This window comes from Flavobacterium sp. 90, from assembly GCF_004339525.1.
Lineage (GTDB): Bacteria > Bacteroidota > Bacteroidia > Flavobacteriales > Flavobacteriaceae > Flavobacterium.
Genome location: NZ_SMGE01000001.1, coordinates 2,595,218 through 2,710,560 on the forward strand (window position 1 = coordinate 2,595,218; position 115,343 = coordinate 2,710,560).

113 protein-coding genes (2 of these 113 running past the window's edge) are annotated in these 115,343 nt (G+C 32.8%); 63 read left to right on the forward strand and 50 right to left on the reverse strand.

The window, feature by feature from the left end; all coding sequences use genetic code 11:
• Both C8C83_RS10370 and C8C83_RS10375 read left to right on the forward strand, forming a co-directional pair.
• On the forward strand, positions 1 to 514 hold the end of the coding sequence (locus C8C83_RS10370; RefSeq protein WP_233566046.1) for a family 43 glycosylhydrolase. Its footprint begins 989 nt before the window's first position; 514 of the gene's 1,503 nt are visible here — the last part of the coding sequence; the start codon falls outside the window, past its left edge; the stop codon is at positions 512 to 514.
• 400 nt (positions 515 to 914) lie between these two features.
• Positions 915 to 3,314, forward strand: coding sequence for a glycoside hydrolase family 95 protein (locus C8C83_RS10375; protein WP_121328426.1), 2,400 nt, complete (start codon positions 915 to 917; stop codon positions 3,312 to 3,314).
• Positions 3,315 to 3,527: 213 nt separating this feature from the next.
• Here C8C83_RS10375 and C8C83_RS10380 read toward each other — a convergent pair whose 3' ends face one another.
• Complete coding sequence (locus tag C8C83_RS10380; protein WP_121328428.1) at positions 3,528 to 4,085, reverse strand: CvpA family protein; 558 nt, start codon at positions 4,083 to 4,085, stop codon at positions 3,528 to 3,530.
• 366 nt (positions 4,086 to 4,451) lie between these two features.
• Between C8C83_RS10380 and C8C83_RS10385 the strand changes: the two genes are divergently transcribed.
• The 4 genes from C8C83_RS10385 to C8C83_RS10400 all read left to right on the forward strand — a co-directional run bounded on the left by C8C83_RS10385 (position 4,452) and on the right by C8C83_RS10400 (position 7,037).
• Positions 4,452 to 4,808 carry a hypothetical protein gene (locus tag C8C83_RS10385; RefSeq protein WP_121328430.1) on the forward strand — a complete coding sequence of 119 codons (357 nt, stop codon included), beginning with the start codon at positions 4,452 to 4,454 and terminating at the stop codon, positions 4,806 to 4,808.
• Positions 4,809 to 4,905: 97 nt separating this feature from the next.
• On the forward strand, positions 4,906 to 5,433 hold the full coding sequence (locus C8C83_RS10390; protein ID WP_121328432.1) for a hypothetical protein: 528 nt from the start codon (positions 4,906 to 4,908) through the stop codon (positions 5,431 to 5,433).
• Positions 5,434 to 5,532: 99 nt separating this feature from the next.
• Positions 5,533 to 6,552 carry a phenylalanine--tRNA ligase subunit alpha gene (pheS, locus tag C8C83_RS10395; protein WP_121328434.1) on the forward strand — a complete coding sequence of 340 codons (1,020 nt, stop codon included), beginning with the start codon at positions 5,533 to 5,535 and terminating at the stop codon, positions 6,550 to 6,552.
• Positions 6,553 to 6,629: 77 nt separating this feature from the next.
• Positions 6,630 to 7,037 carry a hypothetical protein gene (locus C8C83_RS10400; protein WP_121328436.1) on the forward strand — a complete coding sequence of 136 codons (408 nt, stop codon included), beginning with the start codon at positions 6,630 to 6,632 and terminating at the stop codon, positions 7,035 to 7,037.
• 215 nt (positions 7,038 to 7,252) lie between these two features.
• Here the strand turns inward: C8C83_RS10400 and C8C83_RS10405 are convergent, their stop codons facing one another.
• The 3 genes from C8C83_RS10405 to C8C83_RS10415 all read right to left on the reverse strand — a co-directional run bounded on the left by C8C83_RS10405 (position 7,253) and on the right by C8C83_RS10415 (position 10,794).
• The gene (locus C8C83_RS10405) at positions 7,253 to 8,248 is read right to left on the reverse strand and encodes an NAD(P)H-dependent glycerol-3-phosphate dehydrogenase (RefSeq protein ID WP_121328438.1); all 996 of its coding nucleotides are present in this window, start codon (positions 8,246 to 8,248) and stop codon (positions 7,253 to 7,255) included.
• A 349-nt stretch (positions 8,249 to 8,597) separates the two neighbouring features.
• Complete coding sequence (locus C8C83_RS10410) at positions 8,598 to 9,755, reverse strand: iron-containing alcohol dehydrogenase (protein WP_121328440.1); 1,158 nt, start codon at positions 9,753 to 9,755, stop codon at positions 8,598 to 8,600.
• 277 nt (positions 9,756 to 10,032) lie between these two features.
• Positions 10,033 to 10,794 (reverse strand): type 1 glutamine amidotransferase domain-containing protein, encoded by a 762-nt coding sequence (locus C8C83_RS10415; protein ID WP_165877233.1) that lies wholly within the window; start codon positions 10,792 to 10,794, stop codon positions 10,033 to 10,035.
• Positions 10,795 to 10,880: 86 nt separating this feature from the next.
• Between C8C83_RS10415 and C8C83_RS10420 the strand changes: the two genes are divergently transcribed.
• The 13 genes from C8C83_RS10420 (at position 10,881) to C8C83_RS10480 (ending at position 21,296) form a co-directional block, all read left to right on the forward strand.
• Positions 10,881 to 11,786, forward strand: a complete 906-nt coding sequence (locus C8C83_RS10420; protein WP_121328442.1) for a LysR family transcriptional regulator — start codon at positions 10,881 to 10,883, stop codon at positions 11,784 to 11,786.
• 68 nt (positions 11,787 to 11,854) lie between these two features.
• Entirely contained in the window at positions 11,855 to 12,211 is a 357-nt protein-coding gene (locus C8C83_RS10425; protein ID WP_121328444.1) for a PKD domain-containing protein, read from the forward strand.
• A gap of 190 nt (positions 12,212 to 12,401) precedes the next feature.
• Positions 12,402 to 12,764, forward strand: coding sequence for a PKD domain-containing protein (locus C8C83_RS10430; protein ID WP_132011740.1), 363 nt, complete (start codon positions 12,402 to 12,404; stop codon positions 12,762 to 12,764).
• A 109-nt stretch (positions 12,765 to 12,873) separates the two neighbouring features.
• On the forward strand, positions 12,874 to 13,566 hold the full coding sequence (locus C8C83_RS10435) for an NUDIX domain-containing protein (protein ID WP_121328448.1): 693 nt from the start codon (positions 12,874 to 12,876) through the stop codon (positions 13,564 to 13,566).
• Positions 13,567 to 13,641: 75 nt separating this feature from the next.
• Positions 13,642 to 14,469: a ribose-phosphate diphosphokinase gene (gene prs, locus C8C83_RS10440; RefSeq protein ID WP_121328450.1), complete on the forward strand. Its 828-nt coding sequence runs from the start codon at positions 13,642 to 13,644 to the stop codon at positions 14,467 to 14,469.
• Positions 14,466 to 15,287: a TIGR02452 family protein gene (locus C8C83_RS10445; RefSeq protein WP_121328452.1), complete on the forward strand. Its 822-nt coding sequence runs from the start codon at positions 14,466 to 14,468 to the stop codon at positions 15,285 to 15,287. Before prs ends, C8C83_RS10445 begins: the two co-directional genes overlap by 4 nt.
• An 85-nt stretch (positions 15,288 to 15,372) precedes the next feature.
• Positions 15,373 to 15,900, forward strand: coding sequence for an NADAR family protein (locus C8C83_RS10450; RefSeq protein WP_121328454.1), 528 nt, complete (start codon positions 15,373 to 15,375; stop codon positions 15,898 to 15,900).
• A gap of 7 nt (positions 15,901 to 15,907) precedes the next feature.
• Entirely contained in the window at positions 15,908 to 16,321 is a 414-nt protein-coding gene (locus tag C8C83_RS10455; RefSeq protein ID WP_121328456.1) for an ADP-ribosylation/crystallin J1, read from the forward strand.
• Positions 16,318 to 17,778 carry an O-acetyl-ADP-ribose deacetylase gene (locus C8C83_RS10460; RefSeq protein WP_121328458.1) on the forward strand — a complete coding sequence of 487 codons (1,461 nt, stop codon included), beginning with the start codon at positions 16,318 to 16,320 and terminating at the stop codon, positions 17,776 to 17,778. Before C8C83_RS10455 ends, C8C83_RS10460 begins: the two co-directional genes overlap by 4 nt.
• A gap of 108 nt (positions 17,779 to 17,886) precedes the next feature.
• Positions 17,887 to 18,357 carry a macro domain-containing protein gene (locus tag C8C83_RS10465; RefSeq protein WP_121328460.1) on the forward strand — a complete coding sequence of 157 codons (471 nt, stop codon included), beginning with the start codon at positions 17,887 to 17,889 and terminating at the stop codon, positions 18,355 to 18,357.
• Positions 18,358 to 18,378: 21 nt separating this feature from the next.
• Positions 18,379 to 18,933, forward strand: a complete 555-nt coding sequence (locus C8C83_RS10470; protein ID WP_121328462.1) for an RNA 2'-phosphotransferase — start codon at positions 18,379 to 18,381, stop codon at positions 18,931 to 18,933.
• A gap of 42 nt (positions 18,934 to 18,975) precedes the next feature.
• Positions 18,976 to 19,818: an ADP-ribosylglycohydrolase family protein gene (locus C8C83_RS10475; protein WP_121328464.1), complete on the forward strand. Its 843-nt coding sequence runs from the start codon at positions 18,976 to 18,978 to the stop codon at positions 19,816 to 19,818.
• Positions 19,819 to 19,826: 8 nt separating this feature from the next.
• Complete coding sequence (locus tag C8C83_RS10480; RefSeq protein ID WP_121328465.1) at positions 19,827 to 21,296, forward strand: nicotinate phosphoribosyltransferase; 1,470 nt, start codon at positions 19,827 to 19,829, stop codon at positions 21,294 to 21,296.
• 296 nt (positions 21,297 to 21,592) lie between these two features.
• Here C8C83_RS10480 and nadD read toward each other — a convergent pair whose 3' ends face one another.
• From nadD to C8C83_RS10510, 6 genes are all read right to left on the reverse strand, one after another.
• Positions 21,593 to 22,174, reverse strand: a complete 582-nt coding sequence (gene nadD / locus C8C83_RS10485; RefSeq protein WP_121328467.1) for a nicotinate (nicotinamide) nucleotide adenylyltransferase — start codon at positions 22,172 to 22,174, stop codon at positions 21,593 to 21,595.
• A 70-nt stretch (positions 22,175 to 22,244) separates the two neighbouring features.
• Positions 22,245 to 22,667 carry a DoxX family protein gene (locus C8C83_RS10490; RefSeq protein ID WP_121328469.1) on the reverse strand — a complete coding sequence of 141 codons (423 nt, stop codon included), beginning with the start codon at positions 22,665 to 22,667 and terminating at the stop codon, positions 22,245 to 22,247.
• Positions 22,668 to 22,741: 74 nt separating this feature from the next.
• Positions 22,742 to 23,317 carry a guanylate kinase gene (gene gmk, locus C8C83_RS10495; protein WP_072964295.1) on the reverse strand — a complete coding sequence of 192 codons (576 nt, stop codon included), beginning with the start codon at positions 23,315 to 23,317 and terminating at the stop codon, positions 22,742 to 22,744.
• 26 nt (positions 23,318 to 23,343) lie between these two features.
• Positions 23,344 to 23,943, reverse strand: a complete 600-nt coding sequence (locus tag C8C83_RS10500; RefSeq protein ID WP_121328470.1) for a hypothetical protein — start codon at positions 23,941 to 23,943, stop codon at positions 23,344 to 23,346.
• A 6-nt stretch (positions 23,944 to 23,949) separates the two neighbouring features.
• Positions 23,950 to 24,810, reverse strand: coding sequence for a YicC/YloC family endoribonuclease (locus C8C83_RS10505; RefSeq protein ID WP_121328472.1), 861 nt, complete (start codon positions 24,808 to 24,810; stop codon positions 23,950 to 23,952).
• A gap of 332 nt (positions 24,811 to 25,142) precedes the next feature.
• Positions 25,143 to 25,496 (reverse strand): ArsC/Spx/MgsR family protein, encoded by a 354-nt coding sequence (locus tag C8C83_RS10510; protein WP_121328474.1) that lies wholly within the window; start codon positions 25,494 to 25,496, stop codon positions 25,143 to 25,145.
• An 80-nt stretch (positions 25,497 to 25,576) separates the two neighbouring features.
• Here C8C83_RS10510 and C8C83_RS10515 point away from each other — a divergent pair, with 80 nt between their 5' ends.
• Complete coding sequence (locus tag C8C83_RS10515) at positions 25,577 to 26,032, forward strand: DinB family protein (protein ID WP_121330016.1); 456 nt, start codon at positions 25,577 to 25,579, stop codon at positions 26,030 to 26,032.
• Between the two features lie 38 nt (positions 26,033 to 26,070).
• On the opposite strand, the gene C8C83_RS10520 is transcribed toward C8C83_RS10515, so the two are convergent.
• The 6 genes from C8C83_RS10520 to C8C83_RS10545 all read right to left on the reverse strand — a co-directional run bounded on the left by C8C83_RS10520 (position 26,071) and on the right by C8C83_RS10545 (position 33,140).
• A complete protein-coding gene (locus tag C8C83_RS10520) occupies positions 26,071 to 26,565 on the reverse strand; it encodes a septal ring lytic transglycosylase RlpA family protein (protein WP_121328476.1) in 495 nt (164 codons plus the stop codon).
• A 91-nt stretch (positions 26,566 to 26,656) separates the two neighbouring features.
• The gene (locus tag C8C83_RS10525) at positions 26,657 to 27,079 is read right to left on the reverse strand and encodes a hypothetical protein (RefSeq protein WP_121328478.1); all 423 of its coding nucleotides are present in this window, start codon (positions 27,077 to 27,079) and stop codon (positions 26,657 to 26,659) included.
• 105 nt (positions 27,080 to 27,184) lie between these two features.
• Positions 27,185 to 29,974: a TonB-dependent receptor gene (locus tag C8C83_RS10530; protein ID WP_347812784.1), complete on the reverse strand. Its 2,790-nt coding sequence runs from the start codon at positions 29,972 to 29,974 to the stop codon at positions 27,185 to 27,187.
• Positions 29,975 to 30,305: 331 nt separating this feature from the next.
• The gene (gene pgi, locus C8C83_RS10535; RefSeq protein WP_121328481.1) at positions 30,306 to 31,949 is read right to left on the reverse strand and encodes a glucose-6-phosphate isomerase; all 1,644 of its coding nucleotides are present in this window, start codon (positions 31,947 to 31,949) and stop codon (positions 30,306 to 30,308) included.
• A gap of 118 nt (positions 31,950 to 32,067) precedes the next feature.
• Entirely contained in the window at positions 32,068 to 32,568 is a 501-nt protein-coding gene (locus C8C83_RS10540; protein ID WP_121328483.1) for a lipocalin-like domain-containing protein, read from the reverse strand.
• 11 nt (positions 32,569 to 32,579) lie between these two features.
• Entirely contained in the window at positions 32,580 to 33,140 is a 561-nt protein-coding gene (locus tag C8C83_RS10545; protein WP_121328485.1) for a short chain dehydrogenase, read from the reverse strand.
• A 94-nt stretch (positions 33,141 to 33,234) separates the two neighbouring features.
• Between C8C83_RS10545 and C8C83_RS10550 the strand changes: the two genes are divergently transcribed.
• Entirely contained in the window at positions 33,235 to 34,080 is an 846-nt protein-coding gene (locus C8C83_RS10550; RefSeq protein WP_121328487.1) for an AraC family transcriptional regulator, read from the forward strand.
• Positions 34,081 to 34,171: 91 nt separating this feature from the next.
• On the opposite strand, the gene C8C83_RS10555 is transcribed toward C8C83_RS10550, so the two are convergent.
• The 11 genes from C8C83_RS10555 to uvrC all read right to left on the reverse strand — a co-directional run bounded on the left by C8C83_RS10555 (position 34,172) and on the right by uvrC (position 46,821).
• The gene (locus C8C83_RS10555) at positions 34,172 to 34,708 is read right to left on the reverse strand and encodes a hypothetical protein (RefSeq protein ID WP_121328489.1); all 537 of its coding nucleotides are present in this window, start codon (positions 34,706 to 34,708) and stop codon (positions 34,172 to 34,174) included.
• A 3-nt stretch (positions 34,709 to 34,711) separates the two neighbouring features.
• The gene (locus C8C83_RS27215; protein WP_165877234.1) at positions 34,712 to 34,867 is read right to left on the reverse strand and encodes a hypothetical protein; all 156 of its coding nucleotides are present in this window, start codon (positions 34,865 to 34,867) and stop codon (positions 34,712 to 34,714) included.
• 99 nt (positions 34,868 to 34,966) lie between these two features.
• Positions 34,967 to 35,587 (reverse strand): hypothetical protein, encoded by a 621-nt coding sequence (locus C8C83_RS10560; RefSeq protein ID WP_121328491.1) that lies wholly within the window; start codon positions 35,585 to 35,587, stop codon positions 34,967 to 34,969.
• A gap of 53 nt (positions 35,588 to 35,640) precedes the next feature.
• On the reverse strand, positions 35,641 to 36,312 hold the full coding sequence (locus C8C83_RS10565; protein ID WP_121328493.1) for a hypothetical protein: 672 nt from the start codon (positions 36,310 to 36,312) through the stop codon (positions 35,641 to 35,643).
• Positions 36,313 to 36,345: 33 nt separating this feature from the next.
• Positions 36,346 to 37,566 (reverse strand): peptidoglycan DD-metalloendopeptidase family protein, encoded by a 1,221-nt coding sequence (locus C8C83_RS10570; protein ID WP_121328495.1) that lies wholly within the window; start codon positions 37,564 to 37,566, stop codon positions 36,346 to 36,348.
• Between the two features lie 21 nt (positions 37,567 to 37,587).
• On the reverse strand, positions 37,588 to 38,529 hold the full coding sequence (locus tag C8C83_RS10575; protein WP_099709848.1) for a tryptophan 2,3-dioxygenase family protein: 942 nt from the start codon (positions 38,527 to 38,529) through the stop codon (positions 37,588 to 37,590).
• A complete protein-coding gene (locus C8C83_RS10580; protein ID WP_121330017.1) occupies positions 38,529 to 39,299 on the reverse strand; it encodes a DUF3108 domain-containing protein in 771 nt (256 codons plus the stop codon). Before C8C83_RS10580 ends, C8C83_RS10575 begins: the two co-directional genes overlap by 1 nt.
• 299 nt (positions 39,300 to 39,598) lie before the next feature.
• On the reverse strand, positions 39,599 to 40,759 hold the full coding sequence (gene hppD, locus C8C83_RS10585) for a 4-hydroxyphenylpyruvate dioxygenase (RefSeq protein ID WP_121328497.1): 1,161 nt from the start codon (positions 40,757 to 40,759) through the stop codon (positions 39,599 to 39,601).
• A gap of 248 nt (positions 40,760 to 41,007) precedes the next feature.
• Positions 41,008 to 42,165, reverse strand: a complete 1,158-nt coding sequence (locus tag C8C83_RS10590; protein WP_121328499.1) for a homogentisate 1,2-dioxygenase — start codon at positions 42,163 to 42,165, stop codon at positions 41,008 to 41,010.
• Between the two features lie 499 nt (positions 42,166 to 42,664).
• The gene (locus C8C83_RS10595) at positions 42,665 to 45,022 is read right to left on the reverse strand and encodes a patatin-like phospholipase family protein (protein WP_121328501.1); all 2,358 of its coding nucleotides are present in this window, start codon (positions 45,020 to 45,022) and stop codon (positions 42,665 to 42,667) included.
• A 5-nt stretch (positions 45,023 to 45,027) separates the two neighbouring features.
• On the reverse strand, positions 45,028 to 46,821 hold the full coding sequence (uvrC, locus tag C8C83_RS10600) for an excinuclease ABC subunit UvrC (protein WP_121330018.1): 1,794 nt from the start codon (positions 46,819 to 46,821) through the stop codon (positions 45,028 to 45,030).
• Between the two features lie 136 nt (positions 46,822 to 46,957).
• Between uvrC and C8C83_RS10605 the strand changes: the two genes are divergently transcribed.
• The 3 genes from C8C83_RS10605 to C8C83_RS10615 all read left to right on the forward strand — a co-directional run bounded on the left by C8C83_RS10605 (position 46,958) and on the right by C8C83_RS10615 (position 50,450).
• Positions 46,958 to 47,938 carry a succinylglutamate desuccinylase/aspartoacylase family protein gene (locus C8C83_RS10605; RefSeq protein ID WP_121328503.1) on the forward strand — a complete coding sequence of 327 codons (981 nt, stop codon included), beginning with the start codon at positions 46,958 to 46,960 and terminating at the stop codon, positions 47,936 to 47,938.
• Positions 47,925 to 48,494 (forward strand): 5-formyltetrahydrofolate cyclo-ligase, encoded by a 570-nt coding sequence (locus C8C83_RS10610; protein ID WP_121328505.1) that lies wholly within the window; start codon positions 47,925 to 47,927, stop codon positions 48,492 to 48,494. The genes C8C83_RS10605 and C8C83_RS10610 overlap by 14 nt, the downstream gene beginning before the upstream one ends.
• Positions 48,495 to 48,902: 408 nt before the next feature.
• Complete coding sequence (locus C8C83_RS10615) at positions 48,903 to 50,450, forward strand: VWA domain-containing protein (protein ID WP_121328507.1); 1,548 nt, start codon at positions 48,903 to 48,905, stop codon at positions 50,448 to 50,450.
• A gap of 83 nt (positions 50,451 to 50,533) precedes the next feature.
• Here C8C83_RS10615 and C8C83_RS10620 read toward each other — a convergent pair whose 3' ends face one another.
• The 8 genes from C8C83_RS10620 to C8C83_RS10655 all read right to left on the reverse strand — a co-directional run bounded on the left by C8C83_RS10620 (position 50,534) and on the right by C8C83_RS10655 (position 59,968).
• Complete coding sequence (locus tag C8C83_RS10620; RefSeq protein WP_121328509.1) at positions 50,534 to 51,280, reverse strand: tetratricopeptide repeat protein; 747 nt, start codon at positions 51,278 to 51,280, stop codon at positions 50,534 to 50,536.
• Positions 51,281 to 51,336: 56 nt separating this feature from the next.
• The gene (locus tag C8C83_RS10625; protein ID WP_121328511.1) at positions 51,337 to 53,091 is read right to left on the reverse strand and encodes a BatD family protein; all 1,755 of its coding nucleotides are present in this window, start codon (positions 53,089 to 53,091) and stop codon (positions 51,337 to 51,339) included.
• Between the two features lie 104 nt (positions 53,092 to 53,195).
• Positions 53,196 to 53,960 carry a tetratricopeptide repeat protein gene (locus C8C83_RS10630; RefSeq protein ID WP_121328512.1) on the reverse strand — a complete coding sequence of 255 codons (765 nt, stop codon included), beginning with the start codon at positions 53,958 to 53,960 and terminating at the stop codon, positions 53,196 to 53,198.
• Between the two features lie 130 nt (positions 53,961 to 54,090).
• The gene (locus C8C83_RS10635) at positions 54,091 to 55,125 is read right to left on the reverse strand and encodes a VWA domain-containing protein (protein ID WP_121328514.1); all 1,035 of its coding nucleotides are present in this window, start codon (positions 55,123 to 55,125) and stop codon (positions 54,091 to 54,093) included.
• A 73-nt stretch (positions 55,126 to 55,198) separates the two neighbouring features.
• Positions 55,199 to 56,200 carry a VWA domain-containing protein gene (locus C8C83_RS10640; protein WP_121328516.1) on the reverse strand — a complete coding sequence of 334 codons (1,002 nt, stop codon included), beginning with the start codon at positions 56,198 to 56,200 and terminating at the stop codon, positions 55,199 to 55,201.
• On the reverse strand, positions 56,200 to 57,834 hold the full coding sequence (locus tag C8C83_RS10645) for a hypothetical protein (RefSeq protein ID WP_121328517.1): 1,635 nt from the start codon (positions 57,832 to 57,834) through the stop codon (positions 56,200 to 56,202). The genes C8C83_RS10640 and C8C83_RS10645 overlap by 1 nt, the downstream gene beginning before the upstream one ends.
• A 157-nt stretch (positions 57,835 to 57,991) precedes the next feature.
• On the reverse strand, positions 57,992 to 58,855 hold the full coding sequence (locus C8C83_RS10650) for a DUF58 domain-containing protein (RefSeq protein ID WP_055093980.1): 864 nt from the start codon (positions 58,853 to 58,855) through the stop codon (positions 57,992 to 57,994).
• A gap of 108 nt (positions 58,856 to 58,963) precedes the next feature.
• A complete protein-coding gene (locus tag C8C83_RS10655; RefSeq protein WP_007807095.1) occupies positions 58,964 to 59,968 on the reverse strand; it encodes a MoxR family ATPase in 1,005 nt (334 codons plus the stop codon).
• Between the two features lie 223 nt (positions 59,969 to 60,191).
• Between C8C83_RS10655 and C8C83_RS10660 the strand changes: the two genes are divergently transcribed.
• From C8C83_RS10660 to C8C83_RS10670, 3 genes are all read left to right on the forward strand, one after another.
• Positions 60,192 to 61,067: an aldo/keto reductase gene (locus C8C83_RS10660; RefSeq protein ID WP_121328518.1), complete on the forward strand. Its 876-nt coding sequence runs from the start codon at positions 60,192 to 60,194 to the stop codon at positions 61,065 to 61,067.
• Positions 61,068 to 61,254: 187 nt separating this feature from the next.
• Entirely contained in the window at positions 61,255 to 62,010 is a 756-nt protein-coding gene (locus C8C83_RS10665; protein WP_121328520.1) for an SDR family NAD(P)-dependent oxidoreductase, read from the forward strand.
• 116 nt (positions 62,011 to 62,126) lie between these two features.
• A complete protein-coding gene (locus C8C83_RS10670; RefSeq protein WP_121328522.1) occupies positions 62,127 to 63,278 on the forward strand; it encodes an ATP-binding protein in 1,152 nt (383 codons plus the stop codon).
• A gap of 91 nt (positions 63,279 to 63,369) precedes the next feature.
• Here the strand turns inward: C8C83_RS10670 and C8C83_RS10675 are convergent, their stop codons facing one another.
• The 3 genes from C8C83_RS10675 to C8C83_RS10685 all read right to left on the reverse strand — a co-directional run bounded on the left by C8C83_RS10675 (position 63,370) and on the right by C8C83_RS10685 (position 64,993).
• Positions 63,370 to 63,678 (reverse strand): hypothetical protein, encoded by a 309-nt coding sequence (locus C8C83_RS10675; protein ID WP_121328524.1) that lies wholly within the window; start codon positions 63,676 to 63,678, stop codon positions 63,370 to 63,372.
• 10 nt (positions 63,679 to 63,688) lie between these two features.
• Entirely contained in the window at positions 63,689 to 64,165 is a 477-nt protein-coding gene (locus C8C83_RS10680; RefSeq protein ID WP_121328526.1) for a hypothetical protein, read from the reverse strand.
• 84 nt (positions 64,166 to 64,249) lie between these two features.
• A complete protein-coding gene (locus C8C83_RS10685) occupies positions 64,250 to 64,993 on the reverse strand; it encodes a DUF3298 and DUF4163 domain-containing protein (RefSeq protein ID WP_121328528.1) in 744 nt (247 codons plus the stop codon).
• Positions 64,994 to 65,062: 69 nt separating this feature from the next.
• Here C8C83_RS10685 and C8C83_RS10690 point away from each other — a divergent pair, with 69 nt between their 5' ends.
• Positions 65,063 to 66,241 (forward strand): cystathionine gamma-synthase, encoded by a 1,179-nt coding sequence (locus tag C8C83_RS10690; RefSeq protein ID WP_255416697.1) that lies wholly within the window; start codon positions 65,063 to 65,065, stop codon positions 66,239 to 66,241.
• A gap of 83 nt (positions 66,242 to 66,324) precedes the next feature.
• Here the strand turns inward: C8C83_RS10690 and C8C83_RS10695 are convergent, their stop codons facing one another.
• Positions 66,325 to 67,119, reverse strand: a complete 795-nt coding sequence (locus tag C8C83_RS10695; RefSeq protein WP_121328532.1) for a glutamate dehydrogenase — start codon at positions 67,117 to 67,119, stop codon at positions 66,325 to 66,327.
• Positions 67,120 to 67,420: 301 nt separating this feature from the next.
• On the opposite strand from C8C83_RS10695, the gene gdhA reads away from it, so the two are divergent.
• From gdhA to C8C83_RS10730, 7 genes are all read left to right on the forward strand, one after another.
• Positions 67,421 to 68,764, forward strand: coding sequence for an NADP-specific glutamate dehydrogenase (gdhA, locus tag C8C83_RS10700; protein ID WP_121328534.1), 1,344 nt, complete (start codon positions 67,421 to 67,423; stop codon positions 68,762 to 68,764).
• Positions 68,765 to 69,198: 434 nt separating this feature from the next.
• The gene (locus C8C83_RS10705; RefSeq protein WP_121328536.1) at positions 69,199 to 71,481 is read left to right on the forward strand and encodes a two-component regulator propeller domain-containing protein; all 2,283 of its coding nucleotides are present in this window, start codon (positions 69,199 to 69,201) and stop codon (positions 71,479 to 71,481) included.
• Positions 71,482 to 71,568: 87 nt separating this feature from the next.
• Positions 71,569 to 72,282 carry a DNA repair protein RecO gene (recO, locus tag C8C83_RS10710; protein ID WP_132011741.1) on the forward strand — a complete coding sequence of 238 codons (714 nt, stop codon included), beginning with the start codon at positions 71,569 to 71,571 and terminating at the stop codon, positions 72,280 to 72,282.
• A gap of 129 nt (positions 72,283 to 72,411) precedes the next feature.
• Positions 72,412 to 74,304: a PQQ-binding-like beta-propeller repeat protein gene (locus C8C83_RS10715; protein WP_121328538.1), complete on the forward strand. Its 1,893-nt coding sequence runs from the start codon at positions 72,412 to 72,414 to the stop codon at positions 74,302 to 74,304.
• Positions 74,305 to 74,360: 56 nt separating this feature from the next.
• Positions 74,361 to 76,280 (forward strand): hypothetical protein, encoded by a 1,920-nt coding sequence (locus C8C83_RS10720; RefSeq protein WP_132011742.1) that lies wholly within the window; start codon positions 74,361 to 74,363, stop codon positions 76,278 to 76,280.
• Between the two features lie 203 nt (positions 76,281 to 76,483).
• Positions 76,484 to 79,885 carry an isoleucine--tRNA ligase gene (ileS, locus tag C8C83_RS10725; RefSeq protein WP_121328540.1) on the forward strand — a complete coding sequence of 1,134 codons (3,402 nt, stop codon included), beginning with the start codon at positions 76,484 to 76,486 and terminating at the stop codon, positions 79,883 to 79,885.
• A gap of 9 nt (positions 79,886 to 79,894) precedes the next feature.
• A complete protein-coding gene (locus tag C8C83_RS10730; protein WP_007807070.1) occupies positions 79,895 to 80,275 on the forward strand; it encodes a TraR/DksA C4-type zinc finger protein in 381 nt (126 codons plus the stop codon).
• Positions 80,276 to 80,525: 250 nt separating this feature from the next.
• Here C8C83_RS10730 and C8C83_RS10735 read toward each other — a convergent pair whose 3' ends face one another.
• Positions 80,526 to 80,906 carry a hypothetical protein gene (locus C8C83_RS10735; RefSeq protein WP_099709822.1) on the reverse strand — a complete coding sequence of 127 codons (381 nt, stop codon included), beginning with the start codon at positions 80,904 to 80,906 and terminating at the stop codon, positions 80,526 to 80,528.
• A gap of 34 nt (positions 80,907 to 80,940) precedes the next feature.
• The gene (locus C8C83_RS10740) at positions 80,941 to 81,297 is read right to left on the reverse strand and encodes a roadblock/LC7 domain-containing protein (RefSeq protein ID WP_099709821.1); all 357 of its coding nucleotides are present in this window, start codon (positions 81,295 to 81,297) and stop codon (positions 80,941 to 80,943) included.
• Positions 81,298 to 81,476: 179 nt separating this feature from the next.
• Here C8C83_RS10740 and C8C83_RS10745 point away from each other — a divergent pair, with 179 nt between their 5' ends.
• The 7 genes from C8C83_RS10745 to C8C83_RS10775 all read left to right on the forward strand — a co-directional run bounded on the left by C8C83_RS10745 (position 81,477) and on the right by C8C83_RS10775 (position 92,375).
• Positions 81,477 to 81,692, forward strand: coding sequence for a hypothetical protein (locus tag C8C83_RS10745; protein ID WP_121328542.1), 216 nt, complete (start codon positions 81,477 to 81,479; stop codon positions 81,690 to 81,692).
• 121 nt (positions 81,693 to 81,813) lie between these two features.
• Positions 81,814 to 82,416: a lipoprotein signal peptidase gene (locus tag C8C83_RS10750; RefSeq protein ID WP_121328544.1), complete on the forward strand. Its 603-nt coding sequence runs from the start codon at positions 81,814 to 81,816 to the stop codon at positions 82,414 to 82,416.
• A 156-nt stretch (positions 82,417 to 82,572) separates the two neighbouring features.
• Positions 82,573 to 85,728, forward strand: a complete 3,156-nt coding sequence (locus C8C83_RS10755; RefSeq protein ID WP_121330019.1) for a UvrD-helicase domain-containing protein — start codon at positions 82,573 to 82,575, stop codon at positions 85,726 to 85,728.
• Between the two features lie 80 nt (positions 85,729 to 85,808).
• Entirely contained in the window at positions 85,809 to 87,002 is a 1,194-nt protein-coding gene (gene kbl / locus C8C83_RS10760) for a glycine C-acetyltransferase (protein WP_121328546.1), read from the forward strand.
• Between the two features lie 113 nt (positions 87,003 to 87,115).
• The gene (locus tag C8C83_RS10765) at positions 87,116 to 88,579 is read left to right on the forward strand and encodes an OmpA family protein (protein ID WP_121328548.1); all 1,464 of its coding nucleotides are present in this window, start codon (positions 87,116 to 87,118) and stop codon (positions 88,577 to 88,579) included.
• Positions 88,580 to 88,642: 63 nt separating this feature from the next.
• Positions 88,643 to 91,408 (forward strand): PD-(D/E)XK nuclease family protein, encoded by a 2,766-nt coding sequence (locus tag C8C83_RS10770; RefSeq protein ID WP_121328550.1) that lies wholly within the window; start codon positions 88,643 to 88,645, stop codon positions 91,406 to 91,408.
• A gap of 292 nt (positions 91,409 to 91,700) precedes the next feature.
• Positions 91,701 to 92,375 carry an ATP-binding cassette domain-containing protein gene (locus C8C83_RS10775; RefSeq protein ID WP_121328554.1) on the forward strand — a complete coding sequence of 225 codons (675 nt, stop codon included), beginning with the start codon at positions 91,701 to 91,703 and terminating at the stop codon, positions 92,373 to 92,375.
• Positions 92,376 to 92,382: 7 nt separating this feature from the next.
• On the opposite strand, the gene C8C83_RS27220 is transcribed toward C8C83_RS10775, so the two are convergent.
• On the reverse strand, positions 92,383 to 92,526 hold the full coding sequence (locus C8C83_RS27220; protein ID WP_158598149.1) for a hypothetical protein: 144 nt from the start codon (positions 92,524 to 92,526) through the stop codon (positions 92,383 to 92,385).
• A gap of 288 nt (positions 92,527 to 92,814) precedes the next feature.
• Here C8C83_RS27220 and C8C83_RS10780 point away from each other — a divergent pair, with 288 nt between their 5' ends.
• Both C8C83_RS10780 and C8C83_RS10785 read left to right on the forward strand, forming a co-directional pair.
• Positions 92,815 to 93,135 carry a hypothetical protein gene (locus C8C83_RS10780; RefSeq protein ID WP_121328555.1) on the forward strand — a complete coding sequence of 107 codons (321 nt, stop codon included), beginning with the start codon at positions 92,815 to 92,817 and terminating at the stop codon, positions 93,133 to 93,135.
• A gap of 19 nt (positions 93,136 to 93,154) precedes the next feature.
• Entirely contained in the window at positions 93,155 to 93,529 is a 375-nt protein-coding gene (locus C8C83_RS10785; RefSeq protein WP_121328556.1) for a hypothetical protein, read from the forward strand.
• A 70-nt stretch (positions 93,530 to 93,599) separates the two neighbouring features.
• Here C8C83_RS10785 and C8C83_RS10790 read toward each other — a convergent pair whose 3' ends face one another.
• The gene (locus C8C83_RS10790; protein ID WP_121328557.1) at positions 93,600 to 94,376 is read right to left on the reverse strand and encodes an alpha/beta hydrolase; all 777 of its coding nucleotides are present in this window, start codon (positions 94,374 to 94,376) and stop codon (positions 93,600 to 93,602) included.
• Positions 94,377 to 94,539: 163 nt separating this feature from the next.
• Positions 94,540 to 95,343: a TIGR00266 family protein gene (locus C8C83_RS10795; protein ID WP_121328558.1), complete on the reverse strand. Its 804-nt coding sequence runs from the start codon at positions 95,341 to 95,343 to the stop codon at positions 94,540 to 94,542.
• Positions 95,344 to 95,520: 177 nt separating this feature from the next.
• Between C8C83_RS10795 and C8C83_RS10800 the strand changes: the two genes are divergently transcribed.
• Together C8C83_RS10800 and C8C83_RS10805 are read left to right on the forward strand one after the other, a co-directional pair.
• The gene (locus C8C83_RS10800; RefSeq protein ID WP_042565526.1) at positions 95,521 to 95,877 is read left to right on the forward strand and encodes a hypothetical protein; all 357 of its coding nucleotides are present in this window, start codon (positions 95,521 to 95,523) and stop codon (positions 95,875 to 95,877) included.
• An 88-nt stretch (positions 95,878 to 95,965) separates the two neighbouring features.
• Entirely contained in the window at positions 95,966 to 96,484 is a 519-nt protein-coding gene (locus C8C83_RS10805) for a ferritin (RefSeq protein ID WP_099709807.1), read from the forward strand.
• Between the two features lie 56 nt (positions 96,485 to 96,540).
• Here the strand turns inward: C8C83_RS10805 and C8C83_RS10810 are convergent, their stop codons facing one another.
• Entirely contained in the window at positions 96,541 to 97,440 is a 900-nt protein-coding gene (locus tag C8C83_RS10810; protein ID WP_121328559.1) for an alpha/beta fold hydrolase, read from the reverse strand.
• Positions 97,441 to 97,447: 7 nt separating this feature from the next.
• Positions 97,448 to 98,740: an aminopeptidase P family protein gene (locus C8C83_RS10815; RefSeq protein ID WP_121328560.1), complete on the reverse strand. Its 1,293-nt coding sequence runs from the start codon at positions 98,738 to 98,740 to the stop codon at positions 97,448 to 97,450.
• Positions 98,741 to 99,247: 507 nt separating this feature from the next.
• Here C8C83_RS10815 and C8C83_RS10820 point away from each other — a divergent pair.
• The 3 genes from C8C83_RS10820 (at position 99,248) to C8C83_RS10830 (ending at position 101,942) form a co-directional block, all read left to right on the forward strand.
• On the forward strand, positions 99,248 to 99,733 hold the full coding sequence (locus tag C8C83_RS10820) for a hypothetical protein (protein WP_121328561.1): 486 nt from the start codon (positions 99,248 to 99,250) through the stop codon (positions 99,731 to 99,733).
• Positions 99,734 to 99,754: 21 nt separating this feature from the next.
• Complete coding sequence (locus C8C83_RS10825) at positions 99,755 to 100,390, forward strand: hypothetical protein (protein WP_233566049.1); 636 nt, start codon at positions 99,755 to 99,757, stop codon at positions 100,388 to 100,390.
• 163 nt (positions 100,391 to 100,553) lie between these two features.
• Positions 100,554 to 101,942, forward strand: a complete 1,389-nt coding sequence (locus C8C83_RS10830) for an ATP-binding protein (RefSeq protein ID WP_121328562.1) — start codon at positions 100,554 to 100,556, stop codon at positions 101,940 to 101,942.
• A gap of 129 nt (positions 101,943 to 102,071) precedes the next feature.
• Here C8C83_RS10830 and C8C83_RS10835 read toward each other — a convergent pair whose 3' ends face one another.
• Positions 102,072 to 102,479 carry a helix-turn-helix transcriptional regulator gene (locus C8C83_RS10835; protein WP_121328564.1) on the reverse strand — a complete coding sequence of 136 codons (408 nt, stop codon included), beginning with the start codon at positions 102,477 to 102,479 and terminating at the stop codon, positions 102,072 to 102,074.
• Between the two features lie 216 nt (positions 102,480 to 102,695).
• Between C8C83_RS10835 and C8C83_RS10840 the strand changes: the two genes are divergently transcribed.
• The 8 genes from C8C83_RS10840 (at position 102,696) to C8C83_RS10875 (ending at position 107,984) form a co-directional block, all read left to right on the forward strand.
• Positions 102,696 to 103,154 carry a GNAT family N-acetyltransferase gene (locus C8C83_RS10840; protein WP_121328566.1) on the forward strand — a complete coding sequence of 153 codons (459 nt, stop codon included), beginning with the start codon at positions 102,696 to 102,698 and terminating at the stop codon, positions 103,152 to 103,154.
• A gap of 32 nt (positions 103,155 to 103,186) precedes the next feature.
• A complete protein-coding gene (locus C8C83_RS10845) occupies positions 103,187 to 103,762 on the forward strand; it encodes a hypothetical protein (protein WP_121328568.1) in 576 nt (191 codons plus the stop codon).
• A 7-nt stretch (positions 103,763 to 103,769) separates the two neighbouring features.
• Positions 103,770 to 104,351 (forward strand): hypothetical protein, encoded by a 582-nt coding sequence (locus tag C8C83_RS10850; RefSeq protein ID WP_121328569.1) that lies wholly within the window; start codon positions 103,770 to 103,772, stop codon positions 104,349 to 104,351.
• A gap of 107 nt (positions 104,352 to 104,458) precedes the next feature.
• Positions 104,459 to 105,088, forward strand: a complete 630-nt coding sequence (locus C8C83_RS10855) for a hypothetical protein (RefSeq protein WP_121328571.1) — start codon at positions 104,459 to 104,461, stop codon at positions 105,086 to 105,088.
• Positions 105,089 to 105,137: 49 nt separating this feature from the next.
• Positions 105,138 to 106,496: a polymer-forming cytoskeletal protein gene (locus tag C8C83_RS10860; RefSeq protein ID WP_132011743.1), complete on the forward strand. Its 1,359-nt coding sequence runs from the start codon at positions 105,138 to 105,140 to the stop codon at positions 106,494 to 106,496.
• A 12-nt stretch (positions 106,497 to 106,508) separates the two neighbouring features.
• Positions 106,509 to 106,886, forward strand: a complete 378-nt coding sequence (locus tag C8C83_RS10865; protein ID WP_121328572.1) for a nuclear transport factor 2 family protein — start codon at positions 106,509 to 106,511, stop codon at positions 106,884 to 106,886.
• 42 nt (positions 106,887 to 106,928) lie between these two features.
• Positions 106,929 to 107,540, forward strand: a complete 612-nt coding sequence (locus tag C8C83_RS10870) for a hypothetical protein (RefSeq protein ID WP_121328574.1) — start codon at positions 106,929 to 106,931, stop codon at positions 107,538 to 107,540.
• Between the two features lie 6 nt (positions 107,541 to 107,546).
• Positions 107,547 to 107,984: a GNAT family N-acetyltransferase gene (locus tag C8C83_RS10875; protein ID WP_121328576.1), complete on the forward strand. Its 438-nt coding sequence runs from the start codon at positions 107,547 to 107,549 to the stop codon at positions 107,982 to 107,984.
• Positions 107,985 to 108,064: 80 nt separating this feature from the next.
• Here the strand turns inward: C8C83_RS10875 and C8C83_RS10880 are convergent, their stop codons facing one another.
• Positions 108,065 to 108,262, reverse strand: a complete 198-nt coding sequence (locus tag C8C83_RS10880; protein WP_121328578.1) for a bacteriocin — start codon at positions 108,260 to 108,262, stop codon at positions 108,065 to 108,067.
• 104 nt (positions 108,263 to 108,366) lie between these two features.
• Positions 108,367 to 108,570 carry a hypothetical protein gene (locus C8C83_RS10885; protein ID WP_132011744.1) on the reverse strand — a complete coding sequence of 68 codons (204 nt, stop codon included), beginning with the start codon at positions 108,568 to 108,570 and terminating at the stop codon, positions 108,367 to 108,369.
• 515 nt (positions 108,571 to 109,085) lie between these two features.
• Between C8C83_RS10885 and C8C83_RS10895 the strand changes: the two genes are divergently transcribed.
• The 6 genes from C8C83_RS10895 to C8C83_RS10920 all read left to right on the forward strand — a co-directional run bounded on the left by C8C83_RS10895 (position 109,086) and on the right by C8C83_RS10920 (position 114,014).
• Positions 109,086 to 109,256 (forward strand): hypothetical protein, encoded by a 171-nt coding sequence (locus tag C8C83_RS10895; protein WP_199735289.1) that lies wholly within the window; start codon positions 109,086 to 109,088, stop codon positions 109,254 to 109,256.
• Positions 109,257 to 109,409: 153 nt separating this feature from the next.
• Positions 109,410 to 110,255, forward strand: a complete 846-nt coding sequence (locus tag C8C83_RS10900) for a hypothetical protein (protein WP_132011745.1) — start codon at positions 109,410 to 109,412, stop codon at positions 110,253 to 110,255.
• 56 nt (positions 110,256 to 110,311) lie between these two features.
• A complete protein-coding gene (locus C8C83_RS10905) occupies positions 110,312 to 110,683 on the forward strand; it encodes a hypothetical protein (protein WP_132011746.1) in 372 nt (123 codons plus the stop codon).
• Positions 110,684 to 110,754: 71 nt separating this feature from the next.
• On the forward strand, positions 110,755 to 110,934 hold the full coding sequence (locus C8C83_RS10910) for a hypothetical protein (RefSeq protein WP_121328583.1): 180 nt from the start codon (positions 110,755 to 110,757) through the stop codon (positions 110,932 to 110,934).
• A gap of 435 nt (positions 110,935 to 111,369) precedes the next feature.
• Positions 111,370 to 112,644: a hypothetical protein gene (locus C8C83_RS10915; RefSeq protein ID WP_121328585.1), complete on the forward strand. Its 1,275-nt coding sequence runs from the start codon at positions 111,370 to 111,372 to the stop codon at positions 112,642 to 112,644.
• Positions 112,641 to 114,014 carry a hypothetical protein gene (locus tag C8C83_RS10920; protein WP_121328587.1) on the forward strand — a complete coding sequence of 458 codons (1,374 nt, stop codon included), beginning with the start codon at positions 112,641 to 112,643 and terminating at the stop codon, positions 114,012 to 114,014. The genes C8C83_RS10915 and C8C83_RS10920 overlap by 4 nt, the downstream gene beginning before the upstream one ends.
• A 73-nt stretch (positions 114,015 to 114,087) precedes the next feature.
• On the opposite strand, the gene C8C83_RS10925 is transcribed toward C8C83_RS10920, so the two are convergent.
• Positions 114,088 to 115,343 carry the 3' portion of a hydroxymethylglutaryl-CoA synthase gene (locus C8C83_RS10925; protein WP_121328589.1) on the reverse strand. Its footprint extends 106 nt past the window's final position, so only the last 1,256 of its 1,362 coding nucleotides appear in the window; the start codon falls outside the window, past its right edge; the stop codon is at positions 114,088 to 114,090.

Consider the following 115,343-nt stretch of genomic DNA (forward strand, 5'->3'; position numbering starts at 1 on the left):
ATTACAACCACAATGGCAGTTTTTTGACCATTTTGACGATCAAAGATTTAAGCTAACTCCAAACGGAATTCAGATAAAAGGTAAAGGAAACGGAATTGGCAACAGTTCGCCACTTTTATGCACGCCTTCGGATCATTCTTATTCGGCTCAAGTTGAGGTTGAAATAGAAGGCAATGCCACGGCAGGATTAATTCTGTTTTACGACAATAAGCTTTATACCGGAATTGCTGCCGATAAAGAAAATGTTTTAGCCATTTTACGATCATGGCAATTTCCTACTCTAAAAGGTATCAATAAAACCCATTTATTCTTGCGCCTCGAAAAGAAAGAACAACTCGTAAATATGTTTTACAGCCTTGACGGAAAAGAATGGATTAAGATCGAAAACTCAGCCGAAGTTTCGTCGTTTAATCATAACGTATTAAGTGGTTTTATGAGTCTTCGATTAGGACTTTCTTCCGTTGGCGAAGGTCAGGTTACGTTCAAAAATTTCGTTTACAAAGGCATAAATTAAGTTTCAAATAATTATATTTAAAAGCTAAAAAATAATAATTGCGTTGATCATTAGGGCGTGACCGTATTTTCAAAAGGCGCTATTTAACAAACCGCTTATGCGCGCCTTTTGCAAATACGGTCGGGCTATACACGCTACTTCGGTAGCAAGCTCCTATCCCTCACGCGCGTTTCGATATCCTAACAGGTTTTCAAAACCTGTTAGGTATAATTGTCAAACAGAGTAAAATCCAAGATACCTAACAGGTTGAAAAACCTGTCAGGAGATTAAACAAACTAGGAAATAATTCGAGTCAAAGGCTTTTTAAAGTTCCGGAGGAACGAACTATATTGTAACAACGGATTTTAATCCGTTGAACGTTAGATTAACATTTCAATTGGAAATAATTAAAACCTTATCAATGAAATTAAAAAACACATTTTTCATTTTACTATTCACAACTTTTTGCCTCAACATGACCGCACAATCAAGTCATGTTTTATGGTATAATAAACCCGCAGAATTTTTTGAAGAAAGTTTAGTTTTAGGAAACGGAAAAATGGGAGCAACTGTTTTTGGCGGCGCAAACACGGATAAAATTTATCTAAATGACATCACGCTTTGGTCGGGAGAACCTGTAAATGCAAATATGAATCCCGAAGCGTACAAAAATATTCCGGCAATTCGAGAAGCACTCAAAAACGAAGATTACAAACTAGCTGATGAATTGAATAAAAAAATTGAAGGAAAAAATTCGGAATCATATTCGCCACTCGGAACGTTAGAAATCAATAATTCTGAGAAAGGAAAAGCAGTCAATTATTATCGTGAGTTGGATATTTCGAATGCCGTATCAAAAGTGACTTATGAAATGAACGGTATCAAATTTACTCGCGAATATTTTGTTTCGGCACCAGACCAAATCATGGTAATTAAGTTGACAAGCAGTGAAAAAGGAGGTTTGAATTTTGATATTAATTTAAAAAGTTTACTAAAATCAAATGTCGAAGTACAAAATAATATTTTGATAATGACCGGAGTCGCTCCAATTCATGAAAATCCAGGATATTCAGTTTTACCAAAATACGGACAAGTAAAAGAAAGAGGGACAAGATTTACTACTTTAATTCAAGTTAAAAAAACAGACGGAAAAATTACAAGTTCCAGAGATGCTTTAACTTTAAAAGACGCAACCGAAGCCTATATTTACGTTTCTGTGGCTACAAGTTTTAATGGTTTTGACAAAAATCCTTCGACGGAAGGTTTAAATGATATATCAATTGCGTTACAAAATCTGAACAAGGCATTTGTACAACCATTCGATAAATTAAAAGAAAGTCATACAAAAGATTATCAAAAATTCTACAATCGTGTTTCTTTAGATTTAGGAAAAACAACTGCACCGGATTTACCTACAGACGAACGTTTACTAAGATATTCAGACGGAAAAGAAGATAAAAATTTAGAAATCCTTTACTTCAATTACGGACGTTATTTGCTAATAAGCAGTTCAAGAACTTTGGGCGTTCCTGCGAATTTACAAGGAATTTGGAATCCATATCTAAATCCGCCTTGGAGTAGTAATTATACGATGAACATCAATCTGGAAGAAAATTATTGGCTTGCCGAAAATACAAATCTTTCTGAAATGCATTTGCCACTTTTGAGTTTTATAAAAAATCTTTCGGTTACCGGAAAAATTACTGCAAAGACATTCTATGGCGTAAATGAAGGTTGGGCTTCGGCACATAATTCTGATATTTGGGCAATGACGAATCCCGTTGGAAATTTTGAGAAAGAAGATCCAAGTTGGGCTTGCTGGCCATTATCGGGAGCTTGGTTGAGTACACATATTTGGGAACATTACGTTTTTACGCAAGACAAAAAATACCTAAAAAACGAAGGATATCCAATTATGAAAGGCGCTTCGCAATTCTTTTTAGGATGGATGATTACGGACAAAAACGGAAATTTAATTACTTCGCCTTCGACTTCACCGGAGAATAAATACATTGCGCCGGATGGTTTTATTGGAGCAACGATGTATGGCGGAACAGCAGATTTAGCGATGATTCGAGAATGTTTTGAAAAGACAATTAAAGCGTCAGAAGTTTTAAATATTGATGCCGATTTCAGAGCAAAATTAGAAAAAGCACTTTCTAAATTTCATCCGTATCAAGTTGGTAAAAAAGGAAACTTGCAAGAATGGTATTTTGACTGGAATGACGAAGATCCAAAACACCGTCACCAATCGCATTTATTCGGACTTTTTCCTGGCGATCATATAACGCCATTAAAAACTCCGGATTTGGCTAAGGCTGCAAAGCAAACCTTGGAAATAAAAGGCGATGAAACAACTGGTTGGTCAAAAGGCTGGAGAATCAATCTTTGGGCAAGACTTTGGGACGGAAATCGCGCTTATAAAATGTACAGAGAATTACTTCGATATGTAGATCCTGATGGAAAGAAAACCGAAAAACCAAGAAGAGGCGGAGGAACGTATCCGAATTTATTCGACGCACATCCACCTTTTCAAATTGATGGAAACTTTGGAGGAGCCGCAGCTGTTGCCGAAATGTTAGTACAATCTGATGAAAACGAAATCCGACTTTTGCCTGCTTTACCAGACGCGTGGGAAACTGGATCAATAAAAGGAATCTGCGCTCGAGGCGGATTTGAAATCGCAATGAATTGGGAAAATAAAAAGCTGCAAAAAATAATAATTTCTTCTAAAATAGGAGGAAAAACAACCTTAATAAACGGAGATAAAAAACAAACAATCACTCTGAAAAAAGGAGAAAGTTTAGAAATAAACTGGTAAAGTTATTTTAGAAACCTACTGTCAGGCTGAGCGAAGTCGAAGCTTCTAGAGAAGGCACGATTTGTATAATGGACTTCGACTTAGCTCAACCTGACAAATCAAACCCGTTTTTATCCGCGTTTTTACGAAGTAAATCTGTTTTATCCGCGTCAAAATTATACGCTGATTTTACTGATTCGCTAAAGCGAAAACGCTGATAAAAAACGGATTTTTCTAATTACTTTCTGAAGTTTCTTCTTTTTCAGTTTCCTCTTTTGGTTTATCTGCTTGGCTTTCTTTAAATTCTTCGTACCATTTTTCGATCGAAGGATAAACGAAAGCGGCTACTTTTTTTACAGGATTATAAAAAATAGATTTATCTAAAGTTTCTTTTTTGGCGAAAGTTTCATTGAAGTTTATTTTTTCAAAAAGCGCAATAAAAATACTTAGAATTAAGATCGTTTTTAGGATTCTGAAAAAACCTCCGCCAAGTTTATTTGCCCAGCCAAGAAAAGCAAAATCGGCAATTCCGGTAAGGATTTTGGCTAGAAAATAAACACCAATTACCACTAAAATAAAAGTCAGAATAAAAGCAGTAACCTGAATCGTGTTTGGATTCCAGGAAACGTGCTTCATGATCATTTCTTTCATTAAAGACGAAAATTTAATCGCAATATAAATTCCCAACAATAACGAAATAAAGGAAGCAACTTCTACAAAAAGACCGTTTTTAATTCCTTTGTATAAACTAAAAGCTAAAAGTGCTCCAAAAAGCATGTCTAAAAAACTCATATTTTCTTTGGTTTTATTGAGGCGCAAATATATATCTTTTTTTGAGGTTCAGAGGTTAAGAGTTGCAAAGGTTCAGAGGTTTTTTAGCCCGCGGATTATGCTGATTTAGCGGATTATCGCAGATTAAAATTATTTGGCTGATTTATGACTTAAAAATTTTATGATTTGTCGTCAAGGTTTAAAGAATAAAAAAATAAAATCAGCGCAAATCTGCCAAAATCCGCGTCATCTGCGTGCCATTTCAATACTATGAAAACGGAAGTTTCCGTTTTTTAAGGTCTTTGAATTTGAAGTCCGTATCTTTGCAAGCTAAATTTTACGTTTTTTGAATTAATAATTCACAATTCATAATTCACAATTATAAAAATGTCCAGAGATACAATACTAAAAGAGCGATGGGAAAAGCTCGTCGATATACTTTCTAATCAGTTTTCGCAAGGTGAAGACTTAGATTTAGATGCCATAATTTACCTAATTGGAGTTCAGGAACTCGGAAAAGTACACCGCGAATTCAAAAAAGATGAAAAATTAAATCTGATGCACATCGCTATTTGCCGATTATTGGAACCTTATGGGTTTTATGAATTCGATTTTTTTGATGCTGAAGGATGGCCACATTACAAAGTAAAAGAAGAATTGCCTTCGCTAAAAGCGGGAGAACAATCGGTTTTGATGAAAGAAGCGATTGTGAATTATTTCTTAGAAAGAGAACTTATCGAGTAGGTTTTTTAGTTTTCAGTCGCAGTCTCAGTTTTCAGAATTTGCTAAACTGTAAACTGCGACTGAACACTTAAAACCGCGACTGAAAACTAAAAAAAAGATGTGTAGATACGCAATGGTCGCCTACAAACCTCATTATGCTTGTTTTAATTGTCGGAAAACATTTAAGAGAAGACTTATAAATGATATAAAAAGAGGCGCAGAATCGATTCAAGAGGCAAAATGTCCTGAATGTGGCGAATTAATGGCAAATATGGGACTTGATTTTGAATCGCCAAAAAAGGATGATTTAAAAAAATGGGAACATCTGAAAAGTTTATATTCTGTTGGAATCGCTTTTCATTCTTGTGGTTGCAGTGGTCCGGGTTACATTCCTAATTCTAAAGAAAAATTAATCGAATATTTTGAGGATTTAAAAACAAATTATCTTAAAAGTATTGATTTTTGGAGAACCCGAATAGAACCAACGACCAAAGTTGAGCATGATAAAGACAGTCAGAGAAACTGGGGAAAATTAAATGCTATTTCGGCAAACTTTAAAAAAGAGATTGTTAAGAATCAGGATGGAATAGATTTCTGGCTCAAAAAAGTACAGGAAATAGAAAGCAAAATAAGTCTGATAAAATAGTTGTGAAGGAATATCACAGCTTGCAAAGGAAACTTTAAATTTTAGACTTTAAACTTGAAACAAATTATGTAAATTTGTATTCTCAATTATTGAAGGAAAATGATAGATAAGATAAAACAACATATAGAGGAAGCTAAAGCCTTTAATGAAAAAAACAAAGAATCCTTAGAACAATTCCGTATTAAATATTTAGGTAGTAAGGGTTTGTTGAAAGAACTTTTTACAGAGTTCAAAAACATTCCAAACGACCAGAAAAAAGATTTTGGACAAGTAATTAATACTTTAAAAACAGTTGCCGAAGAAAAAGTTAGACTTATTCAGGAAGAACTGGAAAGTAAAGAAGAAATTAAAGGTGTTTTTGGTGATTTAACTCGTGCTGCAGAACCAGTTATTATTGGTTCTCGTCATCCGATTTCTATCGTTAAAAATCAAATTATAGACATTTTTGCCAACATTGGTTTCAACGTTTCCGAAGGTCCGGAAATCGAAGACGACTGGCATAATTTCACCGCATTAAACTTACCGGAATATCATCCGGCGCGTGATATGCAGGATACATTTTTCATTCAGACAAATCCTGATGTGTTGTTGCGTACGCATACATCATCAGTTCAGGTGCGTTATATGGAAAATCACAAACCGCCAATTCGTACTATTTCTCCGGGACGTGTTTTCCGTAACGAAGCAATTTCGTCACGTTCGCACTGTATTTTCCACCAAGTGGAAGGATTGTACATTGACAAAGACGTTTCGTTTGCAGATTTGAAACAAACATTACTTTATTTTACCAAAGAAATGTTCGGAAAATCTAAGATTCGTTTACGTCCTTCATACTTTCCGTTTACAGAACCAAGTGCCGAAATTGATATCTATTGGGGTTTAAAAACCGAAACTGATTACCGTATCACAAAAGGAACTGGTTGGTTAGAAATTGGTGGTTGCGGAATGGTTGATCCAAATGTTCTTAAAAATTGCGACATCAATCCTGACGAATACAACGGTTTTGCCTTTGGAATGGGAGTAGAGCGTATCGCAATGTTGCTATATCAAATTGGTGATATCCGTATGTTTTACGAAAATGATGTTCGTTTCTTAGAGCAATTTAAAGCAAATATTTAATTTAAGTCGAAAGTCAAAAGTCGAAAGTCTCAAAGTTTGGGACTTTCGACTTTTGACTTTATAACTTTTGACACATTATGAAAGCAGATATAACAATCCCAGAAGTAGAAAACGTGTTTTTAGCCGCTGTTCAGGAATGGAGCGATGATTTTATGGAAAAAGTGTGGTACGCTTATCTTGTAAACGACAGTGATTTTAATTTAGACAGCGTTATGGTAGTTTCAAAAGCATTTGGAACTATTGATGGCGAAATGAAAAAAACATCAGTTTTGCGTCATGCATTTGTTGAAGTTCCGGCAGTTTCAGTAGTAAAAATCGAAATGGTAGAGAAAAGCTTATTGGTTTTGAACAACGAATTTATGGTGACTTTCTTCATTGATAATAAATTATACGACAAGAAATTCATCTTCAAATCAAACCTAATCAATGAAAACGATACGGAAGAAGTGCCGATTTTGTTTGTTGAGGGGGTTATGGTGAAATAAGAAGCAAGATTTGTAGATGCAAGAAGCAAGAGAATAGATTATAGAGAATAGAATAAAGAAGAAAGAGCCAAGATCTAAATAATTAGTCTTGGCTCTTTTTATATCATAAACAAAAGTCTATATCTAGTCTTGCTTCTTTCTTCTTGCGTTTAAAAATCTAGAATCTAACCGCTACAATCTTGCTTCTTGCCTCTAAAAGTCTTTCTTCTAAAAAATTAATCCAAAGACTCAGTCAGTTTCTTAAACACAGATTTAGCATCTTTTCCTTCGTACAAAACTGCGTAAACGGCATCTATAATAGGAGTTTTTGCGCCGTAACCTTGATTTAGTTTATAGGCACTTTTTGTTGCGTAATAACCTTCGGCAACCATACTCATTTCCATCATGGCACTTTTTACCGTATAGCCTTTTCCAATCATGTTTCCGAACATTCTGTTTCTTGAGAATACGGAATATCCTGTAACCAATAAATCGCCCAAATAAGCAGAATCATTGATGTTACGTTTCATTTTATGAACCTTTCTAATGAATTTTTTCATCTCACGGATTCCGTTACTCATCATAACCGATTGAAAGTTGTCTCCATAACCTAAACCGTGTGCGATTCCGGCAGCGATTGCGTAAATGTTTTTAAGCATTGCAGCATATTCGGTACCAATAATATCATCAGAGATTTTGGCTTTGATATAGTTTCCGGAAAGTGATTTAGCAACAATTCGCGCTTTATCAGGATCGCCACAAGCAATTGTTAGATAAGAAAGTCTTTCTAAAGCCACTTCTTCAGCGTGACATGGACCTGTAATAACTCCAATATTGTAATATGGAATATCGTATTGAATGTGAAAATGTTCTCCAACAATTAAACTTGTTTCAGGTACAATTCCTTTAATGGCCGAGAATATAATTTTGTCTGACAATGAAACAGTCATATTCTTTAATTCGGCATCAAGAAAAGCAGATGGAATAGCAAAGATCACATAATCGGCATATTCGATCGCTTCGTTTATATTATTGGTTAATTTAAGTTTATTGGTATCAAATTCAACTGAACTTAAATAGTTTGGATTGTGCTTGTATTTCTGAATGTGCTCGATTGCAGCATCGTTACGCATGTACCACGCAATTTCTGAGAGATTAACGCATAACATTTTTGCAATTGCCGTTGCCCAGCTTCCTCCTCCAATTACTGCAAATTTTAAATTTTCACTCATTATTTTAATAATTTAAAACAAAAGTACTTAATAATGTAGTAATAATACAAAATCTCATTTAAGAAATTTCTAAAACCCCTTTAATTTCAATGGTTTTCAGGGAGTTTTAAATTAATAAAAAAATAATTTACTATTTATACAATAATATTAAAGCTCTTACGTTGTAACTGATTATAAATTAGAATTTTAAATGAGTTTAATAAGAATTGAGTTAGTTAGTTTTGTTTTAGTATTTTAAAAAGGCGTTCCTAAATAACTTAAGAACGCCTTTTTTGATTTTAATATTTTAGTAACAGTTTACGGTCGCAGTTTTCAGTTTTTAACTGAGACTAAATACTGAGACTGTCAATTAATAGCTCATTTCAACAATTGATTTTACTTTGTCTAAAGTTACTAATTGGTTTTCGCCAAGACCTTTCCAGCCTCTTTCGTCAAAACGACTTACGATGAAATCCGCAGTTTTAGAATAATCATCTGTGTATTGCGAAAGCTTAGTATCCATTCCCATTGTATGGAAAAATTCTACCGTTTTGTTAATCGCTTCTTTAGCAACTTCATCTTCAGAACCTTGTAAACCAAAAATTCTTCTTCCGTATTGTGCCAGTTTTCCTTTTTTAGTTTCAAACATCACTTTATACAAACTTGGTCCGATAATAGCCAAAGTTCTGGCATGATCGATTCCGTATAAAGCAGTTAATTCATGACCAATCATGTGCGTTGCCCAATCTGAAGGAACACCTTTTTGAATCAATCCGTTTAAAGCCATTGTACAGCTCCACATAAAATTTGAAGCCAAAGCATAATCTGTTGGGTTTTCAACAACGCTTGGACCAACTTCGATTAAAGTCTGCAAAATACCTTCGGCAATTCTATCTTGTAAATAACCTTCGTGCGGATACGTTAAATATTGCTCCATTACGTGAGTATAAGCGTCTACAACACCGTTTTGCAATTGTCTTTTTGGTAAAGAAGCAATTACAGTTGGGTCACAAATAGAGAATTTTGGGAATAATGCGCTTCCGCCAAAAGCAAGTTTTTCCTGAGTAGCTTTAATCGTAACTACAGAACCCGAATTCATTTCGCTTCCTGTTGCAGGCAAAGTTAAAACAGTTCCAAAAGGCACCGCATTTTCTTTGATCAGCATACGTTTTTGTAAAATATCAATCGGATTTCCGTCAAAGTTTACTGCTGCCGAAATAAATTTCACACCATCAATTACAGATCCACCACCAACAGCAAGAATAAAATCAATTTTCTCGGCTTTAATAACTTCAACTGCTTTCATCAATGTTTCAAAATGCGGATTTGGTTCAATTCCACCAAATTCTACAATATCAAAACCTTTTAAGTTGTTGATTACTTGCTCGTGTACACCATTTTTAAAAATACTTCCACCACCGTAAGCCAATAAAATTTTAGCATCTTTTGGTACTAAAGTAGAAAGTTTTTCAATTTGTCCTTTTCCGAAGATTAAATTCGTCGGATTATATAATTCAAAGTTTAACATTTTTCTTAGAGTTTCTAAGATGCTAGGGTTCTAAGGGACTAAGTATTTTGCGTACTCAATATCTAGGAATCTTAGCATCTGTTTATTATTGTTTTTAAGTTTCTGAGATACTAAGTTTCTGAGGTTCTAAGTTTTTTTTCTTTGGACTTATCGATCAAGCTTAGCATCTTTGTTTTTAATTCTATTTTATGTTTATTGGTGAATAAGAGAGTGAGTTTTTAAGTTAGTAAGAAAAAACCTTAGCACCTTAGTATCTCAGAACCTTAGCACCTTTTCTTTACTTCAATTTTTCCAATAATTTACCTGCTACCAATTTAGATGAAGCTGGGTTTTGACCTGTAATTAAAAGTCCGTCTTCAACAGCGTATGGTTGCCAGTTTGGACCTTTCGAAAAATTACCTCCATTATGAATTAAAGCGTCTTCCAATAAAAACGGAACAACTTTAGTTAATCCTACAGCTTCTTCTTCTTCGTTTGTAAATCCGGTTACTTTTTTACCTTTCACTAAAAATTCATCGTTAACTTTTACATTTTTTAAAACCGCTGGAGCGTGACAAACAAAAGCTACCGGTTTTTTGTGTGTATAAAAAGATTCGATCAAAGCAATTGAGTTTTTATCTTCAACAAGATCCCAAAGCGGTCCGTGACCTCCTGGATAAAAAACGGCATCATAATCTTTTTGATTAATAGTCGAAAGTTTGTGTGTGTTTTTTAATTTTTCCTGTAATACTTTATCAGCATCAAAACGTTTTGTGTCTTCAGTTGCTGATGCCGGATCATTACTTTTTGGATCAATTGGTGGCTGACCTCCAAGTGGCGTTGCAATCGTAATTTCGATTCCTTGATCTAATAATTCATAATATGGTGCAGCTAATTCTTCTGACCAAAATCCTGTTTTCTCTCCTGTATTGCCCAGTTTATCGTTACTGGTTACAACAAATAATACTTTTTTCATACCTTTTTTAGTTGATTTTTGTGCTGTAGCTGATGTGCTGAAAGCTGCGAATGCTATAATCGTAAGTAATGCTATTTTCTTCATAAGTTTAAAATTTTTGTCAAATTTACGGCTAAAGTGATATTTGTAAAAATAAAATAAACTATGTTTGTTATAAATAAATTTATGTCATGGTAAATCTCGAATGGTACAGAACATTTAAAGCGGTTTATAAAAACGGAAATTTTTCTATCGCTGCAAAAGAGTTATTTATGAGCCAACCTGCTGTAAGTCAGCAAATATCAATGTTGGAGGCTCATGTTGGGAATAAATTATTTAACCGAAAGTCAAAAGGCGTAGAACCAACGGAATACGCTAAGTTACTCAATAATTTGATTATTGATGCGCTTGATCGACTTGAAAATGTAGAGAATACTTTTCGGGCAAAAGCCGAAGATGCAAATCGGTTAATATCGGTTGGTATTTCTAAAGATCTTTTTAATTGCATTGGTAATCTGCTGATTGCTAAATTTGATTTAATCGATTTTACTTTTGCAGATAACGATGCACTTTTTGCACTTGTCGATGCTAAAAAACTTGATTTTGCAATTACGACAAAAAGGTTTGACACATTTGACACTGTTTATGAAATCGTCGGAAAAATTAAACTGATAATGGTTGCGCCTGTTAGTTTGGATGCAACAGAATTCCGTCAGAAATTAAAAGCAGACAATTATACAGAAATCGAGCTTTGGCTTAATGAACAAAAATGGTACAGTCATGATGCCAGAATTCCACATATAAAATTATTCTGGTTGCATGCTTTCAATAAAAAAAGACCTGCAATGGTGCCTAATTATATTATTCCGTCAGAATCTGAAATGCTTAGAATGTTGGTGGATAATGAAGGAGTTGCTATAACGTGGAATTGTAACGCGCGAAAATATATTAAAGAAAACAGATTGCAGTTGTTGTGGAATAGTTTTCATGTACCGGAAGAATTTGTCTATTTATTAACCGCAAAAAACAATAATCTGAATTCGTTTTTTGATGTTATTGCTAAAGAACTTAAGCTATTTTTTGGTAACAGATTATGATTTTAATCATTTTTATTGGGTTTTTTATAAGGTAACTTTGAGTAACAAATTTATAAATACCCTGAGAAATGAAAAAGATTGCAACAGTTTTGATATTAATTACAATCGTTTTTATAACTAATTCTTGCAGTAAAGAATTAGAATCGATTGTTGACTGTACCGGAGAATCAGTTTTGGTTAAATTAGAACATACCGCAGATGAAGCAAATTCTAAGAAAATTAATTATTCATTTTACTATGCAGGAAGCGGAACTGTAAGAGCCGTAACCTGGACATTTGGTGATGGAAAACCTTCTGTAGCTGGCAATGATGTGTCACATACTTATAATACTTCAGGAAGTTATGTAGTTAAAGCCGAAGTAACGATTAGAAAAAATGGTACGGATTGTCATATGACCCCACAAAAGACGCTTACTGTAAACTAGAAAAAAAAGTATTTTAATAAAGAGCCAATTTTATAATTTATTGCTTCGGTAATAGCTTATAAAATTGGCTCTCATTCGTTAGGTTTGTTTGTTATGTTTTCTTTAAATGGAAGAATTTTCCTTTGTTTTCTTTTGACTTTATCTTTTAAAAGAATATTTTTGAGAGATAAACCACTAAAAAATTAAGATTTTGAAAAAGATAGCAACATTTATAATTCTGGGAGTAGTGTTTTTTATGACTAATTCTTGCGGTAAAGACGTAGAAGAATCAATAATTGATTGTTTAGGAGAAACGGCACTTGCAAGTGTAAAATATGCTGCAGATCCTGCAAATCCTAAGAAAATCAATTTCACCTATCAATATGACGGTAAAGGAACTTTGCATTCGGTAAAATGGACGTTTGGTGACGGAAAGACTGAAACTGTAAACGGGAATACTGTATCGCATATTTATGAAACTGCGGGAGGTTATTCAGCTGAAGGTGATGCTGTAGTTAGCATAAATAAGTCACAATGTACTTTAATTCACAAAAAAGGAGTTACAGTAGAGTAATAAGAAAGAAAATATTTTTATAAAGAGCCAGTTTTATAATTTATTACTTCGGTAAGAAATTATAAAATTGGCTCTTCTTCGTTATATTTGTTTGATATGATTTAGGATTATGGAAAATTTTCAAAATATTAGAGTTGCGGTCGATGCCATTGTTTTTGGGTATAAAAACAACAATTTGTATGCGCTTTTAATTGAGCAGAAATTTGGCTCAGCCGAAAAATATTGGGCTTTACCGGGAGGTTTAGTAAAAGAAGACGAGTCTTTGAGTGATGCAGTGATCAGAGAATTACATGAAGAAACCAATGTGCAGCTTACTTTTATGGAACAGTTATACACTTTTGGCGATGATATCAAGAGAGATTCCAGAAACCGTGTAATTTCTGTTGCTTATTATGCGCTGGTCGATGCTTCAAACTTAGAAATTAAAGCAGATACAGATGCCGAGAAAGTGCAATGGTGTAAAATTGATGAAATTCCGCCTTTAGCATTCGATCATAATTTAATACTTGAAAAAGGAGTGTCAAGATTAAAATCTAAACTTACTTACGAACCTATCGGATTTGATTTACTTCCGGATGAATTTCTTTTTTCTGAGCTTGAAAATCTTTATTGTACGATTTTAGAAAAAGAAATTGACCGACGAAACTTTAGAAAAAAAATCCTTAGCTATGGATTTTTAGAAGAAACTGATCGTTTTTCTCCCATAAAAAGCGGTCGTCCTGCAAAACTTTTTAAGTTTAATAAATTGAAATACAATCAATTAATTGAAGATGGTTTTCACTTCGAAATAAAGTTTGCGTAAATTTTACACAAAATAAATTGTTTATTAAAAAGAATACTCTACATTTGCGTATAATTAACGCAAACTATAAAAATTATGATACTTAACCTAGACCCAAAATTTACTCCTATAACTAATCAGGAACAAATCGATTTTCAAAGTTTTACATTTTCTGGAGGAGAACCACATATTAAAATCAATCCTAATTTTGATGTTTCTCAAAAAGTAACCATCACACATCGTCTAAATTCATTCAATGATTTGGGATTATTGTGTATTACGGTAGATGCTTTACGCAGAATGGACGTTAAAGTAATTGATCTTTTTATTCCTTATTTTCCCGCAGCGAGACAAGATCGTGTAATGATCAAAGGCGAATCTCTTTCTGTAAAAGTGTATGCTGATATTATAAATACACTTCAATTGAATAAAGTTTTTGTTTTTGATGCCCATTCTGAGGTTACTCCCGCTTTGGTTAACAATTGCGAGGTGATTCCGAATCATACCTTTATAGCAGAAGTTTTAAAAATAACTGGAGAAAACGTAAAGTTAATTTCTCCTGATGGCGGAGCTCTTAAAAAAATATATAAAGTTTCTGAGTTTTTAGGTGGAGTAGATGTTGTAGAATGCAGCAAAAGCCGAGATGTAAAAACCGGAAGATTATCTGGATTTAAAGTGTATGAAGACGATCTTAACGGAATTGATTGTTTGATTGTTGATGACATTTGCGATGGCGGAGGAACTTTTGTAGGATTAGCAGAAGAACTAAAAAAGAAAAATGCCGGAAAACTGTATTTGGCAGTAAGTCACGGAATTTTCAATAAAGGTTTTGAAGTTTTAAACTGCTTCGATAAGATATTTACAACCAATTCTTTTAAAGATTTTGATGGTGAAGATGTCGAGGTAATCAAATTGAAATTATGAGTAAAAATTATAGAGTAGAAATAGCAAATAAAACTTTAGAAATCATAAAAAATGGCTTTTATGATTATAATGAAAACAAGATTGCTATAAAAAAAGAATTAGAAGAATCCTTAGAAAATACATTCACAATTGCGCCAAATGATTGGAATGTAATATTAGATATTCCAATTGAAAATAAATTTGAAACAGAGATTATTGCGAAAAATTGTTCTACAATTGAAGCAATCTTTCAGGAGAAAAATGGAAAAATTGGTGTTTTGAATTTCGCTTCGGCAAAAAATCCGGGAGGTGGCTTTTTAGGAGGCGCTTCTGCTCAAGAAGAAAGTTTGGCTAGATCTTCAAATCTTTATGCAACGCAAATTAAAGACAAAACAATGTATGATTTTAATAAAAATCAGTCTTCGTTTTTATATTCAGATTACATGATTTATAGTCCGAATGTTTTGTTTTGGAATGATGATAATGGAGATTACTTTGAAAAACCGTTAGTTGCAGATATAATTACGGCACCGGCACCAAACAAAGGCGCAATGTTGCAGCATAACAGAAAAGAAGAAATTGCTGAAACAGAAGAAGTCTTTAAAAAAAGAATGGACAAGTTATTAGCAATTGCTTCAAAGCAAAAGGTTGATACACTGATTTTGGGAGCTTGGGGATGTGGTGTTTTTAGGAATGAGCCAAATGATGTAGCAAGTTTATTCAAAGAAATTATTTCGGAAAAATATGCAGGTGCTTTTAAAAAAATAGTTTTTGCTGTGTTGAGCAGTTCTGAAAAAAAATCAAGTTTTAAGTATTTTGAAAGCGCTTTTGGAGAATAAATTATTTAGACGAAATCGCTTAGCAAGGAAAATGATATTTTGGAATTGTGTGATAGGTTAGAATCTTAATTTAAAAATTAAAAAGATGAAATACAATATAGATAATATAGCTCCGGAAAGTAAGTTTTTGCTTTTCTGGGGACATCAACCCGATAAAGACGGAACAATAACAAAAACGTGCTTTAGTCAATGGTGGTTAAGTTCTTTTGAAGTTGATAAAGTGACTTATAAAACAGCCGAACATTGGATGATGGCAAAGAAAGCCGAATTATTTAAAGATGATGCAGTTTTGAAGAGAATCCTTTTGGCTAAATCTCCTGCTGAAGCCAAAAAGTTAGGAAGAGAAGTAAAAAATTATAATGAAACCCTTTGGTTAGCGGCTAGATTTGAAATTGTGAAAGAAGGTAATTTTCATAAGTTCAGTCAGAATCCAGATTTAAAAACTTTTTTATTAAACACAAAAGACAGAGTTATTGTTGAAGCAAGTCCTGTTGATGCAATTTGGGGAATTGGTATGGCAAGTGATCATACGGATGCTTTGAATCCGAAGAAATGGAAAGGCTTGAATTTGTTAGGTTTTGCCTTGATGGAAGTTAGGGATGAATTGGAATAATTGAATTATGGAAACAATAAGATTATATCGTCCGGTAGGATTGAAAGAAATGGAATTGATTGCGGAGACAGATTATAATTTGTTTCCTCCAAGATTAGAATGGCAACCAATTTTTTATCCGGTAACGAATCAAGAATATGCTGAACAAATTGCTTTTGAATGGAATACAGTCGATGAATTTTCAGGATTTATTGGAATCGTTACTGCTTTTGAAGTAAAAACAGACTTTTTAAAGCAATACGAAATTCAGAATGTTGGAGATAAAAACCATAATGAACTTTGGATTCCATCTGAAGATTTGATGGATTTTAATTCTAATATAGTTGATGGAATAGAATTAGTAAAGGTGTTTTTTACGGATCGTTCTTTAGTAACTGAGAATATTGAACTAAGAGATAAACTTAATTTATTTAGAAAATGATTTTAGAAATCATCAAAGCCGATATAACCGAAATTAAAGTTGATGCAATTGTAAATGCTGCCAATACTTCTTTGTTAGGCGGAGGTGGAGTTGATGGTGCTATTCATAGAAAAGGAGGGAAAGCGATCTTAGATGAATGTGTTCAAATTCGAAATAAACAAGGCGGTTGTAAAGTTGGTGATGCGGTAATAACAACGGCTGGTAATTTACCTTCAAAATACGTGATTCATACCGTTGGACCAGTTTGGAATAATGGAAAAAGTCTTGAAATCGAATTGTTACAAAACTGCTATTTGAGCGTTTTAGAATTGGCACTTGAAAAGAACATAAAGACAATTGCTTTCTCTAATATAAGTACAGGAATATATAAGTTTCCAAAAGATTTAGCAGCAAAAATTGCACTTAATATTATTTCCAATTTTGAACATAAAAATCAATTCGAAAAAATCATTTTTGTTTGTTTTGATGATGAAAATTTCAAGATTTACAATGATATAATTGAAAATGATTTTGAATATAAAATAAAATCAGGTTTGTTTGGCTTGGCGGTTGGAGATGCTTTAGGTGTTCCGGTTGAGTTTTATTCGAGATCACATCTAAAAGAAAATCCTGTTTCTGAAATGATTGGTTTTGGAACACATCACCAGCCAGCAGGAACATGGAGCGATGATAGTTCACTTGCTTTTTGTTTAGCAGAAAGTCTATGTAAAGGCTTTGATTTATCTGATATTGCCAGAAATTTTGTGAAATGGTATAGTGCAGAATTATGGACGCCACACGGAAAAGTTTTTGATATTGGAATAGCGACCAGACATGCAATTCACAATATAGGGAAAGGATATGAGCCGGAATTATGTGGAGGTTTTTACGAAGAAGATAACGGAAACGGTTCTTTAATGAGAATTTTGCCTTTAGCTTTTTATCTTCAAAATGAAAGAGATATTGAAGTTATTTACAAAAAAGTAAAGGAAGTATCGTCTATTACGCACGCACATTTTCGTTCTGTATTTGCTTGTTTTATTTATGTGGTTTATTGCTTAGAAATTTTAAATGGAAATGATAAGGTAGAAGCATATACAAGAATGCAAAAGATTGTTTCTGATTTTTTAAGTGACAAGAAATTTAATCCTGTTGAGATTCAATTGTTTGATAGGGTTCTAAAAAATAATATAGCAGATTATCCGGAGAATGAAATTCATTCGTCAGGTTATGTTCTTCATAGTTTGGAAGCTAGTTTATGGTGTTTTTTAAATTGGAATACTTATGAAGAAATTGTTTTAAAAGCAGTAAACTTAGGTGAAGATACTGATACAACAGGAGCAATTGCAGGAGGTTTGGCAGGAATATATTATGGAATTGATAATATTCCTCAAAAATGGATTTCGGTATTAGCAAGAAAAAATGATATTGATGATTTGTGCGAAAGATTGTCTTTAGAATTGAAAAATTATAAATAAGGAATTCTAAATGCACTTTTTTTGTTCCATAGGAACATTTCATCGGTAGAACTAATAGTAAGAAGTTTTGTTTACGTTCCGTAGGAACGTTTGATTAAAAAAAAATAAATGAAAGATATTCAATATATAAAAGGCGATGCAACATCGCCTCAAGGATCAGAAAATAAGATAATCGTTCATGTTTGTAATGATATTGGAGGTTGGGGAAAAGGATTTGTAATGGCTATTTCTAAAAGATGGAAAAAACCGGAAAATCAATATAGAGAATGGTTTAAATCAAAGGATGATTTTGAATTGGGGAAAGTTCAGTTTGTTGAGGTAGAACAAGATCTTTGGGTAGCAAATTTAATTGGTCAGCACAAAATTAACAAGGACGAGAACGGAAATGCTCCAATTAGATATGATGCTATTGAAGAGGGTTTAAGACAAATCGCTCTTTTTGCAGAAGATAACAAAGCTACTATTCATATGCCTAGAATTGGTTGTGGTTTAGCAGGTGGGAAGTGGGAGATGATAGAACCTATTCTTTTGGAAACACTTTCGAATAATGATATTGAAGTTGTTGTTTATGACTTTTAAATCAAAATAATATTAAAAATCATGAATGAAAAAATAGCAAAGAGCGTAAGCAAATTTCTAAGTTTAGTTTTAAGACATTCACCAGAAACCATCGGATTAAAATTAGACGAAAACGGTTGGGCTGATGTTGATGAATTAATTGAAAAATGCAATAATAGAGGAAGTCAAAACCAAATGACTGTAGAACTTTTGGATTACGTTGTAGAAAATAATGATAAAAAACGTTTTGCTTTTAATGAAGATAAAACGAAAATAAGAGCAAGTCAGGGACATTCGATTTCGGTAGAATTAAACCTGAATGAAGCCGAGCCTTCAGAGTTTTTATATCACGGAACGGTTGCGAAATTTTTGGAAAACATTAAAAAAGAAGGTTTGCAAAAAATGAGTCGTCAACATGTACATCTTTCCAAAGATCGTGAAACTGCGATTAAAGTAGGAGGAAGAAGAGGAGCTCCTCAAATTCTGACTGTAAGAAGTGCCGAAATGTTTAAAGATGGGTTTAAGTTTTACTTGTCCGAAAATAATGTTTGGCTGACAGATGAGGTTCCGTCAAAGTATATCGAGTTTAAATCTTAAACAGAATTACCACATTCAAATTAACAATCAAAAACAGTAATTATGATACTAGAAGCAGCAATAGGCGATGCATATGGTGCAGGTTTTGAATTTCGGGATTTAGATTTTATTACACAAAATAACGATTTGACTCAATATCATAAACATGGACTTTATACAGAGATTTATAAAAGATATACAGACGATACTCAAATGGCAATTGCAATTTCGGAATTGTTGCTGGAAGATGATAATTGGAACGAGATTAAAGTTGCAGATAAGTTTGTCGAAGTATTTCACAGAGACAAGAGAAGAGGATATTCAGATAGAGTTTACAACGCTTTAGACGCAAGTAAAAACGGAGCTGATTTTATCAAAATAATCGATAATGGCAGTAGCGGTAACGGTTCTGCAATGCGAGCGTATTCTATTGGATATTTAAAAGATATTAATCAGTTAATCGAATTTTGCGAAATTCAGGCAAAAACTTCTCATCATACAATCGAAGGAATTAGTTGTGCAAAACGTATTGCTTTGGCGGTTCATTATTTTAAATATAATTTAGGCGATGGAACGACTTTAATTCCGTTTTTGAATGAAACTTTAAAGGAAAATGAAACCTACAAGATTACTTCGCCAATAGATATGCACGGATATCCAACGACACAATCTGTTATTAAAATTGTTTCGGAAGCGACTTCTATGAGTGATTGTTTAAAAACAAGTATTGGTTATGGCGGAGATACTGATACTGTCGCTGCTTTGTGTATGGCGATTTTAAGTCATAAACAAAATTGTGATAAAACGTTGCCTTTGTTTTTATATGAAGGTTTAGAGAACGATAAATTCGGGAAAGATTTTCTAATCAAACTGGATTTAGAACTAAATAATAAATTTAATAACTAAGAAATTATATGAACCCATTATTATTAACCGACGGTTACAAAGTTGACCACAGAAGACAATATCCAGACAAAACCACATTAGTATATTCTAACTGGACGCCAAGAAAATCAAGAATTGAAGGACTTGATGAAGTTGTATTTTTTGGATTACAATATTTTATCAAAAAATATATTATTCATGATTTTGATGCTGATTTTTTCAAACAGCCAAAAGAAGAAGTCGTTAAAAAATACGCACGCCGAATCAATAATTATTTAGGCGAAAATCAAGTTGGTACAAAACATATCGAAGATTTGCATGATTTAGGATATATTCCAATGGTATTTAAAGCTTTGCCAGAAGGCGCGAGTGTGCCTTTGAGAGTGCCAATGTTTACGATGTACAATACGCTTCCGGAATTTTTCTGGTTGACGAATTATTTCGAAACATTACTTTCTGCGGTAATTTGGCTGCCTTGTAATTCAGCTACAATTGCGAGAGAATACAGAAAAGTATTAGACAAATATGCTGATGAAACTTCTTCTGTTCCTGAATTTGTAGACTGGCAAGCACATGATTTCTCAATGCGGGGAATGGGCGGAATCGAAGCTGCGATAACTTCTGCTGCGGGACATTTATTGAGTTTTACAGGATCTGATACGATTCCGGTAATTGATTTCTTCGAAGATTATTACAATGCCAATTCTGATACTGAATTAATCGCAGGTTCAGTTGCAGCAACAGAGCATTCTGTAATGTGCATGGGAACTACTGAAGGTGAGTGTGAAACTTTCAAAAGATTAGTTACTGAAGTTTATCCAAAAGGAATTGTTTCTATCGTTTCTGATACCTGGGATTTATGGAAAGTGTTAACTGATTATTTACCTCGTCTAAAAGAAGATATTGTTGGCAGAGAAGGTAAAGTTGTGATTCGTCCTGATAGTGGTGATCCGGTTGATATTATCTGCGGAAATCCAGAAGGAAAAACACAAGAAGAGAAAAAAGGCGTAATTGAGCTTCTTTGGGATGTTTTTGGAGGTACAACTAACGCAAAAGGATATAAAGAGCTTATTCCTCAAATAGGCGCTATTTACGGCGATAGTATTACTGTTGCAAGATCTATCCAAATTTGCGAAAGATTAAAAGCAAAAGGATTTGCTTCTACAAATGTTGTTCTTGGAATTGGTTCATTTACGTATCAATACAACACAAGAGATACTTTTGGATTTGCCATGAAAGCGACTTACGGAGAAGTTGATGGTGAAGGAAGAGCTATTTTTAAAGATCCGATTACAGATGACGGAACTAAAAAATCTGCCAAAGGATTAATGAAAATTGATTTAGTTGATGGAATATACCATTTAACCGATAATGTTTCTTGGGAAGAAGAGAAACAAGGTGAATTGAAAGAAGTTTTTAGAGACGGAAAACTTTTAGTAAATCAATCTTTAAGCGATATCAGATTAAGAGTTAAAGCTCAAATAAGCGTAACGTTATAAAATGTAAAAAGCCTGAATTTTTTAATTCAGGCTTTTTTTTGTCTCTATGTTATTCACTGTGTTCAACAGATTATTCCCGAAGCTTCGGGATTAATCCGTCCTACGCAATGTATGTTTATCGCACCAGTTTGTCATTTCGACGGAGGAGAAATCTTCGCAAGTAACTCCGCAGCGATTATCAAATCTTTGTCGAGCTTCTCGTGGAGATCTCTCCTCCGTCGAAATGACAATATTGTGTGTAAATTGGAATTTAAAATAAAAAAGCTGTCCGAAAAATATTTTTTGGACAGCTTTTTTTATTTCTTATAAAAATTATTGTGGTCAATATATTCCCAAACTTTTGGAGGTAAAAGTGGTTGAATATTTTTTCCTTCTTTAATACTATTTCGAATAAAAGTTGAAGAAATTTCTACAATTGGCGCATCAATAACATGAACTTTTGGATGCGATTTTAATTCAGTGTTTTCTTCTTCATCAGAAATTCTCGGGTAAACATAAATATCATAATGATCTAAAAGTACTTCGTAGTTTTTCCATTTATGAAGGGTTTTCAAATTGTCTTCGCCCATAATTAGTGAAAAGTCATGCGTTGGATATTTTTCATGCAAATGAACCAACGTATTTACCGTATAATTAGGCTGAGGTAACTTGAATTCAATATCCGAAGGTTTAATTTTTGGATAATCTTCTGTTGCCAGAAAAACCATTTCTAAGCGTTGATGATCGTCTAATAAAGTGGCTTTCTTTTTAAGCGGATTATGTGGCGTAACGACCATCCAAATTTGATCTAAATCGGCAAATTCAGCCATATGATTGGCAATAATTAAGTGGCCAACATGAATGGGATTATAAGTTCCGAAATAAAGGCCTATCTTCATAAAATGTTTTTTTTCATAATTCAAATAGTAGGTTCTACATTCAAATTAATCTGTGGTATTTAAAAATAGCTTAGTAACGATTCTTTTTCGAAATCAGATAATCAACAGAAAATTTACCACTTCCGGTAACCAAAAGAAGTAGATAAAACAGTAAATATAAAATCCCCATTTCTTTAACGTCAATTGGATCAGCGCCATGAATAACAAATACAGCAACTAACATTGTAATAATTAGTGGCAAAGTAGCTAATCTTGTGGCAAGACCAATAAAAATAAAGAAAGAGCATATCACTTCTGCAAAAACAGCAAGAGTCAAAGAAGCTGTGTTTCCTACTCCAAGCGGATCAGGAAAATCAATTTTACCTCCTGCTAAAAGCATATTCAGTTTAGATAATCCGTGCGAAATCATTAATGTTGCAATTAATATTCTAATTACAAGAATAATAATGCTTAGATAATTCTCGTTTCTTTTTATTTCAAATAAATTAATCATAATACAAATATTAATAGCGGTTTACATCAATGCTAACGGCTCTTATTGTAAAATAGTATTGGTTTAGGAAGTTTCTAGTCTTTGTTTACAAAAGCTTTCACCAATTGATACGCTTCTTCTTTGGCAGTATCCAAATCATAATTTTTGATGATTGTGTCAAATTGCGGAGCTGTCGCCAATTCAACAGAAGCTTTTGCAATACGCATGTTTATTTTGTCATCACTTTCGGTAGAACGTTCTTTTAGTCGGCGTTTTAATTCGTCGACACTTGGAGGTTTTACAAAAACCGCCAAAGTCTGATCGGGAAATTTATGTTTAATACGCAATCCGCCGGCTACATCAATATCAAAAATCACGTTTTTGCCTAAAGCCCAAATGCGTTCAATTTCAGATTTTAAAGTACCGTAAAAATTATCGCGATAAACTTCTTCCCATTCCAGGAAATTTTCGGCTTTAATGTGTTTTTTGAATTCTTCTAACGAAATAAAATAATAATCTTTTCCGTGTTCTTCTTCTCCGCGTGGGTCGCGTGAAGCCGCTGAGATCGAAAATTCTAAGTTTAAATCTTCTTTCCCAAGTAAATGTCTTACTATAGTTGTTTTTCCCGATCCTGAAGGTGCTGAGAAAACAATTAATTTTCCTTTGTTCATTCTTTATTTATATGTGATCAATCAATTCAGAGACTAAACTCTTCTTTTATGATTGATAATAATTCATTATATGAGATTAATTCATCAACTTTTGGATAACGTTTTAAATAAGCCTCAGGACTGTTAAAAGAAAAACTGTTTTTTAGTTTTCCGTTTTGAACAAAAACTTGATAACCTAAGCCATCTATAACAAGAAGCTTCTTTTTTACTATAATTTGTTCTCCTTTTTCGATATCAATAAAAGGTTTTTCAAATTTATATTGTATGCTTGTCATACTTGGTAAAAATTCCACATTGGTTAATAATAAATTTAGCCAAATTAGATTTCCATCTTTTGGTTTTAATTTTCCAATATTCTCTTTAGGAAAACGGATTTCATTAATCTTGGTAACTTGTTTTAATGTTTTTGAATAGTAGTAAATAGTAACAATCCAATTATTTTTTCCTTCATCATACATTCTAAGAACAGTAATTCGGTCTGCAATAGAATAATCTTTATAAATACGAATTTCTTTTTGAAATTCTAATGTATCTGATATTTCTAAAACCTTATTAATTTCTGAAATATCTTGAGCTTTAATTTGAAAGCTAAGCAAAAGAATAATCGAAAGAAGAAAAACTTTCATTAGGATTTAAAGTACATTCAAAACCTGTTCTTTAATCTTTTCCAATTCATCTTTCATCATCACAACCAATTTTTGCATTTGAGCGTGATTTGATTTTGAACCCATTGTATTGATCTCGCGACCCATTTCCTGAGTTATAAAACCAAGTTTACGACCATTAGCTTCAGTACCTTTTATAGTTTCTAAGAAATAGTCCAAGTGATTTGTCAAACGAACTTTCTCTTCAGTAATATCCAGTTTCTCTAAATAATAAATCAGTTCTTGTTCAAAACGATTTTCATCAACATTAACTTGTAATTCCGAAATAGCGGTTTGCAAACGATCTTTAATAGCCTGAACACGTTCCGGATCAAGAGCCAAAGCGTCATTCATATATTGGCGGATATTTCCAATTCTTAAGTTGAATTCTTTCTCAAGAGATTCACCTTCGTCTTTTCTAAAAGTTAAGATATTTTGAAGCGCGTCTTCAATTATAACCTGAATTTGTTCCCAATCGTTTTCGTCGATTTCCTCACGTTCCGTTTTTAGCGTATCAGGCATACGAACGGCCATTTTCATTAATTCAGTTTCATCGGCATCAGGATAAACTTCTTTAAGCTGAGCGATATAGTTTTTTACAACAGGAACATTTACTTTAGTTGAAGTTTGTTCAGAAGTACTTTCGATGTAAATCCCGAAATCAATTTTTCCTCTTTCAAGTTTCGTAGAGATCTGAGTTCTTAAACCTAACTCCATTTCGCGATAAAGCGACGGCATTCTTACGTTCAGATCCAAACCTTTACTATTTAAAGATTTTACTTCAACGGTAATTTTTTTTGTAGGCAATTGCAAAGAAGCTTTGCCAAACCCTGTCATAGATTGTATCATATAATTGAGTATAAAGGCGCAAAGATAAATAAAACTTTGCTGTGTTTAGTCGTAAAATGCTAAACTGTTTTATGCTGAACGACTTAAAGTTTTTTCGCCACGAATTTCACGAATTTACACGAATTTAATTAGTAAGAATTTTTAAGCTCAACAAATAATTCGCGGAAATTTGTGCAATTTACGGTTAACTTTTTTAGAGCCAAAATTTTAATTTGGGCGTTCCCTTCGGTCGGGCTATCCGCTCCAATCTTTTTTTGAGCAGAAAAAGCTCAAAAAAAGGATTTCCACTTCTATCCCTAACGCGGCTCTCGATTATTTAGAGCTTTAAAATATTATTTTTCTAAAGCTTTCTGAACCTGCAATGTTACAGGTTGTGTATTGCCAATGTAAATCTTTTCGTCGATGATAAAAACCGGACGGCTTATGAATGTATAATGTTCCAGGATGTATTTTTTATAATCATCTTCAGTCAGAGATTTATTTTTTAAATCCATTGATTTGTATAACTGCGCTTTCTTGCTGAACAAAGCCTCGTAACTTCCGGCAAGTTTGTACATTTCTTCAAGTTCAGCTTCTGTAATTGGATTTTGTTTAATATCGTGAAAAACCAGGTTGTTGTCTTTTGGTAGACTTTTGATGATTTTTCGGCATGTGTCGCAAGAAGCTAAGTAGTATATTTTGTTCATGATTTTTTAAATTTAAGAGACTACAAAGAAAATTCATTTAAAACTGAAAAATGCCTAATTTTAGAAAAAAAAATAAAATTATGAATTCAGTTTTTGAAGTACAAAAAACCATTAGAGAAGTTTTATTGAAGGTTTTAGACAATCATTCATTAGAACAATTGAACAAGATCCCACAGGGATTTACAAATAATTTAATTTGGAATATTGCTCATTGTGTAGCTTCACATCAGGTTTTAATCTACAAATTGTCAGGTTTGCCAATGTTAGTTTCAGAAGAATTTGTTGCCAAATATAGAAAAGGAACCAAACCGGAAGGCGATGTTTCACAAGGCGAAGTTGATGAAATCAGAGCGTTGCTTTCGTCTACATTAGATCAGGTTCAAAAAGATTTTGCTAATAATATCTTTGTTTCTTACACCGAATATCCAACAAGTTTAGGCTTTATACTCAAAAATATTGATGGCGCTTTGAGCTTCAATAATTACCACGAAGGAATCCATACCGGAATTGTAATGAGTATTAGAAAGTTTGTTTAAAAGAAAATCCCGTCTCGAAACTTCAAGACGGGATTTTTTTATTCTACTATTGTTTCTATTGTCACTTTCATGGCACCGCTTCCTTTGCTTTTGGTGATTTCCATAAAGGCTCTTTTAGATAAGTCAAGTTCTCTTGTTTTAACAAACGGACCACGATCGGTAACTTTTACGATTACAAATTTTCCGTTAGCTTCATTTGTTACTTTTATCCTCGTTCCAAATGGGAGTTTCTTATGTGCAGCAGTATATGCGCTGTTGCTGAATCTGCTTCCGTTTGCTGTTTTTTTACCATTAAAACGATCAGCATAGTAGGAGGCATGTGCGTTTTTTTTGTATGGCTTTAGTTTTAAACCTTTGTCAGTAAAAACAGAATCTGTTGGTATTGCAATTAAGTTTGGTCTTGCAGTTTTTACCGTGTCCTGTTGAGGTGGTTTAGATTCGATTGCTGGTTTTGTTTGACTTATGACATAAGTAAAACAGCTTAAAAAGGTTATAGTAAGTGTTGTGAGTATAATATGTTTTTTATTTCTCATTTTTTATTTTTTTTCAGACTTGGGGAGTTTGTACAAATAATATGCCGAGATAAAAAAAGCCCTAGAATTTTAGGGCTTTAATTGAGGTTTTTTAGAACCATAGGTTCCACGGGATTCTACTTAAGATAAGCAATAATCCTAATCCGTAAAAAATAGCAAAAGTTTTAAATTTAGCTTCGCTATTGATTAATTTTTTATGTTTTGACCATCCGATAGTTATCAAAATGATAGCAATAATATTAATAAGAGGGTGTTCTAATGATGTAAGTCTAAGTTCGGCATTAGACATTTGTCCAAAAGCTGCTTTTCCTAAAGGAGAAACAAAATAAAGAATTATACCAATCAATAATTGGGTATGTGTGCCTATTAAAGCAAAAAGGGCAATTTTACGATCTTTAGCTGTGAATTCTTTTTTTGAAGTTAATCCGATAATTGAATTTATAACTGCAATTAGTAAAAGTAGTAAAGCTAAATAAGCCCAACCTTTGTGAAGTTCTTTGAAAAAATATTCCATAAAATGTGTTTTTTATTAAAACAAATATAGCAAAAAAGGGTATAAAAAAACGGCATTAAACTAAAAGTCAATGCCGTTTTTATTATTTATTAAGATTCTAAATTCTTAGAAATCGTAACGTAGCGAGAAGTTCCAAGTTCTTCCGAAACCAAAGTAAACTTTGTTTGCAGTTGCAACTCCGTTATAAAGTTGTCCATTAGAAGCATAAGTTCCTTTTGAGCCAGCTGGTTGTCCAGTTGCAACAGGAAGATTATCATCTGCAAAAATATTTGTGAACGATTCGTTGATGAAAACTTTATCAAAAACGTTGTTCACGTTTAGTCTAAAGTTTAATGAACCTAACTTTGGAGTAATGTTCCATTTGTAAGATACACCAGCATCTGTAGTTGCAAAACCTGGTAACTCCATAGCTCCTTTGTTGTTAGCAACATTAAATTTAGAAACATCTATGTTTCCGAATAATTTTTCTGAGTAGTTAAGGTTAGCATCAACATTAAGACCATCTAAAATTTCGTAAGCAGCTCCAAGTGCCATTGTTGTTTGAGCGTTGTTTCCAACTTTTACTCCATCAAGGTATAAAGGCTGATCTCCGTCAATTGCATTATTACTAACGTCAAAACGACTACTTGTAGCATTACCTTTATATTTCCAGTCACCAACAGAAATCATCCCGTTTAATTTTAACTTGTCAATTGGTTTAGCTGTAACATCTAATTCAATACCTTTATGTATTTCATTAACACCTTGGAAAGTATAATATCCGCTAGGGTTAGTTGCTGCTTGATCGGTTGCAGTTGTAAATCTGTCATCCCAAGTAGTATAATAAGCATTTAAGTTAGCATTGAAGATTCCAGAACGGAAACCATAACCAAGTTCGATTGCTTTTACTTTTTCGTTTGTAAGATTCGGGTTTACTATTGAAGCATTGTTTGGATATACTGCATTGAAAAATGGTTGTTTTGAGTAGTAACCAGCGTTTGCAAATACATTATGGTGTTCATTAATGTTGTAGTTTGCACCAAGTTTAACGTCTCCTCCTGTAATGTTTTTGTAATCAGTGTCAGCAAGTGGGTCTGAAGCAAGATACTTCATGTGATCGATTCTTTTGTATCCCTGTTGAGACACAGCAGCTTGAAGAAAAGCAGTCAAGTTACCAGTAGAGTACTCTAATTGAGAAAAAGCTCCGTAGTAGTTTACTTTACTGTCATTCCAGTAGTTAATTCTATCTTGGTAATCTGTACTAACAAATGGGTTTCCACTTGGTCTTGGAGCATAAGTTGTGCTGAAATATTCAGGATTATTGTTTTTGTTAGCAGTGTTTTTGTAAACATCAGCTCCAAATAAATCAATTAAGTTTTGAAAGTGAATACCTTCGTAAATTCTTCCTTCAACTCCAAAATCTAAAGTTAAATTGTCAGATAATTTTTTGTCTAAATTGATTACTGTACCATACCAGTTGTGAGAGTTTACAGAAGCAATTTGAGAAATACCAGCTGTGTTATTGATAACTGTTGCACCAGCAACTTTGTTGCTACCTGTATCAGCACTGTTTTCATATTTACCGTTTACAGGAAGTCTTATTCCTAAAGTTGTAGCTTGACCAGAGTTCCAGTTTTGAATTAAATCAAAATTTACAAGACCGTCAGCAGTTCTTAACTTATTGTTAGTAGAGTATGCATTATCACCTCTAATACCACCATTTGATGAAGTTCCTCCTCCACGTCCCCATGAAGCATAAACAACAGTAGATAATTTTGTTGTCGAGTTGATATTGTAATCCCAGTTAAGAGACATTACAGGTTTATGGTAGTAATTTGTTCTTAAATTATATTCTTCACCATTTTTCATACCCCAATCAGAGTTGTATTTGATGTTTGGATCAGTACCGTTACTTCCGTATTTCAAGTAATCACTTAATAATGGAGAAGTAGTTCTTTGATCATGCCATTGAGGTGCTCCTGTAAAAGTAAATTGGAAGTTATGTTTGTCGCTAGCTTTGTAACCAAAAGCCATGAAATAATTGTAACCTTCAAATGCAGTTGCATCTACATATCCGTCTCCAGTAGTTCTACTGAATAAAACTGAAGCAGAAAGACCATTTTTCATTACTCCTGTATTGTATGAAGCTTGTGCTTTAAGGTAATTGTTGTTACCAAAGCTAGACGAAACAGATCCGCCTTCTTTCATATCAGAAGTTTTTGTGATAATGTTGATAGTTCCACCAACAGAAGAGATAGCTAATTTTGAAGCTCCTAAACCTCTTTGAACTTGCATTGCAGAAGTTACGTCAGAAATACCTGCCCAGTTACTCCAAAATACAGCGCTGTTTTCCATATCATTGATTGGCACTCCATTCACCATAACGGCAATGTTTTTTTGGTCAAATCCACGAATAGCAATTCTTGAATCTCCGTATCCACCACCTGCTTTTGAAGCATACACAGAAGGTGTGCTTTTTAAAATCTCTGGAAATTCCTGAGAACCTAATTTTTCTTTAATTTCTGCTGCCTTAATTGTAGAAACGGCAACAGGAGTTTTTCTGTCTTTAGCTACGTCAATAACGCTGCTTGTAACAACAATTTCGCTTAATTCGTTTGAATTAGATACTAAAACTATCTTTCCTAAATTTGTAGTTGCACCATTTGATACAGCAAATTTGATAGTTTGATTTTCGTAACCTAAGTAAGAAATAACGATTTCTCCTGTGCTAGTTGTAGCATCGATAATAAATTTACCATCAAAATCTGTAGAAGTAGCAGCCGAGGATCCTTTGATCGCAACGTTTGCTCCCGGCAATGAACCCACGCCGTCGGTAATAGTACCGGTAATTTTTCCTTGAGAAAATGCGGTTGAAACTATCATGAACAAAAGTCCAGTAAGTAACCAATTTTTCATTGTCTTCATTTGTTATTTAGTTTATTGTTTTTGGCAAAATTATAACAATTAAATCAGATAATGTTATCAAAATGTTAAGAAAAACTAGTTTTATCTAATGTGTTGCGCATTAAAATGATTTTTCGTTTTTTCGTTAAATAAAATAATGTTTTCTTGAATTTAGACTAGTGTTTTTTGTTAAAAACGTAATGATAATAACTACGTTGTAGGTGAAAACTCTCAATAATAAGTGTTCTAACTGTTAAAAGAAGCTTCTTTATACGAAAAAACGCCTTAATTTGTGTTAAATTAAGGCGTTTCAAATAGTTAAGAAATCTTTCTTTACGAAGTTTTATTTGTTCTTCAGGAAATGATTTAGCAAAAACGAAGTTGAACTGTCATGATTCTTAACAGTCTTTGTGTTAATTTCGTCTAAAATAGAGTTAGCTAATTGTTTTCCTAGTTCTACTCCCCATTGATCAAAGCTAAAAATGTTCCAGATAACACCCTGAACAAAAATTTTGTGTTCGTATAAAGCAATCAAAGATCCTAAGCTTTTTGGAGTCAGTTTTTGAATTAAAATTGTATTCGTTGGTTTGTTTCCTGTAAAGACTTTAAATGGTAATAAGTAAGCAGCTTTTTCTGCAGAAAGTCCTTGTTTGTCAAATTCTGCCTGAACTTGTGCTGCTGTTTTTCCGTTTAACAAAGCTTCCGTCTGAGCAAAAAAGTTAGACATCAATTTATCGTGGTGATCTTCGTTTCCGTAAAGTGGTTTTACGAATCCAATAAAATCAGTTGGAATTAATTTTGTTCCCTGGTGGATTAATTGGAAAAAAGCATGTTGTGAGTTTGTCCCTGGTTCTCCCCAAATGATAGTTCCGGTTTGATAGTTTACGGGTTTTCCGTCGCGACCAACACTTTTTCCGTTACTTTCCATAGTTGCTTGTTGCAAATAAGGAGCAAGTTTTTGTAAATATTGAGTGTATGGAATTAAAGCTTCACTTTCGGCACCAAAGAAATTATTGTACCAAACACTAAGCAAAGCTAACGTTACAGGAATATTTTTGTCAAATTCGGCCGATTTGAAATGTTCGTCCATTTCATTTGCGCCTTTCAGCATTTCATTGTAGTTGTCAAAGCCAATCGCTAAACTAATGCTTAATCCAACCGCACTCCATAAAGAGAATCTTCCTCCAACCCAATCCCACATTGGGAAAACATTATCAGGATTAATTCCAAATTCTGTTACTTTTTGAATATTTGTTGAAACCGCCACAAAATGTTTTGCAATATCTTCTTGTGATGCCGATTTTAAGAACCATTCTTTGATAGTTTCAGAATTTGATAAAGTTTCCTGAGTTGTAAAAGTTTTAGAAACAATAAGGAAAAGAGTTGTTTCAGGATTCAGTTTTTTGATTATTTCGTTAACGTGATCGCCATCAACATTAGAAACAAAATGTAAGTTCAATTGATTTTTGTAGAATTGTAAAGCTTCAACCGCCATAACAGGTCCAAGATCAGAACCTCCAATTCCTATATTTACAACATCAGTAAAAGCTTTTCCTGTAAAACCTTTTCTTTCGCCAGAGATAACTTCGTTGCTGAATTGTTTGATTTTATTTTTTACTTCGTAAACTTCAGGAATTACATTTTCACCATCAACATTAATAACTGCCGATTCCGGAGCACGCAAAGCAGTATGTAAAACAGCTCTGTTTTCAGTTTGGTTAATGATTTCTCCACCAAAATATTGAGCAATCGCATCTTTTAGTCCAATCGAATTTGCCAATTCTAATAAAAGAGAGATTGTTTCAGGAGTAATATTATTTTTAGAATAGTCTACTAAAAAGTCATTCCATTGCAAGTTGAATTTTTCAACACGAGCATTATCTTGTTGAAACAATTCTTGTATAGTAGTTTCGTGAATTGCGTTATAGTGGTTTTGCAGATTTTTCCACGCTTCAGTCCCGGTTGGGTTTGTTGTGTTTAAAGCCATTTTTTAGTTTAATTGAAAATTTGGTTATAAAAACACAAAAATACTGAAATAACTTTTAATAGCTTTAAGGTTCACAATTATATAACAATTAGTTACGAAAACGTTTTATGAATCTGCATTATAATTTTTTCCAGACAACTTCGGCTGTGACAGATTTTCCTCCTTGCGTTGTATTGGTTACGACATATTTGAGTTCGTTATTCATGAAAGTGTAAGATCTCTTTTGAATTGTTCCTTCCCAGTTTGGAAACGAAGCTGTTTTTATTTTAAAAGTAATAATCTTATTTGCTTCGTCAATTTCAAATTCTCCAAAATGCGAATTACTTCCCTGAACAATTGCCGCATTTTCTTCTGGAGTACATTTGTTTTTATCGCCTGAAATTATCTTAAGTCTTTCATTTTTATAAATTTCAATGGCATAATTTCCTTTTTCGTCAAAAAACAAAATGCCTTTCGGATTTATATCATACGGAAGATTTTTTGTTCCGTCTGAATTTATGTTTTCAACAGAAACCAAAGTCCATGAACCTAATAATTCTGTTTTTATTAATGGTTTTGTTTGTGAAATTACGGAGTTAAAAAACAAAAGCAAAATCAAAATAGTTGTTGCGTTTTTCATTTTTGAAAATTTTAATAGTTCACTTTAATAATTTCTCCATTTATTGATTCTTCAATACTTTTTGAATAAGCGTTAATTAAATCTTCAATTGGAATATCTGAAACTTTCCCTGGGCTTATCGCATTTATTCTAATTCCTCTTTCTAATTCAAGTGACGCCGAAAGAACAAAACTGTTAATTCCACCATTTACAATTGCTTTGCTAATATTGTTTTTTACAGGCTTATCTGCCATTTTTCCAGACGTAAGTGTAAATGATCCATTATTGTTTAAATATTTTTGTCCAATTAAAACTAAACTGACCTGACCTAGTAGTTTGTTTTTAATGCCAATATTTAATTTTTCTTCGTCAAGCGAAAGCAAATCTCCTGTGTAACAATCTCCTGCAACGCAAATACACGCATCAATATTTTTAACTTCTGTGAATAATTTTTCGATTGAATTTGTGTCTGATAAATCAATTCTAAAATCACCGCTGTTTTTTCCCGCAGAAATGATTTCATGATTTTTAGTCAATTCAGGATGTAGTATTTTACCAATTGTTCCGTGTGCTCCAATTATAAGTAGTCTCATTTTATAGCTTTTAGTTTGTTATTTAATACAAAATTAAGGAGTTAGCTTTCGCTGAAAATTGTACTTATTGGTACTAAAATTGTATTTTAGCCTAATGACGAACAAAAACTTATATCTTCCTTTTGAAGTGGATTTTAAAGAATTGGAGCAGTTTCCGAAAACAACTCGGAAAAATAATTTCTTTGAATTAATATATGTTGTCGATGGAACCGGAATTCAGATTATTAACAATAATAAATTTCAATATCGAAAAGGAAATCTGTTTCTGATAACACCGCAAGATATTCATTCGTTTGAGATTTTAACGCCAACGAAATTCTTTTTTCTTCGGTTTAATGAATATTATATCAAGGCAAATTCTCAAAACGGTCAGGTAGAAACCGTTTTGAGAATGGAGTATATTTTGCAAAATGCAAGTCATCGTCCGGGATGTATATTAAAGAATAAAATTGATAAACCCTTAATTGCTTCATTGATTGAAAGTATTATAAATGAAGAAACCAATCAGCAAATTTATCACCAGAAGATAACTGAGCAAATTGTAAATGCTATTATTACCGTCGTAGCAAGAAACATAGCGTTAAAATTGCCAAAGAATATTAAGGAAACTACTGGCGAAATGGTGCTTGAAATACTACATTATATTCAAGAGCATATTTTTAATCCAAAGGAATTGAAAGCAGATAAAATAAGTGAGCATTTTAATATTTCGCTTCATTATCTTGGGAAGTATTTTAAGAAACAAATCGGTGAAACGCTTCAGGAATATATTGCCAGTTATAAATTAAGGTTAATTGAAGCCAGACTTTTGAATAGCGATATGCGCATAAATGAAATAGCTGACGAACTTAATTTCTCTGATGAAAGTCATCTGAATAAAGTTTTTAAAAAGCATAAAGGAATGAATCCGTCTGAATTTAGAAAAAAGTTCTGCAAATAGTTACGATTAAATATTCCATATTTAAACTTTGGTTTCGCTCAAAACTATTTTACTTTTAATTGGAAAATAATTTGGTTTCATTTTACAAATATTATTCTAGTCTCATTAAATCAAAATACATAAATCTATGTTTTTTTTCTTTGTCAGAATCAAGTAGAAAAGTAAAGTCATTTTTTTGATAAGTAGAAAGCTGTACTGGTTTATTGTAAGCGTCTAGTATTAATAATCTACAAGCTGGTTTATGTTCAATAAATGTCCAGCCTTTGATAAAATCAAGTAATTGATGAGATAACCCATTTCCTTTATATTTTTTATCAATTCCTAATCGTGCTATTTTTACAGCGGGATATTGTCTGATTCTTTTCTCGTTTGGCAATTTGATTTTTCGGTGTAGTTTATTCCAAATAGAGTTTTCATAGCCTAGATCGTTTAGACAATCATTGGATATAGAGAAAAAAGCAGCTATACGATCATTTTCTTTGAATAAATATGTATTAGTGATTTTTTCAATTTGAAATTTTTTCGAATCGTCGATTAAGAATTCATTTATTTCACTGTCTTCACAATCAAAATTGTATAAATCATCATTGTTGTTCAATGATGAAAAAGTAAAATCAGATAAATCCATTTGTTATTCTTTTTTAGCAAGTACTTTGCTGACCAATGAAAACATTTGAGCTTTTTTTTCTTCTGAAATTTTATTGGTTTTGCTTTTGGATATGGCAGCATTGAATCTCTCAGATTCTTTGCCTTTTACTACTGGAGTAATTTTGATAGTAGTTGCCATAATTTAATTTTGATAAAAGTGAATAATAATGCAAAGATACTTTTTTATATAGTTAAAAATACAAATCGTATGTAAATTCTTTCTTTTTAGAAAATTGGTTTACCAAATTTTCCACCAAGGTTTTTTATTGACCTCGATAGTTTTATTATTTAAGTCAATTTCAATTCTTTTTGGTTCTTCAATCTTGATTTTCGAATCATCAAAAAATAGTTCGCCATTAATACTCATTCCAAGTGGAGTTTCTGTTCTTTGTTTCCATTCTGCAGTTTGCAATGATGGAATTAAGTCTGAATTGATCTTATCTCTAAATTTTTTTCTAGCTTTTTCTATGATTTCTTCTTCAAGGTTTGAAGATGAATTCTTGAAAAGCGAAATCGAATTATCAGGAATGTTCAACAGAAAAATTTGCGTTTTGTTTTCAATTTTCTGAATGTCCAGAACTTTAAAATAAGCTATTGAACCTAAAAGAAAATGACCAATCTTTGCCGAATCAGGATTGAATTTTGATAAATCTTTTGGGTGTGCACTTGCAATTAAGTATCTAACATTTCCAGATAAACCGCCACCAATAGATGACATATCAGTAAAACCTCTTTCCTGAATAATCTGACCAACTTTATAATTTAAAATTAAATTTTCCGGAAGATTAGTGTCTCTGTAAAATAGTCTTAAACCTGAAAACGTTTCATTGTAAATTGTTTTAAGACGTGCATTTTTCATGTTTACAGATTGTTTAATTTTATTGTTTTTCCGGCTCTGAAAAGGTTGAAATTTTATGAGTTTAATACTCCTGTATTGGATAAAATTTTAATTATAAGTGCAATAGGAAAAATAATTATACTGATCAAGAATATTCTTTGCCCATTTTTTCTGTCTTCAGCATTATAAGAATAAATTCTCTCTCCATTTGGAAGTGTCTTTTTTGATCTCCATAAAGAATATCCAATGACAATTCCAATTCCGCCACCTAAAAGTGCAAATACATATCCGGCAATAATCCAGGCTTTTTGGTTTTCTTCGGGTTTGGCTAAGGTTTTTAAGCGCTCTTTTTTTAAGGAAGCCAACATTTCTGAGTCGATAGTCTTTCCTCTATCCGTTAAAAGTTTTTGCGCCAGTTTATAATCGAATACATTCCACTCGTCTGAATTTAGAAGAATTTCATATAGTTCTTCATTCGTAAAATCCAGTAAATAATAATCTTTGTCTATTGTGTCAAGAAGATTTTCGGTGTCTTTTTCAAGAATAACTTCAGCTTTTTCAAAATCCGACGGATCAATTTTTATTTCATATTGATTTCGTAAAGTGCTTCCGGAAAAAGAGACATCGAGAGGAGGGATATTATCACCTATAACAGTTTTAATATTGTTTTTATTTAATAATAACTCAAGCTCTTTAGCCTGATTTAATGTTGGGAAATTTCGGAAAGCAATAAAATTTTCAATCATAGATTTAGTATTGATTTTTTGAATAGAATGATTTTACAAATTCCCAATACTATCCAATTCTCTTTTTAAAGGTTCCATTTGTTTTAAGAAACGATTTTTATCAGATCCTGTCAAAGATTCTCCTGTTGGTAAGTTAAGTCGAAGTGCATCAACCTGAACACCGTTTTTCCAGAAACGGTAACAAACGTGAGGTCCGGTTGCAAGTCCTGTGCTGCCAACTAATCCAATAGTTTGTCCTTGTGTAACACGTTGTCCGCGGCGAACCAAAATTCTGGACATATGTAAATATTGTGTAGAATACGTTCCATTGTGTTTTACTTTTACAAAGTTTCCGTTTCCAGCCGTATATCCGGTTGCTTCTACAACTCCGGATGCAGTTGTTGAAATTGGAGTTCCTGTTGGCGCAGCATAATCAGTTCCTTTATGTGCTTTCCAGGTATGTTGAACCGGATGAAATCTGTTTGCAGTAAATCGAGAAGTGATTCGGCTGAACTTAATAGGTGTTTTTAGAAAGAAGTTTTTCAAAGTTCTTCCCTGATCGTCATAATATTCTGTTTTTCCTGAAGTTGTATCTCTTTCAAACGGAAAAGCATAAACGATTTTACCTTTATATTCAAAAAACGCAGCTTCAAGATCTTCAACGCCGTCATAAGTTTTTCCGTTTATAAAACGTTCAGTGAAAATTAATCCGTAGCGATCTCCTTTTTTAAGTTTGAAGAAATCGATAGACCATGAAAAGACTTTTGTAATTCGGCTGGCAAGAGCAGTTTCAACACTTTCGTTTCCTAAAGTTTCAGATAATGAACTTTTTAAAACGCCGCCAATAATTTTACGTTTTAATGTAACCGGTTTTACTTTTTTATATGCTTTAGCAATGCTGTCTCTTAAATCGACTACATAATAAGTTAAAGCATCAGGCTGGTAAATGAAAACCTGTAATTTGTTTGTTTTATTTTTAGAGCGAAGAATCGTATAAGGTTTGTTGTATCGAATTGTTCGAACATCAAATGAATCTTTTACTTGTTCAACAATATCAAAGACTTTTTTGTCTCCAATATTTTGACTTTGGATGATAGAACCAAAAGAATCTCCTTTTTTTATAGTGTCATTTACAATATTAAAGTCAGCGTAATTAAAACCAAATTCTACCTTTTTAGTTTTTGGTTTACTAATTTTAGTTTCTACTTTTTCCTCGGTTTTATTACATGAAAAAACAGAGAATAATAGGACTATAAGTACGAATGCTTTTTTCAAACTTTTATTTTTTTTGGGAAATTAAGTGGTTGTTTCATTTCCCCAATTGGACAATTCTTCTTCGGTCCACAATTTAGGAAAAAAGATGCGTCTTTGGTATTTTGGATGCATATATTTTTGCCAATCACTGCCACCAGTAGCTTCGCCGTTGCCTTTTCCGCTTTCTAATATGTATTTTCTTGCAGTATTAAGGTGTTGCATTACCCAAGTAATGTTTACAGTTTTGTCATAATGACGCATTGCCTCAATTAATGAAGTATTTTGCTGATCTTCTTCTGGTAATTGAGTAAATTTTTGCCAGATATTTTTAGTTTTAAAAGTAGACATTTGTCTCAGAAATTGCACTTTGTATTTGTTCTCAAATTCCTGAAGTAAATATGATTTTTCTCCTGTTTGATAATCTTTTCCTGCAGCTTGCCAATACAAATGTTCAAACGTAGTTTCGAGATCAGTATTTTCGTCAAAGTTTGCTTTGTATCTGCGATCTGTTAAGTTGATGACGTCTGTCGAAGCAAATTCGATCAATCTATATTGTGCACTTTGAAAACCACTTGCCGGAGTTAGCGTGTTTCTGAATTTCATATATTGATCTACTTCCATTCCGTTTTCCATAATACTGAAAGAGTTGGTAAGCATGTCAAAATAACGAGTGATTCTTGATAATCTCTCGCTGAAAAAATCAACCTGAATGTTTTGTGCATCGGCAATCTGATCGATTTCCCACAAAATCATTTTAAAAATTAATTCGTTTACCTGATGATACATGATAAAAACCATTTCGTCAGGAAGTGTTGTGCGTTGAGTTTGTAAGCTTAAAAGTGCATCAGTTTGAATGTAATCCCAATAAGTAATTGGTTTTGACCAAAGTAATCCTTCTAATTGAACATCAGTTTTTTGATTTATAGCTTGGAATTTAAGGTCAATTTCTTTTAAAATTGATTCTGAATTATCAGTGATATTCATTATTTTTTTACTTTAAATGGATTTTTTAATCCTTTATATTCGTCGAGATCTGCTTTAAGTGATCCTACTGCAAGATCTGCTTTGATTCTAATTGGAACTTTATTGTCGTCGTCTGTGATCCAGAGTGTTAGACTTTCTTTTTCTTTAAAGACTCTTCCGGTTTGCACAAGTGGTTTGAAGACCATTGTAGAAACGGTGCCAAATTTAGTCGTAATATCTTGACGGCCTACATATTTTAACTTAAATTTTGTGATTTCGTCGTCAAAAAACATGTCGATTGTAATCGCTTCGCCAGATTTTAATTTGTCAATATTTGGATGGTTTCTCAAATAGTAAAATGAGGAAACGATATCTTGCACATTATCAGTAATTACAATTGTTTTCTCGGTATTTCGTTTGTAGTCTTTTACCAAAACCCTGTTCTCGGCCTGATTAAAAAAACCTTCTTGGTTTTTGGTATAACCGCCTTCGTCGATTTTTCTTACGTAGCGATAAGGAACTCCGTTTTCTTTGTCAAAATAACTTTCGTAAAGATCTTCTACTTTAAAGAATAATTTTGACATTCCGGTTGTATAACCTTTACCTATAGCATGATGGACTTTTTTATTGTTTATGGTAGCGTCTTTTATTTCGAGAGTTGCATATCCGGCATTTATGATTCCGTAATGAATCCTGAATTTAAAATATTCGCCAGTGCCAAAAGCATCTTCTTTTTGAGTGTCGAAGGCAAGTGTCGTTAGAATTAATATGATGAGAGTGAGCTTTTTCATAGTACAATTTTTACATTTCATTATAAAGGTAAATAAATGCAAATTCTATTCCAAATGTACCAAAACAAAAAAACTCAGTCAAGGAATGACTGAGTTTTTATGCTATTAACTAACCAAAAAACTATAAATTATGAAATTTATATCAATTCAGAAGGAAACCACCCCTTCTTGATTTGCGAGTGCAAAGATATGCAGAAAGTTCAATAAAGATATAGCAAAAGGTAAGTTTAACATAACATTTGCATAAAAAGCATGCTTTTTCAGAGAATTCCTCTGTATAATGTAAAAATTTTACGTTTTTATAATGTTCCTCTCAATTCTTGCTCTCTCTCAATCGACTCAAAAAGGGCTTTAAAGTTCCCTGCACCGAAACCTTTTGCTCCCATTCTTTGAATAATTTCGAAAAATAGCGTTGGTCTGTCCTGAACTGGCTTAGTAAATATCTGTAGTAAATATCCATCTTCGTCTGCATCGACCATGATGGCAAGTTTTTCAATTTCGTTTAAATCTTCTTTCATCATATCCATGTGAACACCTAATCTTTCTGGGATAGCTTGATAATAAGTATGAGGTGGAGCAGATAAAAACTCAACACCGCGTGCTCTTAATTGTGATACTGTTTTAATAATATCATCTGTCGCAATAGCAATATGCTGAATTCCAGGTCCGCCATAGAAATCTAAATATTCTTCAATTTGAGATTTTTTCTTTCCTTCGGCTGGTTCGTTGATTGGAAATTTGATTCTTCCGTTTCCGTTTGACATTACTTTACTCATCAATGCAGAATATTCTGTAGTAATTTGTTTGTCATCGAATGATAGGAAGTTTACAAATCCCATAACATCTTCGTAGAATTTTACCCAAGTATTCATTTCATTCCAACCCACATTTCCAACCATGTGATCGATATATTTTAATCCGGTTGGTTCTGGATTGTAGTCAGATTTCCATTCTTTGTAACCTGGTAAGAAAACACCATTGTAGTTTTTTCTTTCGACAAAAATATGAACTGTTTCTCCGTAAGTGTAAATTCCGGAACGAACTACTTCTCCAAATTCATCAGATTCTACAGTTGGTTCCATGAACGAGCGTGCACCACGTTTCATAGTTTCTTCGTAAGCACTTCTTGCATCTTCAACCCAAAGAGCGGCAACTTTTACACCGTCTCCATGTTTTTGAAGATGTGCATGAATTGGAGAATCTTGCGTTAATGGCGTAGTTAAAACAATTCTGATTTTATCTTGTTTCAAAACATAAGATGCTTTGTCTCTTACTCCAGTTTCTAATCCGGCGTAAGCTAATGACTGATATCCGAAAGCAGTTTTGTAATAATGTGCAGATTGTTTTGCATTACCTACATAAAATTCTACATAATCTGTCCCTAATAACGGAAGGAAATCTTGTGCTCCTTCAAAGATTTTTTCTAATCCGTATTCTACTGATTTTACTTCTTTTGACATAATGTTTATTTGTTTAATCGGTGAATCGTTTATTTGATTGAACCGAAGTGTTGTTTTAAAATTTGATTTTTTTTACCGCAAAGACGCTAAGTAAATCGCAAAGTTCGCAAAGGTTTTTTATCAATAAGAATTTGTAAAAGCACAAAGAACATAAAGCTTTGTGAACTTGTTTTTAATAAAAACTTCTTTAGAAACTTCGTGAACTTTGCGTAAAATCCTTTGCGGACTTTGCGGTTAAATTCGGTTAGTTATTCAGTCCAAGACTTATAATACTGCCCATCATCAAGACCCATTGCTTCTTCCGTAACCATTAATGGACGGAAAGTATCAACCATAACGGCTAATTCCTGGGTTTCTTTATGACCAATACTACGCTCCATTGCGCCTGGTGCGGGACCATGTGGAATTCCTTTTGGGTGTAAAGTGATGTGACCTTGCTCAATATTATTACGACTCATAAAATCACCATCAACATAATATAGTACTTCGTCAGAATCTATATTGCTGTGATTGTATGGCGCCGGAATTGCTTTCGGGTGATAATCGTAAAGTCTAGGGCAGAATGAACAAACGACAAAAGTTGCCGTTTCAAAAGTTTGATGTACCGGAGGCGGTTGGTGAACACGTCCCGTTATTGGTTCGAAATTATGAATCGAGAATCCGTATGGGAAATTGTAACCGTCCCAACCCACAACGTCAAAAGGATGTGTGGCGTAAACGACTTCGTGAATCATTCCTTCTTTTTTGATTTTAATTAAAAAATCACCTTTTTCATCATGTGTTTCCAATTCGTTTGGCAAAATAAAATCGCGTTCGCAAAATGGCGAATGTTCTAAATGCTGACCAGATTGGTTTTTATAACGTTTTGGAGTGTAAAAAGGAGAATAAGATTCTACGTAAAAAAGTCGGTTTTCCTCAGTCTCAAATTCTATTTGGTAAATAATGCCTCTTGGAATGATTAAGTAATCACCATATTCAAACGGAATATTCCCTAACATGGTTCTTAATTTTCCTTTTCCTTTATGGATGAAAAGCATTTCATCAGCATCGGCATTTTTGTAGAAATAATTTCTAAGTGATTCTTTTGGAGCTGCCAGTCCAATAACACAGTCTTTGTTGACTAACATTGGTTTGCGGCTGTCCAGAAAATCATTTTCAGGTTTAAGTTCAAAACCTTTAAAAAGTAATGATTTTATATTTTTTCCGATTGCAATTTTTGGTTCAACCGAATAAGAGTTTAATATTTCTTTAACCTGCGTTGGTCTGTGAACATGATAAGAAAGTGACGAATGTCCGTGAAAACCTTCGGTTCCAAACAATTGTTCGTAGTAAAAACCTCCGTTTGGTTTTTCGAATTGGGTGTGTCTTTTTTGAGGGAAATCTCCAAGTTTATGATATAATGGCATGGCTTTTCTATTAGATAATTTGTAAATTAGATAATTCGAAAAATTTGAATTGTGTGAACAGATAATTAGTTCAATTCTTAAAATTGCCTAATCATCTCAATTCGATAGCTTCACTCAGGATTTCTCTTGATGAGGAATTGAAGATATTCTAATAAACCTGTCCATTTTGTTTTCATTATAACAAATGTCGTAATTTTTATTGAGTAAAATTATAAATTATATCATTTATAAACCTAACATATTTCAATTTTTTTTGATATAAATTTTATAGAATATAAAAATAGTAGGTTTTTATTGCACTATTAGTTAATAGAATCTTATTTGTTGAAAAACATGCCACAGGTTACACAGATTAAAATGATTTTATATAAATATTTTTTTCGCCACGAATTTCACCAATTTATACGAATAGAATTCGTGAAATTCGTGGTTAAATTTTCCACAAGTAATAATCCATAAAATCATTTTAATCTGTGGCGATTAAATTCTCTATAGAGTATTAAAATGAAAACCCGATACTAAACCACGTAAAACTTTTTGAAAGTTCCGGAGACCACGATTGCTTAACTTCGATTGGGCCAATAATAGTTTCTAATCCGTAACCTACAGCATAACCTGAATATTTGGGCATTGAAACCCAATCTACCGTGGTGAAAATATCATCGCCTAAGTTGGCAAAATTTGCTGAAAGGTTAACGTGATTCTTTTTGAAAATTTCATAGTCTAAAGTGATATCGGTTTTTATAAAGCTGTTTCCTGCAATACTTAAGAAATCATATCCGTAGAAATAATTGAAATTATTGATTTTGTTGTAACCGTATCCACCCAATATAAAATCGAAGAAAGGTACGCTGTCACTGCCAATATTAAATCCGGCATCTGCACCAATTTTAATCGTAGCTTTTCTGAATAAAGTTCTTGCAAAAGCAATTTCGGCCTTTGCGATCGAGAAAGGTTTGAAATTTCTGGTATAATCTGATGATGCCAAATAGGTTTGTAAATCTGTAGAGAAATACAATCCGGAATGCGGAAAGGTTTTTTTATCGAAAGAATCATATTTTAAATATCCAAAGACGCTAAAATAATTACTCTTATCAATTATGTTTTCTGCATTGGAAAGAGTGGGGGAGTTTATTTTTAAATATTTGTATTCGACACCACCGCCCATTAAAAACTTTTGTACAAAGATGGTTTGAAAATAAGCCTGATTTGTCAAATCAAGGAAATCAACATTTATTAGATTAATATTTGGATTTGCGCCAGTTAAATTGCTAATACTTGTTGTAACATTTCGATTAAACTGATTCAATCTGGATCGGAATCCAAAGCTGATATTAAAACCATTTTCGACATAATAGTTCAAATCATATCTAAAATTATCTCCTAAAATAATGTCAAGCGAAGTGATATCATTTTTTAAGAATGTTTTTTTATGCGTAAGATTCAGCAGAATTGCACTTTTATAAAGGCCATCGTAATGCAAGCCCAGTTTTAAAAATGTTTGCGTCGGAGTTTCTTTCAGTACTAGATCAAGATCGTCATTATTGCCGTCCGGTTGAAGGCAATACGAAATCGTGCTAAAGTTTTGAGTGGCATTTAAATTATTGATTCCCGTTTTTAAATCGTCATAAGTTATGGTACTTCCGGGTTTGAAACGCAATTTACCATTGATATATTCTTTGGTGTAATTGTCTAATTTGTCGCTGTTTATTTTATTAATTTCAAGCGTATCTGAACTAAGTTTTAGTTTTGGTTTTTTATAGAAATTATCTTCATTGCTCAAAGATTTGATTTTTTCATAAACGGCAAAAGCAGCTTCTTCACCTTTTCTGATGATTTCTTCGCCTTTGTCAAAAGAGATTACTCCATAATCCCGAATATCCGGTTTGATGTAAATATCAGTATCTTTTATTTTGCTTTTCATTTTATCAATCGATTGTAGATTGGTAATCTGAACCAAAATTCTGGTAGCATTTTTAAGGTTTTTACGATTCATTAAATCGTCCTGAACATCAACGCCAATAATTATATCGGCACCAAGATTGCGAACTTCTTTTATAGGATAATTGTTGACAACGCCTCCATCGACTAACAAATTTCCGTCAATTTCGACAGGAGTAAATAACGACGGAAATGCCGCACTTGCCATCATTGCCTGAACAAGATTTCCTTTGTTTAATAAAACTTCTTCGCCGGTTTCGATATTGGTTCCAACACATAAAAACGGAGTTGGAAGTTTATTAAAATCGCGAACATGACGCACATTTCTAGTTAAACTGCTTAATAAATTATAGTTGTACATTCCTTTTGAAAGTGCTTCTGGAATTCCAACTTTAAAATTACTAAATGGTAAAACTATGGCATATAATTCATCATTTTTTTTACCGTAAAAGTTTTTAGAGGAACGCGGAATATAATCGTTTATTAATTCGTCGAAATTGGTTTTCTTAAAAATAGAATCAATTTGCGAAGCATTGTAGCCAGAAGCATAAAGTCCGCCAATTACAGATCCCATACTGGTTCCGCCAATATAATCGATTTTGATTCCAGCTTCTTCCAGAACTTTCAGAACGCCAATATGTGCAAATCCTTTTGCTCCGCCACCACTTAAAACCAAACCAATTTTTGGTCTTTTAATGCTGTCTTGTTTTTTATCTTGTGAAAAAGTATTTTGTGTACTGAATAATAAAAGTGCTGAAAAAACGGCTGTCACGCCCCAGATGGAAATGGAAAACGGCGAGTGAAAAAACGATATTTTTTCCTGCAGAAAAAGAGCGACTTTAGAAGCTCCTTTTTTTGAAGTAGAAAAAAAACGTTTTGACCGAGTTTTTGAAATGGACAGCTGGATTGGGCGCATATTAGCTAGTTGGTTTTGTAAAAGTCGACAATTTTTTTTGCTTTTGATACTCCAATTACATCTGAAATTTCTTTTTCTGATGCTAGTTTCAATCTTTTAACACTTTTGAAATGTTGTATTAACGTTAGCATGGTTTTTTCGCCAATTCCGGGAATACTTTCTACTGATGAATTCAATGCAGCTTTGCTACGTTTGTCACGATGAAAGGTGATTCCGAAACGGTGTGCTTCGTTTCGTAATTGCTGAATTACTTTTAATGTTTCTGATTTTTTATCCAGATATAACGGAATCGAATCTCCGGGATAAAAAAGTTCTTCGAGTCGTTTTGCAATCCCAATAATGGCAATTTTTCCGCGTAAACCCAATTCATCGATACTTTTTAAAGCAGCAGATAATTGTCCTTTTCCACCGTCAATAATAATCAATTGCGGAAGAGGTTGATTTTCGTCTAATAATCTTTTGTAACGTCGATACACGATTTCGGTCATCGAAGCAAAATCGTCCGGACCTTCGACGGTTTTTACATTAAAATGACGGTAATCTTTTTTACTCGCTTTTCCGTCTTTAAAAACCACGCAAGCCGCAACCGGATTTGTTCCCTGAATATTCGAGTTATCAAAACATTCGATATGTCGCGGTTCAACATGTAAACGCAAATCTTTTTGCATTTGCGCCATGATTCGATTCGTATGTCGGTCAGGATCTACAATTTGCAATTGTTTTAGTTGTTCGATTCTGTAAAACTTAGCATTTCGAATCGATAAATCTAAAATCTGTTTTTTATCTCCGAGTTGAGGAACGGTTGTTTTGATGTTTTCGCCTAAATCAATTTCAAACGGAACAATAATTTCTTTTGATAATAACTGAAAACGCTCGCGAAGTTCGATAATCGCCAATTCTAAAAGTTCTTCGTCTGTTTCGTCCAGCTTTTTCTTCATTTCTAAAGTATGCGAACGAATAATCGATCCGTGTGATATTTGCAGGAAGTTTACATAAGCTGCACTTTCATCAGAGACAATCGAGAAAACATCAATATTAGTGATTTTTGGATTTACAATCGTAGATCTTGATTGATAATTTTCTAGAACTTCGATTTTTTCTTTGATTTTTTGAGCTTCTTCAAAACGTAAATCCTGCGCATATTGCGTCATCAAACGCTTGAAGTCTTTCATGCTTTCTTTGAAATTTCCTTTTAGAATTTCGCGAATCGCATCGACTTGTTTTTGATAATCTTCAAGAGATTCAAAGCCTTCGCATGGACCTTTGCAATTGCCAATATGATATTCCAGGCAAACTTTGAACTTCCCTGAATCTATATTCGATTTGCTTAAATCATAATTACAAGTTCGCAACGGATACAATTCTTTGATTAGCTCCAGAATAGTATGTACAGTTTTGAAACTGGTGTAAGGTCCAAAATATTCAGAACCATCTTTGACCATTCTTCGGGTCGAAAATATTCTTGAAAAAGGTTCTTTTTTAATACAAATCCAAGGATAACTTTTGTCATCGCGCAACAATACGTTGTAACGCGGCTGCAAAGTTTTGATTAAATTGTTTTCTAATAAAAGCGCATCGGTTTCAGTAGGAACGACGATGTGTTTTATGGTCACAATTTTTTTTACCAGAACATTTGTTTTGGCAGTATCATGGATTTTATTGAAATAAGAGGAAACTCTTTTTTTTAGATTTTTGGCTTTCCCAACATATAAGATCTTCCCGTCTTTATCGTAATATTGATACACGCCGGGATTGTCCGGCAAGGTTTGGATTTGAAGATCTAAGGACGGTTTTTGCATTCTGTTTTTTTTCTGAAGATAACTGATATCCTTTTTCAAAAATCATTCCGATTTCTATAAAAAGCTTAACACTGATTTAGTTTCAAATTTACGAAATCCAAAGAATAATTTCTATATTTAGATTTTATAATTCAATATGAAAAATAATACGCCCCTGGTTATTTTTGACGAAGCTATTTTGCCCGGAGAAAGTAAAACGATAAACGTTGAAATTGCTCGTTTACACACTACTACAAAACTGAATATTCCCGTTATTGTGCGCCGTTCAAAAATTGAAGGTCCGGTAGTTTTATTTTCCGCCGGAATTCATGGCGATGAAATTAACGGAGTCGAAATCGTTCGGCAGATTATTAGCAAAAAAATTAATCGTCCGGCAAGAGGAACAATTATCTGTATTCCGATTATCAATATGTACGGTTTCGTAAATAAATCACGCGAGTTTCCTGACGGAAGAGATTTAAATCGTGTTTTTCCAGGAAGCAAAAAAGGCTCTTTGGCAAGTAGATTTGCCTTTCATATTGTTGCCCAAGTTTTGCCAATTATAGATTACGCTGTTGATTTTCATGCCGGTGGAGCCAGTCGTTTTAACGCGCCACAAATAAGAATTACAGAAAATAATCCCGAATTGAAACTTCTTGCAGATGTTTTTAATGCGCCTTTTACACTTTATTCTAAAAATATTGGTGGTTCTTTTAGAAATACCTGCGAAAAAGCAAACGTAAAAATGCTTCTTTTTGAAGGCGGAAAATCATTAGATATTAATGATTTAGTTGCAAATGAAGGTGTAATGGGAGTGAAGCGTTTATTGAATTATTTAAAAATGCTTGATCCAAAACATATCGTTGAAGAAGCAGAAGATCCTTCGATATATATTAAAAATTCGGTTTGGCTGCGTGCAAAATGCTCTGGTTTATTGCATGATTATAATAGAATTGGACGTTTTGTGACCAAAGGAACTATTTTGGCAATTATAACAGATCCGTTTGGTAAATTTGAACAAAAAGTAAAAGCGCCACACGACGGATTTGTGATCAACGCTAATCATTCGCCAATTGTGTACGAAGGTGATGCGATTTATCATATGTCTAAAAATAGAGAGGAATATGCCGACGAATAAAAAAGAATTAAGACTACACTATAAAAATCTTCGAAAACAACTTTCAGAAAATGATCTCGAAGAAAAAAGTTTGGCTATAGCCAATAATTTAATCAGCTTGCCTATTTGGGATAAAACTTATTATCATGTTTTTCTTCCTATCGAAGAACAAAAAGAAGTAAACACAGAATACATTTTACATCTATTATCCGGAAAAGATAAAGAAATTGTGGTTTCTAAAAGTGATTTTGAAACTCGTGGAATGTCTCATTTTTTATTGACGGATAATACTAAAATTAAAAAAAACGAATATAATATTCCCGAACCTGTAAATGGTTTACCAGTTCCATCAGAAACTATTGATGTAGTTTTTGTTCCGCTTTTGGCTTTTGATATTTTGGGAAACAGAGTTGGTTACGGAAAAGGTTTTTACGATAAATTCCTAGCAGAATGTAAACCGGAAACCATCAAAATTGGTCTTTCTTTTTTTGAATGCGAAGATCAAATCGAAGATGTTTTTGAATCTGATGTAAAACTGGATTATTGTATTACGCCTCAAAAAACATATACTTTTTAGGATTAAACCATATTTTGTAGAGGCGCACAGCAGTGCGTCTTGCGCAAATTTTGTTGATATGCTGGACGTAGACGCACTGCTGTGCGTCTCTACAAATGCTGGCGTGATAATTTATGGCATAAATAAAAATTACAATGAACCACGTACAGACTTAAATTTACTTATATCACTTATGTGGTTTAGAAAAATATTTACGTTTCAAATGAAATTTTATCATTTGATAAAGCCTTTAAAAATGCGCATTTTTTTATTTTAGAAAACTTTATTTTTTCATTAGCCAAAATTTAAGAAAATTCTTGGCACCAAATTTGGATTGGCGAAAATCGCAGATAATCTTCACTAGTACATCCGGAATGCTGGTCGTTATTTGAGAGTAAATCATTCACTAATTTCTAAAATTTATTTTAAATGAAAAATAAAGCTTTTTATTTGATGGCATTCCTTGTTCTTATTTTGTGTAGTTGTTGTAAAAAAGGAAATGCAGATTCTGCTACGGAATCAATGGATATGACAGTTGTTTCAACCGATGAACTTCCAGAAGAAAATATTTCAGATCCCAACACTGAAAGTTACGCAGGACTTGAAGAAAATCCTTTTGAGTCTCCACAAAAATCACCTCTTTCTACTTTTTCTATCGATGTTGATAATGCATCGTATACCAATATCAGACATTTTATTAATGAAGGACAAAAGGTTCCTAAAGATGCTGTTCGTGTCGAGGAAATGATGAATTTCTTCAAATACAATTATCCACAGCCAGAAGGGCAACATCCATTTTCGATTAACACGGAATTAAGCGATAGTCCGTGGAATAAAAATTGTCAATTATTGAAAATTGGTTTGCAGGGAAAAAATATTCCAATGACTAATTTGCCTGCTTCAAATCTTGTTTTTCTAATTGATGTTTCGGGTTCGATGGATGAATCTAATAAACTTCCGTTATTAAAAGAATCAATGAAAATTTTGGTCAAAGAACTTCGTCCACAAGATAAAGTTTCGATTGTAGTTTATGCAGGTTCAGCGGGTGTTGTTTTAGAACCAACTTCTGGAGATGAAAAAGAGACTATTATGGATGCTTTTGATGATTTAAGCGCAGGAGGAAGTACAGCTGGAGGAGAAGGAATTGAACTTGCTTATAAACTTGCCGAACAAAACTTTATAAAAGAAGGAAATAACCGTGTTGTTATCGCAACAGATGGAGATTTTAATGTTGGAGCATCTTCTGATGTGGAAATGGAAAAATTAATCGAAGAGAAAAGAAAATCAGGTGTTTTCTTAACTGTTTTAGGATATGGAATGGGAAATTTCAAGGACAGCAAAATGGAAATTCTTGCCGATAAAGGAAATGGGAATTATGCTTATATTGATAATATTCAGGAAGCCAATCGTTTTCTGGGAAAAGAGTTTAAAGGTTCAATGTTTGCTATTGCAAAAGATGTAAAAATTCAAATCGAATTTAATCCAAAACACGTTCAGGCATATCGATTAATTGGATATGAAAACAGAAAATTAAATGCTGAGGATTTTAAAAACGATAAAATCGATGCCGGAGAATTAGGAAGTGGTCACACCGTTACAGCTTTGTATGAAATTATTCCAACAGGCGTTGAAAGTGATTATGTTCCATCAGATTTAAAATACACAAAAGTAAGTCAGAATGATTCTGGGAATAGCGATGAATTGGCAACGATTAAATTTAGATATAAAAAACCTGATGGTGATAAAAGTATCGAAATGGTAAGTACAATCGGTACCAAAAAAGTAGCTTTAGATGAGAGTTCTTCAGACTTTAAATTTACAACCGCAGTTGCTTGGTTTGGATTAAAATTGAGAGATTCAAAATTTATAGCAAACAGTTCAACTTCGGATATAAAAAGATTAGCTAAATCTGGTTTGTCAAATGACGAAGACGGTTACAAAGCCGAATTTATAAGATTGGTTGATGCCGTAAATTAGAGAAAAACTAAAAACAGAAAATCCCAAATTCCAATACTATAATTGGAATTTGGGATTTTTTATTTCTGAGATTTTATGACTTTTTATTTTACTTCTTTAATTGTTGTACCATCGATCCAACCTTCAGTTCCGTCCGTTAATTCAATTTTTTTCCATTTTCCAAGAGTTTCCGTAACGTACACTTTAGATCCTTCGTGCAACAAGAAAATTGCTGCGCCTCCTTTTTGAGGTTCGCTTCTAACTTCGCTTAACTCCGAAAAAACAATTGCAGGACGATCATTGTCAAAATGATTTTTCTCAGACATTCCGGCAAAAACACTTAGTAATAAAGCAACCAAAAGAATAAACATTCCAATGAAATAAATTCTTTTTGTAAGTGTAAGCTCTGAAAAGTAATATCCAATAAATGCCAATAGAAATAAAAATCCAAATCCAACGGCGATTTTTGCCCAGACATTATAATCAAAAATACCTGTAAAGTTCTGGATCAGTTTTGCAAAACCTACTTTGGGAACTTCTTTAATTTCGTCAATTGTTAGTTTTTTGGCAAATTTTAAATTGTTTAAAGTCTCAGGATCATGAGGTTTTAGAACCAAAGCTTTCTCATAATTATAAATCGAAGGTGCTACTTTATTTAATTTGTAATAACTATTTGCCAAGTTAAAATAAAGCTCAGCAGATTGTTGTTTGTCTTCTTTAATAATACTTTCATAAACATCTACAGCTTCTTGATATTGTGCCTTTTGGTACAATGCATTTCCTTTTTCAAAGCTGCTTTGAGCAAAGAAAACCTGCGTGATTAATAAAAAAAGATATACGATATGTTTCATTTTTATTTTCTTTAAACCTAACAGGTTTTTAAAACCTGTTAGGTTTGATTCTATATTTAAACGATCTGTTTTTCCAGTTCTGAGATAATCAAAACAGCTTTGTCATAATCCTGCTGAATCGAAGCGCTTGATGCCGGAGCATAACGTGCAAACTCGCAGTTTTCTGTCAAGTTAATGAAATTTTGAACCGTTTCAGGATTTGAATTTCTGGACAACAACAATTCACGAATATTGTCTTTGCTCATTTCTGAGGTTTCAATATGCAGTTTTGCTTTTAGGAAATTATGCATTGCTTTTTCAAGAGCAATATAAAATGGCTCTTTGTTGTTGAGTTGCTTTTTAGCTTCAGACAAATATCTCTTCGCCAGTTTGTTGTTCATTCTAATACGGTTTCCGGTAACGTCACCATCAATTGCTTCTTTTCTTTTCTTAGCCAAAACAATAATTGGTATAATTACAAACGGTAAGAATAATAAACCGTAATACAAATTAGAACCATAAAAGTCATTTCTGGCAATTGCGGTTAATGTTGTTTTAGGCTTGATATATTTGAATTGTTCTGTTTTCGAAATCACATTTTTAGCGGCTGTTGCGTTTGCTTCAGCTTGCATTGGTCCGTCCAGAACATCAACCATAATTTCTGGTGAAGTTATCGTTTTATAAGAACCTGTATTCAAATCAAAATAAGAAAACTGCATTGGTTTTATCGCATATTTCCCTTTGTATTGCGGAACAATGGTGTATTTATCAGTGATTTTCCCTGACATTCCTGATAACGAAGTTGTCACTTTTTCGTCATGAACAGGATCGTACATTTCTAATGCATTCGGCACAACAGGTTTTGGCAAAGTAAACAATTTCATGTTTCCGTTTCCTGAAGCGCTAACAATCAAATCAAGACTTTCTCCGCTTTTTAATGTTGTTTTAGAAGGCGTTACCGTAAAATCAAATTTACCAACCGCTCCGCCAAAGCCTTCTGGTTTAGTAGCTTCGGGTAGAGGTCTTACATTGATCGTTTTTGCACCGGCAGAAACAACTTTGTTTCCATCAGTTACAATCATCTGACCAAACATATCGCGACGATTTGATGGCAATTGCACGCCAATATCCAACGAAAGTGGTTCAATAGTAAGTCTTCCTGATTTTTGAGGATATAGAATAGTTTTCTTTAAGACAACATAATAACATCTTTGACCCTGATAGCTTCCTTGCTCAACCGCCAATTGTTTGATATCGATATTCTGATTCCAGAAGTCGTTATATTTTGGCTTAGCCAATTCTTTAAAACCGGTAACATTGATATAATTGAAATACAGTTTGTAAACCACTGTAATAGGTTCGTTCAAATAAGGATTCGTTTTAGAAATCTCCGCAACAAGATTAAGCATTTCATCTCCGGTAGAAGTTCCCTGAGGTCTGCCGCTATCATTAGGATCTCTTTCTTGCGCAACGGCATTTGTAACAACAATTTTTATAGGTGCTGTTTTGTAAATTTGACCATTGTATTCAATCGCAGCCTGTTTTATGGTAAAAGTTCCTTTTTTCTCAGGTTGTAAAATGTAAGAGTATATTTTTTGAAAAGAACTTCTTCCATTTATCCAGGATTGACTTACTTGCTGACTTGGTCCGCCAACAATTCTAAAACCCTCAAATGAAGGCTGGTCGAAGTTGTCTCCATCAACATTCATCATAAAGTCAATGCGGAATCTTTCGTTTAGTCCAAGCGTGTTCTTACTTACTCTGGCTTCAAATTGAACTTGAGCCAAAAGCCCTTGAAAAGTGAATAGGAATAGAATTAAATATCTTTTCATTAAATTGTTTAATCGTTGTTTTAGTTTAACTGTTTAATCGCTTTTTTTATTGTTTAATCATAGTCAAATAGACGGTTAAACAAATAAACGATTAAACAATGTTTTTACCAGTCTTTTTCTGTTTTTTTAGGCGAACCTTTTACTTTTTGGGCATTTACTTTATCCTGTACTTTCTTTTCTTCGTTGTTTACAGCATCTAATAAATTCTGAACTCGGTCTTTAGAAATTCCGCCAGGTTGTGGTTTTGGCTCTCCTTTATTGTCTGATTTGTCATCTTTCTTAGGATCGTTTTTACCATCTTTTTTATCCTTGTCTTTGTCGCCTTTGTCGTCTTTCTTGTCCTTGTCTTTATCTTTATTTTTATCCTTGTCTTTGTCTTTATCTTTGTTTTTATCCTTGTCCTTATCTTTATTTTTGTCTTTGTTCTTGTCGTTTTTAGGAGGATTTTCTTTTAGCTTTTGTTTTGCCAAAGCATAGTTGTAACGAGTTTCATCGTCTGTTGGATCGTTACGTAAAGCTTGTTTATAAGCTTCAACCGCTTGTGTATAATCTTTCTCTTTCATGAAGACATTTCCTAAATTGTGAAATGCTTTATGTTTTTCAGGTCTTGTTTTGGCGTTTTTTATGGCTTTCGCGTAAGCAAATTTAGCTTCCGAAACCTGATTTTGTTTATAGATAGTATTTCCTAAATTATAAGGAGCAGCGGCACGTTTTGGAAATTTTGATTCTGAAATTCTATAGTTCGCTTCAGCATCAACAAATTTATTCTGCTTATATTCATCATTGGCATCAGGCAATGTTTTATCTTTTTCCTGAGCCGAAACCGCCAAAGAAAACGTTAGTAAAATATAAAGAAGTAAATTTTTCATTCTAATTTTTTATGTTTTTAGTTTGCCACGAATTGCACCAATTATCACTAATTAAATTGTTTTTTATTTTTGAATTTCACAAAGACATTTTTTCTTTCGTGTAAATTCGTGCAATTAGTGGCTAACTTTATTATTTCTTTTCGTTAAATAAATTCAACTCTTTTATCCAATTTGTTTTTCTTTCTAAAAGGAAAATATCAACAAACAATAATAAGAAAGCAAAGCCAATAAACCATTGAAATTGCGATTGAAAATCGGCCATTTGAGTCGCCTCAAATTCTGTTTTCTGAATGTTGTTTAAAGCGTTTTTGATATAATCTAAAACTTCCTTCGTGTTTCCGCCATAAACATAACCGCCTTTTGTAGCTTTTGCAATAGTTTTTAAACCTTCCTGATTTAGTTTTGTAATAACAATTTGTCCGTTTTGATCTTGTTGATAGCTTCTGATTACGCCATTTTCTCTTAACGGAATTGTTCCTCCTTTTTCAGTTCCAACACCAATAGTGATGATTTTCATTCCCATTTTGTTGGCTTCTTCTGCTGCAGCCGAAGCTCCTTCAGAATGATCTTCTCCGTCAGAAATCAGAATCAAAAGCTTACTTGTTTTGCTCTTTTCGTCAAAATAAGTCGATGATAATCTTATTGCTTCATCAAGCGAAGTTCCTTGTGATGAAACCATATCCGGAGTCATACTTTGCAGAAACATTTTGGCAACACTATAATCAGATGTAATTGGCAAAACGGGGAAAGCACTTCCCGCATACGCTACAATTCCAATTCTGTCGTTTCCTAAATTATTGATGATTTGCGAAACTAGTTGCTTACTTTTTTCTAAACGACTTGGTGCAACATCTTCGGCAAGCATACTTTTAGAAACGTCAACGGCAAAAACAATGTCAATTCCTTCGCGTTTTACAGTTTCCATTTTTGTTCCAATCTTCGGATTGACCAACCCGATAATCAAACAGGCAAGCGCCAAAAGTATAACTGATAATTTTAATACAGGTTTAAAAACAGATCTCTCAGGACTCAGTCTTTTTACCATTTCAAGATCTCCAAATTCGCGTTGTTTTTTTCTTTTCCAATACATATTGAAAAGGAAAATACACACCACAATTGGGAGTAATAATAAAAGATATAAATATTTTTTTTCGTCTAATTCCATTTTTTAATTCTAGTTTTCAGTTTTCGGTCGCAGTTTTCAGTTGTTGACTGATTACTGAGACTGAGACTAAAATTTATATAAAGCTTCTGTAAACTGTATTTCTTAAACCTACTTCTAGCAATAATAAAAAGGCTGCCAATAAAACAAAACCTCTGTATTTTTCGTCATAATCATAGAATTTTAATTCTTGAATTTCAGTAGTTTCTAATTTATTAATCGCGCTGTATATTTCGGCTAATCGATCATTACTTGTTGCTCTAAAGTAAGTTCCGTCAGTTTTACGAGCAATATTTTTCATTAATTGTTCGTCGATTTCTACTTTTTGCATTTTATACAAAAATCCTCCGTTTGGTGCATAAGCGTATGGAGATTCCGCCATTCCGTTTGTACCAATTCCAATCGTATAAACTTTTATTCCGTATTGTTTTGCGATGTCAGAAGCAGTTTCCGGTTCGATAAATCCGGCATTATTTACACCATCTGTCATTAAAATAATAATTCGGCTTTTTGCTTTACTGTCTTTAAGACGGTTTACAGCGGTTGCTAATCCCATTCCAATTCCGGTTCCGTCTTGTAAAACCGTATCGTATTTAATGCTTTTTATCGCTTCAAGAATAATAGCTTTATCACTTGTGACTGGAGTTTTAGTATAAGCTTCAGAAGCGTATAAAACTAATCCAACTCTGTCATTAGGTCTTTCTGTAACGAAATCAGAAGCTACTCTTTTTAAAGCTTCCATACGGTTTGGCTTTAGATCTTTTGCAAGCATACTTCCGGAAACGTCGATTGCAAGAACAATATCAATTCCTTTTGTGGTTTTAGTCTGACTGCTAATATCAACTGTTCTTGGTCTTGCCAAAGCAATAATTAAAGAACATAAAGCAATGATTCTAAAAACGTATAGAGAAGGTTTTAATTTCGTTAATAGCGATTCGCTATTTTTAAAACCTTGTGTCGAACTCATTTTTAAAGTAGCCGATTGTTGGTTTCGTTTCCAAAAGAACCATGCGATTGCAATTGGAATTAAAAGAAACAACCAAAAAAACTGTGGGTTTAAAAAAGTTATCTTATCCATTAGTTACCCGCTTTTTGAAGTTCAACAGAATTTAAAATACGCTCTGTAATATCATTCGCATAAGTATCACCTTCCTGATGTAAAATCACGATTTGTTGTAAACCCTGATCTTGTTTGAAAAGTAAAATTTCATAATATGCTTTTGAACTCGATTTATCAACCGGATTTAAGACTGTCATTGTTCCGTATCCTTTTAATCCCTGAATACCTTGATTCGTCTGGAAATCTTCTTGTTTTACAATAATATTTTGCGCGCCCTGAGCTTCCATTACTTTTAAAGATCCTTCTAAAGCTTTTGCTAAATCAAGTTCTACCGGATTTTTGAATTTACTTGTCGAAACTGCAACGTAAAAGTTGTCAATCATGCTTCCGTAAGCAAAAAGCTGCATCTCTTTAATCAACGCCATAGTTTCTTTAGGTAACACTTTTTGAGTATCCATTCGTTTTAAAACCTTTGGAGTTTCAATTAAAACGGCAGGATTTCCATAAGCACTTTTTACCCAAACTCCTTCTAATAATTCTTTAGACGGATGTCCAATAAGATTATCTTTCACATAAGTGAAACCTTTGGTAGCAATAAAATAGGTAGTTGTTGCAAATAATAAAAAGACAACAGTTCCTACGGCAATTGCAATACGTTTGTTACGTTTTTTTAGCAATTGTTGTTTGATCTGTTTTTGTCTCTGAGCTTCGTTCAATAATTGGTCTTCCTCTTCTGTTTCAACTTCCGTAGGAATTGCATTATCAAGCGTAAGAATTACTCTTTGGATTTTGTTTCTGTCTTCGGTAATTTCAAATTCTAAAGGTTTAGATTTTGCAAATTTTACTAAATCCGCCTGACGTAAAACACGTTCCAGATTCTCTACAGTTTCCGGAGTTAATGTCATTTTCTTTTTAGTAGAAGCAGTTCTAATTGCTTGAATCAATTCAGAAGTGGTACTTTCCATTGCTGGAATATGAATGGCTTCTTCGATATAATTACGGGCAATATCTGTTAATTCACTATAATATTCTTTGATTTCGCCTTTTTGAACCAGTTCTTTTGACTCCAGATTGTTCAATAAACTTGTCGCTTTTTCGATCGGAGTTTTATAAACTTCTTCTTCAATTTTTTTCAATTGGTGTTTTTTAACGTACCAATATACAAATGCGCCAATTGCAAGAATAACGATAAAAATCAAAACATAAATCCACCAATTTCCTATTCCGCTATCTGCAGCAGTTATGTCTTTTATGTCATACATTTTTTGTTGCAAAGTATCGACTTTTACATTTGCAACTTCAACACGAATAGAATCCGTTTGATAAGGTTTTTTGTCAATTAAAATCTTAATACTTGGAATTGTATATTTTCCAGAATCAAATTGCGTTAAACCATATTTTTTGATCAATTCGTAAGTGTCATTTTTCTTAACAGTATCAACTGGATAAGATTGAATTACTTCAAGCTGACCAATAGTTTTTAGTTTAGGAAAAACAACTTTCGATTTTGAGCTGACAACCGTTTTAAGGGTTAACTTAAATTCGGCTCCAATTTTATTTTTTGTGGTATCAATGCTTGTCTCTACTTGTTTTTGCTGGGCAAAAATAGAAGAGGAAAGTAAAAATAAAAATATGTAAAACTTTAATTTCATTTGATTTTTGATTTCAGATTTTATTCTAAAATGAATGCTTAATTATGGCACGCGGATGACGCGGATTTAAGCGGATTTTTTATTTGTGTAATGCAGAAATCATAAATTATTCAATTTGAAAAATCTAAATTCTAAAATCTGCAATCTAAAATTAATTTTATCTTGATTTGAAATAACCTAATAGTTTTGTTACGTAATTTTCGTCAACTCTTGTGTTTACGACACCTGCGCCGGATTTACTGAAAATATCTTTGAAATAATTAACTCTTTCCTGATAGTGTTTTTCGTAATTCATTCGGACTGTTTTCGAACCTGTATCTACCAATTGAATTTTCCCTGTTTCGGCATCAAGCATTGGAACCATTCCTAAATTCGGAATCTTTTCTTCACGAATATCGTAAACTCTAACGCCTGTAATATCGTGTTTTTTAGAAGCAATCTTTAAAGTTTGCTCATAATTTTCAGACATGAAATCAGAAATAACAAAAACAATCGCTTTCTTTTTCTGAGTTCCTGATAAAAATTTTAGAGCAGCTCCAACATCTGTTTTTTGACTTTTTGGCTCGAATTCGATTAGCTCACGAATGATTCTCAAAACGTGTGAACGACCTTTTTTTGGCGGAATATACAATTCTACATTATCAGAAAATAATATTAAACCAATTTTGTCATTATTTTGTGTAGCCGAAAAAGCCATCGTTGCCGCAATTTCGGTGACGATGTCTTTTTTAAATTGACTTTTTGAACCAAAACCCTCTGAACCCGAAATATCTACCATTAAAACCATGGTCAATTCGCGTTCTTCTTCAAAAACTTTTACGTGGGCTTCGTTATAGCGTGCAGTTACATTCCAATCGATGTTACGAATGTCATCGCCATATTGGTATTGACGTACTTCACTAAAAGTCATACCGCGCCCTTTAAATGAAGAGTGATATTCTCCCGAAAAGATGTGATTACTCAGTCTTTTGGTTTTGATTTCTATTTTCCGTACTTTTTTTAAAAGCTCTTTTGTATCCATTTTTTCGGATTGTAGATTGTAGATTTTAGATTTTAGATTCCGAGTTAATAAACACTTTTAGATTGCAGTTTTTAAATCTAAAATCTGCAATCTAAAATCTAAAATTTTTTAAGGTACTTCAATCTCGTTTACGATTTTGTTGATAATGTCTACAGAAGTAATATTTTCGGCTTCAGCCTCATATGTTATCCCAACTCTGTGACGTAGAACATCGTGTACAACTGCGCGAACATCTTCTGGAATTACATATCCACGACGTTTGATGAAAGCGTAACATTTTGCTGCATTAGCTAAATTGATACTTCCACGAGGTGATGCTCCAAAACTAATAAGAGGTTTTAAGTCTGCAAGTTTGTACTTCTCCGGATAACGAGTAGCAAAGATGATATCTAGAATATATTTTTCGATTTTTTCGTCCATGTAGACTTCACGAACTGCTTCTTGCGCGCGCAAAATTTGTTCTACAGAAACTACTGGATTTACTTTTTCGTAAGATCCTTTTAAGTTTTGACGAATTACAAAACGTTCTTCGTCAATTTTTGGGTAATCAATTACAGTTTTAAGCATGAAACGGTCAACTTGCGCTTCCGGAAGTTGATATGTTCCTTCTTGCTCAACAGGGTTTTGTGTTGCAAGTACTAAAAACGGACGATCAAGTTTGAAAGTGGTATCGCCAATAGTTACTTGTTTTTCCTGCATCGCCTCCAAAAGTGCTGACTGAACCTTTGCCGGAGCACGGTTAATCTCATCGGCAAGGACGAAATTAGCGAAGATTGGTCCTTTTTTAATTGAAAACTCGTTTGCTTTGATGTTATAAATCATCGTTCCAACAACATCGGCAGGCAATAAGTCAGGAGTAAACTGAATACGGCTGAATGAACCCTGAACGGCTTGTGATAAAGTATTTATTGCTAAAGTTTTTGCTAATCCGGGAACACCTTCAAGCAAAATGTGACCTTGACCAAGAAGTCCAATTAACAAACGCTCGACCATATGTTTCTGACCCACAATAACTTTGTTCATCTCCATTGTAAGAAGGTCTATAAAAGCACTTTCTCTTTCAATTTTCTCATTTATCGCTCTAATGTCTAAAGTCGTTGTATTTTCTTCCATATAAATATTTTTAAAACCTTTTTAAAACGTTGATTTTTATGCCTTACTTTTGAGAGTGCAAATTGAATATTTTTTGAGAAGTAAGATGTTAAAGAATGGTTAAAACTTCGATCAATGACCTAATTTTAAGGACGAATTGGGAATCTATTTTTATATTTTTAAGAACTTTGATGATTATGCTTCAGAAAAGCATATTTATTACCATAAATAACGCAGAAAAACCATGAGTAAAACAACATTATCGCCTATAATTTCGGGCACTATGAATTGGGGAGTTTGGGATAAAAACCTTACGCTTAAAGAAATGGAAAACATGATACAGATAAGTATCGAAAACAAAATTACAACTTTTGATCACGCCGACATTTACGGAGCTTATACTACTGAAGCTGATTTTGGAAAAGCATTTCATGCCAGCAAGATTGCGCGCGAAAAATTACAATTAATTACCAAATGCGGAATTCAGATGATTGCTGAAAAACGCCCGGAGAACAAAATCAAACACTACGATTATTCTAAAGATTATATCATTTGGTCTGTTGAGGAATCTTTAAAGAAACTGAAAACAGATTATGTTGATGTTTTTTTATTGCACAGACCAAGTCCATTAATGCAAGCAGACGAAATTGCTGAAGCGGTTGAAAAATTAAAATCAGAAGGGAAAATTATTGATTTTGGACTTTCAAATTTCACGAGTTCTCAAACCGAATTGATTCGTCAGAAAACAGAAGTTAGCTATAATCAGGTACAATTTTCGGCTACTCATTTTGAGGCAATGACTGATGGAAGTTTAGATTATATGCAAACACACGGAATTCGTCCGTTATCATGGAATCCGCTAGGAACAGTTTTCAGAGAAGACACGAAAAAAACACGTCGTTTGAAAAAATTGTTTGCTGAATTGGTTCAAAAATATGGTTTTGGTTCAGATACACTTTTATTAGCATGGATTTTAAAACATCCTGCAGGAGTTATTCCAATTGCGGGAACGGTGAATGTTGCCAGAATTCAATCCTTAATGAAAGCAGTTGAATTAGAAATGGACAAAGAAGACTGGTTTGCAATCTGGACAGAAAGTATGGGGGACGATGTTGCTTAATTTTTAGTGTTCAGCTAAATGTGATTAAAAAAAATATTGGCCACGGATTTTACGGATTAAACAGATTTACATCGATTCTTAAAATTTGGTACAATTAAAAATATTTGCCACAGATTAAAATGATTTACACAGATTATAAGAATCATTATAATCCTTTTAATCTGTGGCTAAAAAAATAAAAATAAGAATGAAAAAAACAGTTTTAATTACTGGAGCTACAAGCGGAATTGGAAAAGCAACCGCACAAATATTGGCTAAAAATAACTATAAAGTTGTCCTTTGCGGTAGACGTATAGATCGTTTGGCAGAATTGGAAAAAGAACTTTCGGCTTTTACAGAAGTGCATTCTTTGTCTTTTGATGTTCGCGATAAAGATGCTACTTTGGATAGTATTCATAATTTACCGGAAGAGTTTGCGACAATTGATGTTCTAATTAATAATGCTGGAAATGCACATGGATTAGATCCAATTCAAACCGGAAATGTTGATGATTGGGATGCAATGATTGACATTAATGTAAAAGGACTTTTGTATGTTTCTAAAGCGATAATTCCGCAAATGGTTGAAAGAAAGTCTGGGCATATTATCAATATTGGTTCAATTGCTGCAAAAGAGGTTTATCCAAACGGAAATGTGTATTGCGCTTCAAAACATGCTGTTGACGCAATCAGTAATGGAATGCGAATGGATTTGAATCCATACGGAATTAGAGTTGGAGCAATTCATCCCGGAATGGTAGAAACCGAGTTTAGCGAAGTACGCTTTAAAGGTGATTCTGAACGAGCTTCATCTGTATATAAAGGTTTGGATGCATTACAGGCTGAGGATATTGCAGATATTATTCATTTTGTTGTTTCAAGAAAATATCACGTAAATATTTCTGATTTAATTGTCTTGCCAACGGCACAAGCTTCGGCGACAATCGTTAAGAAAAATATTTAATTTAGATTATTAGATTTTAGACTTCTTAGACAGTTAGATTGATTATTTTTATGAAGTCTATAAAACAAGAATCTAAGAAGTCTAAAAATCTAAGCTAGTCTAAAAATCAAAAGAGAATGATTAATAAACGCCTTTTAATAAAAAACCTCCTTGCTCATAATGACGAGAGCAGTTTTTATGATAAAAAAAGGCAATTGAATTTGCATTCGCGCGAAGGAAAAGGAAAATTTCTGAAACACATTTGCGCATTATCAAATTCAAATCCAACCAATAATTCATATATCGTGGTTGGAGTAGAAGATCATGACAACGAAATTGTAGGTGATGACTTTTTTGATGATAGCCGAATTCAGAATCTTGTTAATGCTTTTCTGGAAAATCCTCCTAAAATTCAATACGAAAATGTACCATTCCCAAATCTTCCAAAAGATAAAGTGATTGGATTGGTAACGATTAAACCCAAAAGTAAAATCTCTTATTTCAAAAAAGGAATTCATACTATAGTTGCTAATAGTGTTTTTATTAGACGCGGCAGTAATTCGGTTCCGGTTGAAGGCGAAATCGAAAAGAATTATCAGAATACAGAAACCGTAATTGGAATCGAAAATAGTTCCCGAAATAGTATTCAATATACACTTGACGGCGTTATAGATTTTATGAATTTCAGGCACAAAGATATGTCGCCTAAATATCATGTTTTTAAAGAATTGTTTGTGATTTGCTGGGCCGGAGTTCCTAAGAAATCCAGAGATAAAACGTTTTTATCCCGAGTAGATATTGAGTTGATCAACGAACAAATTAAACTTTTTTATTCGGCTCAGGATGTTGTTACGATTGTTTTTGATGACGATAGTTTTACGATAACCGAATATGTTCCGTTGGGTTTAAATGATAAAACGAGTTATTATCCTTTAGAGAAACAAACCATTCATTTTTTCGATAACGGATATTATAAAATTGATCGTGAAATGCTTTTTCAGCCACCGGAATTCAACAGAAAAATGCTGTATCATATTTATAATGCAAATATGGCTTTGCTTCAAAAGCTTCAAAAAGGCATTGTTTTATCAGATCGAGAAGTAAAAGATCTGGAAAATCTTCCGTCGACTTTTATGATTTGTTATTTAAACGGTTTTGATGATGCAAAACAAAAACTGATTGATGCAAAGTTGCTTCTAAAACCCTTTGGGAATATTTATTTGTCTTTTAAAGAAGCTTTGAGAATTCTTCGAAAAATGAAGTACGATTTTCAAGAAGGAGCTAAATAGAGGAGTAAAGGTTCATAGGTGTAAAGCGACAAAGGTTTTCTGTAGAGACGCACAGCAGTGCGTCTAAGATATATCGATCTTTGGAGATCTGTTAAGCGTAATTTTCAATAAATACGTTTTCAATTTTTTTTAAATTGTCATTTTCCTCAAATTGCAAATGACTCATTTCGTTATTGTAAAATTTCTCTATAAAAAGTTTAATGATGTACATAACTTCTGTTCTGTTATCACTATTTATCAAAAGTTCTTTGACTAAATAATTACTTAGTTTTAGTTTTTGATTTTTATATTGGCTTGACATTAAATCAGAATCAGAGTCTTTATGTAAGGCAAGCATTTTATCAACCTTATCTATTTCTTCTATTAGGTCTAAAATATGATATAACTTGTTGTCTTTCATTTGTCGTAAATTAAAATTTTATTTCCAAAAAGCCTTTCGATAATCTATTTCCTCTAATTCTTCTTGTTTTTGTAAAGCGATCTGACCAATATGCTTTGTCACTCACATATCTAAAATTATTAATATGATTTTGTGGATAAACCTCACTGATATATGCGTCAACACCATAAATAATCTCTGAATTAGGGTATTTAAAATCGTCTAATTTTGAGCCTAATTCTGAAATAATATTATAATCTAAAAACGTTACTAAATCAATATCTCCTGGATTATTCTTTTGCGTAACATAAGATCCATTAATCCATTGATGTGGTTCGTCTAAATTACATACTTTTTTGAAATCCTCATTATATTTAACATAAGCTTGAAAAATTTCTTTCCTTTTATCCGAAGGAATTTTTATTACAAACTCATTTTCTAATTCTTGAATTGTTGAGGTAATTTTATTATCAGGGACTAATAATCCTGAATGATTAAAGGTTAACATATAGAAAAAATTAAAAGAGCAGTAAATGTAAGTAAATATTTATCTTTTTTAATTTTTGTTTTGAGAGTTTTTGGTGTAAGCGAACTACTGATACTTCAAATATTTATTGACTTCATCATAAGGAAATAAAAGCTCTTTTGGACCATCTGCATATGAAGCTGCTTCATAAGAGTTGTAATATAAAAGTAAACCTTCGTCTGTATAAAAAATATTCTGAGGTAATTGAAACTTGTCGTTTTCAAACATTAATCCGGTTGCATTGATGTTGGCTTTGGCTGGAATCTTATATTTTGCTCTGAATTCTTTTTCGGCGAAAGCCTTAAATTCTTTTTCATTTTTAAACAACTGATCGCTAAAAATTGCTTTTCCGGTTTTAGTGTCAAACAACAAAGATCTTAATCCTTGATAACCATGTGCGCCACCAGTAAAAGTATAATGATCGATTTTGATATTTAAGATCTGATCAGATTTGAATACAACATCTCCTTTGATTTTTCCTTCCCAGCCAAAAGTTTCGCTTGGGAATTTCTTGTGCATTTCTTCAAAAGAAGCACTAAAAGAAGCAGCTAATGTTTTATAATCATTCACTTTTGCATGATCTTCTCCAAAATAAACAATTTCTTTTATTACAGCAAAAACTTTTTTATTGATGCTGTCTTCTACTATCGGAATATTTTTTGCAATAGGAACATCTATGGTGATTTTTGGACAATCTTTTTTGCAAGGAATAGTCGATTCTTTTTCAAATGTTTCATTTTCAAAGGAAAGCTCTTTGCTGCAACTTGTCAGGATTACAAGTAAAAAGACTAAAAAAGTGGAATGTCTCATATCAAAAAGTGTTAATTATATACAAAGGTAAGAAGTTGTTTCAGGATTAAAATAAATTAAACGGTAAATTTGTACCACAATAAAGTATTTAAAACTTGTAACTATATGAAATTCAATACTAAAGTAATACATGGTGGTCAACATCATGATCCAAGTACAGGAGCAGTTATGCCTCCGGTGTATCAAACTTCGACATTTGTTCAGACTAGTCCGGGGAAACCTTTGGCTGATTATGAATATAGCCGAGCTTCAAATCCAACTCGTACAGCTTTAGAAAATGCTTTGGCCAGTATCGAAAATGGTACTCGCGGATTGGCTTTTTCATCTGGTTTGGCGGCGACAGATTGTGTTTTAAGATCATTTAAGGCCGGTGATGAAATCATTGCTATGGATGATTTATATGGAGGAACTTACAGAATGTTCTCCAGAATTTATAAGGATTCAGGAATTAAGTTTCATTTTGTTGATATGACTGATATTGAAAAATTGAAATCATTAATCAACGAAAACACAAAATTGGTTTGGGTAGAAACGCCTACAAATCCGTTAATGAAATTGGCAGATATTCAGGAAGTGGCAAAAATCACGAAAGCAAATAATATTTTGTTTGCTGTAGACAATACTTTTGCAACACCATATTTGCAAAAACCTCTTGATCTTGGAGCTGATATTGTTATGCATTCTGCTACAAAATATCTTGGCGGACATTCTGATGTTATTGCGGGAGCTTTAATTGTAAAAGATGAAGCTTTAGGAGAACAATTGCATTTTCAACAATTTGCAACAGGAGGAACACTTGGTCCAATGGATAGTTTTTTGGTTTTGAGAGGAATTAAAACGCTTTCGTTAAGAGTACAAAGACATTGCGAAAACGGAGAAAAAGTAGTTGAATATCTAAGCAATCACCCTAAAATAAATACTGTTTATTACCCTGGATTAGAAAGTCATCCGTTTCATGAAATTGCTAAAAAGCAAATGAAAGCTTTTGGAGGAATGGTTTCTTTTACTTTTAAATCAGGTAAAAAAGAAGATTCAATTGCGTTTTTAGAAAAACTAAAAGTTTTTACTTTGGCAGAATCTCTTGGAGGAGTTGAATCATTGGCAAATCATCCTGCTTTAATGACGCACGCTTCTATTCCGGCTGATAAAAGAGCAGAAGTTGGTATTACAGATGATCTTGTTCGATTGAGCGTTGGTATTGAAGATGCTGAAGATTTAATAGCAGATTTAGAGCAAGCTTTAGCATAAGAAAACAATCTATAAATATAAAAATCCCAAATTCCAATCGTAATGATTTTGGAATTTGGGATTTTTTTTATGTTGAGATTTCTTTAGAATTCTAAATAGTAAATGTATCCTACATTAAACCAAACTTGCGAATCGTTTGATTTGTTTTCTTTATAAAGATCTTTATTAGGATTTAAACCATCAACCCAATCAGAACTAAATCCCTGATAACGGGCTTCGAACATCAGATCGCTCATTGTTGTTAGTTTGTAATGAACTCCAACACCTGCTGTTATAGATGCGACTACACCTGACTCACTAGAGAAACCATATGGGCGACCATCTGATGGAGTTAGGTATTTTGGAAAAGTATTTTCCGGAAGTCCTAAAGTACCTAATCTGGAATCAACTTTGGTATTATAGTAACTTACCTGGAAACCTAAACTTACATAAGGGCTAAATCCACCAATTGTGTTCTCAAAATCATGAATTTTCATAAACGGAGAATACTCCAATTGAGCTCCCAGATTGACTACAGTAGAGCTTCCGTGCATTGCTCTAAGATGTTGTACCAGGTTTTTGAATTTTTCTCTTTCAACCCAATAACCAAAATGTTCTAATTTGGTTGTGTTAAAAGATAATTCGGATCTGACTTTAAAGTGTTCTGTGAAAAAACTTTCTCTGTTGTTGTTGGCTGAGAAATTTATAAAGTGGACAATTCCTACACCAAATCCGGTATTTCCGATATTTGTATCAAAATTATTTCTTTGACCGTAATCAGATTGAAAAACTACAGGTCCGAATATTATTCCTACTTCTTGTGCTAAACTGGACTGACCAGTCGCAATTGTTGAGATGCCAAAGATGGCAAATAATGTGATAATTACAGGTTTGAGCATAGTTTTGGGCTTTCTAATCAGGGCAAATATATAAAAAACAAGTTCGATTCAAAACAATAAATTTGGCTATTAGAAAATAAGTAATAAAATACTTAATTTACTAACTTTAACTATGTTAATTTGATGTAAACTTAGAAGTGTAAATGTTATTTTAATCATTGTTTGAAAAATAAACAAATCTACTGCTCAGATGCAAAAAAATAACAATTTACTGTATCTTTGTGTGTTATTACGAAAACGTTTTCTCTAAACGTTTTCGTAATACATAATTGAGCAAAAAAATAAAATAATTTATTTCAAAATGGAACAAAAAATAAATGAGTTTATGGCTCTTGTAGAGTCAAAGAATCCAAACGAGCCTGAGTTTCTTCAAGCCGTTAGAGAGTTTGCAGAAACGGTAATTCCATTTATTGCAGAAAGAAAAAAATACGATGGTAAAAATTTACTTCTTAGAATTGCTGAACCAGAACGTTCTATAATATTCAGAGTTCCATGGGTGGACGATAAAGGAGAGATAATTGTAAACAGAGGTTTTAGAATTCAAATGAATTCTGCAATTGGACCGTACAAAGGTGGAATCAGATTTCATCATTCTGTAAATTTATCAGTTTTAAAATTTTTAGCTTTCGAACAGGTTTTTAAGAATAGTCTTACTACACTTCCAATGGGTGGTGGAAAAGGAGGTTCTGATTTTGATCCGGAAGGAAAATCTGACGGAGAAATAATGCGTTTTTGTCAATCATTTATGACTGAGTTATGTCGTCATATTGGTCCTGACTTAGATGTTCCTGCAGGAGATATTGGTGTTGGTGCAAGAGAAATTGGTTATTTATTTGGTCAATACAAAAGAATCAGAAACGAATTTACTGGTGTTTTAACTGGTAAAGGTCTTGCTTACGGAGGTTCTTTAATACGTCCTGAGGCTACAGGATACGGAGTTGTTTATTTTACAGATCAAATGTTACGCACTATCGGACATGAAATTAAAGGTAAAAGAGTAGCAATTTCTGGTTTTGGAAATGTGGCTTGGGGAGTTGCTTTAAAAATAAATGAACTTGGAGGAAAAGTAGTTACTATTTCTGGTCCTGACGGTTATATTCTGGATGAAGAAGGTATCTCTGGAGAGAAAATCGAGCATATGGTCGAAATGAGAGCAACCGGAGACAATAGAGCTGAAGTTTATACTCATAAATATCCAAATGCTGTTTTCCATAAAGGAAAAAGTCCATGGGAAGTAAAAGTTGATATCGCGATTCCATGTGCAACTCAAAATGAGTTAAATGGTGAGGATGCTAAGAAGCTTATTGAAAATGGAGTTTTATGTGTGACTGAAGCTGCAAATATGCCATCTACTTTAGATGCTATTAAATTATTCCTTGATAATAAAGTATTATTTGCTCCTGGAAAAGCTGCAAATGCTGGTGGAGTTGCTGCATCTGGATTAGAAATGACACAAAACTCTATTCGTCTTAACTGGACAAGTGAAGAAGTTGATTTAAGATTAAAAGATATCATGGTTGGAATTCACAACCAATGTAAAAAATATGGTGCTGGAGAAGATGGTTATGTAAACTACGTAAAAGGAGCTAACATTGCCGGATTTGTTAAAGTTGCCGATGCTATGCTTGCGCAAGGTGTAGTATAATTTTAATTGAAGATTTTAAAAGCCTTCATTTTTCGTAAAGAAAGATGAAGGCTTTTTTATTTTTGTGTTAAATCCGTAGATGCAGTTTATTCATTATTAAGAAAAGAATAATTCGTGAATTCGTGGCAAACTTATATTGACAGTCGTGATGTGCCGTTAGGTACAAAATATTGGTAGTCATAGTAGATTCGAAATACGTTGGCGTGCTGTAGGTACGCAACAAAATGGCAACTATTGCGTACCTACGGCACGCTAAATTTATTTCTATTAATGTTTTTTACCAATATTTTGTACGTAACGGCACAAATTGTAGATTTTCAATTTTTGATTAGTATTAATCTCTTAAAGGTTCAAAAAAAGAACTTTATTTAAAGTAGAACAAAAATCAAATACTTTCGTTTGTAGTATATTTGTCTATCTGAATATGTCAAATAATGAAGAAAGGATTTCTGTATATTTTATTTTTATTACTGTTTCAATTTAATTTCGCTCAGAATAAATTGTCCTGGGAAGGCTATTTTTCGTTTAACGAAATAAAAGATATTTCAGAATCTTCAACAACAGTTTTTGCTGCGTCAGAAAATGCTTTGTTTTCTAAAAATGCAGCGACGAATGTTCTCAAAACAACCACAACAATCGATGGACTTTCCGGTCAGACTATTTCGGCGGTTTATCATAGCGATGCATTCAAAAAAACGATTGTTGGTTATGAAAACGGATTGATGATTGTAGTTAACGAAACTGACGGAAGTATGCTGAAAGTTGTCGATATTATTAATAAACAATTATCGCCAAGCATTAAAAAAATTAATCATTTTATGGAACATAATGGTTTGCTTTATGTTTCTTGCGATTTTGGAATTGTGCAATTTAATTTGACGACTTCACAATTTGGTGATACTTATTTTATTGGAGACAATGGCGCAGAAACAAGTGTAAAACAAACCACTTTCTTTAATGGATTTATTTACGCAGCAACTTCAACCGGAATTAAAAAAGCAGATAGTACAAATGCAAATTTAATTGATTTTAATCAATGGCTTCTTGTGAATTCTGGCGATTGGTCAAGTGTTGAAGCTTTTGACACAGAACTTATCGCAATAAATTCAGCGGGATATATTCATCGTTTCAACTCCAATACATTTGTTGGATTTCTGCAGCTTTCACAACCTTCTGCAGATATGAGAGCAAAAAATCATAATTTGCTTATTACAACGCCAAGTTCGGTTTATGTTTATAACAATCAAATGGTTTTGAATCGCCAAATTTCGAACACACAGGTTTTAGATAATACTTTGAATTTTACTTGTAGTACTGCTGTTGGTGATATGATTTTTATAGGAACAAAAGAAAAAGGTTTATTTTCTTCGACGCTTGCAGGAGTTTCGGCTTTTGTAGATAATACGCCAACGGGACCAGTTCGAAATAATATTTTTTCTCTTGATGTTTCTCCAAATGTATTATGGGCTGTTTATGGAGATTATAATATTTCGTATGATCCATATCCTTTAGATACTTATGGAATTAGTAGATATAACTCTTCTGGTTGGTTAAATATTCCGTATTCAGAAGTTTATGATGCAAAATCAATAACCCGTATTTTGATTAATCCGAAGAATGAAAACCAGGTTTATGCAAGTTCTTTTTTTTCGGGATTAGTAAAGATTGAAAATGATGTGCCTAATTTTTTGTATAATGAAAAAAACAGCGGTCTTGAAAGTCTTACTTATGCCGGACCAGATTATAAAGATGTTCGTATTAACGGAAATGCTTTTGATAAATCCGGAAATCTTTGGATAACCAATAGCCGAATTAAAAATGGTTTAAAGGTTTTTAAAGCTAATGGTCAATGGCAAAGCTATGATACAAGTACAATTTTGGCTAAGCCGGAAGATGTTAGTTATGCAAATGTTGTTATCGATAAGAATAATACCAAATGGATTTCTACCAATAGAGATGGTGTGATTGCTTTTAATGAAAGTACAAATACATTCAAAAAAATGACTTTGGGAACTGATTCAGGAAATTTGCCATCAGCAGATGTGAGATCTGTGGCGCTTGATACTAAAAATCAGCTTTGGATAGGAACTACAAATGGTTTGAGAGTTTTGTCTAATGTTGGTGGTTTTCAATCAGAAAGTCAATTAAAAGCAAATCCTATAATTATAATGGAAGATAATCTGGCTCAGGAACTATTATATGAGCAATTTATTACTTCGATTGCTGTAGATGGATCAAATAATAAATGGATTGGTACAGCTGATTCCGGAGTTTTTATGGTTTCGCCAAATGGACAGGAAACAAAATATCATTTCACTATAAATAATTCTCCATTGCCAAGTAATGCTATAAATGATATTAAAATTAATAGTGTAAGTGGAGAAGTTTTTATTGCAACAAATAAAGGAATGATTGCTTTTAAAGGAATTGCAACACAGGCAAATGAAGACTTGAATAATGTATATATTTATCCAAATCCAGTTCGCCCAACGTATTCAGGAACAGTAAAAGTGGCCGGATTAATTGATAAAGCAAATGTGAAAATCACAGATATCGAAGGTAATCTTGTTTATGAAATCACCTCGACAGGAGGAACTATAGAATGGGACACAACCGCTTTTGGAAGATATAAAGTGGCTTCCGGAGTTTATATGGTTTTTATTTCTGCACAAGACGGAAGTGAAACTAAGGTTAAGAAAGTCATGATAATTCGTTAGTTTTCAGTCTCAGTTTCCAGTTTTCAAAATGATAATCAGGTTTTAGTTTTTCAAAAAAATCTAAAATCTAAAATCTAAAATCTAAAATTGTTAGTCAAAACCAAAGCAATAGTAATATCGGCATTAAAATTTCAGGAGAAAAGTTTGATTGTAAAATGTTTTACACTTTCAAACGGCTTGAAATCTTATTTTGTGCGCGATGCTTTTTCAAGTCGGAAAGCAAGTCAGAAGATTGCTTATTTCCAGCCTTTGTCTATTCTTGAGATTGAGGCGGTTCATAAAAACAAAGGCACATTAGAAAACTTCAAAGAAATTAAAACCGCAGTTCCGTTTCAGAGTATTCATACTGATTTGATCAAAAGTACAATGGTAATGTTTCTGTCCGAAATGTTGCATTACTCCATTCAGGAAGAAGAAAAGAATGAATCGTTATTTATTTTTTTAGAAACAGCTTTAACTTGGCTTGACCATCATGACGAAATTTCTAATTTTCATTTAATTCTACTTTTAGAAGCTACCAAATATTTAGGCTTCTATCCCGATGTTTCGGAAATTGATCTTCCTTATTTCGAAATGATCGATGGTGTTTTTATACCTTTTCATGGTTTTAATGCACTTACAGAACACGAAACCAATGTGTTTAAAAAACTAATTGATTTAAAATTTGACAACGACCAAAAAGTATTTAATGTCACCGAAAGACAAATTTTATTGAAGATTCTAATCGATTATTATAGTTTCCATTTAGACGGTTTCAAGAGGCCAAAATCACTAGAGGTTTTGAAAGAAATATTTTCTTAAAACCGATTCCTATTTTTATATATTTGTGCGCTGAATTTTTAGTAAATGTTAATGTTTTTCTCATTTAATAAGTTAATTCAGCAAACAGCCTACATCCAAAAATATTAATTTTTTAAGAAAAAGACTACTATGAAGAAAATTACATTCTCGATTTTTTTGCTTTTATTAGTTTGCGTTTCAGCATTTTCCCAAAGGAAATATGATGAAATCGTAAACACAGAAAATTCCGTACAGGATTTAGTACAGAACGGGATTACAGGAATTGTTGTTTTTAAAGAAGGAGGATCCGTAAAAGGTTTGGATCCTGAAACTAAAAAAATCGTTTGGACTTTGACCAAAGAGGATTTTGGAGGTAAATCTGCAGCGGATATGGTAGCTGACACAGATCTTACAAAACTTTTTGCGGACAAAAGTACTTTAACAAACGTTGCCGGAAGCCCTTATGTTGAAGCTTACATCAATAGCAAGTACATTATCATTAATACTGATACTGGAAAAGTGGTTTATAATTCGTCAAAAGAATCTTTTTGGGTAACACAATCAGATTTTATTCCGGAGACAAATGAGTATTTGCTTACTTTGAAAAAAGATGGCGACATGGCAATCGCATTGTTGGATATGACAACAGGTGAATTAAAGTGGAATACTACTGTAGACAAGGCAAAATCATTGTTTAGCTTCTCTTTCAAAGAGTCAGTAAACACAAATATTGCTACAGTTCACGGATCTGTAATTTATTATTTACTATACGGAAAATTATATTCTTTTGACAGAGCGACAGGAAAGTTAAACTGGAAGGGTGAAGAAGATTATTCAAAATTCTTTTTAACTCAAAACGATAAAAACATTGTTGTAGTTAATAATACAGGAACTTTTTCGACAAAACAATATTTGAATGTTTTGAATACAGAAACAGGAAAAAGTATCTGGAAAGAATCTATCAAAACAAAAAGAGTTGTTTATCTTGAAGATTGGGGAACAAAAATATTAGTTGCTCACTATAGCGGATTTAACTTTTTTGACTTAAAAACAGGAGAAAAAATCTGGAAAAAAGATGCTCGTGGAGACGGATTGAAAAGAGTAATTCCAATCGATCAGGATTTCTTATATGTTGCTGAAAACGAAATGATGTTGATCAACAAAGACGGAGAAAAACTTTGGAAAAAATTCATCGAAATCTCTGATGATAAAGAAGATCCAATTTATTACTTAGGAAAAGTTGGTGAAAAAGTAATGTACCTTACAGGAACTTACGGAAACATGGTAGATTATAAAACAGGAGTTAAACTTTGGAAACGTAACATTTCGTTTGACAAAGATCGTCCGGTTTTGCCTACTTATGACGAAGCTACAAATTCTTACTTAGTATATAACGATGAGAAATTATATAAATTCGATCCAAGCATTAGCGACAAGCCAGAGCCATTTGCTAAAGTAAACATCAAAAAAGAAAAAGAATTAAACAGTATCGAATTATTCCCTTGGGGAGTTGTGCTTTCCGGGCCGCTTGAAGTAATGGGAGTTAATATGGATGGTACAGTTAAATACCACCTTACATACTCACAACCTGGAGAAGGAACAAGACGTCTTCTTAAAAGTGCTGCCATTGTTGGAAGTATCGGTTTAGGAGTTGGTGCTGGAGTAAGTGATTTTAAAGGATCTGAAGTGACAATGACGTATCGTGATTCTGATGGAAACATGAGAACTTCAGTTGTTAAGCCAGAAGATAAAACGAATAAAGATCAGGCAAAAGCTTATGCAGCAGGATCAGTAGCTCTGGGAATTGTAGCGGCTAAATTTAATTCTCGTTTTAACGCAATGAAACAAAACAGAGACTACTCTTATATTTTTGCTAAAGCAGAAACAGGAGAAAAAATTCTTGTAAAAGTGAGTAAAGTAGACGGAGTTGAGGTTGATAAAATTATTTTCACAAACAACAAACCGGTTTATGAAGTAGATCCTGCGACACAAAACATTTTTTATGTGTCTGATAAATCTATTCAAATCTTCAATAAAAAATAAGAAAATTAAAACTCTAAAGCCATCAGGATTCGTTTCTGATGGCTTTTTTTTTGCCTATGAAAAAAACGTTACTCTTAATTGCTTTGCTTGTAATTGGTTCAATTCAGGCGCAAGAAAAAATAAGCTCAAAAACGAAGAAATTTAAAATTCCGGTAATTCGATATTCAGAATTTCAGGCTCTTGACAACGTATTAACACAAACGGCTTTTTATCAAATGGAAAAAGGCCTGCAAGAAGAAGAAACCAATTTAAAGAAGCACTACTTCAATATTAATGGTTTTATAAAAGATCCCGTAAATGGGAAACTTAAATTGTATCTGACCTTTGCGATGCCCAGATATACGCAAATGAATATTGATAGTACATTTGATAAGAAAGAAAACAAATGGGTTTATAGTGCGCGTTCAAATTATTTAACGAATGTAAAACTGGATGTTAAGTACGGAGATAAAATTTTATTGACCAAAGATTTTGGAGGTTCAGAATCTTATTCAATAAGTGTGGGAAGTAGTCTGGGATCTATGAAAGTTGCAGCTTCGGAAAATGATAAAAAAATAAGAACCGCAGTCAAAGAATCAGATTATAGCAGCGTAGGACTTGGGTTTGATAATGTTATTTATCAGGCAGCAGGAAGAATTCAGGAATTTTTAGATTATAAATTCGGATATACAACTGATGTTTCTAAAGAAAGGTTCGAATTTGTAACTACAAAAGGACATTCGGAATACAAACAAATGCTTGCTTTTGAGACCGAAATTACGGCTCAAATGGAGAAGGTAACTCTTGAGAAAGGTCTTGACGAAAAGTTACTTGCGCCACATTTACTGTATTTAGAAAGTTTGTTGGTTAAATATCCGCTTTCTCCGGCAAATGAAGATATTCGTTTTATTGTTACGAACAATTTGGCTGAAACTTATTTTTTACTCGAAAACAAAGAAAAAGCTTTGCAGTATGCTAATTTATTAATCGAAAATGACAAACTAGATTCTAGAGGATCGACAATTGTTGAAAGAGTTAACAGAGCTAATTTTGTAGATAAGAAAATAAGAAATCACACAACTCGTTTTGCTGATCTTAAAAAGCTGGGATTAAAAATTGCCGAAGAAAAAGAAGAATTAAGATTAGCTTTTTTTGAGAAAATCGATCGCCAGGAAGCAGATTGGAATATTGAAAAAGAAAATAGAGCAGCAGCTTTAGAAAAAAGCAAAATTCAGCGTGAGAATATGCTTGATTCTATCGCTTATCAATCTAATCCGGATTTGTTAGCGAAAATAATTGCCAATTTAGGCGGAAGCGATGTTTTGAAAAAAGTAGAGAAAACACATTTAATATCGAAACTAACTTTAGAAGAAAGCAATATTCCTCAGACAGAAGAAAGGTGGGCGACAACGACAAATTATCTTTTGAAAAAGAAAATGCCTGAAACCTATTACGAAATTGTAAACGGACCGGAAGCTTGGAGTCATAATGATCGCGAAAGTGGAGTTGAGGCAAAATGGGCAAAATTACCGATGTATACTTATGGTAATCTTTCGACAAATCTGGATCCGGTGAATTTTTTAACTTTTTTTAGAATGGATTTATGGAATAAATTAGAGCTTCAGCAAGACGAAATGGTTGATGGAAGATTGTGTTATCATTTTAATTATTTCGAAAAAACATTAAATGCAAGCAATAGAACGATTCCTAAAACAGATTATCATCTTTTTGTAGACAAAGAAAACTTTTCGATTGTTGCAACAGAAAGAACAGAATTTGATGACGGAAACAAAAGTTTTTTTGAGCGAAAGCTCTTTAAGGATTATCGTCCTGTAGCGGCTTTGAATTCAGGAAAGATTCCGCATAAGATCAATTACGAAATAGAAGATTTTTACGGAGATACTTTCTATCAGGAAAGCCGTGAAAAAGTGGAGGTAAATGCTGTTTTTGGAAATAGAATTTTTATGAAAGAAGTTTATTTCGGAGGATTTAAATAGTCTTTTTCATTAGAAAAAAAGAATAAAGAGAATTGGTTAGTTTTAGGATTATTTACTCAAAAAATTGAGATAAGTATCGGAAACTAATCAATTCTTTTGTTTTTGTATCTATAATCTCAACAAAAGTTTGTGAAATTTAAAGAAATTGATGGTCAATAATCCAAAATTCCTTACTTTCGCACCTCGTTTAAGAAAAGGATAAAATGAGCACAAAATTTACTGAATACAAAGGACTTGACTTGCCAACAGTAGCAACAGAAGTACTTGATTTTTGGAAGAAAGAAAATATATTTGAAAAGAGTGTAACTACTCGCGAAGGAGCAGAGCCTTTCGTATTTTTTGAAGGTCCGCCTTCAGCAAATGGTTTACCGGGAATTCACCACGTGATGGCACGTGCGATTAAAGATATTTTTTGCAGATATAAAACTCAAAAAGGTTTTCAGGTAAAAAGAAAAGCCGGTTGGGATACTCACGGTTTGCCTGTAGAATTAGGTACTGAGAAAGAACTTGGAATTACAAAAGAAGATATTGGTAAAACAATTTCTATCGAAGAATATAACGAAGCGTGTAAAAAAACCGTAATGCGTTATACGGACGTATGGAATGATTTGACCGAAAAAATGGGATATTGGGTAGATATGGAAGATCCATATGTTACTTATAAACCAAAATATATGGAGTCTGTTTGGTGGCTTTTGAAACAAATCTACGATAAAGGTTTGTTGTACAAAGGATATACAATTCAGCCTTATTCTCCAAAAGCCGGAACAGGATTGTCTTCTCACGAAGTAAATCAGCCTGGAGCTTATAGAGATGTTACAGATACTACGATTGTAGCGCAATTCAAAACTTTGCCGGAAACTTTGCCAAGCTTTTTACAAGGTTTTGGTGATATTCATATTTTGGCTTGGACGACAACTCCTTGGACATTGCCATCAAATACAGCTTTGACAGTTGGGCCAAAAATCGATTATGTTTTAGTGAAAACATTCAATCAATATACTTTTGAGCCAATCAATGTTGTTTTAGCTAAAAACTTAGTTGGAAAACAATTCGGAAAAGGATTTTTTGCAAGCGAAGACGATGCTGATTTTGATAATGTAAAAGAAGGAGATAAAAAACTTCCGTACAAAATTTTAGCAGAAGCAAAAGGTATTGATTTAGTAGAAATTCGTTACGAACAATTATTACCGTACGTATTACCTTATCAAAATGCTGAGAACGCATTTAGAGTAATTGCCGGAGATTTCGTTACAACAGAAGATGGAACCGGAGTTGTACATACTGCTCCAACTTTTGGTGCTGATGATGCTAAAGTAGCAAAAGAAGCTAAGCCGGAAGTACCGCCAATGTTGGTTTTGGACGAAAGTGGAACACCAGTTCCATTAGTAGATTTACAAGGAAAATTCACTTCACATTTGGGTGATTTAGCTGGTAAATACGTGAAAAACGAATATTATGATGCAGGACAAGCGCCAGAGCGTTCTGTTGATGTTGAAATTGCTATTCGATTAAAAGAAGAAAATAAAGCCTTTAAGGTTGAAAAATACGTACATAGTTATCCACACAGTTGGAGAACTGATGAGCCGTTATTATATTATCCACTAGACTCTTGGTTCATTAAAGTAACCGATGTAAAAGATAGAATGTTCGACCTGAACGAAACTATCAATTGGAAGCCTAAGTCTACTGGTGAAGGACGTTTTGGAAATTGGTTGAAAAATGCCAACGACTGGAACTTATCTCGTTCTAGATATTGGGGTATTCCGTTGCCAATTTGGAGAACTGAAGACAAAAAAGAAGAAGTTCTTATTGGTTCTGTAGAAGAATTGTACAATGCGATCGAAAAATCTATCGAAGCAGGTTTTCAAAAAGAAAATCCGTTTAAAGGTTTTGAAATCGGAAATATGGCTGAATCAAATTATGATTTAATTGATTTACATAAAAATGTAGTTGATCAAATTACTTTGGTTTCGGCTTCCGGACAACCAATGAAACGCGAAAGTGATTTAATTGATGTTTGGTTTGATTCTGGAGCAATGCCTTATGCACAATGGCATTATCCTTTTGAAAACAAAGATAAAATTGACGAGAATAAAGATTTTCCAGCGAACTTTATCGCTGAAGGTGTCGATCAGACTCGTGGATGGTTTTATACCTTACACGCAATCGGAACTTTGGTTTTTGATAAAGTAGCTTATAAAAATGTAGTTTCGAATGGTTTAGTTTTAGATAAAGACGGAATAAAAATGTCTAAAAGTAAAGGGAACACTATTGATCCTTTTAAAACTATTGAAGAATACGGTCCTGATGCCACACGTTGGTATATGATCATGAATGCGAATCCTTGGGACAACTTAAAGTTTGATCTTGACGGAATTGCTGAGGTTCGTCGTAAATTCTTTGGAACATTATATAACACTTATTCATTCTTTTCATTATATGCCAATATCGATGGGTTTAAATACGCTGAAGCGGAAATTCCGTTAAACGAAAGACCAGAAATCGATCAGTGGATTATATCAGAACTACATTCATTAGTGAAATTTGTAGATGAATGTTATGAAGATTACGAGCCAACTAAAGCAACAAGAGCAATTTCTGACTTCGTTCAGGAAAACTTAAGTAACTGGTACGTTCGTTTATGTCGTCGTCGTTTCTGGAAAGGTGAATATGCTCATGATAAAATTGCAGCTTACCAAACGCTTTATACTTGTCTGTTAACGATCAGTAAATTAAGCGCTCCGGTCGCTCCATTTTTCATGGATAAATTGTACCGAGATTTAACAAGTTCAACAGGAACTGAGCAATATAGCAGTGTTCACTTGGCTGAGTTTCCAAAATTTGTCGAAAACTTTGTTAATAAAACGTTAGAGAGCAAAATGCAGAAAGCGCAAACTATCTCATCTTTGGTTTTATCGCTTCGTAAAAAGGAAATGATTAAAGTACGTCAACCTCTACAAAAGGTAATGATTCCAGTACTTGACGAGAATCAGAGAGCTGAAATTTTAGCGATTTCTGATCTTGTAAAAGCGGAAGTAAACGTTAAAGAAATTATACTTTTAGACGATGATTCTGGTATTTTGGTGAAGCAGATAAAGCCTAATTTTAAAGCACTTGGACCACGTTTTGGTAAAGATATGGGTCTGATTTCCAAAGAAATACAATCTTTTTCGGCAGATCAGATTAATCAGTTAGACAAGCAAGGGACGTTAGATATTGTTATTGCTGGAAATAATGTAACTTTATCATTAGAAGACGTCGAAATAACATCGCAGGATATTGAAGGTTGGTTGGTTGCAAATTCAAACGGAATTACAGTTGCGCTTGATATTACAATCTCGGAAGAACTGAAAAACGAAGGAATCGCCAGAGAATTGGTAAACAGGATTCAAAACATCCGTAAAGATTCCGGATTTGAAGTTACCGATAAAATTAAAGTTCAAATAAATAGAAACGGTATCTTAGAAGATGCAGTTCTAAAAAATGAAGACTATATTAAGTCTGAGACATTAACAGATGATTTGGTTTTTGTGGACGCTTTAGAAAACGGCACAGAAATTGAGTTTGATGATATTAAAACATTGATATTAATTTCAAAATAATATAATACCATGATAGATGAAATTACAAGATACTCTGATGCTGATTTAGCAGAGTTCAAAGAAATAATTCAAAATAAAATACAAAAAGCACAAGCCGATCTGGATTTAATAAAAAGTGCTTACATGAACGATTTGAATAACGGAACAGATGATACTTCTCCAACTTTTAAAGCATTTGAAGAAGGAAGCGAAACAATGTCTAAAGAAGCAAACTCTCAGTTAGCAATTAGACAAGAAAAGTTTATACGCGACTTAAAAAACGCGCTATTCCGTGTTGAAAACAAAACGTACGGTATTTGCAAAGTAACAGGTAAATTAATTGGCAAAGAAAGGCTTAAAATCGTTCCTCATGCTACAATGAGTATCGAGGCTAAAAACTTGCAACGATAATCTACTTCTAAATACAAATAAGCGCTCCTTTTAGGGGCGTTTTTTTTTGTTTAATGTTTTGCGAAACTGTTTAAAGATTGAGTCTTTTTATTTTGAGAGAAATTATTTATAATTATTCAAAATAAGATAAAATTTTAGACTTATTATTTGTAAGAAGATCGAAAAGCAGGAAGGTTGAGGTTGGAAAAGTATATTTTAATTAGAACTACTCATAATCTGAGCAGTTCTAATTAATAAAAAATAAAGTTTATTACGCTAGGTTTTTCTCTAAGTCTAATTTATGTTTTCTTAAAATAGCTCTTGTCATTCCTAAATTTGCTTTAGTAGAATCTGCTGCAAGGTAAATCATGAATTTTTTGTTAGGAGAAATGTCGATAATATGAATTTGATTTGATAATGTGATCAAAATATCTTCGATTTCCTGATTTAAATTTAAGGCTTTTACAGCGCTTAATTTTGCTTTTACAACTTCAAGGTTGTAAGCTGCAGCAAGTTCAGGGTCAAAACCTGGATCTATTGTTAGATTTCCAAAGCTTAGTCCTGATTCAATTTCGGTTACAGCTACTGCAATAAAGCCGTTTACGTTAGTTTTCATTTCATTTAAAAACACGTTTAAGAAGTCGTTACTCATAGTTTAGTGGGTTTGTTGGGTTAATAGATTTATGTTATTTTAATAGGGAATTCTTGCTGAGTTCGGCTGCGACTTCATCTGTTGAACGCATTAATAAGCCCAGATTGCTTCCGTCTCTGGAAAAAGCAATTATAAAATTTGTGCCGCTTATTTTATTTCCAATTACTACTCCTTCAGAGGTTTTCAGGAAGAGTTGTTTTAGTGCTCCCTTATCTAAGTCGATCAAGAATTTTTCGCTCATAGATAAGATTGCTGCGCTCATTGCTGCAATACTGTCTCCATAATCCAGATGAAGAGAAGTGATTAGTTTTCCTTTTCCATTTAGAATTAATGCAGCGCTGGATTTTGTGTTCACTAAAAAATCGTTCAATGTGGTTGTGATTTCATTCATAATTTGTAGGATTTAGGAGAGTGATTAAAAATAATTCGTTTTTGTATGTTTGGTGTGATAAATATAGCTTTTTTAGCTAAACAAATGTTAATTTTTATTAACAAATTTAAATTAATTTATGTATCATTGTAATACCCAATTGTTAATGATTTATTTATTCACTATAAACAACTTGTACTATGGCTAAAGTATTGAAATTTAAAGAGGTGAACTCTGATGTTGAGAGTAGAATGAAAGAATTTGAAAAAATACGAATCAAGTTCAAAGCTGATGTTAAAAAGGCTGAGGCTAAAAAAGCAACTGCCGGAAAAGAAGGTAAAGGATTGCTTAAGTCGATATCGGATTTCTTTGCAGATAGTCCAAAAGCATCGGCTAAACCAGCTGTTAAAAATTAGAACATATCATAGAATTAAACCTGAACAATATAGATATGGTTTTATTACAAAAGAATTAACGCTCCATAAGGGGCGTTTTTTTTGATTAAATTGTTACTTTTGCGCATCAAAAAATTTTAAAATGACATTACGAAAAGCGTATTTCCTTATATTCTTAGTTTTAATTGTTGATCAGCTTTCAAAAATCTATGTGAAAACAAACTTTGTTTTAGGTGACGAGTATCCTGTTTTTAGTTGGTTTAAGATTCATTTTATTGAAAATGAAGGAATGGCTTGGGGAACAAAGATTCCCGGGGAATATGGTAAATTGATTTTGACAGTTTTTAGGATCTTCGCCGTTTTCGGAATTGGGTATTGGTTAGCCGATGCGATAAAAAAACGTCATTCTACTTATTTGATAGTTGCTATTGCACTAATCTTTGCCGGTGCAGCAGGAAATATTATTGATTCTGTTTTTTACGGAGTAATTTTTGACGACAGTACACATAATCTGGCAACACTTTTTTCGCCAACTCCATACGGATCATGGTTTCATGGATTGGTAGTAGATATGTTTTATTTCCCTATTTGGGAAGGGAATCTGCCAACTTGGTTGCCAGTTTTTGGAGGTAAACATTTTGCTTTTTTCAATGCAATTTTCAATGTAGCCGATATGGCAATTTCAACAGGAGTTGGAATCTTGCTGGTTTTCAATAAAAGAGCATTCCCAAAAACACAGAATTAGTTTTTTAAAATTCCAATCCCGAAACTTCGGGACATGATATATTCCAAATTCCAATATTTGAAGCGTTCATTGCTTGCAGATATTGGAATTTGCAATTTTGCATAATTGGGTTTTAATATTTATTGTGTTATTTTTACCGTACGAAAAACCAAACTTATGCAAAGTCCGTCTTTCTCTATATATGATGCATCTGCAGGATCGGGAAAGACCTATACATTGGTTAAGGAATATCTCAAAATTATTCTTTCGTCTCCCAAAAATGATGCTTATCGAAATATTCTCGCCATAACTTTTACCAACAAAGCGGTTCATGAAATGAAAAGCCGTATTGTTGGAAGTCTGTCTGAGTTTGCCAAAGACGAGCCTTCTGCGAAAGCAGTTGATTTAATGGAAGATTTGTCTCGTGATACGGGATTTTCTGTAATTAAAATCAAAACTAAATCGCAAAGTATTATAAAGCATCTTATTCATAATTATGCTGCTTTTGATATTTCTACAATCGACAAATTCACACACAAAGTAATACGTGCTTTTGCGCACGATCTAAATTTGCCAATGACTTTTGAAGTTACATTGGATACAGAAAATTTACTTATCGAAGCCGTTGATGCAATTATCGCTCAGGCGGGACAAGATGAAACTTTGACAAAGTTGTTGATTGATTTCACGATGGAGAAAACCGATGACGATAAAAGTTGGGATGTTTCGCGTGAAATTTTAGAAACAGGAAGATTGGTTTTAAATGAAAATAACCGAAATGAGATTTTGCATTTTCAGGATAAATCGATCGAAGAGTTTGTTGAGATAAAAAAGAAAATGCTGATTTTGTGTAAAGATCTCGAATCTGAGAATGAAAATTTTGCAACAGAAGCACTTTCTTTAATTGATAAAAACGGAATTGATTTGAAGTCTTTTTCCAGAGGAACCTTTCCAAATCATTTAGAAAGTATTCGCGATGGGAAATTTAATCCTCGAAATAAAACATTTCATGAATTCGATGATATTGCTATTAATAAAACGGCGAAAGACCGTGCTTTAATCGAAAATATAATTCCGGAACTGCTTCATATTCTGGAGAAAATTTATAAAAATTTCGAAAAAAGAGATTTTTATAAAGCCTTTCTAAAAAATATAACGCCGCTTTCTTTGCTGAATACCGTTAGTAACGAGTTGGCGAAAATTCAATCAGAACAAAATGTTTTATCTATTTCTGAATTTAATGCTATAATTCATAATGAAATTCAGAATCAGCCAGCGCCTTTTATTTATGAGCGTTTAGGAGAGAAATATCGTCATTTTTTTATTGATGAATTTCAGGATACTTCCGAGATGCAGTGGCAAAATTTGATTCCGCTTATTCATAACTCACTTTCTGGTGAAGATGATTTTGGAAACAAAGGAACTTTGATGATTGTTGGAGATCCAAAACAGTCTATTTATCGATGGAGAGGAGGAAAGGCTGAGCAGTTTATTGAATTGGGGAAAGAGGAAACTTCTTTTTTTAATCACGAAAAAGTAGTTAAACATCTCGATACAAATTATAGAAGTTACAGCGAAGTTATTGATTTTAATAATGCCTTTTTTAAGTTAATGGCGGCTGAATTTTCTAATGAAGATTATAAGGATTTATATGAAAATCATAGTTTTCAGAATTCAAATTCGAAAAAAGGCGGTTATGTAAATATTTCTTTTCTTCCAATAATTGAAAAAAATGATGGAGACGACGAAGAAGTAGTTGAAAAATCAGATTTGTATGTTTTAGCAACTTTAAATACAATTCAAAAAGTAGTTCGTGAGGGTTTTGAATATAAAGACATTGTAATTCTAACTCGGAAAAGAGATCAGGGAATTGCAATTGCCAATTATTTGACAGAACAGAATATTCCGCTTTTGTCTTCGGAAACCCTGATGATTCAAAATGCGACAGAAGTTCGCTTGATTGTTTATTTGTTGAAGTATCTAAATAATAGCGCCGATTTAGAATCGAAAGCTAATTTCTTGCATTTTTTGGCAACGCATAAAGAAACGAATATGTCAATTCACGATTTCATCGCGATGGGAATGGCAAAGAAATTTGAAGCGGATTTTGAAAAATGGCTTTTGACTTTTGACGTTTCACTTTCTTTTGAAGATGTTCGGAAAAAGTCATTGTATGAAGCTGTTGAGATTATCATTTCGAAGTTTGTGCTTCCGTCAGAAGGAAATGCATATATTCAGTTCTTTTTGGATATTGTTCTGGAAAGAGATATTAGAAACCAGGCTGGAATAGCTGATTTTTTATATTTTTGGGATAAAAACGGAGAGCGATTTAGTATTCCTTCCCCAGAAGGGAATAATGCTGTTCGAATTATGACTATTCACAAATCAAAAGGTTTGGAATTTCCTGTGGTTATTATGCCTTTTGCAGAAGAAGATTACAATCGGAAACCGAAAGATAAATTGTGGTTAGATACAGAAGATGCAGGTTTGGATATTCCAAAAGCATTAATTGATAATAGTAGTGCGGTCGAAGGTTTTGGAGAAAGTGCTTCGGCAGTTTTTAATCTAAAGAAACAAGAGGAATTACTTGATAATGTCAATGTTTTGTATGTTGCTTTAACTCGTGCAGAAGAACAATTGTATGTGATTTCTCAATCGATAAAAGAACGAAAAGATGGTGATTTTCCATATAATATGGCTTCTTTCTTTATTAAATATTTAATTAGCGAAGGGGTTTATGATTCGGAAAAGTTAGAATATGATTTCGGAAATAAAACAAGACTTTCGGTTTCAAGTAAATCTGTTGATTTGGTAAAACCGATTCCTGTAGTTTCTGAAGTTTTGAATCCGAAGAATATAAAAATTGCGCAGCGAGAAGCTTTAATGTGGGGAACGCATCAGCAAGAAGCAATATCTTATGGAAATGTAGTGCACGAGATTTTGGCTTTTGTCAAAGATAAATCTGATGTGGATTTGGCAATTACAAAAGCACTGGAAAATGGTTTGATAAAAGTTGACCAGGTAGAGATGGTTTTAAAAACACTTCAGGAAATTGTAAATCATTCGGATTTGAGTTTTTGTTTTGATGGAAATCTTTCGGTTTTAAACGAACAGACAATAGTTCAAAAGGAAGGAAAAATTTTAAAACCGGACAGGATTGTATTGACGAAGAATAATGAAGCTTATCTTTTGGATTATAAAACCGGAGCGGTTAATTCTAAATATGCACAGCAACTTCAGGAATATCAAGACGCTATTGAAGATTTAGGGTACAAAGTGTTAAAAAAAGCGCTGGTATATATAGGAACAGAAATCGATGTAGTAAATTTGTGAAGAAATTAATCAGATGTTAAAGGATTAGCGAGGTTTTTGTGCCTTAAAGTGTTAATATTTAACGTTTTAAATATATTAAAATGTACGGTAAAATTAAAGAGCATTTGCAAAGTGAGTTGCAAACTATTGAAGAAAATGGAATTTTCAAAAAAGAACGTATCATAACATCTGCACAAGATGCTGAAATTACGATTTCTACAGGAGAGAAGGTTTTGAACTTTTGTGCTAATAATTATTTAGGACTCTCTTCTCACCCGGAAGTTATTCAGGCGGCAAAAGATGCTATGGATACACACGGTTTCGGAATGTCGTCAGTTCGTTTTATTTGTGGAACGCAGGATATTCATAAAACTTTGGAGAAAAAGATCTCTGATTTTTATGGTACAGAAGATACGATTCTTTATGCAGCTGCATTTGATGCAAATGGTGGAGTTTTCGAACCTTTGTTAGGAGAGAACGATGCTATTATTTCGGATAGTTTAAATCACGCTTCTATTATAGATGGTGTTCGTTTGTGTAAAGCGGCTCGTTACCGATATGAAAACAGTAACATGGAAGATCTGGAACAACAGCTTATTAAAGCTAATGAAGCCGGATCACGTTTTAAATTAATTGTTACTGATGGAGTTTTCTCTATGGACGGTCTTGTGGCACCATTGGATAAAATTTGTGATTTAGCAGATAAATATGATGCAATGGTTATGGTTGACGAATGTCATGCAGCCGGATTTATAGGTGCTACTGGAAAAGGTACGCTTGAAGCAAAAGGTGTAATGGGACGAGTAGACATTATAACAGGGACTCTTGGTAAAGCTCTTGGTGGTGCTATGGGAGGTTATACAACAGCTAAGAAAGAAATTATTGAATTGTTGCGTCAACGTTCAAGGCCATATTTGTTTTCGAATTCACTTGCGCCTGCAATTGTTGGTGCTTCTATTAAGGTTTTTGAGCTTTTAGAAAAAGATACAACATTAAGAGATAAACTAGAGTGGAATACAAACTACTTTAAAGAAGGAATGAAAAAAGCCGGATTTGATATTATTGATGGAGACTCGGCAATTGTACCTGTTATGTTATATGATGCAAAATTATCACAAACGATGGCAAACGAACTTTTGAAGCAGGGAATATATGTAATAGGATTCTTTTTTCCGGTTGTGCCAAAAGAAAAGGCAAGAATCAGAGTTCAGTTGTCAGCGGCGCATACAAAAGAACATTTGGACAAGGCTATAAACGCCTTTGTATCAGTGGGGCAAATGTTAAAAGTTATATAATTCCCACTTTGGTGAAATTTTTGTAGGTTTTTTTTAACATTTCATTTTGTATTTAAAAAATTTGGTGTTACTTTTGCTTGTAATTAACTAAATTGTAATTAAAAAAATTAAGTATGAAACATCTTAACAAACTTTTAGTTGCTGTGATGATGGTGATGGGTTTAAGTTCTCACGCACAAGACAGTAACAATCCATGGGCTATCTCATTTGGAGTTAATGCAGTTGATACAAGAACAAGTTCTGGTGCAGGACATGGTTTCTTCGATCAACACTTTTCTCAGCCATTCGCTGTAAAAGACAACTGGAACATCCTTCCTTCTTTATCTTACATTGGAGTAAGTAGATATGTTGGACACGGTTTCTCTGTTGGTTTACAAGGGTCTGTAAACAAAATTGATAAATATGTTACTTTTAATCCAAAGGATCCAGCTCATGACAACAGAGGTAATGTTGTAACTAATCCTGGTGACTTAATGTATTATGGTATTGATGCTGCTGTAAAGTATAGCTTCCAAGAATTAATCCATTCTAAAGTAGTTGATCCTTCGTTATCTGTTGGTGGAGGTTATACTTTCTTTGGTGATAGTAGCTACGGAACAGTTAACCCAGGTGCTGGTGTTACTTTCTGGTTTACAGATGCTATTGGTCTTGAACTTGCTACAAAATACAAATGGGCTGTTAGTGGTGACAGACAAGATGCTGCTGGTGTTCCAGACGCTCCATCTCACTTCCAACACACTGCAGGTCTAGTTTTCAAATTCGGAGGTAAAGATACTGACGGAGACGGAATCTACGATAAAGATGATGCTTGTCCAGATGTTGCTGGTTTAAAACAATTCAACGGATGTCCTGATACTGACGGAGACGGAATCGTTGATGCTTCTGACGCTTGTCCAGATGTATTTGGTTTAGCTGCATTAAACGGATGTCCTGATACTGACGGAGACGGAATTGCTGATAAAGATGACGCTTGTCCAGATGTTGCTGGTTTAGCTGCTTTAAAAGGTTGTCCTGATACTGACGGTGATGGTATCGCTGACAAAGATGACAAATGTCCTACAGTTGCTGGTCCTAAAGAAAATGGTGGTTGTCCTTTCTTAGACGCTGACAAAGACGGTGTTGCTGATAAAGATGATGATTGTCCTACAGTTTACGGTCCTGCTTCAAACAGAGGATGTCCAGAAGTAACTTCTGAAGCTTTAGAAGATCTTAAAGTTCAAGCTAGAGCGGTTTACTTTAACTCAGGAAAAGCTACTTTCAAAACAGGAGACAAAGAAACTCCAGCTAGATTAGATGCAATTAAAGAAATCCTTAAAAACTATCCAAACGCGAAATTCTCTATTGAAGGACACACAGATAGTACAGGTTCTGCAAAAATCAACCAAAAACTTTCTGAAGAGAGAGCTGCTGCGGTTAAAAATGCATTAATCGAAAGAGGTGTTAATCCAGAAAACTTAGAGTCTAAAGGATTTGGATCTTCTCAACCAGTTGCAAGTAACAAAACTGCTGCAGGTAAAGCACAAAACAGAAGAACAGAAATTAGACACATTGGTTCTAAATACCAAGGTAAAATCTAATTTACTTTCTAAATAAATACTAAAAGCCATTCTTAATTGAATGGCTTTTTTTATTTTTATCAAATGATAAATATTTCTTTTCTCGAAAAAATTGCTGCCGTTGTAATTCAGGATTATTCTGCAAAACTTGCTGATACAACTATTATTTTGCCAAATAAAAGAGCTAAAGTTTTTTTAATAGAAGCATTGAAAAAAGAAACTAAAACAACAATTCTTGCTCCTGAAATTGTTAGTATTGAAGATTTTGTACAAGATGTTGCATCGATTAGATCAATAGACTCGATTGAACTTTTATTTGAGTTTTACGAAGTTTATCTTTCCATTACAGAAAAACAACATCAACAATCATTTGAGTTATTTGCGAATTGGGCTAAGACGCTTTTGCAGGATTTTAATGAGATTGATCGTTATCTTTTAGAACCGTCTCATGTTTTGTCTTACTTAAAAGACATAGAAGATATTAAAAAATGGGGTATCGAGGTCGAAAACAAAACACAACTTCTGGAGAATTATATTGACTTCTGGAAACTTTTGCCTTTGTATTATGATTCGCTATACAATCATTTGCTGAATAAAGCAATTGGATATCAAGGTTTGATTTACAGAGAAGCTGTGAATAATTTAAACCATTTTTCGGATACTGTTTCAAACAAGGCTTTTATTTTTGCAGGTTTTAATGCCTTAAATGCTGCCGAAGAAAGAATTGTACAACATCTTTTGGCACTCGATCAGGCGAAAATTTATTGGGATGTTGATCAGACTTTTCTAAATGATCCTTATCACGATGCAGGACTTTTTGTTCGCCGTTTTAAAGAAAGCTGGAAACATTATAAATCAAATCATTTTGAATGGATTGTAGATGACTTTTCGCAGTCTAAAAATATTCAGGTTATTGGAACTCCCAAAACTATTGGTCAGGCAAAGTTGGCAGGGAGTATTATTGAAAATATAATCAATAATGATCCATCGACTTCTCTTGATAAAGTTGCGATTGTACTTGGTGAAGAAAATCTGTTACTACCTGTTTTGTACGCATTGCCGGCTTCGGTTGGAGCATTGAATATTACAATGGGATATTCCGGCAAGAATAATCCATCCCAAATATTAATTGCGAAATTGTTTAAAATGCATACTAATGCACTTTCCCGAAAAGGAGATAGTTATGTTTTTTATTATAAAGATGTGCTGGATATTTTGACGCATCCTTTGATCGAACCTTATGCGAAAGCAAATAATCTGGTGAAGATTATCAAAGAGAATAACTACACATTCATTACGCATAATCGGATTGTGGAACTTAACTCAAGTCCTTCGGTTTTGTTTGGTGTATTATTTAAGAAATGGGAAAATGGATCAATGGCAGTTTTAGAAAATATCTCTGCACTTTTACTTTTAATAAAAGAGAATTTCAGCAATGATAATGAAGAAGAAAAAATTGCAAAAGCATTTGTTTTCTCTGTTTTCAAAGTAATTAACAAACTTATTAATTATTATTCGCAGCATCACTATATTGATAATATTGATACGCTGCATGCTATTTATAAACAGATTATAGATGTCGCCGAAGTTTCTTTTGAAGGAGAGCCTTTGCATGGTTTACAGATAATGGGAGTTTTGGAAAGTCGTGTTCTTGATTTTGATACTGTTATTGTAACTTCTATGAATGAAGGGAAGTTCCCGGCGGGAAAATCTCAGAATTCATTTATACCTTATGATGTAAAACGCGAATTGGGTTTGCCAACTTTTAAAGAAAAAGATGCTATTTATACCTATCACTTTTATCATTTATTGCAAAGGGCAAAAAATATTTATCTTATTTATAATACGGAGAATGATGGATTGGATGCTGGAGAACGAAGCCGTTTTATCACACAGTTGGAAGTAGAAAAGCAAAGAAATCATAATCTTACATTTGATATTTACAATCCGATTTTGCCAACAATGGCATATCAGCCAATGATAATTCCGAAGTCAGAAGCGGTTATGGAACGTTTGAAAGAAATTGCTAATGCCGGTTTCTCACCTTCTGCATTGACAAGTTATATTCGGAATCCGATTGATTTTTATTTTCAAAAAATACTCCGAATCCGGGAAGTTGAAGAGGTTGAAGAAAATATTGCGTTAAACACTTTGGGAACCATAATTCACGAAACTTTAAAATCGTTGTATGAGCCTTTTATCGGTAAGTTTATTTCTGAAGCCGATATTTCAAATTGCTTTAAATTATTAGATGATGAAGTTTTAAGACAATTTAAATTGGTGTATAAAGAAGGTGAAATCAAGAAAGGACGTAATCTTTTGGCTTTTGAAGTTGCAAAACGAAATGTTTCTAATTTTCTGAGAATGGAGTTAGAAGAAATCAAGAATGGTGATGCAATTAAAATCATAGCTTTAGAGAAAACATTCGAACGAGAATTAAATCATCCAAAATTGCCTTTTCCTGTTCTTATAAAGGGAAATGTTGACAGAATCGAGTTACGTAACGGAAAAATAAGAATTATCGATTATAAGACCGGAAAAGTAGAAAAGACGAATGTTATATTGAAATCATGGAACGGATTGACTCAGGAGCTTAAAAACGATAAAATTATTCAGGTTCTGGCTTATGCCTTTATGTTTGAACAAGAAGCTGGAGAAGTTCCTGTTGAAGTTGGAATTATTTCGTTTAAAAATCTAAAATCCGGATTTTTGCCGTTTGGGTTTAAAGAAGATAAAGAATTAAACTCGGTTGTTGGAAAAGAAATCTTAAACAATTACATAGAAGAAATTGTAATATTGTTGAAGGAGATTTTTGATATGAACATCCCTTTTGAAGAAAAAACAGACTAATGATTAGAAAACTTAATAATATATTCGAATTTTTTAAATCCACTTTAGTGATTAATTTGGTTGTTTGTGCTGTGGCTGTTTTGTTTGGTGGCTTTGATTATTTCTTTGTTTATTTTTTGAGCTTTGGTTTTTTTATGAGTATTGGTTTTAAAGAACTTTATCGAAAAAACGAGTATTTATTTTACACCAATAATGGGCTTACAAAAATACAGATGTTGATTTTTAGTTATCTGCTGACTTGTTGTGTGACAATTGTAATTGGTCTAATTATTTTTCTAACAAAGACATTATTTTGAAAAAACATATTTTTGAAGTTGACGGAATCCAAAAACGTTTTAATGAAAGAGTGATACTTTCAGATGTTTATCTGAAATGCGAAACTTCAGATATCATAGGTTTGTTTGGTCGCAATGGTTCTGGGAAATCTACTTTACTGAAGATTATTTTTGGGCTTGTTTCTGCTCCGGGAAAGTGTATCAGGATTGATGGCGTTTCAAAGAATAATTCTGCCAATTTATCGAATCAAATTAGTTATTTGCCCCAGGAACAATCTGTGCCAAATCATTTGTCTGTAAAAAAGGTAATTTCGCTTTCAATCGATAAACAAAATAGAACGATTTTTTGCGATGATGAATTTATTCAATCTGTTTTAGAGAAGAAAATTGGACATTTGTCTAGTGGAGAACTTCGGTATCTGGAAATTAAAATGGTACTTTTTAATCCCGCAAAATTTATTTTGCTTGACGAACCATACAATGGATTGTCTCCCGTAATGGTCGAAGTTGTTAACGAAATGATCAAAGCAAATTCGATTAAAAAAGGAATTATTATAACTGATCATAATTACCAAAGTATAATCAAAATTGCAACTCAGCTAGTTTTGATTAAAGAAGGTAAGACACATGTTTTGAAGGAAAAGAGCGAACTTGTAGATAAAGGATATTTGACAACTTCTGCTTTTTTATAGATGGTTTTTAGCTAAATATTTTTTTGAAAAAACCTTTCTTTTGGTTTTCTTCCATGTTTGATGTATTTATGCTTCCGTTTTCAAAACGAAATCTTCTAAATTTCATCAGTTTTACATTTAAGTCAAAGCGTAATTCTTCTACAGTTTTCATTGGGCTAATTTTTTTTGCAAATCTATGAAAAACTTACGCTAAACAAGAGTTAAGATAAATACGGCGATAGTAATTAAATTATCTGAATGATATTGTTCTGTTTTTAGAGAGATATTCTTTTTTTATTGCAATTTTTTATATTTTATATTTTAAAAATAAAGAAACATTGTGTGATAAATAAAAGTAGGTCAAACGGTTACGTGTGCCTTTTTTTTAACAAGTGTTTATCGGACAATTATATTTTTTAAAAATATCTTTGGCCATTCCCTTAAAAAATAAAATAACAATATGATTGATCTAAATGCACTTGTTGAAGAGACCGGAGCCGAGTCTGGATTGAGTTTTAATATAGATGGAGTTTTGCTTGAATCAGTTAATTTGGAATATGACGGAAATGTTGCCGCAATGATTGGAATGATCTTAAAAATGTGTTTAGAAATGTCTGAAGATGTTAATAATGGAGATCTTAAACAAGTTATGATTAAGAATCGAGAAGGCATTGTGGTTGCTAATAAAGACGAAGAGGACAATTGTGTTGCCTTACTTTCTAAAGATATAAGTAAAATGGGTCTTTTGCTGCGCAAGATGGATACTGTTTTCAATAATTAATTTAAACCATAATTTAAACATGTCAGATTTTTTACAGAATTTTCAAAATGACTTAAAAGAAAACATTAACGGATTCATTGCAGTTTCGGTAACTGAGGTTGAAACAGGAATGTCTTATTGTTCACTTTCTTTAAATCCAAATTTTGATCCGGAATTAGCATCTGCTTATAATCTGGAAGTTGTAAAAGCAAAATTAAACGCAATTAAAGCGTTGGGATTAGATCAAAAAATCAATGATATCTTAATTACACTATCAGATCAAATACATATTATTGATGTTTCTGAAGATGGTAAATATTTTATTTATTTAGCGGTTGATTCTAGTAAAGCAAATCTTGGTTTAACAAGAGCAACGTTGGCTAAATTTAAAAAAGACATTATTTCAAAGCTTTAATTTTGCCCCCACAAAATGAGAAAAGGCCGTTTCAATAGTATTTTGAAATGGCCTTTTTGTCTTATTTGATCTATTGAAAAAAGTCTAATAAAATAGCTTTTAATTCTTCTTTGTTTTCAATGTGACTCATGTGTCCATCATCAAATGAGACAAGTTCAGCGGTTGTGTCTTCTATTTGAGAAATGCTTTCGTTGTAATTTAAAACAGGATCTTCTTTTCCTAAAATCAACAAAACCGGAAATAGATTTCTCTGTAAAAGAGCTTCTCTGTCTTTTCTGATTTTCATTCCTTCAAGCGAAGCAACAATTCCTTGTAACGGAGTTTTTAGCGCTTGTACTTTTACCTTTTCGATTTCATCGGCCAATCGTGTTCTGTTGTTTTCGCTAAACAAATTTCCAATTGCCAGACTAACAAAGTTTATAGCATTTTGTTTAACGGCTTTAATGGCGCGAGTTCTGTTTAATTTCTTTTCGTGAGTATCTTCTCTGGAAGTTGAATTCAATAAAACTAGTTTCTGAATGTTATTTGGGAATAATTCGGCGAAAGCCAAACCAACATATCCGCCCATAGAATGTCCGAGAATAGTTGCTTTTTCGATTTTTAAATGTTTCAAAACTTCCTGAACAGCATTTGCATTATCTTCCATTGCATGAACATATCCCAAACAATCAGATTCGCCATGGCCTAATAAATCAATTGTAATTACGCGATGTTTTTCTGAAAACAAAGTAACATATTCCTGCCACATTTTTTTGTTTTCCAGAAAGCCATGAAGCAATACAATTGCAGTTCCGGAACCTGAATCAGTATAAGATATTTTGGTGTTTTTGTAGAGAATGTTTTTCAAAATGGTATTTTAAATTTAAAGTGCAAAGATAAGGAGGTTAAACCATATAAGAAATATAAGTTCATTTTAGACAAGATTGTGGACGAAGCTTTAACTTAAATTTTCTGAAATTACTTATATGGTTAAAAAAAGGCCTTCATTTCTGAAGGCCGTTCTGTAAAAATTAAAATCGGTTATCGCCATCTAAAAGATTTCCTAATCTGCCAAGAAGACTGCCTTCGTCGCGGCTGTTTCCGCCAGATCTTGGTGCCGATGCAATAATGCGGTCAGCGAGTCTGGAGAATGGCAAGGACTGTATGTAAACCGTTCCAGGACCTTTTAAAGAGGCATAAAATAATCCTTCGCCGCCAAAAATAGAATTCTTGATTCCGCCAATAAATTCAATATCATAATCTACATCTTTGGTAAAACCAATAATACATCCCGTATCTACTTTAAGGACTTCGCCATGACCCAACACTTTTTTTGCCATTGTTCCGCCAGAATGTACAAATGCCATTCCGTCTCCTTCAAGTTTCTGCATAATAAAACCTTCACCACCAAATAAACCGCGTCCTAGTTTCTGCGAAAATTCTATTCCGACAGAAACGCCTTTGGCAGCACATAAGAAGGAGCTTTTTTGGCAAATAAACTTGCCTTGAAATTCTCTTAAATCAATCGGAAGGATTTTTCCGGGATATGGCGATGCAAATGAAACTTTACTTTTGCTGTTGCCTTGGTTTAAAAATGCTGTCATAAACAAGCTTTCGCCGGTAAGAACTCTTTTACCTGCATTTAAAAGTTTGCCAAACAAACCTGTTTCCTGTTGCTGAGAACCGTCTCCAAATATGGTTTCCATCTGGATATTGTTTTCCATCATCATAAAACTGCCAGCTTCGGCAATTACAATTTCCTGTGGGTCCAGTTCTATTTCAACATACTGCATTTCTTCTCCAAAAATCTGATAATCTATTTCGTGTGCCTGCATGATTTTTAAGTTTTTTGTTTTAAAATTAGACTAATAGTTCTGTAGAATGTTACAAATTTTAGTGTACTTGAGCTGTTTTTAAGAACATTAAAAGATTTTGTTATTTTAAATTAGTCTTAATTATGTTTTTTATTGCTTTAAATTCTATATTTTTGCATCGTTATATATTTTATCAGAATGGCATTAGTTAGTGATTTGACCACCAAAGTATTATTTGAAACCGAAAAAGGATACAGTTATCAATGTGATTTGACCAATAGTATAATTATCAATTTTGTTGATACGGTGTCAAGTTATAAAATTCATGATTTTTTGATTTTTCAAAGAAAGGTTAATAGCGTTGACATTCTTAACATGCTTTATGACTTATCTGATCAGTCAGATGCACAGTTGATTGAAACTACCAAAAGAAATTTTTCCAGAAACCTTACTATCTGCGAAATAGTGCAGTTAAGAGATCTATTAAACGGAACAAAATTTACCCTTACTTTACATTCTTTGCTTTGTAATACTGTCAATGTAGAGCTTATTTAGATTCTTACTTAGATTAAATCCAAATTTTCAGGCGTTTAGGGCTGCCTTCTTTAATTTTTGTAATTTTACATAGATAAAAACAAAGATTATGAAAGATTTACTAAGAACAAGTACTTCATTAGTTGAAGGAATCGAAAATATATTGAACTTACAGGCAAAATTAGAAAGCGATGCTTCTAATAAATATTTAGCTATGGCTGCATGGTTAGATAGAAATGGTTATGCAAATACAGCATCTTATATGTACAAGCAAGCCGAAGAAGAAAGAGAGCACTTTCTAAAAGTTTTCAAATATATTACAGACATGGGAGGGATTGCAGTTACGCCATCTGTTCCGGAAGTGCAGCAAGAATTTGCTTCTTTTAGAGAAGTATTTGAAATTGCTTTGCAAAACGAAATTGCAGTTACTCAGGCAATCAATAAAGTAATCGCAAAATGTAGAGCTGAGAATGATTATGCTACAGAAGATTTTATGATGTGGTATGTGGCTGAGCAAAGAGAAGAGGAGAAAAACGCAAGAAGAGCTTTAGAGCTTTTTGAACTAATCAACGGAAACGAAGCTGACGGCAAATTCCAATTGGATGTTCAGATTTCAAAAATCGGATAAATATCGATTTATATAAAAAAACAAAGCCCTTAATACTATTAAGGGCTTTGTTTTTTTTATGATTTTAAAAAGGAATTAACATCCGTAAAATACTTTTCTTTTGCGTCAAGCCATCCGTAATGCCTGCAATTTTCAAGTAAGATTAGTTTTGAATTTGGAAAGGTTTTATTCGCCAATTCTCCAATTTGATTGCTAATTACATCTTCTTTTCCCTGAATAATCAGAACAGGATTTTTGAAGGTTTTCAGCTTTGCTTTACAATCAAATTTGATTTTTTGCATATCATCCCAAAGTAATCCGTTTATTTTAGAATTTCCTTGTGTTAATCTTTCTGCGATAATTGGAACATATTTCTGGTCGTAAACATAAGCTGGCGCCAAAGCTCTTCCTCGGCCAAGTGCGGCTGTGTGTGAAGTGTCGCCTTTTGCAATTTTAGCATTCCAATAATCCAAAGAATCTTTTTCGACTTTAGTCAAATTTCTTTCGATAAGATTTTCTGTTTTCAGCAAAGTCAAATCAACTCCGCCAGACGATGAAAGAACTAATTTATTAATGCTATTTGGATAAATTGTCGCATAATAAGACGCCAACATTCCGCCAAAAGAATGTCCAAGAATATTCCATTTTTTAATTTTCAGATGTTTTCTTAAAGACTCAATATCATCCGCCATTATTTTCATCGAAATAGTTTTGGAATTCAGCGCTGTTAATTTTGATTTACCGGTTCCGCGTTGATCATAAATAATAGTTTCCTGAGTTTCGGCCAGAGTTTTAGCCATACTTTCAAAACCATTACTGTTCATTCCCGGACCGCCATTGATGATCAAAAGTGGTTCGCCTTTTCCGAATACTTTATAATACGTTTTACTCGAATCATTGTTTGTCGAATAACCTTCGGTTTGAGCAAAAGTGTTTCCAAAAACCATTAGGAAAACCAGTAGAAAAATCTGTTTCATTATGGAATTATGAGTTCATTAAGCTTTCGATTTCATCAACTTCAATTGGAATATTGCGCATCAAGTTAAAAGGTTCTCCTTTTTCCTGAACGACAACATTGTCTTCTAAACGAATTCCGAATTTCTCCTCCGGAATATAAATTCCAGGTTCAACCGTAAAAACCATATTGGCTTTCATAGGTTCGTGAAGCAATCCATAATCGTGCGTGTCAAGTCCCATGTGGTGAGAAGTTCCGTGCATGAAATATTTTTTGTAAGCTGGCCATTCCGGGTTTTCGTTCTGAACATCGGCTTTATCGATTAATCCTAAACCAAGTAATTCCGAAGTCATGATTTTACCAACTTCAATATGATATTGTTTCCAAAGAGTTCCGGGAGCCAACATTTTTGTAGCTTCATTTTTAACTCTTAAAACAGCATTATAAACTGCTTTTTGACGCTCAGAAAATCTTCCCGAAACCGGAATCGTTCTCGTCATATCGCTTGAATAATTTGCATATTCTGCCGCAACGTCTAACAAAATTAAATCTCCGGCTTTACATTGCTGATTGTTTTCGATATAATGCAAAACATTCGCATTATTTCCCGAAGCAATAATTGGTGTATAAGCAAAACCTTTAGAACGGTTACGGATGAATTCGTGAATCAATTCAGCTTCGATTTCGTATTCAGTAACATTTGGTTTCACGAATGATAGTAATCTACGAAAACCTTTCTCAGTAATATCACATGCTTGCTGAATCAAATCGATTTCTTCGCTTTCTTTTACAGAACGAATGCGTTGTAAAATCGGATTGCTTTTAGCCACATTATGCGCTGGATAACGTTCTTTCCACCATTTTACAAAACGAGCTTCGCGAGTTTCAGTTTCAACAGTTGCGCGATAATGTTCGTTTGTGTTAATGTACATCGTATCTGCATACGTCATCATTTCGTTCAAAACTTTATGAAAATCCTGCAACCAATAAACCGTTCTAATTCCCGAAACCTGAAAAGCACGTTCTTTACTTAGTTTTTCACCTTCCCAAACCGCGATATGATCGTTAGTTTCTTTCAGGAAAAGAATTTCTTTTTGGCTTTCATAAGGCGCATCCGGAAACAAAAGCAAAATACTTTCTTCCTGATCAACACCACTTAGATAAAAAATATCTCTGTGTTGTGCAAACGGCAAAGTACTATCTGCGCTAACTGGGTAAATGTCATTTGAGTTAAAAACGGCAACCGAATTAGGTTTCATTTCTGCCGTGAATTTTCTGCGATTTTTTACAAAAAGAGCGCTGTTTATTTGATGATATTTCATAATAATGTGAGTTTTGAACTTCGAATTTCAAAATTAGTGATTTTTGAATAAGTGACGTACAGTTGCTTTATTAAAGTTTTCTTATTTGTTGGAGATTTTTTCTCTCGCAGATTTTGCAGATTCGGCAGATTTTTTATTTGTATGATTTTGTTATTTTAAATAGTTCCGCAAAGTAAACCTAACAGGTTTTTAAAACCTGTTAGGTTTGTCGAATCTATTTTTTACTACAATTTTGTCATTTCGAAGAATGAGAAATCACACTAGAAACTCTACAATCAAAGTCGCCAATCTTTGTTGAATCCCGCGTGTGATTTCTCCTCTGTCGAAATGATAATATTGCGAAAATCTTGGGAACTTAGAATCTCAGAACCTTAGAATCTCAATCCCTCACGTGAACTCGGTTTCATAAAGAAATTTATTGTTTTCTCTAGAAGAATAAAAACATTTTGTTGATTCTGGTATTTTGTATATTGGTGGTCTTTAATAATTTTAATACTAAAGAATCATATGGGATTTAATTTTTCGGGAATTGCAATAAATAAAAACTATAAAGACAAATTCGAAGAACTTCAGGAAGAATTGGGATGGACATTGGAAAAAACAGAAGAAATTGACTTTGTAACGGCATCATCTAATTGGAAAGAAGAAGGTATTTGTGATGTAAGTTTTTGTGAAAATGGCACAATATTATTTGTCAATATGGATTTGTGCACAAGATCGTATGGAATTGAAAATGTGAATACTTTTACTTTTGCGCTTTCAGAAACTTCAATGGCATTTTATCTGGGGTATTGTGAAAATGGAGAAGAAAAGCGAGTAATTATGGAATTTGAAGATGATAGAATGACAAATGAAGGAGAAAAACTTGATGTTGAAGATTATGCTGAGGATACTTCTGAAATTATTTGGAAACAACTTGGTGTAGTTTTGGGAGAAAAATTCTGGGAACTTGCAGATAATGAAAAGGCTTACAGATATGTTTTTTCTAAATAAGATTAATTTATAATTTGAAACATGGCAAAAATTAACAATTCAATCTTAAATGGTTTAAAAGAAATTGAAAAGGAAGCTAAGAAAAATATCACCGAAGATTTAGAAGAATCAGAAAATGAAACCTACCGTGCTTTTTATGATTTATGGAAAAATCAGGATAGAAAAGACAATATCAATTTGATGTTTGAAGATTTGAAATCGAACGTTGATACTTATTGGTTTGCTGAAAAATATAATAATGATGTTCAAAAAAGTTTCAATATGATTTATTTTGAACATGGCGGTTTGTATGGCGGAGAATTAGAAGCTTTTGCAATTGATTTTGATGATTCTGGTTCAGAATTACAAGAGCTTAAAATAATGGATGATCGTATGGAATATTTAGATAATATTTCCTGTTTACCAGCTTTTGTTTCGCCTACATTATATCATTTAACTGAGAACATTCAAGGAGAAGAAGATAACTTTGACGACTTTCTTGATGTTAATAATATTTATGAACTCTTTGAAGCAACAGCATTAATAGAAATGAATAAATTATTTGAAAGAGCAGATCAGGAAAATTTATTTGAAAAACTAAACTTGAAAAAACCGTTTTATTTAGCCGTTGCAGAACATGATGCGGGAGCGCCTAAATTAATTTATGTAATAGAATAAAGAGAATACAGCCTTAATCCCTCACGCCAACTCAGTTTCATAAGAAATTTATTATTGATACGGTTTTCAATTGTGGTATTTCGTATATTGGTCTTCTAATAGAAAAAGTGAAATTTTTTTAATAATGTATTAATGAAAGTTAATTTAAAAAAATGCTAAAATAATGATAGAAACAGTAGAGATAACTGATGAGCAAAAGGATAAAATTCTTCTTTTAAGTGAAAACCATTTTAACGATCTGAAATCAAAAGACATTTCACCAGCTAAATTAACCAAAACAATTTCAGCTTTTTCTAATGCAGTTGGAGGAGATCTTTATATTGGTATAGACGAAAATGATGTTGATGGAAAAAAAGTAAGAAGTTGGAGAGGTTTTGCCGATGAAGAAGAAGCAAATGGACATATTCAAATTTTTGAAAAATTGTTTCCTGTTGGGGATTATTATTCATATTCATTTCTTTCAAATGTAAAAGAAACTGGTCTAGTTTTACAAGTATCCGTTAAAAAGACTCTTCATATAGTTACTGCATCTGATGGAAGTGTTTACAAAAGACGTTCGGCACAAAGTTTAAAACTTACAACTGAAGCAGAATTAAAAAGACTTGAATTGGATAAAGGATTAGCAAGTTTTGAAGATATTTCATTAAATATACCTTTAGAATCAGTTACTGATTCATATATAATATATGAGTTTATGACAGAAGTTGTTCCAACTATTGAGCCTCTTCCTTGGTTGAGGAAACAATTGTTAATAAGAAATAATCTTCCAACCGTTGCGGCGAACTTATTGTATTCAGATATCCCTCAGGCTGCATTGCCAAAACAAAGCGGAATAAAAATATATCGTTATAAGACTAAAGATGCAGAGGGAGCAAGAGAAAGTCTTGTTTTTGATCCAATATCAATTGAAGGGCCAATTTATAATCAAATATATGAAGCGGTTGCAACAACTAAACGAATAATTGAAGAAGAGAAAGTTCTTAGGGAAACGGGATTAGAAGATTTACGATATCCAGATAAGGCTCTTCATGAAATTACGACAAACGCTGTTTTACATAGAGATTACAGTTTAGCTTCTGATATACATATAAGAATATTTGATAATCGAATCGAAATATTGAGTCCAGGTTCGCTTCCTGGTCATGTTACTGAAGCGAATATTTTAGATGAACAATTTGCGAGAAATGGAAATCTTGTTCGTCTGGTAAATAAGTTTCCAAACCCACCAAATAAAGATGTTGGAGAGGGATTAAACACGGCATTTAATGAAGTAAGTGAATTAAGACTCAAAAAACCGATCATTAAAGAGCTTGATAATGCTGTTATAGTCATAATTAGCCATGAGCCACTTGCTTCGCCAGAAAAAATAGTAATGGAGTATTTGGAGACAAATTTCGAAATTCATAACAAAACGGCAAGAGAATTGACAGGAATAAAATCACCTGACTCAATGAAAAGCGTATTTTATAAATTACGAGATAAAGGGTTGCTAGAAAAAAATCCTGATTTAACAAAAAATGGAATAAACTCTACATGGATTAAAAAGGAGTAAATATTATTACGTATAAAATCTGTACAATAGCGCGAATTTGCAATCCGTGCCCGGAACAATAATCAAATCCATAAAAAAACCGAAGCCATAAAACTTCGGTTTTTTTATAAAATATATCGTTCTAAAAAATTATTTCTTATCAAGTAACTTTTCTAAAAGAGCAACTTTTTCTTTTTCAGCTTCAACCAATCTTTCATAAAGTTTTTCATTTTTATCAAAAGCTTCAAGAAGTTTATCAAATGGATTAAAAGTGCAACCTAAATTAATTGCAGAAGAAGCATTGTCGTTATATGTATTTCCAATAATATTAAAAACAGCATCTTCAGAAAAGTTTTTTATTATTTCAGGCGTAACTCCTAATGCTTCGGCAATTGCTTTAAGTTTTTCGTCGTCAACGCTTTCGCTTCCTTCAATACTCGAGATGGTTTGTTGACTTACGCCAATCGAAATCGCAAGTGCTTCCTGTTTCATATCTCTAAGCTCTCTAATTCGGCTTATGTTGCGCCCAATATGTTTTGGTTTTATTTCTGTGCTCATAGTTCAAAGATATTTAAAATTCTGTTACCATTTTGGTTTTGGTAGAAAACAAGTCTTGGTTTGTGAGATACATTTTGTAAATTGTTTCCGATATTATAAAATTTGATTTTTCTTACTATCGCGTTAAACCCGACAGGTTTTTAAAACCTGTCGGGTTTAGAAAATTAAAGATGAATGAGAGTTTTTAGATATCTATAAATAAATTATAGGAAAGCAATGACCATACAAAAAGCAAACCCAGACGACCACGAAATCTTAACCGTAATAACAAAAAAATCAAAAGCATATTGGGGATATTCAAACGAACAAATCGAAAATTGGTCGCAATTCCTGACGGTTTCAAAAGAATATATCGAGAAGAATTCGGTTTTTAATTTAGTCGATAACGATAAAATTATTGGATATTATTCATTCTTCCACGAAAGTGAAAATACTATAAAACTTGATAACCTTTTTGTTTTGCCTGATTTTATTGGCAAAGGATTCGGGAAAATATTAATGGATGATTTTCTTATTCGAATAAAAAACGAAGACGCTCAAAAAGTGATTCTTGATTCGGAACCAAATGCAGAAGAATTTTATTCTAAATTCGGGTTTGTAAAAATTGGGCAAATCGAGACTTCTATTAAAGATCGATTTATGCCAATAATGGAGTTGTTATTAGAAAAAGTTTAAAACAGATAATAGAAATTTTAAGGTTATAAAAGATGAAACTAAATACAGAAGTTAAGTATTTAACAATTAAGCAAAGTGCCATTTTTTTATTGGTTTCGCTTTCACTTTTTTGGAGTTGGATGTTTATTACAGCCAAAATTGACAGAGGAAATGATCGCGGATTGATGACGAGTTTTGGTACAATAGTAATTTTGACTTTTATATTGGTACGGTTTTTTTCAAAAGCGAAATCAGGAGAATATTTGGCAACATTCTTTTTTCTCACTTTTGGTAATCTTTTGAGTTTTATTTTAACGATGACAATTGGATTCGCTATTTCGGTCGCTAGCAAATGGATAGGTTTTATAGTTCCGATAGCGACCACTACTTTTTTATTGTTTTTTATTCTCAGACGATTGTTTTCTTTTCCGGATAATTTTGTGGCATTTTGGGTATTATTTTCATTGCCAATCCTGACGGCGATAACCTTAAAAATATTGCCTTTTTATGATAGTATTGTTAGTTATCACTTAGGGCTTGGATTTCCAATTGCGATTTATCTAAGTTTTGTTTTTATCGCAATTGCAATACTTTGCAGAGAAAGTCAAAGAGTAATTTTAGAAGAATAAAATTAAAATGAATGAGCTAATAATCGAAAGTAAAGGAATAAAAACCAATCGATATTTTATACCGCCATTTGAATTGAGAAAAGGCGAATTAATACTAATTCATTTAGATAATCACATTGATTCTATAGATATCGAAGATAAAATGATTGCTCTTTTTACAGGAAAAGTAAAACATGAAAATGTTATTGTCCATAAATCGCTTACTTATGTGGAGCATTTTAGAGAATCAAAATTCAGAAACAAGTATTTTCCAATGACTGTCGGTGAATATTTATTTAGAAATATAAATCGAAAGAATAAGTTTGCGAAAAAGATTTATGAAACGGCTTGGATTAATAAAAATATTAAAATTAATACATTGGCAGGAAATCCAAGAAGATTGCTCACCTTGTATTCTGTATTGTCAAAAACAAATAATATAATTTTTGATCTCGCAGCACAAGATTTTCAAGGAATGGAACATGCAGCAGAAATCGTAAAAGAAGAAATTAAAAACGATGGATCGGCGATATTAATACAATGGGGAAATCATCTAAAAGAACGATGTACAAAGTATATAAGAGCTGAAAGAATACCGTTTTCGAAATAACAATTTGGTTTTGGTATAAAAAAAATAATGGCAATAAAATGTATGTAATTGATTTTTAATGTTAAATGAGTTTTTTGTAGAAAGTGGCCAATTAATAAAGAATAAAAATGAAAGAACTTATAATTGAAAGTAAAGGAATAAAAACGGGTCAATATTTTATACCGCCATTTGAATTAAGAGAAGGTGAATTGGTTATTATTTATTTGCAAGGCGGAGCGCATTTTGATAATTTGAAAATACAATTAACAGCTATTTTTACTGGAAGCGCAAATCATGAAAATGTAAAGATATTTAAGCCTTTGACTTTTGCAGAATCTTTTAAAGAATCAAAGTTTAAAAGAATGTTTAATCCAACTACAGTATTTGAACATTTAAAAAGAAATGCAGATTCTAAAAGTATATTGATTTCAAGGATTTTCGAAATTGATAGTTTTACCGGAAATGATAAGGTGAAAAATCTCGATACGAGTCAAAAAAAGAGGCTTTCGTTAAGCGCAGTTTTCTCAAAAACTAAAAATATTGTTTTTGATTTGAGAGGAGAAAGTCCTGTTGGAGCACAAAAAACGTTTCAGTTTGTTAAAGACGAAATTAAAGAAGAAGGCGCAGCAATTTTAATTGATTGGGCAGAAGATATGAAAAAAGATTGCTCAAAATTTATTGAAATTGAATGGTTGGCAGATCTTGAAGAATTGAAAAAGATTGGTAATGGAAGCGTAAATCTTTCTAGAATGTATTAATGAAAATCAATAAAAAAATGAATCAACTCGTTTCAAAAAATAAAATAAAATGCACAATTCAGTTTTTAAATTAATAACCATAAAAGAAGTTAAATTGCAATATCCGTTTCTATTGGATCATGAAGGATTTGATTATTTTGAAGAATGGAATGATGACGATTTCTTTCTTTTAGCAAATCAGGATGTAAATTATGAAGGTGATTTTTATCTAGATCTTTATGAAGAAAAACAAAAGAAATGGCTTTCGAATATTTTAAATCTGCCCTTAAAAGAAATTGATGCAATAAGGATCGAAGGAATTCTTGTAAATGGAAATATCTTCACAAACGGAACCATAATAAATGCAGAAGGAGATTACGGACCTTATGTTTTTATTAGCGGAAATGTAACTTGTCAAAGCTTATTATTAGGCGGTTCTTATGTCGAAATAAACGGAAATGTAAAAGCCAAAGAAGTGGTTATGACTTCATACAATCACGGAAATTTTAAATGTTCCGGTGTTATTGATTCTCCGGTTTTTATAGTCGAAGATCATTACACCACTTTTGCTGAGCGAAAAAACGATTTGTTTTATTATAATGACAGAGCAAATGATTTTGACTCAAAAAATGACTGTGAATATGATGATGATTCTGATGAAGATATTATTTCGATAGAATTGCGCAAACATCTGAATAATCCATTAATTGAAACTTTTGAAGAATTAAAACGGGAGTTAGAAAAAGGCGAATTGGTTTTGAAACAAAGTAATCCTGCTGCTAAAACTTTTGCATATTGGGAATATAGAGTTGAATCAAATTATAGAGATTTGAAGTTAGTTCCGCCTGAATTCAAAACCAAAGAATTGTGCGATTTGGCTTTGAATACTACATTTCATGCTTTGCCATTTGTCAATAAGGAATTTATTACGCAGGAACTTTGTGAAAGATTAGTTGATAAAGACGGATTTGCGATTCAGAAAATTCCGGATGAGTTTATAACAAAAGAACTTTGCTTAAAAGCGGCGAAAAGCGGAACCTTAATTTCGCTTATTCCAAAGGAATTTTATTCGGAAGAATTGATTTTAACAACATTTAAAAACGGAAAACACGAACCGAATATAAATGATGTTCCTTCTGAATTTATTACCGAAAATTTGCTCGAAGAATATATAAAAATCGGTAAAGGATTATGGCTGGATAAGGTTTGTAAAGAAAACGGAATTGATAAATCATCAATATTAAAAAGTGTAATTGATTCCGGAATAGGAAATCTTGATCCGGTTTTTGGAAATCATTTTAGTAAAGAAGTGGTTGATTATGCCGCTTCTGTTTATAATAATGAAGGAAATATATCGGAATGGAATAATTATGTTCGAAAATATAAGGTTAAATTCGAACGTCTTGATTTGAATAATTATTTAGTATAAAACAAAAATATTATGATTGAAAGAGAAAGAGTAATTAAGAATTACGTTGAAGGTTACAATACATTTGATATTAATAAAATGACTGCTGATTTTATTGATGATATTGTTTTTGAAAACATTCAGAATGGTGAAGTAAATATGACTTTAATCGGAATAGATGAATTTAGAGAACAGGCAGAAAATGCAAAATCTTACTTTTCGAGCAGAGTACAAACAATTACTGTATTCAATCATTTTGAATCCAAAACCGAGATAGAAATTGATTATTATGCGGTTTTGGCAATGGATTTCCCTAACGGAATGAAAACCGGTGATGAATTAAACTTGAAAGGAAAATCTGTTTTTGAGATTTCAGAGGGTAAAATTTTGAAATTGACTGATATTAGCTAATTGTAAAATTGACGAAAGAATTCAAGAGATTAGATTTGCATTATGGACAATGAAAAATTAAAAATACTAAGAAATACAATTTCGATTCCATTAAACGTTGCTGTCGAACTTCTTAGAAAAAACAATGGTGATATTGCATTATGTGAACGGGAATTTCATAACGATAATATTCAGACAATCAGTATAAAAGCAGAATGTGGTTATGATATTGCAAAAGAGAATTATGAGTTATGTAATTACGATGTTATAAAAGCGGTCGAAAGAATTAATCAAAAGCCAATTACTATAACAACAGGAAAAACAACAGATTCTAAAATTGGTTTTATTTTATGGCCTGAAAACGGAGAAGGTGAATTCTATAAAACGGTCAAGCGAAATGATGTTTTTATTCCAACGGAAGATTTTGATCTTATTTTGAAAGAGTTTCAATCGGTTTTTCCTTTGCGAAATCCTTGGAATGATATAATTGAAGATGAATTTGATAATACTGGAAATAATTTTTTTGATCATAAAACGATCAGATTGATTGTTGAAAAAATAAAACTTATCAAAAATGAAAATGAAAAAGAGAAAGCTTTTTTAATGGAAACAATAAATTGGTTAAACGATAAATTAGTTTACGCTGAATATATTGTAGTTTACGGTAATTTATAAAAGATTATGGAATCAAAAGTTGAAATTAGAAAAGTAGAAAAACAAGACTTAGATTTTGTGTACAAAGCAATCTGCGAACTCGAAAATGAAGTTTTGGATTTTGAAATTTTCACGGGAATATTCAGTGAAAACATTTCGAATTCAAAGAATGTTTATCTAATTGCCAAAAATGAAAACGAAGGTTTAGGTTTTATTAGTTTTCATACTCAAAATCTTCTTCATCATTGCGGATTAGTTGGCGAAATTCAGGAGTTTTTTATCCATCAGAAATATCGCGGTCAAGGCGTTGGAAAACAATTGATCGAAAAAATCATGAATTATGCTGATCAAAATAACCTGAAAAGCATCGAGGTTACAACAAATAAAAGACGAGTAGAAAACGTGCTGATTTACGAAAATCTTGGTTTTGGATTAACGCATAATAAGTTTACGATTTATAAGTAGACTTTCCAGCGCTGTAAAAAGCGAACATAAAAAAAACTGCTATTGATAAGATAGCAGTTTTAATAAATTGATTTATGTTGTTACAAATTGTATTCCATACAGATGCTATCTGATGCTGTTTTGTATAAATACCAGCCACAAATGTTTCTTCCAAAATAAGAAACTTCGTCACCTGCACATATCGGATATGGTACACATTTTACAGCTCCACCGTTGATTGATTTCAATTCTTCTTTTGATAGTTTTTGCAATTCTGATAATTTTTGTAAATTTTTCATAGGTAATTTGTTTTTTGGATTTTCCTACTCTATAAGTTTTTCGGATGCCACTTTGATATAAACACTAATTGTTTTTGAGTTAAATACTTATAAAAAGCTGCTGATTATACAGCTCCGTATTCCATACAAATACTGTTTGATGCTGTTCGGTATAAATACCAACCACATGAGTTTATGGTTTCAAAAGTAGCTTCTTGACCGTTGCATAGTGGCCATGGTATGCAAGGAGTACCATTACCGGCATTAATTGATTTCAATTCTTCTTTAGATAATTTTTGTGATTTTGATAATTCTTGTAATTTTTTCATAGGTAATTTGTTTTTTGGATTTCCTACTCTATAAGTTTTTCGGATACGACTTTGATAAAAATACAAATTAATTTTAAATAAAAACTTACAAAAATACTTGTGCTTCTAATTTGTTTTTATAATATTATGTAATATTCTTCTGTTTTTAAGATTAGTACGTTGTAATTTCTTTCTTTTTTGCATTTTTACTAATCTTGAAAATAAGTGAAAAACTGATAGATCTTATTTCTGACAAATTGGATTAAAGTGTAATATTGTATATTAATAATCGGTTTAAGAAAAGATCATGAATTATGTTGGTCAAAAATAACCTGAAAAGTATCGAAGTTAAAGCCAATAAAAGGTGAGTTGAAAATATAATGATTTATGAAAATCTTGGTTTTGAATTAAAGTATAATAAGCTTACGATTTGTAAATAATAGAAATCAAATACGGTCAAACCTAACAGGTTTTTAAAACCTGTTAGGTTTTAATTGAACACAAAAAATAGAGTCAATTGTTTATTAAGTAGAAAAATGAAACAACTAAACATATCCATAAAACACAATTTGATAGTAGGTTTACTAATCGCATTATGGATTTTTGTTTTTGCTTTTATCATAAGACCTTTTGACGACGGAACTTTAAATTTTAAATCCTGGTTTTTAATAAGTTTAGGTTTTAGTGTTTTTCCTTTTTTGTATTAAAAAATGGTGTTTATATGTTATTGAGTTGTATCGTTTTTGTTTCAGGATTAGGATTACTTCTTTGTAAGAATGATGGTAAAAAAGTCAGTTGAAATCTATATATTTGATTTTTAAAAACACCAATTCTTTAAACCTTAATTGATAGATTTAAATATGAATAAGATTTTTTCTGTACTTGTTTTAGTGGTTTCATTGCATCTTGCGGCGCAAAGTAATCTTCAGTTTGATAAGAGATTTGTGCAAAGCGAAGATAAGTGGGTTGCGTTTCCAAAAGATAGTACAGATAATTATCCTTATGGATTTATATATATCGATGCTCAGGCAGGATTGACGCTTGATTACAAGGGGACTTTTAAAATAGATGAAAAGGGTAAATTTATTCCGGAAAAAACCGAAGTTGAGCGTTCTATGAAATACAGGTTGGAACCTAATAATAATTTGATTGCGTTTATTCCTGATTCAAAATTTGCCGAGTTGAATATTGACAAAATTCCGGATTGGCTTAAGAGTTACAAAACAGGCGAAGGTTCTGTAGAACGACTTTATCAATGGGGTTATATGTATAATGGTTGGAACGAATGCGAAAAAGCACTGGAATATCTGGAGAAAGCTCAAAAAATAAATCCTGACTATAAAGGACTTCGAACTGAAATGGCTTTTTCGTATAATTGCTTGAAACAATATCAAAAAGCAGTTGATATTTTGAAAATTGCTTTAAAAAGTGATCCGCTTGAGGCTTATACTAATAAGGAATTGATTTATGCAGAAACAAAAAACGGCAATTTAGAAGAAGCTGAAAACGTTTGTCGTAAAGTATTTAAAGAATGTGCAGATAAGACTTATAATGCCGAAAATGCTTATAATGTTTTGCAGGCGTATTATATCAAAAAAGACATTAAAAATTTTAACAGATGGTTTGCAGAAGCTAATTCTCATTTAATGAATAATCCCCAATTTAAACCGCTTGCAGAACAAATGAAAGCGGAATTAAAGCAATAACATTTAAAAACATATATTTGTATTGCTGTTAAAGTTTATAATCCAAATAAATAAAATTGAATAAATATCTAAAATATCTCATCTCGCTCTTTCTCGCTTTTGTCGTGATTGCGAGCGATGGTACTTTAGTATCTCAGTCAAAATCGGCAGATTATTATCAATCTTCGTTTGTGATTTTAAGACGAGAATTAGATTTTTCCAGTTCCCGATTATACAAGTTTACGCAATCAGCTTCCCGAACAAAAACGATCTTTTCGATTGTTCTAAATTATCTTTCTCATAAAGATGTTTTTAGTTTTCAAATTCGGGTAATTCAAAATTTACAAATACTTCTTTTTCAGAAGTTAAGTTCATTTATAAAACAATCTGCTTTTGTAAATGAAACAATTCATTCCGGTAATTTCAAAACTAGTTTATACATAGCTTAATCTTTCTAAGCTTTTATGCGCTTCAACGCATACGATGATAAAATAATGTATAATCATTTATCATTTTCAAAATGTATAAACAAAATAATCAAAAACGTTTAGAGCAATCTAAGCGACCACTTCATTGGATAAAAAGAAAATTAATTTTAATAATAACTGCTTTCATGCTTGGAATGTCAAACGGAATGAATGTACATGACGAAGCTCTTAAAGGAAATCAAACTTATACGGAACAACATAAGAAGGATTGAGGATTCAACCGCAAAGTTCGCAAGGGTTTTATGTTTGTGATGTCTTTAAAATCGAAAAGTTCGCAAAGCTTTGTGTTTGTATATAATACAAAGCTTTCAGGACTTATTGTTTTTGTAAACATTATATTTTAATTATAGCCCAAGGTTTCAACCTTGGGAAACGTATTATGATGATTTATAATGACGCAATATATTTCGTTTCAATATGCGAAACCATTGGCTATAGTTGTGATAGAATGATCTTTGTCAAAGTTTTAATCTTTGACAAAGATTTTTTGTTTATGGTAATTGCAGAAATCAAATAGTTCTGGATTTGAAATTCTGAAGTTGAAAAAAAGAGCTGTTTTTTAGTTAATAATTCGGGTTAAATATTAAAATGTTAATTTTATTTTTAATAGTTTTGAGCAAATTCCTACGCAACTTTTAATCCAGTTTATGAATAAAAAAACTAAGTTTTTTAAAAACGTTTTACTGCTTCAATTTATTCCCGTTCTTTTAATTGGTATTTTAATCTTATCAAATTTCAGAGAACAAAAAACACTTAGAATTAGACAGCTGCATCCATATGAGTTTAATTATGGTTACGCTATTCCATTATTTGTTTTTGGTATTGGTTTAGTTCTTGCGCTTTTTAGTTTATTTTCAAAACAAGAAGATGTCTTGGTTGATGAATCAGAAATTTTGAAAATAAAACGCAGACAAAATTTCTGGAAATTTGCCTTTTATTGTAATATTTTTCTTTTGGTGGTCAGTGCTGTTTTTTCGGTAATGATTTCTCTTGGAAATTCAATTGTCATAGATGATCCAGTGATGTTTTATAGTTTGATATTTTCAAGATCCTTGCTTGTTCTTATAGTCAGTTTGGTTGTTGCATCTTTTTTATTGGCTGTTGGAATAAACTGGAAAACTAATAAAGCACTTGCTGTTACGATATTAATTTTTGGTTTTTTTATTATTGGTGTTTCAATTTTTGGCGACTTTCTTTTTGTGAGAAAATTTAATGATGCATCTGAAAGCTATAAAATGGCTAAAAACGAAAAAAAAATACCAGCAAAGGAAGAAGAACAACTTGGTGATTATGATGGTGATGATAGTTATGAGGAGAGTGAAGAAAGCGATGACGCAACTTTGTTGTATCAATCCTGGATTTCTTTAATTAAAGAGTGGGGAGGAACAGAAGGCAAGGATGATCTTTTTGCTGTTAGAAAATCGATAGAGTATAGTCAGAAAGGTTATGATAAAGAAAATGACCATTATCTTCTACAATTTATTGATCGTTTAAGAAATAATCCAGATGAGCTTTATTCAGAATTTGAAATGTATAAACCAGTACTTTACAGTACAGTATCTGGCGAAACCTATCGCGTGGCTAAGTTTGATAAAATCGTAAACGGATTATTATTGGCTTATGAAGATATAGGGAGTCAAAGAGATAAATTGATTGAAATATATCGGGTAATGGGAGTTGATCATGACTATAAATCGTCTCAGGACAAATATTTTTATGAGTTTGAGAGCTATTTTTCTCCAGAAACAGTTCAAAAAATTAGAGATTTGGAATCTTCTGGTAGCTATACATATTATATAGAATCAGATTTGATGTGGTTTTACGGTTTTTGGGTCAGAAGACATAATGAAGGAAACATAAAAAAAGTCGCGATAATTTTAAAGGAAATAAAAGAGCATTACGATCAAAATTCTGAAGAATGATAAAATCCTATAAGATAATTTTAATAGTTCAATTTTTTGTATTAGCTGTATCAGGTTTTGTGTTTTACACTGTAGAGTACGGCATTGACTTTGCGATTATTCCAAAATGGAGTTTGCTTGTAATAGGTTCTTCTTTTTTGCTGGCATTAGGAATTTCGATCCTCATTCAGCGTTTGATAATTTCTATTTTACAGTCTGATTCAGAGGTGGATTTAGAAAACAGCAACGAAGATAAATTCTGGCAGATTTCTTTTTTTGCGAATCTGGCTTTTGGTACGATAGTATTTCTGTCTTCTGTTATTTGTGTTATAATGAGTTTTGGAATAGGTATAAAAGGGTTTTCTGGTTTCGGAATACGACTTTCTATTTTTTTGGGAATTCTGTTTATCGCGAGCTTGGTTGTCGGACTTTTTTTTAGGATAAAAGATTCGGTTAATGAAGTAAGCGGACTTCTTGGCGGTTTAATGATGCTTCTTTCGGCTGTTGTTTTTGGAGGTTCCTTATATTTTGGATTGAATCAACTAATTTCACCACAGTATTCCTCAAGTGAAATAATTAAAGCTATGCCTTTTGTTCCGGAAGTTGACGAAACCCAAGTATCTCGGGATAGTGCTTATGCAGTTATAGATACTACTATGGTTGATAGCGCAAGTACATTTGGGCAGGAAGAGATCACGGATGAACAATTTCCAGATGAAGAGGATGATTATTATGGTTTAAAAAAAATGAACTCAGCTGCTGTAAAATCGACAGGATATTTTAAGGAATATTTTGATGAAAGTTACACTGATACAAGAGTGCAAAAATTAATCCGTTATTTTCTGGCAGATTTCTTAAATTTAAAAAAAGACAGCTATTCTATCGATACGAAAAATAAAAGCGAACCCGGATTTCATCCTGGTGAATATTTACAAATAAATGATGTAGGTAGGGCATTAAGAGGTAATCCTGACGCTCTGACAAAATCATTTAAAAGTTACAGCCCTATTATTTATTCTTTGTTGTCTAAGAAAATTTACTTTGAATCTAATTTAAATCAGCTTGTAGATGTGCTGATTGCTAGCAGAGATGATGTTTCTAATACTGGTGATGCTTCCAAAACAATGAGTGAAATTTATAAAACAATGATTAGTGGACCAAAGAAAGATATTGCAAGTTATAACTATAATCAGATTGTTCCTTATGTTTCCAAAGCTAACTTGGACTTAATAAGGGAAAAAGCCTATGCAATTGGAGGAAATAGTGATAAGGCTGCAACGATAATTGTTTATAGCTTTTGGGCCAGAAGATATCATGACGGCAATGATGCTGTAGTTTATGATATTTTGAAAGAAATAAAAACACACTACGATAAAGGGAATAAAAATTAAACGTAAAAAAACCGAAACGATAGTTTCGGCTTTTTATTGGAATTTGGAATTTGAAAAAATTGGAATTTAATTTTTAGTCGATCCATTTATAATATCTCGCTCCAATCAAAACAGGAATTTCTTTTTCGATTCGATCTAAAATCCATTCGTTTTTAGGAGTTCTGATACTTTGTTTTTGTTCTTTTTTGTGAAGGCTTTCGTAAGTTTCAAAACCAATTTCTGTGCTTTCTTCTAAGTTTTCAAAAAGTTTTGTTTTGGCTAAAGCCGATTGCCATTCCGGTTGAATTGTTCCTTCGAATACTTTTGATTTCGATCCGCTTCCGTAAGCAAGGAAGCCAAATTTAGTTCCCGAAACTTCTTGCTTTGTATCATAGTAATGAGCCAAAGTAGATAATAATCCCATGAAAATAGATCCTGTATAAAGGTTCCCAATTAATGATGAAGCCAATTCTGCAGGTTGTAGTTTGTCAGTTACAAACTTTCTGTACTCATCAGATTTTCCAACTTCTTTGATTTTGTTTTGGTAATCTGCAGGTTCGATGTTTTCTGAAATGATTTTATCAGCGTGATCTAAAGCATAAATTTCAGACAACATTCTTCGTCCCTGAAAAGAGTAGGGAAGATGCATGATTATACTATTCCAGGTATTGTATAAAGTTTCGGTTGTGTTTTTTAATTTCTTAAACGAAAAGTAAGCATTTCGCGTACGATCCATATAACATTGATTCGAATATTGTCCGTCAAAAACCGGTTGATCTTTATGGATTTCGATTTCGGCTTCTAAATTGTCAAACCAAGGATCGTTATTTTCGTTTTGAGTAATTGCTTCTTTTGAGATAGTTCTGTAAGGTTTGAAAAAATCAAAAACACCTTTTGTAGATGTTGCCCAATTTTCATCAAAAGCAATAATTCTTGGGTTCGAAGTTACAAGCATTGCAAGAGCTCCGGCACCTTGCGTGTATTCTCCAGTTGAATTTAAATCGTATTTGGCAAAATCAGTTGTAACGACAATTGCTTTTTTGGTTGGATTTAGTTTTACAAAATCAATACAGTTTTGCAAAGCGTCAACTCCGCCAATACAAGCAAAAGTAAAATCAACAACATCACATTCAGCCAAAACATCTTCGCCAAATTTTTGTTCCATTAAACTAATTAAGAAAGAACTGATTGGTTTAGAACTGTCGATTCCGCTTTCGGTACCAACATAAATCCGACTGATTTCGTTTAGGTTTATTTCGTTTTCAAGAATAAGTTTGGTTAATGCATTTGCTCCAAAAACAACCGCATCCTGATGAACATCAGGCAAAGTCATTTTAATTAATCCAAGAC

What these genes read in the sequence shown, in the direction of transcription:
- gmk (WP_072964295.1), bottom strand. Translation starts at nt 23,317, where the DNA reads ATGAACAAAGGAAAATTAATTGTTTTCTCAGCACCTTCAGGATCGGGA.
- C8C83_RS10800 (WP_042565526.1), top strand. Translation starts at nt 95,521, where the DNA reads ATGGCATTAGTTAGTGATTTGACCACCAAAGTATTATTTGAAACCGAA.
- kbl (WP_121328546.1), top strand. Translation starts at nt 85,809, where the DNA reads ATGTACGGTAAAATTAAAGAGCATTTGCAAAGTGAGTTGCAAACTATT.
- C8C83_RS10640 (WP_121328516.1), bottom strand. Translation starts at nt 56,200, where the DNA reads ATGGATAAGATAACTTTTTTAAACCCACAGTTTTTTTGGTTGTTTCTT.
- C8C83_RS10805 (WP_099709807.1), top strand. Translation starts at nt 95,966, where the DNA reads ATGAAAGATTTACTAAGAACAAGTACTTCATTAGTTGAAGGAATCGAA.
- C8C83_RS10435 (WP_121328448.1), top strand. Translation starts at nt 12,874, where the DNA reads ATGGAAAATTTTCAAAATATTAGAGTTGCGGTCGATGCCATTGTTTTT.
- C8C83_RS10795 (WP_121328558.1), bottom strand. Translation starts at nt 95,343, where the DNA reads ATGCAGGCACACGAAATAGATTATCAGATTTTTGGAGAAGAAATGCAG.
- C8C83_RS10855 (WP_121328571.1), top strand. Translation starts at nt 104,459, where the DNA reads ATGAAAGAACTTATAATTGAAAGTAAAGGAATAAAAACGGGTCAATAT.
- C8C83_RS10715 (WP_121328538.1), top strand. Translation starts at nt 72,412, where the DNA reads ATGAAGAAAATTACATTCTCGATTTTTTTGCTTTTATTAGTTTGCGTT.
- C8C83_RS10750 (WP_121328544.1), top strand. Translation starts at nt 81,814, where the DNA reads ATGACATTACGAAAAGCGTATTTCCTTATATTCTTAGTTTTAATTGTT.
- pheS (WP_121328434.1), top strand. Translation starts at nt 5,533, where the DNA reads ATGATAGATAAGATAAAACAACATATAGAGGAAGCTAAAGCCTTTAAT.
- C8C83_RS10605 (WP_121328503.1), top strand. Translation starts at nt 46,958, where the DNA reads ATGAAAAATAATACGCCCCTGGTTATTTTTGACGAAGCTATTTTGCCC.
- C8C83_RS10420 (WP_121328442.1), top strand. Translation starts at nt 10,881, where the DNA reads ATGGTAAATCTCGAATGGTACAGAACATTTAAAGCGGTTTATAAAAAC.
- C8C83_RS10785 (WP_121328556.1), top strand. Translation starts at nt 93,155, where the DNA reads ATGTCAGATTTTTTACAGAATTTTCAAAATGACTTAAAAGAAAACATT.
- C8C83_RS10825 (WP_233566049.1), top strand. Translation starts at nt 99,755, where the DNA reads ATGGCAAAAATTAACAATTCAATCTTAAATGGTTTAAAAGAAATTGAA.
- C8C83_RS10595 (WP_121328501.1), bottom strand. Translation starts at nt 45,022, where the DNA reads ATGCGCCCAATCCAGCTGTCCATTTCAAAAACTCGGTCAAAACGTTTT.
- C8C83_RS10900 (WP_132011745.1), top strand. Translation starts at nt 109,410, where the DNA reads ATGAATAAGATTTTTTCTGTACTTGTTTTAGTGGTTTCATTGCATCTT.
- pgi (WP_121328481.1), bottom strand. Translation starts at nt 31,949, where the DNA reads ATGGCTTTAAACACAACAAACCCAACCGGGACTGAAGCGTGGAAAAAT.
- C8C83_RS10380 (WP_121328428.1), bottom strand. Translation starts at nt 4,085, where the DNA reads ATGAGTTTTTTAGACATGCTTTTTGGAGCACTTTTAGCTTTTAGTTTA.
- C8C83_RS10850 (WP_121328569.1), top strand. Translation starts at nt 103,770, where the DNA reads ATGAATGAGCTAATAATCGAAAGTAAAGGAATAAAAACCAATCGATAT.
- C8C83_RS10860 (WP_132011743.1), top strand. Translation starts at nt 105,138, where the DNA reads ATGCACAATTCAGTTTTTAAATTAATAACCATAAAAGAAGTTAAATTG.
- C8C83_RS10685 (WP_121328528.1), bottom strand. Translation starts at nt 64,993, where the DNA reads ATGAGACATTCCACTTTTTTAGTCTTTTTACTTGTAATCCTGACAAGT.
- C8C83_RS10560 (WP_121328491.1), bottom strand. Translation starts at nt 35,587, where the DNA reads ATGAAAAATGCACGTCTTAAAACAATTTACAATGAAACGTTTTCAGGT.
- C8C83_RS10765 (WP_121328548.1), top strand. Translation starts at nt 87,116, where the DNA reads ATGAAACATCTTAACAAACTTTTAGTTGCTGTGATGATGGTGATGGGT.
- C8C83_RS10620 (WP_121328509.1), bottom strand. Translation starts at nt 51,280, where the DNA reads ATGAAACATATCGTATATCTTTTTTTATTAATCACGCAGGTTTTCTTT.
- C8C83_RS10770 (WP_121328550.1), top strand. Translation starts at nt 88,643, where the DNA reads ATGATAAATATTTCTTTTCTCGAAAAAATTGCTGCCGTTGTAATTCAG.
- C8C83_RS10470 (WP_121328462.1), top strand. Translation starts at nt 18,379, where the DNA reads ATGAATGAAAAAATAGCAAAGAGCGTAAGCAAATTTCTAAGTTTAGTT.
- C8C83_RS10845 (WP_121328568.1), top strand. Translation starts at nt 103,187, where the DNA reads ATGAAACTAAATACAGAAGTTAAGTATTTAACAATTAAGCAAAGTGCC.
- C8C83_RS10910 (WP_121328583.1), top strand. Translation starts at nt 110,755, where the DNA reads ATGTATAAACAAAATAATCAAAAACGTTTAGAGCAATCTAAGCGACCA.
- C8C83_RS10480 (WP_121328465.1), top strand. Translation starts at nt 19,827, where the DNA reads ATGAACCCATTATTATTAACCGACGGTTACAAAGTTGACCACAGAAGA.
- C8C83_RS10815 (WP_121328560.1), bottom strand. Translation starts at nt 98,740, where the DNA reads ATGAAATATCATCAAATAAACAGCGCTCTTTTTGTAAAAAATCGCAGA.
- C8C83_RS10580 (WP_121330017.1), bottom strand. Translation starts at nt 39,299, where the DNA reads ATGAAAAAGCTCACTCTCATCATATTAATTCTAACGACACTTGCCTTC.
- C8C83_RS10735 (WP_099709822.1), bottom strand. Translation starts at nt 80,906, where the DNA reads ATGAGTAACGACTTCTTAAACGTGTTTTTAAATGAAATGAAAACTAAC.
- C8C83_RS10730 (WP_007807070.1), top strand. Translation starts at nt 79,895, where the DNA reads ATGATAGATGAAATTACAAGATACTCTGATGCTGATTTAGCAGAGTTC.
- C8C83_RS10515 (WP_121330016.1), top strand. Translation starts at nt 25,577, where the DNA reads ATGAATTCAGTTTTTGAAGTACAAAAAACCATTAGAGAAGTTTTATTG.
- C8C83_RS10500 (WP_121328470.1), bottom strand. Translation starts at nt 23,943, where the DNA reads ATGAAAGTTTTTCTTCTTTCGATTATTCTTTTGCTTAGCTTTCAAATT.
- C8C83_RS27215 (WP_165877234.1), bottom strand. Translation starts at nt 34,867, where the DNA reads ATGGCAACTACTATCAAAATTACTCCAGTAGTAAAAGGCAAAGAATCT.
- C8C83_RS10705 (WP_121328536.1), top strand. Translation starts at nt 69,199, where the DNA reads ATGAAGAAAGGATTTCTGTATATTTTATTTTTATTACTGTTTCAATTT.
- C8C83_RS10465 (WP_121328460.1), top strand. Translation starts at nt 17,887, where the DNA reads ATGAAAGATATTCAATATATAAAAGGCGATGCAACATCGCCTCAAGGA.
- C8C83_RS10660 (WP_121328518.1), top strand. Translation starts at nt 60,192, where the DNA reads ATGAGTAAAACAACATTATCGCCTATAATTTCGGGCACTATGAATTGG.
- C8C83_RS10895 (WP_199735289.1), top strand. Translation starts at nt 109,086, where the DNA reads ATGAAACAACTAAACATATCCATAAAACACAATTTGATAGTAGGTTTA.
- gdhA (WP_121328534.1), top strand. Translation starts at nt 67,421, where the DNA reads ATGGAACAAAAAATAAATGAGTTTATGGCTCTTGTAGAGTCAAAGAAT.
- C8C83_RS10650 (WP_055093980.1), bottom strand. Translation starts at nt 58,855, where the DNA reads ATGGATACAAAAGAGCTTTTAAAAAAAGTACGGAAAATAGAAATCAAA.
- C8C83_RS10835 (WP_121328564.1), bottom strand. Translation starts at nt 102,479, where the DNA reads ATGAGCACAGAAATAAAACCAAAACATATTGGGCGCAACATAAGCCGA.
- C8C83_RS10425 (WP_121328444.1), top strand. Translation starts at nt 11,855, where the DNA reads ATGAAAAAGATTGCAACAGTTTTGATATTAATTACAATCGTTTTTATA.
- C8C83_RS10565 (WP_121328493.1), bottom strand. Translation starts at nt 36,312, where the DNA reads ATGATTGAAAATTTTATTGCTTTCCGAAATTTCCCAACATTAAATCAG.
- C8C83_RS10530 (WP_347812784.1), bottom strand. Translation starts at nt 29,974, where the DNA reads ATGAAAAATTGGTTACTTACTGGACTTTTGTTCATGATAGTTTCAACC.
- nadD (WP_121328467.1), bottom strand. Translation starts at nt 22,174, where the DNA reads ATGAAGATAGGCCTTTATTTCGGAACTTATAATCCCATTCATGTTGGC.
- C8C83_RS10475 (WP_121328464.1), top strand. Translation starts at nt 18,976, where the DNA reads ATGATACTAGAAGCAGCAATAGGCGATGCATATGGTGCAGGTTTTGAA.
- ileS (WP_121328540.1), top strand. Translation starts at nt 76,484, where the DNA reads ATGAGCACAAAATTTACTGAATACAAAGGACTTGACTTGCCAACAGTA.
- C8C83_RS10405 (WP_121328438.1), bottom strand. Translation starts at nt 8,248, where the DNA reads ATGAGTGAAAATTTAAAATTTGCAGTAATTGGAGGAGGAAGCTGGGCA.
- C8C83_RS10875 (WP_121328576.1), top strand. Translation starts at nt 107,547, where the DNA reads ATGGAATCAAAAGTTGAAATTAGAAAAGTAGAAAAACAAGACTTAGAT.
- C8C83_RS10575 (WP_099709848.1), bottom strand. Translation starts at nt 38,529, where the DNA reads ATGAATATCACTGATAATTCAGAATCAATTTTAAAAGAAATTGACCTT.
- C8C83_RS10920 (WP_121328587.1), top strand. Translation starts at nt 112,641, where the DNA reads ATGATAAAATCCTATAAGATAATTTTAATAGTTCAATTTTTTGTATTA.
- C8C83_RS10655 (WP_007807095.1), bottom strand. Translation starts at nt 59,968, where the DNA reads ATGGAAGAAAATACAACGACTTTAGACATTAGAGCGATAAATGAGAAA.
- C8C83_RS10490 (WP_121328469.1), bottom strand. Translation starts at nt 22,667, where the DNA reads ATGATTAATTTATTTGAAATAAAAAGAAACGAGAATTATCTAAGCATT.
- C8C83_RS10645 (WP_121328517.1), bottom strand. Translation starts at nt 57,834, where the DNA reads ATGAAATTAAAGTTTTACATATTTTTATTTTTACTTTCCTCTTCTATT.
- uvrC (WP_121330018.1), bottom strand. Translation starts at nt 46,821, where the DNA reads ATGCAAAAACCGTCCTTAGATCTTCAAATCCAAACCTTGCCGGACAAT.
- C8C83_RS10590 (WP_121328499.1), bottom strand. Translation starts at nt 42,165, where the DNA reads ATGCCATTATATCATAAACTTGGAGATTTCCCTCAAAAAAGACACACC.
- C8C83_RS10415 (WP_165877233.1), bottom strand. Translation starts at nt 10,794, where the DNA reads ATGAAGAAAATAGCATTACTTACGATTATAGCATTCGCAGCTTTCAGC.
- C8C83_RS10915 (WP_121328585.1), top strand. Translation starts at nt 111,370, where the DNA reads ATGAATAAAAAAACTAAGTTTTTTAAAAACGTTTTACTGCTTCAATTT.
- C8C83_RS10745 (WP_121328542.1), top strand. Translation starts at nt 81,477, where the DNA reads ATGGCTAAAGTATTGAAATTTAAAGAGGTGAACTCTGATGTTGAGAGT.
- C8C83_RS10675 (WP_121328524.1), bottom strand. Translation starts at nt 63,678, where the DNA reads ATGAAAGACAACAAGTTATATCATATTTTAGACCTAATAGAAGAAATA.
- C8C83_RS10820 (WP_121328561.1), top strand. Translation starts at nt 99,248, where the DNA reads ATGGGATTTAATTTTTCGGGAATTGCAATAAATAAAAACTATAAAGAC.
- C8C83_RS10630 (WP_121328512.1), bottom strand. Translation starts at nt 53,960, where the DNA reads ATGAAAAATTTACTTCTTTATATTTTACTAACGTTTTCTTTGGCGGTT.
- C8C83_RS10460 (WP_121328458.1), top strand. Translation starts at nt 16,318, where the DNA reads ATGATTTTAGAAATCATCAAAGCCGATATAACCGAAATTAAAGTTGAT.
- C8C83_RS10385 (WP_121328430.1), top strand. Translation starts at nt 4,452, where the DNA reads ATGTCCAGAGATACAATACTAAAAGAGCGATGGGAAAAGCTCGTCGAT.
- C8C83_RS10505 (WP_121328472.1), bottom strand. Translation starts at nt 24,810, where the DNA reads ATGATACAATCTATGACAGGGTTTGGCAAAGCTTCTTTGCAATTGCCT.
- C8C83_RS10455 (WP_121328456.1), top strand. Translation starts at nt 15,908, where the DNA reads ATGGAAACAATAAGATTATATCGTCCGGTAGGATTGAAAGAAATGGAA.
- C8C83_RS10450 (WP_121328454.1), top strand. Translation starts at nt 15,373, where the DNA reads ATGAAATACAATATAGATAATATAGCTCCGGAAAGTAAGTTTTTGCTT.
- C8C83_RS10510 (WP_121328474.1), bottom strand. Translation starts at nt 25,496, where the DNA reads ATGAACAAAATATACTACTTAGCTTCTTGCGACACATGCCGAAAAATC.
- C8C83_RS10635 (WP_121328514.1), bottom strand. Translation starts at nt 55,125, where the DNA reads ATGGAATTAGACGAAAAAAAATATTTATATCTTTTATTATTACTCCCA.
- C8C83_RS10740 (WP_099709821.1), bottom strand. Translation starts at nt 81,297, where the DNA reads ATGAATGAAATCACAACCACATTGAACGATTTTTTAGTGAACACAAAA.
- C8C83_RS10670 (WP_121328522.1), top strand. Translation starts at nt 62,127, where the DNA reads ATGATTAATAAACGCCTTTTAATAAAAAACCTCCTTGCTCATAATGAC.
- C8C83_RS10610 (WP_121328505.1), top strand. Translation starts at nt 47,925, where the DNA reads ATGCCGACGAATAAAAAAGAATTAAGACTACACTATAAAAATCTTCGA.
- C8C83_RS10755 (WP_121330019.1), top strand. Translation starts at nt 82,573, where the DNA reads ATGCAAAGTCCGTCTTTCTCTATATATGATGCATCTGCAGGATCGGGA.
- C8C83_RS10615 (WP_121328507.1), top strand. Translation starts at nt 48,903, where the DNA reads ATGAAAAATAAAGCTTTTTATTTGATGGCATTCCTTGTTCTTATTTTG.
- C8C83_RS10880 (WP_121328578.1), bottom strand. Translation starts at nt 108,262, where the DNA reads ATGAAAAATTTACAAAAATTATCAGAATTGCAAAAACTATCAAAAGAA.
- C8C83_RS10445 (WP_121328452.1), top strand. Translation starts at nt 14,466, where the DNA reads ATGAGTAAAAATTATAGAGTAGAAATAGCAAATAAAACTTTAGAAATC.
- prs (WP_121328450.1), top strand. Translation starts at nt 13,642, where the DNA reads ATGATACTTAACCTAGACCCAAAATTTACTCCTATAACTAATCAGGAA.
- C8C83_RS10840 (WP_121328566.1), top strand. Translation starts at nt 102,696, where the DNA reads ATGACCATACAAAAAGCAAACCCAGACGACCACGAAATCTTAACCGTA.
- C8C83_RS10865 (WP_121328572.1), top strand. Translation starts at nt 106,509, where the DNA reads ATGATTGAAAGAGAAAGAGTAATTAAGAATTACGTTGAAGGTTACAAT.
- C8C83_RS10375 (WP_121328426.1), top strand. Translation starts at nt 915, where the DNA reads ATGAAATTAAAAAACACATTTTTCATTTTACTATTCACAACTTTTTGC.
- C8C83_RS10525 (WP_121328478.1), bottom strand. Translation starts at nt 27,079, where the DNA reads ATGGAATATTTTTTCAAAGAACTTCACAAAGGTTGGGCTTATTTAGCT.
- C8C83_RS10885 (WP_132011744.1), bottom strand. Translation starts at nt 108,570, where the DNA reads ATGAAAAAATTACAAGAATTATCAAAATCACAAAAATTATCTAAAGAA.
- C8C83_RS10540 (WP_121328483.1), bottom strand. Translation starts at nt 32,568, where the DNA reads ATGAAAAACGCAACAACTATTTTGATTTTGCTTTTGTTTTTTAACTCC.
- C8C83_RS10410 (WP_121328440.1), bottom strand. Translation starts at nt 9,755, where the DNA reads ATGTTAAACTTTGAATTATATAATCCGACGAATTTAATCTTCGGAAAA.
- C8C83_RS10390 (WP_121328432.1), top strand. Translation starts at nt 4,906, where the DNA reads ATGTGTAGATACGCAATGGTCGCCTACAAACCTCATTATGCTTGTTTT.
- C8C83_RS10810 (WP_121328559.1), bottom strand. Translation starts at nt 97,440, where the DNA reads ATGAAACAGATTTTTCTACTGGTTTTCCTAATGGTTTTTGGAAACACT.
- C8C83_RS10870 (WP_121328574.1), top strand. Translation starts at nt 106,929, where the DNA reads ATGGACAATGAAAAATTAAAAATACTAAGAAATACAATTTCGATTCCA.
- C8C83_RS27220 (WP_158598149.1), bottom strand. Translation starts at nt 92,526, where the DNA reads ATGAAAACTGTAGAAGAATTACGCTTTGACTTAAATGTAAAACTGATG.
- C8C83_RS10695 (WP_121328532.1), bottom strand. Translation starts at nt 67,119, where the DNA reads ATGCTCAAACCTGTAATTATCACATTATTTGCCATCTTTGGCATCTCA.
- C8C83_RS10545 (WP_121328485.1), bottom strand. Translation starts at nt 33,140, where the DNA reads ATGAGACTACTTATAATTGGAGCACACGGAACAATTGGTAAAATACTA.
- C8C83_RS10400 (WP_121328436.1), top strand. Translation starts at nt 6,630, where the DNA reads ATGAAAGCAGATATAACAATCCCAGAAGTAGAAAACGTGTTTTTAGCC.
- C8C83_RS10680 (WP_121328526.1), bottom strand. Translation starts at nt 64,165, where the DNA reads ATGTTAACCTTTAATCATTCAGGATTATTAGTCCCTGATAATAAAATT.
- C8C83_RS10550 (WP_121328487.1), top strand. Translation starts at nt 33,235, where the DNA reads ATGACGAACAAAAACTTATATCTTCCTTTTGAAGTGGATTTTAAAGAA.
- C8C83_RS10830 (WP_121328562.1), top strand. Translation starts at nt 100,554, where the DNA reads ATGATAGAAACAGTAGAGATAACTGATGAGCAAAAGGATAAAATTCTT.
- C8C83_RS10625 (WP_121328511.1), bottom strand. Translation starts at nt 53,091, where the DNA reads ATGAAAAGATATTTAATTCTATTCCTATTCACTTTTCAAGGGCTTTTG.
- C8C83_RS10555 (WP_121328489.1), bottom strand. Translation starts at nt 34,708, where the DNA reads ATGGATTTATCTGATTTTACTTTTTCATCATTGAACAACAATGATGAT.
- C8C83_RS10520 (WP_121328476.1), bottom strand. Translation starts at nt 26,565, where the DNA reads ATGAGAAATAAAAAACATATTATACTCACAACACTTACTATAACCTTT.
- C8C83_RS10665 (WP_121328520.1), top strand. Translation starts at nt 61,255, where the DNA reads ATGAAAAAAACAGTTTTAATTACTGGAGCTACAAGCGGAATTGGAAAA.
- hppD (WP_121328497.1), bottom strand. Translation starts at nt 40,759, where the DNA reads ATGTCAAAAGAAGTAAAATCAGTAGAATACGGATTAGAAAAAATCTTT.
- C8C83_RS10720 (WP_132011742.1), top strand. Translation starts at nt 74,361, where the DNA reads ATGAAAAAAACGTTACTCTTAATTGCTTTGCTTGTAATTGGTTCAATT.
- C8C83_RS10780 (WP_121328555.1), top strand. Translation starts at nt 92,815, where the DNA reads ATGATTGATCTAAATGCACTTGTTGAAGAGACCGGAGCCGAGTCTGGA.